The sequence below is a fragment of the Mycolicibacterium rhodesiae genome (genome assembly GCF_002086695.1).
GTDB classification, from domain to species: domain Bacteria; phylum Actinomycetota; class Actinomycetes; order Mycobacteriales; family Mycobacteriaceae; genus Mycobacterium; species Mycobacterium rhodesiae.
Genome location: NZ_MVIH01000005.1, coordinates 338,238 through 430,938, shown reverse-complemented (window position 1 = coordinate 430,938; position 92,701 = coordinate 338,238). Strand labels below are relative to the sequence as shown.

Annotated in this window: 94 protein-coding genes and 1 pseudogene; 46 read left to right on the top strand and 49 right to left on the bottom strand. The window is 64.7% G+C overall.

Translation table 11 applies throughout. The features are described from left to right. The 7 genes from BST42_RS14410 to BST42_RS14380 form a co-directional block, all read left to right on the top strand. Positions 1 to 501, top strand: a 501-nt coding sequence (locus BST42_RS14410) for an ABC transporter permease (protein ID WP_207569498.1), incomplete at its 5' end; no start/stop codon positions are given. Between the two features lie 9 nt (positions 502 to 510). After that, entirely contained in the window at positions 511 to 1,788 is a 1,278-nt protein-coding gene (locus tag BST42_RS14405) for an MCE family protein (RefSeq protein WP_083119607.1), read from the top strand. Further along, positions 1,785 to 2,810: an MCE family protein gene (locus BST42_RS14400; protein WP_083119604.1), complete on the top strand. Its 1,026-nt coding sequence runs from the start codon at positions 1,785 to 1,787 to the stop codon at positions 2,808 to 2,810. Before BST42_RS14405 ends, BST42_RS14400 begins: the two co-directional genes overlap by 4 nt. Beyond that, a complete protein-coding gene (locus tag BST42_RS14395) occupies positions 2,810 to 3,907 on the top strand; it encodes an MCE family protein (protein ID WP_083119601.1) in 1,098 nt (365 codons plus the stop codon). The genes BST42_RS14400 and BST42_RS14395 overlap by 1 nt, the downstream gene beginning before the upstream one ends. Continuing rightward, positions 3,904 to 5,379 carry an MCE family protein gene (locus tag BST42_RS14390; protein WP_083119598.1) on the top strand — a complete coding sequence of 492 codons (1,476 nt, stop codon included), beginning with the start codon at positions 3,904 to 3,906 and terminating at the stop codon, positions 5,377 to 5,379. Before BST42_RS14395 ends, BST42_RS14390 begins: the two co-directional genes overlap by 4 nt. Beyond that, positions 5,376 to 6,602: an MCE family protein gene (locus tag BST42_RS14385; protein ID WP_083119596.1), complete on the top strand. Its 1,227-nt coding sequence runs from the start codon at positions 5,376 to 5,378 to the stop codon at positions 6,600 to 6,602. Before BST42_RS14390 ends, BST42_RS14385 begins: the two co-directional genes overlap by 4 nt. After that, positions 6,602 to 8,143: an MCE family protein gene (locus BST42_RS14380; RefSeq protein ID WP_083119593.1), complete on the top strand. Its 1,542-nt coding sequence runs from the start codon at positions 6,602 to 6,604 to the stop codon at positions 8,141 to 8,143. Before BST42_RS14385 ends, BST42_RS14380 begins: the two co-directional genes overlap by 1 nt. Before the next feature lie 22 nt (positions 8,144 to 8,165). Here BST42_RS14380 and BST42_RS14375 read toward each other — a convergent pair whose 3' ends face one another. Continuing rightward, positions 8,166 to 8,678: an Rv2253/PknI dimerization domain-containing protein gene (locus BST42_RS14375; RefSeq protein ID WP_237159423.1), complete on the bottom strand. Its 513-nt coding sequence runs from the start codon at positions 8,676 to 8,678 to the stop codon at positions 8,166 to 8,168. A 101-nt stretch (positions 8,679 to 8,779) separates the two neighbouring features. Then, positions 8,780 to 9,418 (bottom strand): PaaI family thioesterase, encoded by a 639-nt coding sequence (locus BST42_RS14370; protein ID WP_237159421.1) that lies wholly within the window; start codon positions 9,416 to 9,418, stop codon positions 8,780 to 8,782. 149 nt (positions 9,419 to 9,567) lie between these two features. On the opposite strand from BST42_RS14370, the gene BST42_RS14365 reads away from it, so the two are divergent. After that, entirely contained in the window at positions 9,568 to 10,206 is a 639-nt protein-coding gene (locus BST42_RS14365) for a PadR family transcriptional regulator (protein WP_083119748.1), read from the top strand. Here BST42_RS14365 and BST42_RS14360 read toward each other — a convergent pair. Then, a complete protein-coding gene (locus tag BST42_RS14360; RefSeq protein ID WP_083119591.1) occupies positions 10,203 to 11,909 on the bottom strand; it encodes a 3-ketosteroid-delta-1-dehydrogenase in 1,707 nt (568 codons plus the stop codon). The two genes, BST42_RS14365 and BST42_RS14360, sit on opposite strands and share 4 nt — an antisense overlap. Before the next feature lie 139 nt (positions 11,910 to 12,048). Between BST42_RS14360 and BST42_RS14355 the strand changes: the two genes are divergently transcribed. Together BST42_RS14355 and BST42_RS14350 are read left to right on the top strand one after the other, a co-directional pair. Further along, on the top strand, positions 12,049 to 13,197 hold the full coding sequence (locus BST42_RS14355) for a 3-ketosteroid-9-alpha-monooxygenase, oxygenase component (RefSeq protein WP_083119746.1): 1,149 nt from the start codon (positions 12,049 to 12,051) through the stop codon (positions 13,195 to 13,197). Beyond that, positions 13,197 to 13,475, top strand: coding sequence for a ferredoxin (locus BST42_RS14350; RefSeq protein WP_083119588.1), 279 nt, complete (start codon positions 13,197 to 13,199; stop codon positions 13,473 to 13,475). The genes BST42_RS14355 and BST42_RS14350 overlap by 1 nt, the downstream gene beginning before the upstream one ends. A 32-nt stretch (positions 13,476 to 13,507) precedes the next feature. Here BST42_RS14350 and BST42_RS14345 read toward each other — a convergent pair whose 3' ends face one another. Further along, a complete protein-coding gene (locus tag BST42_RS14345) occupies positions 13,508 to 14,110 on the bottom strand; it encodes a TetR/AcrR family transcriptional regulator (protein WP_237159418.1) in 603 nt (200 codons plus the stop codon). Between the two features lie 199 nt (positions 14,111 to 14,309). On the opposite strand from BST42_RS14345, the gene BST42_RS14340 reads away from it, so the two are divergent. Further along, positions 14,310 to 15,242, top strand: a complete 933-nt coding sequence (locus BST42_RS14340) for a hypothetical protein (RefSeq protein WP_083119582.1) — start codon at positions 14,310 to 14,312, stop codon at positions 15,240 to 15,242. 18 nt (positions 15,243 to 15,260) lie between these two features. Here the strand turns inward: BST42_RS14340 and BST42_RS14335 are convergent, their stop codons facing one another. From BST42_RS14335 to BST42_RS14285, 12 genes are all read right to left on the bottom strand, one after another. Then, entirely contained in the window at positions 15,261 to 15,713 is a 453-nt protein-coding gene (locus tag BST42_RS14335) for a nuclear transport factor 2 family protein (RefSeq protein WP_083119580.1), read from the bottom strand. A 19-nt stretch (positions 15,714 to 15,732) separates the two neighbouring features. Then, positions 15,733 to 16,515 (bottom strand): SDR family NAD(P)-dependent oxidoreductase, encoded by a 783-nt coding sequence (locus BST42_RS14330; protein ID WP_083119578.1) that lies wholly within the window; start codon positions 16,513 to 16,515, stop codon positions 15,733 to 15,735. 35 nt (positions 16,516 to 16,550) lie between these two features. After that, positions 16,551 to 17,627: a hypothetical protein gene (locus tag BST42_RS29045; RefSeq protein WP_110918599.1), complete on the bottom strand. Its 1,077-nt coding sequence runs from the start codon at positions 17,625 to 17,627 to the stop codon at positions 16,551 to 16,553. Further along, on the bottom strand, positions 17,614 to 18,651 hold the full coding sequence (locus tag BST42_RS29040) for an alpha/beta hydrolase (protein ID WP_110918598.1): 1,038 nt from the start codon (positions 18,649 to 18,651) through the stop codon (positions 17,614 to 17,616). The genes BST42_RS29045 and BST42_RS29040 overlap by 14 nt, the downstream gene beginning before the upstream one ends. Position 18,652: 1 nt before the next feature. Continuing rightward, complete coding sequence (locus tag BST42_RS14320; protein ID WP_083119575.1) at positions 18,653 to 19,516, bottom strand: SDR family NAD(P)-dependent oxidoreductase; 864 nt, start codon at positions 19,514 to 19,516, stop codon at positions 18,653 to 18,655. Then, the gene (locus BST42_RS14315) at positions 19,513 to 19,998 is read right to left on the bottom strand and encodes a nuclear transport factor 2 family protein (RefSeq protein WP_083119573.1); all 486 of its coding nucleotides are present in this window, start codon (positions 19,996 to 19,998) and stop codon (positions 19,513 to 19,515) included. The genes BST42_RS14320 and BST42_RS14315 overlap by 4 nt, the downstream gene beginning before the upstream one ends. A gap of 72 nt (positions 19,999 to 20,070) precedes the next feature. Continuing rightward, complete coding sequence (locus BST42_RS14310) at positions 20,071 to 21,135, bottom strand: acyl-CoA dehydrogenase family protein (protein ID WP_083119570.1); 1,065 nt, start codon at positions 21,133 to 21,135, stop codon at positions 20,071 to 20,073. Further along, positions 21,132 to 22,274, bottom strand: a complete 1,143-nt coding sequence (locus BST42_RS14305) for an acyl-CoA dehydrogenase family protein (RefSeq protein ID WP_083119743.1) — start codon at positions 22,272 to 22,274, stop codon at positions 21,132 to 21,134. The genes BST42_RS14310 and BST42_RS14305 overlap by 4 nt, the downstream gene beginning before the upstream one ends. A gap of 8 nt (positions 22,275 to 22,282) precedes the next feature. Continuing rightward, positions 22,283 to 23,059 (bottom strand): crotonase/enoyl-CoA hydratase family protein, encoded by a 777-nt coding sequence (locus tag BST42_RS14300; RefSeq protein WP_083119568.1) that lies wholly within the window; start codon positions 23,057 to 23,059, stop codon positions 22,283 to 22,285. Further along, positions 23,056 to 24,480 (bottom strand): aldehyde dehydrogenase family protein, encoded by a 1,425-nt coding sequence (locus tag BST42_RS14295; RefSeq protein WP_083119565.1) that lies wholly within the window; start codon positions 24,478 to 24,480, stop codon positions 23,056 to 23,058. The genes BST42_RS14300 and BST42_RS14295 overlap by 4 nt, the downstream gene beginning before the upstream one ends. A gap of 26 nt (positions 24,481 to 24,506) precedes the next feature. Further along, a complete protein-coding gene (locus tag BST42_RS14290) occupies positions 24,507 to 25,613 on the bottom strand; it encodes a zinc-binding dehydrogenase (protein ID WP_083119562.1) in 1,107 nt (368 codons plus the stop codon). Further along, complete coding sequence (locus BST42_RS14285) at positions 25,606 to 27,213, bottom strand: acyl-CoA synthetase (RefSeq protein WP_083119559.1); 1,608 nt, start codon at positions 27,211 to 27,213, stop codon at positions 25,606 to 25,608. Before BST42_RS14285 ends, BST42_RS14290 begins: the two co-directional genes overlap by 8 nt. Before the next feature lie 101 nt (positions 27,214 to 27,314). Between BST42_RS14285 and BST42_RS14280 the strand changes: the two genes are divergently transcribed. Next, entirely contained in the window at positions 27,315 to 29,240 is a 1,926-nt protein-coding gene (locus tag BST42_RS14280) for a flavin-containing monooxygenase (RefSeq protein ID WP_083119556.1), read from the top strand. Further along, positions 29,237 to 30,124, top strand: a complete 888-nt coding sequence (locus BST42_RS14275) for an SDR family NAD(P)-dependent oxidoreductase (protein ID WP_083119553.1) — start codon at positions 29,237 to 29,239, stop codon at positions 30,122 to 30,124. The genes BST42_RS14280 and BST42_RS14275 overlap by 4 nt, the downstream gene beginning before the upstream one ends. 15 nt (positions 30,125 to 30,139) lie before the next feature. Here BST42_RS14275 and BST42_RS14270 read toward each other — a convergent pair whose 3' ends face one another. Continuing rightward, positions 30,140 to 30,781, bottom strand: a complete 642-nt coding sequence (locus BST42_RS14270; RefSeq protein WP_308207471.1) for a Dabb family protein — start codon at positions 30,779 to 30,781, stop codon at positions 30,140 to 30,142. A 446-nt stretch (positions 30,782 to 31,227) separates the two neighbouring features. Here BST42_RS14270 and BST42_RS14265 point away from each other — a divergent pair, with 446 nt between their 5' ends. After that, positions 31,228 to 32,439 carry an NADH:flavin oxidoreductase gene (locus tag BST42_RS14265; RefSeq protein ID WP_083119548.1) on the top strand — a complete coding sequence of 404 codons (1,212 nt, stop codon included), beginning with the start codon at positions 31,228 to 31,230 and terminating at the stop codon, positions 32,437 to 32,439. Here BST42_RS14265 and lipP1 read toward each other — a convergent pair. From lipP1 to BST42_RS14235, 6 genes are all read right to left on the bottom strand, one after another. Next, a complete protein-coding gene (lipP1, locus tag BST42_RS14260) occupies positions 32,416 to 33,339 on the bottom strand; it encodes a LipP1 family hormone-sensitive lipase (RefSeq protein ID WP_083119545.1) in 924 nt (307 codons plus the stop codon). The two genes, BST42_RS14265 and lipP1, sit on opposite strands and share 24 nt — an antisense overlap. Next, positions 33,336 to 34,181, bottom strand: coding sequence for an IclR family transcriptional regulator (locus tag BST42_RS14255; RefSeq protein WP_083119542.1), 846 nt, complete (start codon positions 34,179 to 34,181; stop codon positions 33,336 to 33,338). The genes lipP1 and BST42_RS14255 overlap by 4 nt, the downstream gene beginning before the upstream one ends. Positions 34,182 to 34,371: 190 nt before the next feature. Then, complete coding sequence (locus BST42_RS14250; RefSeq protein ID WP_083119540.1) at positions 34,372 to 35,841, bottom strand: FAD-dependent oxidoreductase; 1,470 nt, start codon at positions 35,839 to 35,841, stop codon at positions 34,372 to 34,374. Then, positions 35,838 to 36,746 carry a biphenyl-2,3-diol 1,2-dioxygenase gene (bphC, locus tag BST42_RS14245; RefSeq protein WP_083119538.1) on the bottom strand — a complete coding sequence of 303 codons (909 nt, stop codon included), beginning with the start codon at positions 36,744 to 36,746 and terminating at the stop codon, positions 35,838 to 35,840. Before bphC (BST42_RS14245) ends, BST42_RS14250 begins: the two co-directional genes overlap by 4 nt. 11 nt (positions 36,747 to 36,757) lie before the next feature. Beyond that, on the bottom strand, positions 36,758 to 37,939 hold the full coding sequence (locus BST42_RS14240) for an acyl-CoA dehydrogenase family protein (protein WP_083119741.1): 1,182 nt from the start codon (positions 37,937 to 37,939) through the stop codon (positions 36,758 to 36,760). Positions 37,940 to 38,038: 99 nt separating this feature from the next. Continuing rightward, on the bottom strand, positions 38,039 to 39,118 hold the full coding sequence (locus BST42_RS14235) for a ferredoxin--NADP reductase (RefSeq protein ID WP_083119535.1): 1,080 nt from the start codon (positions 39,116 to 39,118) through the stop codon (positions 38,039 to 38,041). Positions 39,119 to 39,220: 102 nt separating this feature from the next. Between BST42_RS14235 and BST42_RS14230 the strand changes: the two genes are divergently transcribed. The 6 genes from BST42_RS14230 (at position 39,221) to BST42_RS14205 (ending at position 45,653) form a co-directional block, all read left to right on the top strand. After that, positions 39,221 to 40,834, top strand: a complete 1,614-nt coding sequence (locus BST42_RS14230; RefSeq protein WP_083119533.1) for a flavin-containing monooxygenase — start codon at positions 39,221 to 39,223, stop codon at positions 40,832 to 40,834. Continuing rightward, positions 40,835 to 41,638 carry a mycofactocin-coupled SDR family oxidoreductase gene (locus tag BST42_RS14225; RefSeq protein WP_083119531.1) on the top strand — a complete coding sequence of 268 codons (804 nt, stop codon included), beginning with the start codon at positions 40,835 to 40,837 and terminating at the stop codon, positions 41,636 to 41,638. Then, positions 41,635 to 42,468 carry a mycofactocin-coupled SDR family oxidoreductase gene (locus BST42_RS14220; RefSeq protein WP_083119529.1) on the top strand — a complete coding sequence of 278 codons (834 nt, stop codon included), beginning with the start codon at positions 41,635 to 41,637 and terminating at the stop codon, positions 42,466 to 42,468. The genes BST42_RS14225 and BST42_RS14220 overlap by 4 nt, the downstream gene beginning before the upstream one ends. A gap of 14 nt (positions 42,469 to 42,482) precedes the next feature. Further along, positions 42,483 to 43,358, top strand: a complete 876-nt coding sequence (locus tag BST42_RS14215) for an SDR family oxidoreductase (protein ID WP_083119738.1) — start codon at positions 42,483 to 42,485, stop codon at positions 43,356 to 43,358. A gap of 68 nt (positions 43,359 to 43,426) precedes the next feature. Then, positions 43,427 to 44,281 carry an enoyl-CoA hydratase gene (locus BST42_RS14210; protein WP_083119526.1) on the top strand — a complete coding sequence of 285 codons (855 nt, stop codon included), beginning with the start codon at positions 43,427 to 43,429 and terminating at the stop codon, positions 44,279 to 44,281. Positions 44,282 to 44,369: 88 nt separating this feature from the next. Further along, positions 44,370 to 45,653 carry an HNH endonuclease signature motif containing protein gene (locus tag BST42_RS14205; protein ID WP_083119523.1) on the top strand — a complete coding sequence of 428 codons (1,284 nt, stop codon included), beginning with the start codon at positions 44,370 to 44,372 and terminating at the stop codon, positions 45,651 to 45,653. Here the strand turns inward: BST42_RS14205 and BST42_RS14200 are convergent. From BST42_RS14200 to BST42_RS14190, 3 genes are read right to left on the bottom strand one after another with little or no spacing between them, the layout of a single operon-like run. After that, entirely contained in the window at positions 45,650 to 47,107 is a 1,458-nt protein-coding gene (locus tag BST42_RS14200) for an FAD-dependent oxidoreductase (RefSeq protein ID WP_083119520.1), read from the bottom strand. The two genes, BST42_RS14205 and BST42_RS14200, sit on opposite strands and share 4 nt — an antisense overlap. 1 nt (position 47,108) lies before the next feature. Then, entirely contained in the window at positions 47,109 to 48,017 is a 909-nt protein-coding gene (gene bphC / locus BST42_RS14195) for a biphenyl-2,3-diol 1,2-dioxygenase (protein ID WP_083119518.1), read from the bottom strand. 14 nt (positions 48,018 to 48,031) lie between these two features. Further along, positions 48,032 to 49,213 (bottom strand): acyl-CoA dehydrogenase family protein, encoded by a 1,182-nt coding sequence (locus tag BST42_RS14190; protein ID WP_083119736.1) that lies wholly within the window; start codon positions 49,211 to 49,213, stop codon positions 48,032 to 48,034. Between the two features lie 119 nt (positions 49,214 to 49,332). Between BST42_RS14190 and BST42_RS14185 the strand changes: the two genes are divergently transcribed. After that, positions 49,333 to 50,940, top strand: coding sequence for a flavin-containing monooxygenase (locus BST42_RS14185; protein ID WP_083119515.1), 1,608 nt, complete (start codon positions 49,333 to 49,335; stop codon positions 50,938 to 50,940). Here the strand turns inward: BST42_RS14185 and BST42_RS14180 are convergent. Further along, positions 50,937 to 51,791, bottom strand: a complete 855-nt coding sequence (locus tag BST42_RS14180) for an alpha/beta fold hydrolase (protein ID WP_083119512.1) — start codon at positions 51,789 to 51,791, stop codon at positions 50,937 to 50,939. The two genes, BST42_RS14185 and BST42_RS14180, sit on opposite strands and share 4 nt — an antisense overlap. Positions 51,792 to 51,961: 170 nt before the next feature. Between BST42_RS14180 and BST42_RS14175 the strand changes: the two genes are divergently transcribed. The 3 genes from BST42_RS14175 to lhgO are packed head-to-tail and all read left to right on the top strand — an operon-like array spanning position 51,962 to position 56,792. Beyond that, complete coding sequence (locus BST42_RS14175; RefSeq protein ID WP_083119509.1) at positions 51,962 to 54,169, top strand: adenylate/guanylate cyclase domain-containing protein; 2,208 nt, start codon at positions 51,962 to 51,964, stop codon at positions 54,167 to 54,169. Beyond that, on the top strand, positions 54,169 to 55,584 hold the full coding sequence (locus BST42_RS14170; RefSeq protein WP_083119506.1) for a mechanosensitive ion channel domain-containing protein: 1,416 nt from the start codon (positions 54,169 to 54,171) through the stop codon (positions 55,582 to 55,584). The genes BST42_RS14175 and BST42_RS14170 overlap by 1 nt, the downstream gene beginning before the upstream one ends. Before the next feature lie 32 nt (positions 55,585 to 55,616). Next, positions 55,617 to 56,792, top strand: coding sequence for an L-2-hydroxyglutarate dehydrogenase (gene lhgO / locus BST42_RS14165; RefSeq protein ID WP_308207468.1), 1,176 nt, complete (start codon positions 55,617 to 55,619; stop codon positions 56,790 to 56,792). 6 nt (positions 56,793 to 56,798) lie between these two features. Here the strand turns inward: lhgO and BST42_RS14160 are convergent, their stop codons facing one another. Genes BST42_RS14160 through BST42_RS14150 form a run of 3 tightly spaced genes read right to left on the bottom strand, consistent with a single transcriptional unit; the run spans position 56,799 to position 59,786 of the window. Then, positions 56,799 to 58,109, bottom strand: coding sequence for a DUF1214 domain-containing protein (locus BST42_RS14160; RefSeq protein WP_083119501.1), 1,311 nt, complete (start codon positions 58,107 to 58,109; stop codon positions 56,799 to 56,801). Beyond that, positions 58,099 to 59,262: a sulfotransferase family protein gene (locus BST42_RS14155; RefSeq protein ID WP_083119499.1), complete on the bottom strand. Its 1,164-nt coding sequence runs from the start codon at positions 59,260 to 59,262 to the stop codon at positions 58,099 to 58,101. Before BST42_RS14155 ends, BST42_RS14160 begins: the two co-directional genes overlap by 11 nt. Before the next feature lie 56 nt (positions 59,263 to 59,318). After that, positions 59,319 to 59,786: a MarR family winged helix-turn-helix transcriptional regulator gene (locus tag BST42_RS14150; RefSeq protein ID WP_237159417.1), complete on the bottom strand. Its 468-nt coding sequence runs from the start codon at positions 59,784 to 59,786 to the stop codon at positions 59,319 to 59,321. A 100-nt stretch (positions 59,787 to 59,886) separates the two neighbouring features. On the opposite strand from BST42_RS14150, the gene BST42_RS14145 reads away from it, so the two are divergent. Then, entirely contained in the window at positions 59,887 to 60,753 is an 867-nt protein-coding gene (locus BST42_RS14145) for an EamA family transporter (protein ID WP_083119494.1), read from the top strand. 1 nt (position 60,754) lies between these two features. Here the strand turns inward: BST42_RS14145 and BST42_RS14140 are convergent, their stop codons facing one another. Further along, positions 60,755 to 62,209, bottom strand: a complete 1,455-nt coding sequence (locus tag BST42_RS14140) for an MFS transporter (protein WP_083119491.1) — start codon at positions 62,207 to 62,209, stop codon at positions 60,755 to 60,757. 65 nt (positions 62,210 to 62,274) lie between these two features. On the opposite strand from BST42_RS14140, the gene BST42_RS14135 reads away from it, so the two are divergent. Continuing rightward, a complete protein-coding gene (locus BST42_RS14135) occupies positions 62,275 to 63,087 on the top strand; it encodes an acyl-CoA thioesterase domain-containing protein (RefSeq protein WP_083119488.1) in 813 nt (270 codons plus the stop codon). Between the two features lies 1 nt (position 63,088). Here the strand turns inward: BST42_RS14135 and BST42_RS14130 are convergent, their stop codons facing one another. Beyond that, on the bottom strand, positions 63,089 to 64,240 hold the full coding sequence (locus BST42_RS14130) for a DmpA family aminopeptidase (protein WP_083119485.1): 1,152 nt from the start codon (positions 64,238 to 64,240) through the stop codon (positions 63,089 to 63,091). A gap of 332 nt (positions 64,241 to 64,572) precedes the next feature. Here BST42_RS14130 and BST42_RS14125 point away from each other — a divergent pair, with 332 nt between their 5' ends. From BST42_RS14125 to BST42_RS14110, 4 genes are read left to right on the top strand one after another with little or no spacing between them, the layout of a single operon-like run. Then, on the top strand, positions 64,573 to 65,421 hold the full coding sequence (locus BST42_RS14125) for a sulfurtransferase (protein ID WP_083119733.1): 849 nt from the start codon (positions 64,573 to 64,575) through the stop codon (positions 65,419 to 65,421). Positions 65,422 to 65,423: 2 nt separating this feature from the next. Beyond that, positions 65,424 to 65,660: a hypothetical protein gene (locus BST42_RS14120; protein ID WP_083119483.1), complete on the top strand. Its 237-nt coding sequence runs from the start codon at positions 65,424 to 65,426 to the stop codon at positions 65,658 to 65,660. Further along, positions 65,657 to 66,856, top strand: a complete 1,200-nt coding sequence (locus BST42_RS14115; protein WP_083119480.1) for a thiolase family protein — start codon at positions 65,657 to 65,659, stop codon at positions 66,854 to 66,856. Before BST42_RS14120 ends, BST42_RS14115 begins: the two co-directional genes overlap by 4 nt. Continuing rightward, positions 66,853 to 67,296, top strand: coding sequence for a Zn-ribbon domain-containing OB-fold protein (locus tag BST42_RS14110; RefSeq protein WP_083119477.1), 444 nt, complete (start codon positions 66,853 to 66,855; stop codon positions 67,294 to 67,296). Before BST42_RS14115 ends, BST42_RS14110 begins: the two co-directional genes overlap by 4 nt. Positions 67,297 to 67,335: 39 nt before the next feature. On the opposite strand, the gene BST42_RS14105 is transcribed toward BST42_RS14110, so the two are convergent. Beyond that, positions 67,336 to 67,521: a long chain fatty acid-CoA synthetase Faa4p gene (locus BST42_RS14105; RefSeq protein ID WP_083119475.1), complete on the bottom strand. Its 186-nt coding sequence runs from the start codon at positions 67,519 to 67,521 to the stop codon at positions 67,336 to 67,338. A gap of 173 nt (positions 67,522 to 67,694) precedes the next feature. On the opposite strand from BST42_RS14105, the gene BST42_RS14100 reads away from it, so the two are divergent. Next, positions 67,695 to 68,096: a DUF1801 domain-containing protein gene (locus tag BST42_RS14100; protein WP_083119472.1), complete on the top strand. Its 402-nt coding sequence runs from the start codon at positions 67,695 to 67,697 to the stop codon at positions 68,094 to 68,096. An 80-nt stretch (positions 68,097 to 68,176) separates the two neighbouring features. Beyond that, the gene (locus BST42_RS14095) at positions 68,177 to 68,962 is read left to right on the top strand and encodes a hypothetical protein (protein ID WP_083119470.1); all 786 of its coding nucleotides are present in this window, start codon (positions 68,177 to 68,179) and stop codon (positions 68,960 to 68,962) included. A 13-nt stretch (positions 68,963 to 68,975) separates the two neighbouring features. Here BST42_RS14095 and BST42_RS14090 read toward each other — a convergent pair whose 3' ends face one another. Genes BST42_RS14090 through BST42_RS14075 form a run of 4 tightly spaced genes read right to left on the bottom strand, consistent with a single transcriptional unit; the run spans position 68,976 to position 71,321 of the window. Then, on the bottom strand, positions 68,976 to 69,254 hold the full coding sequence (locus BST42_RS14090) for a cytochrome C oxidase subunit IV family protein (protein WP_083119467.1): 279 nt from the start codon (positions 69,252 to 69,254) through the stop codon (positions 68,976 to 68,978). Positions 69,255 to 69,256: 2 nt separating this feature from the next. Further along, positions 69,257 to 69,868 (bottom strand): cytochrome c oxidase subunit 3 family protein, encoded by a 612-nt coding sequence (locus tag BST42_RS14085; protein ID WP_083119464.1) that lies wholly within the window; start codon positions 69,866 to 69,868, stop codon positions 69,257 to 69,259. Continuing rightward, a complete protein-coding gene (locus BST42_RS14080) occupies positions 69,865 to 70,620 on the bottom strand; it encodes a hypothetical protein (RefSeq protein ID WP_083119462.1) in 756 nt (251 codons plus the stop codon). The genes BST42_RS14085 and BST42_RS14080 overlap by 4 nt, the downstream gene beginning before the upstream one ends. Further along, entirely contained in the window at positions 70,617 to 71,321 is a 705-nt protein-coding gene (locus BST42_RS14075; protein ID WP_083119459.1) for a hypothetical protein, read from the bottom strand. Before BST42_RS14075 ends, BST42_RS14080 begins: the two co-directional genes overlap by 4 nt. A gap of 111 nt (positions 71,322 to 71,432) precedes the next feature. On the opposite strand from BST42_RS14075, the gene BST42_RS14070 reads away from it, so the two are divergent. Both BST42_RS14070 and BST42_RS14065 read left to right on the top strand, forming a co-directional pair. Then, positions 71,433 to 72,047, top strand: a complete 615-nt coding sequence (locus BST42_RS14070; protein ID WP_083119456.1) for a TetR/AcrR family transcriptional regulator — start codon at positions 71,433 to 71,435, stop codon at positions 72,045 to 72,047. Positions 72,048 to 72,212: 165 nt separating this feature from the next. Next, entirely contained in the window at positions 72,213 to 72,428 is a 216-nt protein-coding gene (locus BST42_RS14065; protein ID WP_083119730.1) for a hypothetical protein, read from the top strand. 636 nt (positions 72,429 to 73,064) lie between these two features. Here BST42_RS14065 and BST42_RS14060 read toward each other — a convergent pair. Continuing rightward, positions 73,065 to 73,799, bottom strand: a complete 735-nt coding sequence (locus tag BST42_RS14060) for an MBL fold metallo-hydrolase (RefSeq protein WP_110918612.1) — start codon at positions 73,797 to 73,799, stop codon at positions 73,065 to 73,067. Positions 73,800 to 73,895: 96 nt separating this feature from the next. On the opposite strand from BST42_RS14060, the gene BST42_RS14055 reads away from it, so the two are divergent. Then, positions 73,896 to 74,291, top strand: coding sequence for a winged helix-turn-helix transcriptional regulator (locus BST42_RS14055; RefSeq protein WP_083119450.1), 396 nt, complete (start codon positions 73,896 to 73,898; stop codon positions 74,289 to 74,291). Here BST42_RS14055 and BST42_RS14050 read toward each other — a convergent pair. After that, the gene (locus BST42_RS14050; RefSeq protein ID WP_237159416.1) at positions 74,288 to 75,004 is read right to left on the bottom strand and encodes an alpha/beta fold hydrolase; all 717 of its coding nucleotides are present in this window, start codon (positions 75,002 to 75,004) and stop codon (positions 74,288 to 74,290) included. The genes BST42_RS14055 and BST42_RS14050 overlap by 4 nt on opposite strands. Before the next feature lie 80 nt (positions 75,005 to 75,084). Continuing rightward, positions 75,085 to 75,771, bottom strand: coding sequence for an HD domain-containing protein (locus tag BST42_RS14045; protein ID WP_083119447.1), 687 nt, complete (start codon positions 75,769 to 75,771; stop codon positions 75,085 to 75,087). Between the two features lie 95 nt (positions 75,772 to 75,866). Between BST42_RS14045 and BST42_RS14040 the strand changes: the two genes are divergently transcribed. The 5 genes from BST42_RS14040 to BST42_RS30445 all read left to right on the top strand — a co-directional run bounded on the left by BST42_RS14040 (position 75,867) and on the right by BST42_RS30445 (position 80,762). Continuing rightward, complete coding sequence (locus BST42_RS14040; RefSeq protein WP_083119444.1) at positions 75,867 to 76,820, top strand: GlxA family transcriptional regulator; 954 nt, start codon at positions 75,867 to 75,869, stop codon at positions 76,818 to 76,820. 622 nt (positions 76,821 to 77,442) lie between these two features. Continuing rightward, on the top strand, positions 77,443 to 78,564 hold the full coding sequence (locus BST42_RS14035) for a tyrosine-type recombinase/integrase (protein ID WP_005144203.1): 1,122 nt from the start codon (positions 77,443 to 77,445) through the stop codon (positions 78,562 to 78,564). Then, positions 78,561 to 78,896 (top strand): helix-turn-helix domain-containing protein, encoded by a 336-nt coding sequence (locus BST42_RS14030; RefSeq protein ID WP_005144202.1) that lies wholly within the window; start codon positions 78,561 to 78,563, stop codon positions 78,894 to 78,896. The genes BST42_RS14035 and BST42_RS14030 overlap by 4 nt, the downstream gene beginning before the upstream one ends. Beyond that, positions 78,889 to 80,388, top strand: a complete 1,500-nt coding sequence (locus tag BST42_RS14025) for a site-specific integrase (protein ID WP_005144200.1) — start codon at positions 78,889 to 78,891, stop codon at positions 80,386 to 80,388. Before BST42_RS14030 ends, BST42_RS14025 begins: the two co-directional genes overlap by 8 nt. Positions 80,389 to 80,444: 56 nt before the next feature. Continuing rightward, positions 80,445 to 80,762 carry a PASTA domain-containing protein gene (locus BST42_RS30445; RefSeq protein WP_081479066.1) on the top strand — a complete coding sequence of 106 codons (318 nt, stop codon included), beginning with the start codon at positions 80,445 to 80,447 and terminating at the stop codon, positions 80,760 to 80,762. Positions 80,763 to 80,820: 58 nt separating this feature from the next. Here the strand turns inward: BST42_RS30445 and BST42_RS14015 are convergent, their stop codons facing one another. The 3 genes from BST42_RS14015 to BST42_RS29900 form a co-directional block, all read right to left on the bottom strand. Beyond that, positions 80,821 to 81,327 carry a type II toxin-antitoxin system VapC family toxin gene (locus tag BST42_RS14015; protein ID WP_237159415.1) on the bottom strand — a complete coding sequence of 169 codons (507 nt, stop codon included), beginning with the start codon at positions 81,325 to 81,327 and terminating at the stop codon, positions 80,821 to 80,823. After that, entirely contained in the window at positions 81,324 to 81,560 is a 237-nt protein-coding gene (locus BST42_RS14010; RefSeq protein WP_173839648.1) for a type II toxin-antitoxin system Phd/YefM family antitoxin, read from the bottom strand. Before BST42_RS14010 ends, BST42_RS14015 begins: the two co-directional genes overlap by 4 nt. A gap of 165 nt (positions 81,561 to 81,725) precedes the next feature. After that, a complete protein-coding gene (locus tag BST42_RS29900; protein ID WP_110918593.1) occupies positions 81,726 to 81,968 on the bottom strand; it encodes a PIN domain-containing protein in 243 nt (80 codons plus the stop codon). On the opposite strand from BST42_RS29900, the gene istA reads away from it, so the two are divergent. Together istA and istB are read left to right on the top strand one after the other, a co-directional pair. Next, positions 81,927 to 83,168: an IS21 family transposase gene (istA, locus tag BST42_RS14000; protein ID WP_083119439.1), complete on the top strand. Its 1,242-nt coding sequence runs from the start codon at positions 81,927 to 81,929 to the stop codon at positions 83,166 to 83,168. The genes BST42_RS29900 and istA overlap by 42 nt on opposite strands. A 2-nt stretch (positions 83,169 to 83,170) precedes the next feature. Further along, on the top strand, positions 83,171 to 83,953 hold the full coding sequence (gene istB, locus BST42_RS13995) for an IS21-like element helper ATPase IstB (RefSeq protein WP_083119436.1): 783 nt from the start codon (positions 83,171 to 83,173) through the stop codon (positions 83,951 to 83,953). Positions 83,954 to 84,539: 586 nt separating this feature from the next. Here istB and BST42_RS13980 read toward each other — a convergent pair. Continuing rightward, the gene (locus BST42_RS13980; protein WP_083119724.1) at positions 84,540 to 84,932 is read right to left on the bottom strand and encodes a nitroreductase family deazaflavin-dependent oxidoreductase; all 393 of its coding nucleotides are present in this window, start codon (positions 84,930 to 84,932) and stop codon (positions 84,540 to 84,542) included. A gap of 194 nt (positions 84,933 to 85,126) precedes the next feature. Next, positions 85,127 to 85,714: a TetR/AcrR family transcriptional regulator gene (locus tag BST42_RS13975; RefSeq protein ID WP_083119431.1), complete on the bottom strand. Its 588-nt coding sequence runs from the start codon at positions 85,712 to 85,714 to the stop codon at positions 85,127 to 85,129. A 135-nt stretch (positions 85,715 to 85,849) separates the two neighbouring features. Between BST42_RS13975 and BST42_RS13970 the strand changes: the two genes are divergently transcribed. After that, complete coding sequence (locus tag BST42_RS13970) at positions 85,850 to 86,338, top strand: nuclear transport factor 2 family protein (protein WP_083119429.1); 489 nt, start codon at positions 85,850 to 85,852, stop codon at positions 86,336 to 86,338. Between the two features lie 4 nt (positions 86,339 to 86,342). On the opposite strand, the gene BST42_RS13965 is transcribed toward BST42_RS13970, so the two are convergent. Next, positions 86,343 to 87,041 (bottom strand): GAP family protein, encoded by a 699-nt coding sequence (locus BST42_RS13965; protein WP_083119426.1) that lies wholly within the window; start codon positions 87,039 to 87,041, stop codon positions 86,343 to 86,345. Positions 87,042 to 87,232: 191 nt separating this feature from the next. Between BST42_RS13965 and BST42_RS13960 the strand changes: the two genes are divergently transcribed. Then, positions 87,233 to 88,486: an Rv1490 family membrane protein gene (locus tag BST42_RS13960; RefSeq protein ID WP_083119423.1), complete on the top strand. Its 1,254-nt coding sequence runs from the start codon at positions 87,233 to 87,235 to the stop codon at positions 88,484 to 88,486. A gap of 349 nt (positions 88,487 to 88,835) precedes the next feature. Next, a pseudogene (locus BST42_RS13955) lies at positions 88,836 to 89,681 on the top strand (dienelactone hydrolase family protein). On the opposite strand, the gene BST42_RS13950 reads toward BST42_RS13955, so the two are convergent. Further along, a complete protein-coding gene (locus BST42_RS13950; protein WP_083119421.1) occupies positions 89,583 to 90,209 on the bottom strand; it encodes a hypothetical protein in 627 nt (208 codons plus the stop codon). The pseudogene BST42_RS13955 and the gene BST42_RS13950 sit on opposite strands and share 99 nt — an antisense overlap. A gap of 103 nt (positions 90,210 to 90,312) precedes the next feature. Between BST42_RS13950 and BST42_RS13945 the strand changes: the two genes are divergently transcribed. After that, on the top strand, positions 90,313 to 90,900 hold the full coding sequence (locus BST42_RS13945; protein WP_083119419.1) for a TetR/AcrR family transcriptional regulator: 588 nt from the start codon (positions 90,313 to 90,315) through the stop codon (positions 90,898 to 90,900). On the opposite strand, the gene BST42_RS13940 is transcribed toward BST42_RS13945, so the two are convergent. Next, on the bottom strand, positions 90,858 to 91,754 hold the full coding sequence (locus tag BST42_RS13940; protein WP_083119417.1) for a helix-turn-helix transcriptional regulator: 897 nt from the start codon (positions 91,752 to 91,754) through the stop codon (positions 90,858 to 90,860). The genes BST42_RS13945 and BST42_RS13940 overlap by 43 nt on opposite strands. 38 nt (positions 91,755 to 91,792) lie before the next feature. Continuing rightward, complete coding sequence (locus BST42_RS13935) at positions 91,793 to 92,587, bottom strand: SDR family oxidoreductase (protein WP_083119414.1); 795 nt, start codon at positions 92,585 to 92,587, stop codon at positions 91,793 to 91,795. Positions 92,588 to 92,701 lie beyond the last annotated feature (114 nt).

Genomic DNA, 92,701 nt, shown 5'->3' with positions numbered 1-92,701 from the left:
GTGGTGGCCGGGATCGGGTTGGCCGCCACCTTCGGGGCCGGGGTGACCGCCCAGTTGGGGGCGATGCGGATCAATGAAGAGATCGACGCCCTGGAATCGATGGGCATCCCCCCGGTCGAATACCTGGTGAGCACCCGGATCGTGGCCGGCATGGTCGCGATCACCCCGCTGTACTCGATCGCGGTCATCCTGTCGTTCGTCGCCAGCCAGTTCACCACCGTGGTGCTCTTCGGCCAATCCGGGGGCTTGTATGACCACTACTTCAACACCTTCTTGAATCCCATCGACTTGTTGTGGAGTTTCCTGCAAGCAATCCTGATGGCCATCACGATCCTGTTGATCCACACCTACTTCGGCTACTTCGCCACCGGCGGACCCTCCGGAGTCGGAGTCGCGGTCGGCAACGCCGTGCGCACCTCCCTGATCGTCGTCGTCTCGGTCACCCTGCTCATATCCCTGGCCATCTACGGCTCCAACGGCAACTTCAACCTGTCCGGATAGGGAGATGACGTGACACGCAATCTCGGTCCGGGTCCGGCCGACCGCTCCGAAACCGAAACCGCCGCCGTCCCGGTGGCAGCCCGAACCGGCGCCAGCTTCGGCGTACGCAACTACGCTCGCCCGGTAGCCGGCAGTCTGACGGTTCTCACCATCGTCGTCATCGTCGCGGTCGCCGCCGGATTGTTCCGCGGCGACTTCACCAAAACCGTTCCGGTGACCGTGATCTCGGATCGCGCCGGCCTGGTGATGAACCCCGATGCAAGAGTCAAACTTCACGGCGCCCAAGTGGGCACCGTGGCCTCCATCGACTCGTTGCCCGACGGCAAGGCCGCCCTGCATCTGGCGATCGACCCCGCCAAAGTGCGCATCATCCCCGCGAATGTCAACGCCGACATCACCTCGTCGACCGTGTTCGGCTCGAAGTTCGTCGAATTGCGCACGCCCGCAAACCCGTCCGCGCAACGAGTGCAATCGGGGCAGGTGATCGACGGGAAACACGTCACCGTCGAGATCAACACCGTCTTCCAGCAGCTGGTCTCGGTGCTCTCCGAGATCGATCCCGTCAAGATCAATCAGACTCTCGGCGCGATCGCGAAATCACTGAGCGGGCGCGGCGACAGATTCGGCCAAACGCTGGCCGACCTGGACACCGCGCTGGCCAAGATCAACCCGAGCCTGGACACGATCAACCACGAGATCGCCATCGCTCCAGAAGTATTCGATGCCTACGCAGACGCCTCGCCGGACCTCCTGAAGACCGTCAGCAGCGCGACGAGAATCAGTGACACCATCGTCGACCAGGAACAGAACCTCGACACCCTGCTCATCAGCGCCATCGGCCTCGCCGACATCGGTACCGAGGTTCTGACGGAGAACCGGCAACCGTTGACCGACCTTGTCCATCTGCTGGTCCCCACTCTCGACCTGACCAACAACTACAACGCGGCAGTGACCTGTGGACTTCAAGGCATGATCCCGTTGGCCACCGGCCCAGGTACCGCCCAACCGGGCGTCATGCTGCTCGACTCGTTCTTCCTCGGTCGCGAGCGCTACCGGTATCCGGCGAACCTGCCCAAGGTGGCCGCCAAGGGGGGCCCTCAGTGCGCGGACCTGCCGTCAGTGGGCTTTGAACAACGGCCCCCGTACGTGGTGACCGATATCGGCGCCAACCAGGCCCAATACGGAAACCAAGGGATCCTGCTCAACTCCGACGGTCTCAAGCAGGCTCTGTTCGGGCCGCTCGACGGGCCACCACGTAACTCCACACAGATTGGCATGCCGGGATGACGGGCCTGTCGAAGACAATCGTCAAGATCAGCATCTTCGGTGTCGTCATGATCTTGTTGACCGGGGCGTTGTTCGCCATCTTCGGACAGTTCCGCAGCGGGATGACGAACACCTACTCAGCTTTGTTCGCCGACGCGTCGCGCCTGAAATCAGGGGATTCGGTTCGGGTGGCCGGAGTCCGGGTCGGCACTGTCAGTGATGTCGCGCTGCAGGTCGACAACAAGGTGGTCGTCAAATTCGATGCCGACCGCGACGTCGTGCTGACGTCGGGGACCAAAGCGGTCGTCCGGTATCTCAACCTGGTCGGCGACCGCTACCTGGAACTGCTGATCAGTCCGGGGTCGGGGAAGGTCCAGCCCCCGGGCAGCCGGATACCGCTCGACCGCACCGAGCCGGCACTGGATCTCGACCTCCTGCTCAGTGGACTGAAACCCGTTGTCCAGGGGCTGAACCCGCAGGACGTCAATGCGCTGACCAACTCGTTGATCCAGATCCTCCAAGGTCAGGACGGCAACGTGGAGTCGCTGTTCGCTCGAACGTCATCGTTCACGACCGCGCTGGCCGACAACGGCAAGACCGTGCAGCAGCTGATCGACAACCTCAACACTGTGGTTGCCACGATCAGTAAAGACGGCGAGAAGTTCTCGGGAACCATCGACAAGCTGGAGAAGCTGATCAGCAGTCTGACTGCCGACAAAGACCCGATCGGAGCGGCCATCTCCGCCCTGGACAACGGCACGGCCTCGCTCGCGGACCTGCTGACCCAGGCGCGACCACCGTTGAGCGGCAGCATCAACCAGCTGGGCCGCCTGGCACCACTGCTCGACGAGGACAAAGCCCGCGTGGACCTCGCGTTGCAGAAGGCACCCGCCAACTATCGAAAGCTGGTGCGACTGGGCGCATACGGGAGCTGGCTCAACCAGTATCTGTGTGGCTTGTCCGTGCGGGTCACTGACCTGCAGGGCCAGACTGCCTACTTCCCCTGGATCATCCAACACACTGGAAGGTGCGCCGAGCCGTAATGCTCAAATACCGTGGATCCTCGCTGATACGGGCGGGCTTCATCGGCCTCGTCCTGATCATTCTCGTCATCGTCGTGGGGTTGCAACCCGAGCGAATGATGACCTGGGCCAGCGCAATTCGGCATCAGGCGGTGTTCGCTGAAGCAGGCGGTCTGGCAGCGGGCAACGATGTCGTTGTCGCAGGCATCAAGGTCGGCACTGTCTCGGAGGTGTCGTTGATGCGTGGCGACGCCCTGGTGACCTTCATGGTCAACGGCACGGTGCGGTTGGGTGCGGAGACCACCGCGCACATCCGCACCGGAACGCTGCTGGGCCAGCGGGTGTTGACCCTCGAGCCCAGTGGAACCGGGAAGTTACGCTCGTCTGACGTCATTCCGCTGTCACGCACCGGATCTCCCTATTCGCTCACCGATTCGGTGAACGATTTCACGGCCAATACCGCCGACACGAACACCGCGACGCTGAACCAAGCCTTGGATACGTTGTCGGACACTCTGGATCGCGTCACCCCGCAGCTGGGTCCGACGTTTGACGGTGTGAGTGCACTGTCGCGGATGCTGAACGAACGTAACGACTCGCTGGCGGGACTGCTCGACAGCGCCTCGAAGGTCACCGGCGTTCTCTCGCAGCGCAGCGAGCAGGTCAACACCCTACTTCTCAATGCCAACGACCTGTTCGGGGTGTTGGATCAGCGGCGTTACGCCTTGGTGAATCTGCTGACCAACACCTCCGCGTTGTCCAAACAGATCAGCGGAATGGTGCACGACAACGAGAAGACACTCGCGCCGGCACTGGAGAAGATCAACTCAGTGACCGCCATGTTGCAGAAGAACAACGACAATATTGTCAAGGCGCTCAACGGATTGGCGAAGTATCAGTTGACCCAGGCGGAGGCTGTCAACAACGGCTTTTACTACAACGCCTTTGTCGGCAACCTGCTGCCGGCCCAAACCCTGCAGCCTTTCCTGGACTACGCGCTGGGCTTCCGCCGCGGCACCGATGCGGGGCAGCCGTCGGACAATGCGGGCCCCAGGGCGGAATTCCCCTTCCCCCGCAACGGAATACCTCAGCCCGCTCAGCGATGGGGACAGCCATGACATCTCGCAAGCGAGTTACCGTCGGCGCCGCTGCGGTGCTGGCGGTGCTGCTGGTCGCCGGCGTCGCCGTGCTGATTCGCCAGTCGGTGGTGAAACCAACCACGATCACCGCGTATTTCACCAGCGCCACCGCGATCTACCCCGGCGATGACGTCCGTGTCTCGGGTGTCAAAGTCGGCACCATCAAGTCCATCGAGGCCGAACCAACTCAGGCCAAAGTGATACTCGACATCGACCATGGGGTGTCGATCCCAGCTGATGGCAAGGCGCTCATCGTCGCCCAGAACCTCGTTGGTGCCCGCTTCGTCCAACTTGCGCCGTCATACCGGGGCAGTGGTCCCACCATGGCAAACGGCGCGGTGATCGGCTTGGACCGCACGGCGATCCCGGTGGAATGGGACGAGGTCAAGACCCAGCTGATGCGACTGGCCACCGACCTCGGGCCGGCCAACGACGCGTCGAGCACGTCGGTTGCGCGCTTCATCGACACCGCCGCCACGGCGCTCGACGGCAATGGCGACAAGCTGCGCCAAACCATCGCCCAGCTGGCCGGCGTCAGCCGTATCCTGGCCAACCACAGCGGCAACATCGCCGACATCATCAAGAATCTGCAGACGTTCGTCACCGCGCTGCGCGACAGCAACACCCAGATCGTCCAATTTCAGAATCGGCTGGCCAGTGTGAGCAGCGTCGTGGACGGCAGCCGTTCGGATCTGGATGCCGCCCTGACCGATCTGTCCGGCGCGGTGGTCGACGTCCAACGTTTCATTGCAGGCAGCCGGGACCAAACTGCCGAGCAGATTCAGCGACTGGGCGATGTGACCCGCAAGGTAGCCGACAACAAGACAGCGTTGGAGAACGTGCTTCACGTGGCGCCCAACGCGATCGGGAACAGCTACAACATCTACAACCCCGACACCGGCAGCGGTATCGGCGCGTTCGCGCTGGCCAACTTCTCCAACCCGGTGCAGGTGATCTGTTCGGCCATCGGTGCGGTCAGCAACGCGACCGCGTCGGAGACCGGCAAATTGTGCGCGCAGTATCTCGGGCCGGCACTGCGCCTGCTGAACTTCAACTACCTGCCGTTCCCGTTCAATGCCTACCTTGGCAAGTCGCCGAGCCCGGAGAACTTGGTGTACTCGGAACCGCAACTGGCGCCGGGGGGTTCGGGTGCGTCTGCGTCGCCTGCCGAGATTCCGCCGAGTGTGTCGGCCTACACCGGATACCACGGTGATGTTCCTGCGCCTCCTGGATGGGGGACCCCACCGGGTCCGGCGGGATCGTATGCACCCAACGGTCTTCCGGCCGATCCGCAGCCGGCTCTGTACCCGGGCGCGCCGGTCCCACCGGGTGTCGTGTCCTCGCCTGCCGCGCCGCCGCCGTCGAACCTGCAGGGCATGTTGCTCCCGGCCGAGGCACTTCCGGCGCCGCCGCAACCCAATGAAGCCGTTGAAGGAACGCCACCATCATGATTCGAGATCATTCGCTACGCCACCTCGCGGTGGTGGCATCGTGTGTGGCGGTGAGCGTGAGCGGGTGCGCCTTCGGCGGACTCAATTCGCAGCCTCTGCCGGGCACAGCAGGCCGCGGGTCGGGTGCGACCACGTATCACGTCGAGCTGGCCAACGTGGGCACGCTGGAATCGAATTCACCGGTGCTCATCGGCGATGTCGTGGTCGGGAGCGTCGGCAAGATGCGGGCCCGCGACGGCCATGCCGACGTCGAGGTGTCGGTCAATCCCGGTGTGGTCGTGCCGGCCAACGCGGTGGCCGTGGTCGGGCAGACCAGCCTGCTGGGATCGATGCATCTGGCTCTGAATCCGCCGCTCGGCCAGCCGCCGGCCGGCAGCCTGCAGCCGGGTGCCACCCTCGGCCTCAACCGCTCCTCGACGTATCCCTCGACCGAGCAGACGTTGTCGGCGCTGTCGGTGGTTGTCAACGGGGGTGGCCTGGGCCAGATCGGCGACATCGTCCACGAATTCAACAGCGCCCTCAACGGTCGCCAAGACCAGATCCGCGACTTGCTGGGGCGACTCAACGATTTCGTCGGGATGCTCGCCGACCAACGCGACAGCATCAACGCCTCCATCGCTTCACTGAATCGGCTGGCAGATGTGTTCGCCGGCCAGCGTGATGTGCTGACCGAGGCGCTCAAGCGCATCCCGCCGGCACTGGAGATCCTGATCAAGGAGCAACCGAAGATCACGACCGCGCTGGATAAGTTCCGCACCTTCAGCGATCTGGCCACCGGCCTGATCTCCGATACCCAGGCAGACCTGGTGCGCGACTTGAAAAATCTCGAACCCACCTTGCGGTCCCTGGCCGATGTGGGTCCCAAGCTCGACACCGTGCTGGCCTACGCGACGACATTCCCGTATACGCAGAACTTCATCGACCGGGCCATCCGGGGTGACTACATGAACCAGTTCATCGTGTTCGACTTCACCATCCCGCGGCTCAAGCGCACTTTGTTCCTGGGCACCCGGTGGGGCCAAGAAGGCGCCAAACTGGTTCCCGCGCCCGGTGATCCGTGGTATGCGACCTATACCTACGATCCGCTCAACGCGCCGCTGACGCCCAAACCGTCTGAGATCGCGGCGATTCCGCCATTGGTCGACCCCGGGCCTCCGGAACCGACGGGACCGCAACCGGGTCCTGATCCGAGCACGGCACCGCACAACGAGGGTGGTCAGTGATGTTGACGCGATTCATCCGCAATCAGCTGATCATCTTCACCGTCGCCTCGATCGTCTCGGTCGCGGTCATGGTCTTGGTGTATCTGCAGGTTCCCACTCTGCTGGGTATCGGCAAGATGACGGTGAAGCTGGAGATGCCCGAAACCGGTGGCCTGTACCGGTTTTCGAACGTCACCTACCGTGGCGTGCAGCTTGGCAAAGTCACCGACGTACAAGCCACTGAACAAGGGGCCGAAGCGACCTTGATGCTCGACACTTCACCGCAGGTGCCCGCCGACGTCCAGGCACGAGTTCTCAGCGTCTCGGCAGTCGGAGAGCAGTACGTGGATCTGGTGCCGCGCAGCGCATCAGGCCCCTATCTGCGGGACGGGTCGGTGATTGCGGCCAAGAATGTGACTGTTCCGCAGGCGGTCGGCCCGATGCTCGATCAGGCGAGTGCACTTTTGAAGAGCATTCCCAAACAGCGGCTCGGGGATCTGCTGGACCACTCGTTCGAGGGACTGAAGGGGTCGGCCGACGATCTGAGCACGCTGATGGATTCGTCCTCGCGGCTGGCCGCCGACTTCAACGGCTCCGCCGACCGGCTCCGCACCTTGGTCGACGACGGCCGCCCGCTGCTGGACGGCCAACTGGCATCTACCGATGCCATCCGGACATGGGCGCACAGCGTCGCGGGCGTCACCGGGCAACTGGCGGACAACGACCCGCAGGTGCGGGGTCTGCTGGCGAATGGTCCGGGTGCTGCTGATGAGGCCTCCCGATTGCTCAACCAGATAAAGCCGACTCTGCCGGTACTGTTGGCCAACCTCACCACCATCAGCCAGGTAGCCGTGACTTATCACGCTTCTCTGGAACAGTTGCTGGTGTTGCTGCCGCCCGATATCGCCGCCACCCAATCGATGGGCGGGGGGCCGCGTAATCCCACCGGCATGTCACTTGGCGACTTCACTGTGGTGATGAATGATCCGCCCGCCTGCAGCGTGGGATTCTTACCGCCGAGCTCGTGGCGGTCGCCGGAGGATCTGTCCGATGTGGACACGCCGGATGGGCTCTACTGCAAGCTACCGCAGGATTCACCCATCGGTGTTCGCGGCGCCCGTAACTACCCATGCATGGGCAAGCCGGGAAAGCGCGCTCCGACGGTGGAGATCTGCAACAGCGACCAGCCTTACGAGCCGCTGGCGATGCGCCAGCATGCGACCGGTGCTTACCCGATCGATCCGAACCTCCTCGCGCAGGGGATCCCGCCCGATGACCGGACCACGTACTCGGACAACATCTTCGGCCCATTACAGGGCACGCCGGCACCACCGGCGGCTCCGCCCGCAGCTCCGCAGGCACCGATGCCTCCCGACGACGCATCGTCGGTCGCACCGAGCGCATTGCGCCCCGGCCCAGGACCCGGACCATCGGTTGCCGTCACTCGGTACAACCCGAAGACCGGGCAGTACGTCACGCCGGTGGGGGCGGTGTTCCAGCAATCAGATCTGGTCGCGCCTGGGGGCGCCCGTTCGTGGAAGGATCTGCTGCCGACCACGTGAGGCTCCGGCCCGCGGGCGCGCGTCAGTGCTGTTTGACGAGTTTGAACGGCATGTTGACGAACAGCGCCAGGCTGCGCCCACAGGCCCCGCTGGGCCCGGTCGTCTGGTCTTCGCCGAGCAGCGTGGTGGAGTCGGGGTCGCCGGCCTCACCGCCGGGTGTCATGGGTTGAAACCAGAAGACCTGGAGGCCGTCGGCTGCCGTTCCATCGGGGCACGGCTCCCAATTGGCCACGGTCCGTTTGACATACCACATCCCGCCGGTTTGATAGATCGGCGCGGACCAGCCCGCATCGCTGGTAACGGTGCCGGTGCACTCGGTGGGGTAGCTGCACCGGGTGGCGATGACCCAGCTGGATCGCACCGATTTCTCGTCGTGGAAGACATCGTTGGTCCTCGCCCATTCGCCATTCGACGTGGCCGTGAACGTGCCGTTGAGACCCCAGTCATCAGCCGCGCGGGCAGGAGCTGGGACACCAACGCACTGCAGTGCACCAGCGGCTACCAACCATCCTGTGACAGTGCGCAATCCACGCATGATTCTCCTCAACGCCGGTCAGGTGCTGTGCCAGGGGCATTGTGCGCGAAGCTAACACCGGCGAGGGGCGGAGTTCTCGCTATCGTCCACTCAACGGACGGTCACCCTCCGCCCGCAGAGGTCTTCTTCGGGCGGATGAACACGCCATGCGCCTCCACGGTGATCGTGCCGTCGGCGTCGGCAATATGGCCCACAGCGAATGTCTTGATGCCCTCGTGACGGTCTACCCGAGCCTCGGCGTGGACGCGGCCGAGGCGTGTTGGTTGCACATAACGAACAGTGAGCGTGCCGGTGAAGGCGGGGTTCCCGGGTTGATGTGCGGTGGCACCGAGCATGTGGTCGAGGATCAGAGCGCATAACCCACCGTGGACGTGTCCTGGAGGGCCTTCACAAGCAGCACCGAGGTCTACGTCGGTGTGGACCGAGCCGTCCGCATCCTGGTGTATGACCAGCGGGGGAGCGACCGGATTGCGAATGCCGATGGCGACGTTGCCCCACGCAACCGTGCCGCCCTCAGTTGTCGGGTGCACACCGAAGGAGCCAGGGATCATCTGGGCGGCAAGAAGTTCGGTGGCCCTCTCGATCAGAGCGCGGGCCGCAAAGACCGTTTCGTCATCGACTTCGGTGCGGATCGTGGCATCGATGAGGTGCCGGACTGACCGGGTCAGGGGTACGAAAACGGCTTCGCCCCGTTCAACGTCGACGGCTCGCATCTTGTTGTCCGGCTCACCGTGACTCATTGCACTTCACTCCCTCGTGGTACTGCACCTCTACGTTGCTGGCTGAAATGCTCGCTGTGCAATGCGGTATCCCGACCAGCGGTAGGAAAGCGCACTTCGATGACCTGGGTTGATACCCTGAGCGGGTGACCGAACCCGAAACTGGCGCCATGCCGTCGCTCTCCGCGACCGCCTGGGCGTTGCTCGGGATGCTCTCATACGAAACGGAGCTGTCGGGTTACGACATCCGGAAGTGGATCGACTGGAGCATGCGCTACTACTACGGCAGCCCAGCCTTCAGTCAAATCTATTCAGAACTCAAGAAGCTCGAGAAGGTGGGTCTGCTCACGTCCCGGGTGGACGGCGCAGGCACCCGGAATCGCCGTCTGTACAAGATCACCGATGCGGGCATGGAAGCGGTCACTCGGTGGGCGCGGGAAGCCCCGGTCGAGCCGCCGTCCCTGAAGCACCCCGCGATTCTGCGGGTGACGCTGGGGCACCTGTCTGATCCGGCGTCGCTCAAACACATGCTCCAGGAACACATCGCCTACATCGACAGGATGCAGCGCGACGCCGCCAAGGAAGCTCGATGGGCCGCCGCCGACCCCTCGTGGGCGTACGCCAAGATCGCGCTGGACTGGGCCGACCGATACTACGAGTCGGAGCGCGAATTGACCTTGCGACTGATCAAAGATCTCGATGAAGCCGAGGCCAATTTCCCGAAAGTCGGCGAGGGCGGCAAGATTCCGTGGCCCGATCCGGCCTACTGGTACGAGATCGAACGCAAAGCCGACGCCGAAGAGTCTTAGGACCGCGCCGCGGCATCCTGGGCGGCGATGTAGCCGTAGACCAGGCCTTGCGCGATCGTCGCACCCGCGCCGGGATAGGTGTTTCCGAATGCGTTGGCTGCCGTGTTGCCGATCGCGTACAGGCCATCGATGGCGGTGCCGTCCTCACGTAGCACGCGAGCGCGGTCGTCGGCGCGTAAACCGCCGCAGGTTCCGAGATCACTGAGCACCATTTTCACCGCGTAGAACGGTCCCTTGACCAGCGGCCGCAGATTCGGGTTCGGGGTGATCGTGGGGTCGCCGTAGTAGCGGTCGTATGCGCTGCGGCCGCGCTCGAAGTCGGGATCCTCGCCGGCGAACGCATTCTCGTTGAAACGGGTCACCGTCGCGGAGAAGTCATCGACGGGCACCCCCATCTTCGTGGCGAGATCTTTGAAATCATCTGCGCGAACGGCGATTCCAGCGTCATACCAGGACTGGGGGATCGGCATCCGGGGGAACAGCTCGGCAGCGAAGACGTAACTGTTGCGGTATTGCTGATCGAAGACGATCCACATACTTTCTACCGGGGTTCCCGCGGCTTCCAGCTGCAGGACACGTTGACCGAAGCTCATGTAGTCGGCGGACTCGTTTGCGAACCGGCGGCCATTCTGGTCGACGATGAACGACCCGGGCAGCGACCGCTCAGCCAACATGACCGCGGGCGCCGCGTCCGGCAGGGGGGCGACCGCAGGGAACCACCATGATTGATCCATCAGCGCGATGTCCGCGCCCACGTCCTGGCCGATGCGGATCGCGTCGCCGGTATTGGATTCCGCACCCAGACTGAGGTTTCGGCCGAGGGATTCGGATTGGAACTTCCACCGCATGTCCATGCTGTGGTCGAATCCCCCAGCGGCGAGTACGACGCCGCGTCGGGCGGCGACGGTAACGCTTTTTCCGGAGTGTTCGAGGACGGCGCCGGTGACCCGGCCGCCATCGGTCGTCAGCTCTTTCAGCGCGGTGCCGAGCCAGATCGGAACGCCGGCACGGATGGCACCGGCGAACAGGCCGGCCGCCAAGGCCTGACCCCCGGCGGCGTAGCGCCGCCCGAGCGCAAGCCCGCCGACTCCCTGCGCGAGCCGCTTGACAATGGTGGGCAACCCCTTGCGGGGTACCCGGCTCATGAGGTTCATCCAGCGGTAGTCCGCGCCGGTGGTCGGCATCGGAATGCTGACCTCCATGATGCCCGGACGAAGGTCGGGCAGATATTCGCCGAGAATCGTGGTGTCGAGCGGACGGCACTCGCACGTTCGTCCGGCAGCTGAGCCGCCCGGCGCTTCGGGGTGATAGTCGGAGTATTCCTTGGCCCAGAACAGCTTCATCGGAGTTGTGCGGCGAAGCATCTCGACCGTTGCCGGCAGATTCTTCACATACGCTGCCGAGCGCTCCTGGGGTGCGGAGTCCGCCACCACCGAGTCGAGGTACGTCTGGGCCCGAGTCGCGGTGTCGACACCCCCGCATTCCGTGATCACCGGGCTGGCGGGCAGCCAGAGCGCCCCACCCGATCGTGCAGTTGACCCACCGACGCGCGAAGACTTCTCCACGACGAGAACCGACAACCCCCGCTCGTGGGCGGCCAGGGCGGCGGCGAGCCCGGTGCCCGACCCCACGACCAGGAGGTCTACCTCGGTGTCGGCGATAGTCAACCCGGTGGGGACGGTGTTGTGGCTGGTGGGGATCACAATTGTCGACGATAGGTCGGCAACCGGAAAATCTGAATCACGCCTCCCTTTGAGCGGAACGCAGACCTTCGCACCGCGTTTCTGCCAAGTTGAATGGGGACATCAGCCCGCGGATCCATCGATGAAGGACGGACGCAAGATGACGACGCATGCCGAGGCCGACGACGTTCGCGTGATCGAGGCTGGATCGGTACCCACCCGGTTTGCCCGCGGATGGCACTGTCTGGGGCTGATCCGCGACTTCGTCGACGGCAAGCCGCACCAGATCAACGCCTTCGGCCAGAAGCTCGTGGTGTTCCGAAGCCAGGACGGCGCCATCAACGTGCTCGACGGTTACTGCCGGCACATGGGTGGTGACTTGTCGCAGGGAACAGTCAAGGGCAACGAGATCGCCTGCCCCTTCCATGACTGGCGGTGGGGAGGAGACGGCCGGTGTAAGTCGGTGCCCTACAGCAAGCGCACCCCGCGATTGGCGCGCACCGCTTCCTGGCCGACGCTGCAGCAGGACGGCATGCTGTTCGTCTGGAATGACCCGGAACGCAAAGCGCCGCCGGCCGATGTGACGATCCCTCGCATCGAAGGTGCCGGCAGCGACGACTGGACCGACTGGCATTGGTACACCACCGTGGTGAACACGAACTGCCGGGAGATCATCGACAACGTCGTCGACATGGCGCACTTCTTCTACATTCACGGATCGTTGCCCACGCACTTCAAGAACATCTTCGAAGGCCACGTCGCGACGCAGTACATGAACAGCGCGGGCCGTCCGGATATCGGCGAGCCCGGTGAGACTCAGATGTTGGGGACGACATCGGTCGCGTCCTACCACGGGCCGGCGTTCATGATCGACGATCTGACCTACCACTACACAAATGTCGACCACCATACGGTTCTGATCAACTGCCACTATCCGATCGACGCGAATTCCTTTGTCCTGCAGTACGGAATCATCGTCAAGAAGTCGCCCGAGCTTCCCGACGACCTTGCCATGCAGACGGCGATCGGTCTCGGGGATTTCGTGAAGATGGGCTTCGAGCAGGATGTCGAGATCTGGCGCAACAAGACCCGGATCGACAATCCGTTGCTGGTGGAAGAGGACGGGCCGGTATACCAGCTGCGGCGGTGGTACGAGCAATTCTATGTCGACGTCGCCGACGTCACGCCGGACATGGTGGACCGCTTCGAGTTCGAGCTCGACACCACGCAACCCACCGCGGCATGGATGAAGGAAGTGGAGGCCAACCTGGCCACCCACAAGGCGGCATCCGGGTCAGTGGGGGGATGATGACGGTCCGCCCAGACATTCGGCTCGATGACGCGCCGATGGTTCCGGTGACGTGTGGGCGTTGTGGCGCCGGCGTCGAGGTCCGAAAGAGCAGTTGGAATCAGACCAGTGTGCAGTGGACCGCGTCGGCCTTGAGTCGATGTGAAGAGCGCTGCAGTGCATCGCAATTGGCGGCGAACGGAAGGGGTGGTCTCTTCCTGGCGTGCTCGGCGCTGAACGGTTCGATCGTCGATGCCGTCAAGGCGGGGACGGTTCCCGTTCTCGACACCGCCCTCTGAGCCCTCTGATCTGAGCCTGGCACGTTCTCGCGCTATTTTGCGTCAAGCGATCCGACGATCATCTCCATCGCGACACGTAACGCGGATTGCAGGCTGGCGAAATCGCCGTGTTCGACCCAGTGCACATAAGCGTGCCTGCATGCCTGAATTATCAACTGAGCGGGTAGCTCTCGTGCAAAGGAGTCGGTTCCGAGGTCGAACCGAGCCTCGAGAAAATTGGTGATCGGCGTGGCGAGGTCTTGACCCCAATCCAGCCACCGCAGCCGGTACTGGGGGTCGCCGAGCACCAGCGCCATGAACGCCCGGTCGACTTCGAATTGACCGCGTTTGGGGACTTCGCTGCCGAAGGCGCGAACCAATACGTCGACGGGGTCACCGTCTGGTTCTGCGTCGGCCAGCACGTGGATGCTCAGGCTGCCGAACTTGCCGAACAGCGGCAGGACGACGTCTTCCTTGACGGGGAAGTGACGGTGGAACGTCCGAGGCGCGATGCCCACGGCTTCGCAGATTCGCTCGACAGTGGCGGAAAAGGACCCGTCGGCAAGGAAGATCTCCCGTGCCGCCATGGCGACTTCGAGCCGCAATTCCTCCGCGCGCCGCTCCGTCAGTGTGGCCGGCTTAGCTGTCACCGCCATGCTGTCACCCCCTTGTCTGACCAGCTGATTCATCGTAATGGCGGTGAACTCGGTGCTTGGCCGCTCCTCGCCGCGGGTCTCCCGCTGACCGGGAATCGCGCGGTGACGCGCGTTACACCGCCGATAGCGTACCTGTCAGATTCTGCCACACAGGCTGAATCTGACTATGCCTTGAGTCGACTGCTCTTAGGAGGATCCAGTGTCAACCGCTGCCGCAGAACCCGACACCACCGCCGATGATCTGAACTACGACGACTACACCCATGACTTCATGGGCAAAGTCGGCAACATCGGCGACTTCTCTCGCGACTTCCTCGTCGGATTGGCCCGCGTGTTCGAAGACGTCTTGAACTTCATGCCCTACGCGCACGTGAAGATCTACTCGGAGAAGGTGGGTATCAACGCGGCCATGGATGTCGCGGCCGAGGTCTCCAGAGCGGGGATGCGACAGGTCATGCCGATGGGCCGGTTCATCGCCCCTCCGGGTTGGGATTGGAAAGACGCTCAGTACCAGGCTATTCCGTTCGACGTGCAGACCGAGGACCTGACCAAGCCGGCCTTGATTCGGCTGATCAAGACGTATTGGGACCAATACCTCAAGGGACACAACTACTTCATCGACCAGTGGACCAAGATCATCCCCGAAGAAGAAGTCTGGTTGGGTCTGCCGGACATGTACCAGCTGATCATCGACTACCAGTACCCGAAGCTGGCGAAGGTCTTCAAGATCGAGCCCGTCCACGTCGTGGACTTCCTCAAGCTGGCGGTCTTGAGTATCGACGGCACCCTCGGATACGGCGGCGAGTACATCGTCTACAACCCGGACCACGTGGTGCTGAACATGCGCCGCTGTGAGGTGCTGCAGAAGTACACCGACGAGGGCCTCTATCCGCCGGCGCGGGCATGGATGAACTGCACCTTCGAGCAGCGCATCTCCGCACCGTTCTTCCCGGGCTGCAAACTGGCGATCAACCTGCCGCCCAAGGATTTCACGTTCGCACAGGGCGAACCCTTCTGTGTGTGGACCTACACCCGCGGGGAAGAAAACCACGCCGCAGCGGCGGCCGCACCGGATCCGCGCGCGACTGCCATGCAGCGCATTCCGCTCATGGATGTGACGGTGTCGAAATGAGTTGACCGAGGCGCGAGTTCAACGCGGTCTCTCGTCGAACACCTCAAGAGTGCCGACGAAACCGCGATTGATCTTCACCCGCTCGATCAGCTGCCATGATCCATCGGCGGTCCGCCGCCAGGCGTCGCGGTAGTCGCCGAGGGTGTACATCCGCGTCGCTGGATCGTTGGTCGAGTCCAGGTGAACGTCGCGGATGTAGGCCCGGCTGGTGGCCCGGTCACCCGAGACATCGATCACGACATTGCCGAGCAGGTGCTGGGTGACTCCGCAGTGGTCCAAGTAACCGCGGACGAGGCCGATGACAGCGGAGCGCCCAGTCACCCGCCCCGTGCCGAAATCGCCCTCGGCATCCTCGGAAAGGATGCGCTCCATCGCAGCCCAGTCCCGTTCGTCCATTGCTCGTGCGAAGAGGATCAGCGCGCGTTCGATGGCGCGTTCGTCGAGCAGGAGCGTCAGAGCATCTGAATCCATGCCGACGGTCCTCTCTCAGCTAGGCGTGCGCGCCGCCGTCCAGGCGGATCTCGGTGCCGGTGATGAAGGCACCGTCATCAGAGGCAACCATAGCGACCACCGACGCGACAGCGCTGGGATCACCAAGGATCTCGCTATCGTTGCCGTGAAGCAGTGGAGTCTGTTTGGCCCATAGGCCGAGGTCGTATCCTTCGGGCATTTTGTCCAAGGTGCTGTTGGCCAACGTCGTGGACACACCGCCCGGTTGGATGTTGACCGCGCGCAAACCCTGTTTCGCGTATTCCAACGCCAGCGAGTGCGTGAAACTGAGTATCCCGCCCTTGCTCGCCGCGTATGCCGCCATGTACGGGTGAGCGAAGGTCGCGGCGGTGGAGGTGAAGTTCACGACGACACCACGGCCCGACTTCAGCAGGGCGGGCAGTGCCTGCCGGGTCATGAGGAACGTTCCGGTGAGGTTGACCGCCAGTGTGCGGTTCCACTCGTCCAAACTGGTTTCGTGGGTATGTGAACAGGACTGAATGGCAGCGACGTTGATCAACGCCTCCAGACCGCCCATCTCCGTCACCGCCGCATCCACCGCGGCGACGACGTCGTCTTCGACCGAGATGTCGACGACGGCAGTGGTGAGGCGCTTGGCCGTGCCTGCATCCTCGGCGGCGGCGGTAGTCGCCGCGAGGCCGGCCGCGGAGATGTCGAACGCCGCGACCGCGGCACCCTCGTCGAGCAAGCGGGCTACGGTGGCGGCGCCGATACCCGATCCGGCGCCGGTGACAATCGCGCGCCGCTCTGAGAACCGATCCATCTCACTGTCCTTTTGCTGCTTAGGCCCTTTACTGCTCAGGCGAATTGGAATGCGCTGATGGGTGCCTCGTCCGGGTAGCTCGTCGGTCCGCCGAGATCGTATGCGGAGTTGAGGGCCGCAATGAACTGCGGATCGTGCAACGGCTCGCTCGGCACATCGAGTGTGATGCCCTTGCCTTTGAGGTCATCGACCATCATGCCGATCGCGCGTTCGATCGTGATGTCGTCGGTGCCGTCCATGTTCTTCTTCAGTTCGTCGAAGTCGGAGAACACTTCGGCCGACCAGTGCACCAGGAACCTCAGGTCGTCGGTGTGGTGCCGGGCGATGACATCCTCGCCGTTCTTCAGCAGCCATTGATCGCGGTCGGTGGGGTCCCCGGCGAAGACAGTGTCGAATGCCAATCCGGCCGGAACCTGTTGATCCAGTGGGCCATTGGCCTCACCGCGGTGCACCATCATCTCGTTCTGCACAACCACTCCGCGGTTGTTGATCGGGGGCAGGACGCGGGCGGGAGCCTTGAGCGGGCCGTCGGGCCAGTAGGTGAACCCGGATCCTTCGTCGAGGGAGAACCAGGTGATGACCTGGGCCATCTTGATCAGGTAGTCGGTGAACAGCCCGGACTTTCCCATCACGCTGCACAGCCAGGTCGGGGCGTTCTCGTGACGCACGCCGCGGAAGCTCGGCGAATCCAGGTGGCCGGGGTCGCGGTTGGCGCACGGCCCGTTGATGTTGAACAGCATCATTTCTGGCTTCGCGTACTGCGCGTTCCAGTAGCTCTTGGCGTGCCCGATGAAGTCGGCGTTGTAGAAGCAGTCGTGCAGCTCGGGGTAGAGGACGGTCCCGTAATTGGCCAGGTATCCGCGGAAGGTCGGAGTCAGGAACAGGTCCAACGAGGGCGTGAAACCCTCAGGGAACGCGCCGCTCATGGTCGCCATCAGTTCGTCGGCGGAAGCGAAGTGCTGGGCGATGATGAGCTTCCACGGCCCCTCGTCATGGACGACATCGAGTAGCCGCCGTCGTTGATCGGCGGTGTAGATGTCGGTGAGCTCACGGGGCGGTGCCACCGGACGCAGGATGTCGGACAGTTCCTGACGCTGCTCATCCGTCAGCATGATGATCTCCTTCGGTGGTGAGGCATTCGATTGTGGTGGTTGTCGAGTTGGACGATCTGACGAACGTCCGGTGATCGGGAGATCCGCTTTCGGTGCCGAGATGGCGGAATTTCGCGCGCAGCAGGGCACCGATCTCCGCGATCGCCAGACGGCCCCGCGCGGTGGCATCAGACCGCATCAGGAAGCCGTGGTACACGCCCGGGTAACGAGTGAGTGTCGTCTGCACGCCGGCGTCACGCAGCCGGCACGCGTAGCGTTCGCCCCAATCCCGGATCGGGTCGCACTCCCCGGTAACCACGATGGCTGCCGGCAAGTCGCGCAGATCGCGTGCATAGGCCGGGATTTGGTAAGGCTCCCGCGGCACCCCGGTTCCCTGGTCGACCAACTCGTGCATGTACAGGATGTCGTCGTGGCGCAGCATCGGCGCATCCGGCATCGAGGTGATCGACGTCGTGCCCATGTCCCTGTCCAGGCCCGGATAGAGCAACACCTGCACGGCAATCCTGGGGCCGCCGTGATCCCGCGCCGCCAGTGCGACGGCGGCGGCCAGCGATCCGCCCGCACTGTCGCCGACCACCGCGAGCCGGCCCGCGTCCAGGCCTAGGGTATCGGCTTGCGCCGCAACCCATTCGGTGGCGGCGTAGGCGTCGTCGAATTGTGCCGGTGGCGGAGACTCGGGTGCCAATCGGTAGTCGACCGATACCACGGCTGCGCCGCTGGCATGGGCCAGCTCGCGTGCCAGCGGTTCGAACGAGTGGTTGCTTCCCATCACCAAGCCGCCGCCGTGCAGGTAGACGAGCACGGGTGGGAAGGGCTCGGTGGTGGGCCGGTAGAGCCGAAGCGGGATCGGTCCTGCCGGACCCGAAGCCGTCAGATCGTCGATGCCCGCCATTGGCGGCATATCGGGCAGCGGCGCGGATTCGAGGCCGGACCGCACTGCGGTCAGTCCCCGGATGCGCATCGGGGGCAGCTCACCGAGAGAGGCGACGCGGTCGGCGGCGTCTGGATCGAGTTGGGGGAGCATGTCAGTTCTGGGCGGGGTCGAATCGGCGTTGGGTACGCAACCGAGGCGTCTCCTGGTTGGTCAGGACGCGGGCCCGCTCCGCCATCGCAGACCCGACGTAATCAGGCTGGGTGAGCAGATAGAACCGGCCTTCGACGGCCTGATCGAACACCACTTCGGCGGCCGCGATCGGATCCATGGCTTCGGCTTTGATGTCCAGCATGGCGGTTCGCTGGGCCTCGGCGGCACCGGCGTCACCGGAGTTCACGCCGCCTGCCGACTCAAAGATGTTGGATACCACCGCACCTGGCAGGACTGCCTGCACGTGCACATGGTGATCGTGCCCAGCGGACTGGACCTCGAGGTGCAGGCACTCGGTCAGCGCCAGCACGGCATGCTTACTCATGATGTACGGCGCCTGCAACGGAACCACGGCGACGCCGCCGATCGAGGACAGATTCCACACCCACGCGGGCGCGTCGGTGGCCATCATCCTGGGTAGAAACGCCCGAATCCCGTGGAAGACGCCACTGATGTTGATGTCGACGACGCGCTGCCAGTTGGCGACGGGGGTATCCCACAAATAGCCGAACTGTTCGACACCGGCGTTGTTCACCAGCAGACGCACATCCCCGACGTCGCGGTAGACAGCCTCGGCCAACTCTTCGACCGCGTCGGCGTCGCGCACGTCGCAGACCATGTCGACTGCCGATCCACCTGCCGCGGTGAGTTCTTCGCGCAGCGCCGCCACTGCTGCGGCGTCGACGTCGGCCAGGACCACAGTCATGCCCAGCCGGCTGGCCTGACGAGCCAGGCCCGCACCGATTCCCGCGCCGGCACCGGTGATGACGGCGACCCCGCCGCCGAAGGTCTCGCGTGCGCTCACGCGGGGGTGCTGGCGGAGGTGTTGGCGGTGTGCTGCGCCAGCGGCACGGAATCCTCGGCGTCGAGGATCACCGTCATCGAGGTGAACACCAGACCGTCGCTCGACCGGCGGATGCCTGCGTCGACGACGCCGCTGGATACGGCGAACGGAACGTTGTTGGTGATCTGGTTGACGAACAGATAGAACCGGACCGACGTCACGTCACCGTCGACACCGGTGCGGAAGATGTTGGTCGCGTGGTGGCGGCACGGGTACGGGTTCTCGTTGCGGTGCTCCATGAGCCACGCGCGGGTTTGCTCGCCGCCGTGAAGTTCGGCCGCGAGGAGATGCTCGAATGGGCAGTTCCCGGAATCCGAGCGGCTCAGGTAGTGCATGTCGTCGCCGATACGGGCGTCCACCTCGTTGAAGTGGCCCTGGTCGTAGTGATACCAGAACCCCGCGATGAACTCCTGGACCTCGGACAAGGCGATCTCGTTGCTCATGACGAGAAGTCAACCCCGGATGTGGCGCCGGTTACACCGCTGATGACCGTTGAGTGGAACACCGGGACCAGGTCAGCGACTATCGGCGATCAGGGCCCACAATCCCTCGGGTCCCGCAGCGGTTGCGGCGGCGGCGACCTGCTCGTCCCAGTGGCGCACCGACCCGTATTCGGACCGCCACGCCAGCGCTGCACGGGTGAATTCGTGCAATCGATGTTCCCGGGTCGTGCCGATCGCCCCGTGCACCTGGTGGGCGTTGCGGGTGACCACCGACGCCGCATGACCGGCGCAGGAACGCGCGGTGGCGATGAGGAAGTCGAGGTTCACCGAGTCCCATTCTGTTGCGACGGCGACGTCGAGTGCGGCCTCGGTGGCGGCCCGGGCGAGCGCGGCCTCGGCAGCGGCATCCGAGATGAGATTCTGGATCGCCTGGAACTTGGCCAGCGGGCGGCCGAATTGCACCCTGGCGGTCACGTGCTCGATGGACAGCTCCACGGCGCGTTCGAGTGCCGCGCACACCTGGATCGACCTGATCAGCGCCGCCCTGCGCATCAACCGTCCCACCAGCGCTTCGCTGACAGGTACTCCGGCGGTCGCCGCCAGCTCGGCGCGGACCGTGTCACGGGGCTCACCGATCAGATTGGCGCCCTCGGTCACGGACATCGTGGCGCGCTCGACGTCGGCCAGGCGGTACTCGTCGCCGGTCCACCACACCACCACGATCCGATCGACCTCGGCCGCCCACGCAACCGGTGCATCATGCTCGGCGTCGCGTCCCCGTAGGTGCACGGTGCGGACGGCATCGTCAAGCGGCTGGCCGGCGGCCTCCAGCAGCCAGCATGCCAACAAGTCGTGTTCGCCGACCGGAGTGCGAATCCCATGGCGTGCAGCGGCAGTCAGCAACACGGCGGCCTCATGCCAACCCGCACCGCTGCCACCCGACTGCTCCGATCCGGTCAGCCGCGCCAACCCGAGGGATTCGAGTCGGTGCCACAGAGCCCGGTCAAGGCAAGCGCGTCCGCCCGTGCCGTGCGAGGGTCCGCTCCGCTGGTGGTCGGCGAAGACGGCGTCCATCATGGCGACGAGGTCGGGGTCGACCGCCGGGACGGCGTTCGTCGCGAGGGGGGTCGTGGTCATCGAATGCCCAATCCGCGTGCTATCACGCCACGTAACACTTCGTTGGTTCCGCCGCGCAATGTGAAGCCGGGACGCTGGTCGACCGCATCCGCGACCAGTTCCACCCATTCGGCGGATTGCGTTGTACCGGAATCGGTTTCAAGGTCGGCGAAGTCGGCGACGTCACCTTCGACGGTCGTGCCCAACACCTTGACGACGGAAGCGGCCACATCGCAGCTCTCCCCACGTTGCAACGCGCCTGCCACTGCCGTCGACATATGGTGAAGCCCGGCGATGCGAGCCACCAGGCGGCCGAGTTCGCGATGACCCGATCTTCGCGGGTTGCCCGTGGTATCCACCGCGTGCGCGAGGAGCGGGAAGGTCGACAGGAAGCGTTCGGGGCCACTGCGTTCGAAACTCAGCTCCGAGGTGACCTGAGTCCAACCCTGTCCGATCTCACCGAAGACCATCGCGTCGGGGACGAAGACGTCGGAGAGGATGACCTCGTTGAAGTGATGGCCGCCGTTCATCGAGACGATGGGACGGACATCCACCCCAGGACCGTGCAAGTCGACGATGAACTGGCTCAGTCCGGCGTGGCGATGCGCGGGATCCGCGGCGGCGGTGCGGGCCAGCACGATGAAGGCGTGCGCACGGTGCGCTCCGGAAGTCCAGACCTTCGTGCCGGTCAGCGACCAGCCGCCGTCAACCCGGGTTGCCCGGGTGCGCACGCTGGCGAGGTCGGATCCAGAATCCGGTTCGCTCATCCCGATCGCGAAGAAGCACTCGCCGGCGACGATGCGCGGCAGGAAGTGCGACTTCTGTTGCTCCGTACCGTATTTGAGCAGCGACGGCACAATCTGCCGATCGGCGATCCAATGTGCCGCGACGGGAGCGCCCGCGGCCAGCAATTCCTCGGTGACGACGAATCGCTCGTGGAAAGAACGCCCGTGACCGCCGTATCGCTGGGGAACGGTCATGCCCAGCCAGCCGCGCGTGGCCAACGCCAACGTGAAGCCTTCATCCCATCCGCACAACCACGAGTCGATCGACGGGCGGAACGCGCCGGCGGCCAGCTGATCAGTCAGGAAAGCCCGTACTTCCGCCCGTAGTGCGCCCGAGGTGGCGTCGCTACTGACCGGTGGTACCAACCGGGGCATCGCGGTGGTCACGTCGTCCTCCACTTCGCGATCCGGCGCTGGTGCTCGGAGTCGTGGTGAGCCAGCGGCTGCATTGCGGCGGCCATTGCCAGAGTGGATTCCAGCGTTCCGGAGATGGATTCCTGCAGAAGCCGTTTGGCCATCCGCAGGGCGTGCGGCGGGTTGACCGCGATGCGTTCGGCCAAGGTCCGTGCTTCGGTGAGCAGGTCATCGTGGGGCACGACACGGCTGACCAAACCCCATTCGAGTGCCGTGCCGGCATCGATCCGGTCGCCGGTGAAGGTCAACTCCGCGGCCCGCGCGTACCCGACGGCACGCGGCAAGAACCAGGTGCCGCCGTCGCCGGGGATCAGGCCCAGCTGGACGAAGCTTTCGGCGAACGAGGCGCGCTCAGAGGCGATGCGAATGTCGCACATCATCGCCAGGTCGCACCCGGCACCGATGGCCGCACCGTTGACCGCCGCGATCAGAGGAACTTCGAGACGGCCAAGCGCTCGCGGTATCCGTTGGATTCCGTCGATATAAGCGCGGCGCTGGTCGATGGCATCCAACCCGAACATGCCGCGGCCGTCCGCCATGTCCTTGACGTTGCCGCCGGCGGAGAAGATCTTCCCGGCGCCGGTCAGCACGATCGCACACACGGCAGTATCGCGGTTCGCCGCATCCACAGCCTGCTCGAACGCGGCGATGACAGCCGGATCGGTGATGGCGTTGCCGACCTCAGGCAAGGTGATGGTCCAGACCTGAACTGCGCCTTGCGTATTGACGTCCAGCGGTGAAGTCATGCGTCCGCCCTGAGTTGCAGGGACTTGGTCTGCAGGAATTCCTCGAGCCCGAAGCGTCCCAGTTCACGCCCGATGCCGGATTTCTTGTATCCGCCGAACGGTGCGGCCGGGTTGTAGGGTCCGCCATTGATATCGAGTTGGCCGGTCTGTACCTGGCGGGCGAACGCGATCGCGGTCTCGTCGTCGGCGGCCCACACCGCGCCAGACAGTCCGTAGGGAGTTCCGTTGGCTATGCGCAGCGCATCCTCGGTGTCGGTGTAGGGGATGACTGCCAGTACGGGGCCGAACACCTCTTCCTGGCCGAGCTCGGATTCCGGATCGACATCGGCGAAAACTGTTGGAGCGAGGAAGAATCCCTCGTCTCGAACAGGTTCGGCGCCGCCGGTCAGCAGCCGGGCGCCCTCGTGGGCGGCCCGCTCGATGAAGCCGCGGACGGTGTTGAACTGCGACCGCGAGGCCGACGGGCCGATGCGGGTGGCGGGATCCCAGGGGTCGCCCACGGTGTAACGGGCGACGGCAGTCTCGATCTGGTCCAGTGCCTCGCCATAGTGCTTCTGTGGCACCAGCATCCGGGTCCAGGCCATGCAGGTCTGGCCTCCGTTGAGGAACGCATTGCCGACCCCGACCTTCACGGCGGTGCTAACGTCCGCCCCGTCGATGATCACATTGGCCGATTTGCCACCCAGCTCGAGGGCGACCTTCTTGATCGACTGCCCGGCCAATTCTCCGACGCGCGACCCGACACCGGTGGACCCGGTGAAGGACACGAAGTCGACGTCGGGGTGAGAGGCCAAGCGCTCACCGATGACCTGGCCCGGGCCCGACACGATGTTGATGACGCCGGGGGGCAGCCCGGCCTCTTCGCACGCCTCGACAAAGGCGAACACCGACAGGGGCGCGTCGTTGCTGGGCTTGAGCACGACGGTGCAACCCGCGGCGATTGCGGGCAGCACCTTCGCGACCACCTGGTACAGCGGGTAGTTCCACGGTGTGATGGCACCGACCACCCCGTATGGTTCCCGCAGCACCAGGGAGTTGCCGATGCGCTCCTCGAAGGCGAAACCATCCAGTGCGTCGGCGAACCCCTTGGCCACCGCCAACGGAACCTGCGTTTGAACCGTGGCAGCGATGCGCACCGGGGCGCCCATCTCCGCGGTGATGAGATGGGCGATGTCGGGCAGACGCTTCTCCATCGCATCGATCACGCGGTGGAGTCGATCGCGGCGTTCGTCCACGCTGATCAGCGGGTCGAATGCGCGTCGCGCCGCGTCAACCGCAGCGTCGACGTCCGCGGCGGAACCGTTGGGCACGTGACCGATCACCTTCTCGGTTGCGGGATCGATGACATCGATCACGCCGCTGCCGCCCGGTTTCACCCAGCCGCCGTCGATGAACAGCGTGGGGTGCTCGTAGGTGGGCAAAACGAATTCTCCTCCGGTCGTGATGGTCAGGGGATCAAGCTGGCCCGGATGTCCCGCTTACCGTCGGCAGCGGCGAACGCGTCGTTGATGTCGTCGAGCGCGTAGGACGCTGCGGCGAGCCGCTCGAATGGCAGCGAGTGCTGATGGCGGTCGAGGAATGTCAAGGCGCGAGACAGCACTGCCGGGTCATACAGCGACACCCCGACCATGGTCTTGTTAGAGAACACGAAGCGCGACGGATCAAAGGCGAAGGTCTGGCCGACGTTGATATTGCCGATCTCGACATAACGGCCGAACTGTCCCAGCATCTGCAGACCCTCCTCGATGGCCGACGGGTGTCCCACGACCTCGACCACCACGTCGGCGCCATGGCCGCCGGTCAACCCCCGAACCGCTTTCGCGCGATCTTTCGGCGTACTGATCTCGTTGAGGTCGAGCACGGTGTCGGCGCCGAACGCTGTTGCGAGTTCGAGTCGCTCGGACACCCCGTCGATGGCGATGACGTTCGCGGCGCCGCGCGCCTTGGCCACGGCGATCGCGTACAGCCCCAAGGCGCCTGCGCCTTGGACCACAACATGTTCGCCGAGCTGCATGTCGACGCGTTCCAGTCCGTACATCACCTGCGACAGAGCGCAATTGGCGCCAGCGGCGATATCGTCACCCACGCTGTCGGGCACAGAGTAGACAACCGCGCCGGCAGGCAGCAGGTAGTAGTCACCGTAGCCGCCGACGAAATAGGGCGGCTCGTCAGCGCGGCCCAGCATCGCCATCTTCAAGTTCAGGCACGCGTTGCGGCGGCCGGCCAGGCAATTCCTACAGGTGTGACAGCAGAAGAAGTAGGGAAACACCACGCGGGCGCCCTCGCCCAGTGGCTTGCCGTTGGAATCGGTCGATACGCCCGAGCCCAGTGCGGCGACAGCGCCGACCATTTCATGACCGAGAACCGTCGGCAGCTGGCCGCCGAGACCCCGCGTCGCGAACGTTCCGTGCCAGGCATGCACGTCGGACCCACAGATATTCGCGCGCAGAACCCGGACCAGGATTTCTCCCGGGCCTACCTCTGGAAGGCTGACGGTCTGGATTTCGAACGGCTTACCGGGTTCGTCAAAGCGCGCGATGCGGCCCTCATACACGTGGGGAATCCCTTTCGATATCGGTGATGTCGACGCTGAACCGCTGGCGCAGATCGCGTTTGAGTAGTTTGCCGCTCGGGTTCTTCGGCAGAGAGTCGACGAAGAACACCTGCTTGGGAGTCTTGAACCCGGCGAGGTGGTCGCGACAATGACTCAGGATCTCGGCTTCCGACGGAGCGGCTCCGGCTCGAGCGACCACCGCGGCGACCACAGCCTCCACCCAGACCGGGTGCGGAACGCCGAACACCGCCGCTTCTTCGATGCCGCTGTGCCGGTAGAGAACTTCCTCGACCTCACGGCTGGCGACGTTTTCCCCACCGGTCTTGATCATGTCTTTCTTGCGGTCCACGACATGCAGCAGACCGTGCTCGTCGTAGAAACCCAGATCCCCCGAGTGGAACCAGCCGCCGGAGAAGGCTTGGGCTGTGGTTTCCTCGGCATCGAGGTAGCCGAGCATCAAATGTGGGCTGCGGTGGGCGATTTCGCCCACAGTTCCGGCCGCGACGGGGTTATCCGACTCGTCGAGGATGGCGGTCTCGACATTGACGACCGGCCGTCCCGCTGCCCCGGCATGGGCATCCTGCTCGTCTGGTCCCAGCGCGGAGGCCAGGGGAGCCATCTCGGTCTGCCCGTAGAAGTTCCACAATCGGAGGTTGGGCAGCCGCTGTCTCATCTCGTACAGGATCTCGGTGGGCATCGGTGACGCTCCGTAATAGCCTTTGCGTAGACTCGACAGGTCCACCTCGTCGAACACCGGGCTGCGCAGCAGACTGATCCAGACAGTGGGCGGCGCAAAGTAATTGGTGACACCATGGCGCTCGATGGTGCGTAAGACCAGTTCGGGATCCGGTCGAGGCACGATGATGCTGGTGGCGCCGAGATAGATGTCGGTGGCCAGGAAATTGTCCAACTGGGCACAGTGATACAGCGGCAGGGAGTGGACTTCGATGTCATCGCCGGACATGGAGCCGGCCACGATAGTGCTGATGTACTGCCACATCAAGCTGCGGCTGCTGTGCATGACCCCTTTGGGCCGTGACTCGGTGCCGCTGGTGTACATGACCCGCAGAAGTTGATCGTCGTCGATGCGGACATCGGGGGCGGGGCTGGTCGTGGTCAGCCAGTCGGCGAAGTCCGACCAACCGGCAGGCGGGGACTGTCTGTCGGGTGTCAGCACAACCTTTGTGGTCACCGTCGGGCTGATCGCCATCGCCTGCTCGGCGACGGGCACCAGGTCGGTCTCGACGATGAAGGCGGAGGCCTTGCTGTGCCCGAGGATGTATGCGATCTCTTCGGCGGTCAGCATGAAATTGATCGGTACGAGCACAACGCCGGCGCGGGCAGTGGCGAACGCCAGCACTGCGTACTGCCAGCAATTGCGTGCCAACAGCGCAACCCGATCGCCCGGGCGCACGCCGTTGTCGTGGAACGCTCCGGCGGCTCGGTCCACCAGGTGATCGAACTCGGCGAAGCTCAGCACCACGTCACCATCGATGATGGCGGTCTTGTCCGGCTGCTTGCGTGCCGACCGGCGCGGGATGTCGGCCAGGCTGTGGCTGCGGGCACGGGCGATGACCGCGGCGAGGTCCTCAGAGTGCATGAGCGCCACGGTAGGCAGGTCGACCGCGGAAGTGGTGGTTCGTCTCCCGCTCAGTAGACACGCGGGCATGGAGGGTGGCGACTCCGTCCGATACTCGACGCATGACCGTTACCACTGAATCGTCGTCATCGGCAGACAGCGCACCGGATCCGGCTGTCCTGCGCGCGCATCTGCGTCAGGCAGACCCCGGCGTTCTGGTTGCGGTGCTCGCCCAGATGACCGGTGACGCATCGGTCGTGGACCGGTACGCCGGCAAGATCGACCACGTCCCGGACCCGCCGGAGCGGGCAGGCACCACCGATCCCGCCACCGCCGATGCGCTGGCTGACGAGATCATCGCCGCGCTCGGTCGACCCCGGCCGGCAGGCGCGATCGCCGCGGACGACCGTGAGCTGTTCGCCGCCCTGTTGCCGATCGCGCTGGGCACCGACGTCGACGACGAACAGGTGGATCTGCTTCTCGAGCAAGGCGGTTTCCGACCCTCGCAACCCACACTGCCCAGGACCACGCCGATCCCCTCGACGATGACGATGGCGATCATCGGGGCCGGCATCGCCGGCATCGCGGTCGCGCTGGCCGCGGCGGAGGAGGGCGTGCACTTCCAGATCTACGACCGCAACAATGAGGTCGGTGGCACGTGGCTGACCACGACGTACCCGGGCATCGGCGTGGACACGCCGTCGGCGTACTACTCGCTGTCTCGGGAGGTGAACCCGGACTGGTCCAACTACTACCCGGAAGGTGCCGAATACCAGGATTATCTGGTGGCCCTGGCCGACAAGCACCAGTTGCGCCGCCACATCCGGTTCGGTACCGAAGTCGAAGCGCTGTGGTGGGACGAGCAACGCCAGCAGTGGCAGATCCACTCACGCGCCGCCGACGGCGTCCGAAGCGTCGACTACGCCAGCGTCGTCGTCACGGCGGCCGGGTACCTCAACCGGCCCCGCTTCCCGGACATCAAGGGGCGAGACACCTTCTCCGGAACCAGCATTCACTCAGCACTGTGGGACCCCACCCTCGACCTCACCGGGAAGAAGGTGGCCGTCATCGGAGCCGGGTGCACCGCCGTGCAGATCGTCGACGCCTGTGTCGACGAAGTCGATCACCTCACCGTTTTTCAACGGCAGCCGCACTGGGTGGCACCCCGCAAGCGCCTCTCCGATGAGGTGCCCGAGCACCGGCGCTATCTGGGCCGGGTGCTGCCGTTCTACGCCATGTGGCACCGGCTCAAGTCGTACTGGGGCACAGCAGACAACAACTATCCGATCATCCTGCAGGATCCCGAGTGGTCGCAGACGCACTTGTCGATCTCCCCGGCCAACGACGTCTTGCTGCAGATGTGTCTGGACTATATCGACCGCATGTTCGGGGCTGGAACGGAATTGGCGCGCAAGGTCACACCCGACTTCGCTCCCTATGGCAAACGCATCATTCGCGACCCTGGTGGCTACTACGCCGCGCTGACCCGCGAGCATGTCGATGTCGAGGCGAGTGAACCCGCCGAGGTGAACTCTGACGGAATCGTGACTGCCGACGGCCGCCAGATCGACCTCGACGTCATCATCTATGCCACCGGCTACCATCTCGACTTCTTGTCCACCGTCGACATCCGTGGCCGTGGCGGCAAGACGTTGGCGGGGGAGTGGGGGGACAGTCCCCGTGCTTACCGAGGCGGAACCGTTCCGGGATTTCCGAATCTGTTCATCACCTCGGCCCCCAACTACAGCCCAGGGCACGGAGCGGGGGCCAACTTCTCCATGGAGGTTCTCGCCCACTTCATCGTGGAGTGCCTGCAGCTCATGGCCTTACGCGGCGCATCGACGATCGAAGTGACCGAGAAAGCGTTCGAGGAGTACGTCGCCGGTATCGACCAGGCGATGCAACGCACCGTCTGGTGCCACACCCCGAACGCCCACACGTACTACCGGTCGGAATCGGGTCGCGTCGTCGTCGCCACCCCGTATCGACTGGTCGACTTGTGGCAGCAGCACCGGGCTCCCGTCGAAGAGGACTTCGTCCTGCAATGAGTCAGATCCTTGCCGGCAAGACGGCGTTGGTGACCGGAAGCAGTCGTGGGATCGGGCGGGCGATCGCCCAGCGGCTTGCCGCCGAAGGCGCGACCGTCGCGGTCACCGCCCGGGCCTACACGCCCTCGCCCTCGCTTCGGTCCGGGAACACCGAGGCTTTACCCGGCACCATCGAGGAGACACTCGCACTCATCGACGACGCGGGCGGGCAGGCTTTCGGTCTCGCCGCCGACCTGGAGGATTCCGCAGCGCGTGACGGGCTGGTGGATGCGGTGGTGGAGCGCACCGGCCGTATCGACATCGTGGTCAACAATGCGGGATTCGCCGACTATTCAGTGGTCGAAAACATGTCCCTGGAGACGTTCGACCGGACCGTCGAGCACTATCTGAGAACACCGTTCGTGTTGACGAAAGCCGCAGTGCCCCATATGCGTCGACAGGGGGCGGGCTGGATCGTGAACATCGGCTCGGTCACCGGGGTGTCACCGGTTCGGCCGTACCGCGACTACAACAAGACCGCGGGCGACGTGATCTACGCGTCGTGCAAGGCCGCGTTGCACCGGTTCACCCAAGGCGTCGCGGCCGAGTTGCTCGACGCCAATATCGCGGTGAACTGTGTCGGCCCGTCCACGGCGGTGCGCACTCCCGGTGCGGCGTCGCTGATTCCGGACAGTTTCCCCACCGAGCCGGTCGAATACCTGGCCGAGACCGTCTTGGCGATGTGCCACCTGCCTGCCGAGCAGCGCACGGGCCTGGTGGCCTTCAGCTTGCATTACCCGTGGTCGCAACATCTTCCGGTGCATTCGCTGGACGGGCTCACCGCGTTGCCGCCGCTGGAGCCACCGGCGACGGCGAACCCGAATATCGCGCCCGCCGGGATCTGAGGAGCCGGCTGGGCTTCAGCTCAGGACGGGTTGGTCGGTTCGGCAGAAGCTGTGGCACACGCGGTCCCGGACGATCATGTCTGTCGTCTCCGGATCGAACCAGCGATCCACCACGGCCCAGTGGATGGGGTGCATCAGGTAGGGCCCCATCAATCCGTCGACGTCGGTGAACTCCTGCTCGAAGACATGAGTCCAGCCTGTGGTCCCGACCGCCTCATCGACGGGGCTCAATTGCCATGCCCGGATGGTGGACACATATCTGGGCATCATCGCGAGTTCGTGTTCGAATGCGCTGACCCGGTCCGCGGGGACCTCCGGCGGTACCCGCAGTAGCAACGCTCGGTACACCGTGCCGGTACCCCGACGCAGCGGAGTTCCCCGGTACGTCACGCCGTTGACGTTGGTGATCGCCGGATCGCGAAGCGCATCATCGAAATCGCTTCGGGCCCAGGCATTGAGGTCCGGAAACCGAAGATGCACGAGGATGTCGCCGCCGTTGCGTGATCCCGCATCCGTCGGTTCGACCAGTGCCCGCAGCGGGTCGCCGGCCTCGGCTGCCGTCCGTAATGCGTTCAGTACCCGAGGGCGCTCCGACTCGACAACGTCCAGTAACCGAGTGACAGCCACCGTCGGGCTTCCATTGCGTGCAGCGGGCATCGGTTCCAGGGTCTCGGTGTGATCGATATCGTGGCTGCGCGTCGCGACGCTGCGGCTGCGCTCGACCACCAGCTCTGAAACGCCCTCCCACCAGCGAGCGACCGTAGGATCGGGCCGAGCTCGCCAGGTCATCTGCCACCACGCCTGCGGGCTGGGCAACGACCAGGTGATCGTGACGACGTTGGGGCGGTCGTCGAACAGTATCGCCGGGCTCACCAATACATCGCGCAACTCCATGCCTCGATCCCGTGCGCCGGGGGCGTACCCGGACAGGTAGGAGTCGACGAAACTCTGTGCGCAACCCGGGGCGGTGACCACGCGGTCGACGATGAACACCTCGGCCATGATCGCGACGCTACGGTCCGTGGCCGCGGTGTTCCGCAGCAGCTCCCGGCCAACGGGAAACCACCGTTGACCGCACGTGGTGACGGCGCGATCGTGATCCGATGAGCGATGTGTTCAGCCCGGCGCGGCTTGGACCGGTGACCCTGCGTAACCGAGTGATCAAGGCCGCGACCTCCGAGGGACGCTCGCCATCCGGTGAGGTCACCGATGACTTGATCGCGTTCCACCTGGCCTTCGCAGAAGGCGGGGTCGGCATGACGACAGTCGCCTACTGTTGCGTGTCACCCCAGGGCGCCAGCGCGCCGGGTCAGATCGTGATGAGCAACGCGGCGGTTGGCGGTCTGCGCAAACTCACCGACGCCGTACACGGGGCCGGAGCAGCGATATCGGCGCAACTCGGGCATGCCGGAGTGGTGGCGCCGCGAAAGCTCACCGGCGTCACGGCGGTGGCCCCCAGCCGATTCGTCAATCCGACGTCCATGGCGTATTGCCGCGCCATCACGATCGAGGAAATCCACACCGTCATCATGCAATTCGGTCACGCCGCGCAGGTCGCAATCGACGCCGGATTCGACGCGGTCGAGCTGCATTTCGGCCATCTCTATCTGCCGAGTTCCTTTCTCAGCCCGCTCATCAATCGGCGCAAGGACTCCTACGGCGGCGACATCGACAACCGTTCGCGGCTGGTCCGCGAAATCGCCCAGCACGTCCGTGAGGTGACGGGCGATCAGATCGCAGTGATCGCCAAACTGGACATGGATGACGGCCTGCCCGGCAGCATTTGGATCGACGAGGCACTACGGACCGCACAGCTTCTCGATTCGGATGCCACCCTGGATGCGCTGGAACTGACCCAGGGTTCGTCGGTGTACAAGCCGATGTACCTGTTCCGGGGGGATGTGCCGGTCAAGGAGTTCGCCGGGGTCATGCCGCCTGCGCTGCGTCCGGCCGTTCGGCTGTTCGGCAAGCGGACGATGGGTGTGTATCCATACCAGGACCTGTACATGCTGGATGCCGCGCGCCAGTTCGTGCCGCTGATGCGCAATACCAAGCTCATCCTGCTTGGCGGTATCACCGAGCTCGAGCACTTGCAGACCGGGCTGGCCGAAGGTTTTGACTTCTTCGCGATGGGCCGGGCGCTGTTGCGTGAACCTGACCGCGTCAATTCAATGATGGCCCAACCTGATTCGCATAGCCGGTGCAACCACAACAACAAGTGCATGGTGACGGTTTTCGGCCGGACGCACTGCGTGCTCGACCCGGTGCAACGATACGGTTCGGCGGTGCCGTCAGCGTCCGAGCAGCTCACCTAACGAACGGGCCGCATCGCGGCGAGCCTGGTGGGCCAGGTCCAGCATCGGCATCGTCATGAAACCGTGGATGCCGCCCTCGAATGAGCACCGCGTGGTCGGCGTCCCCGCAGCCGCCAGTGCATCCGTATAGGCGACCCCTTCATCGCGCAGTGGATCGTGGCCGGCCAGCACGACGACGGCCGCCGGCAGACCGGTCAGATCCGCCTGCAGCGGCGAGGCGTACGGATGCTGACGGTCTTCGACCGCCGGCACGTACTGATCCCAATACCACTGGAGCGCCGGGCGCGGGTTGTAGTAGCCGCGGCCGTAACGCCGGTAGGACTCGGTGTCAAAGTCGGCGGCGATCACGGGATACAGCAGCAACTGCGCGGCGATCGACACGGAGTCACGATCTCGCGCCATCAACGTGGTGACGGCAGCAAGGTTGCCGCCTGCGCTGTCCCCGCCCACCGCGATTCGGCCGGGATCGCCGCCCAGTTCCGCGGCATGCGCCGCTGCCCACCGGGTGGCGGCAAAGACGTCTTCGGCAGCGGTGGGCCATCGGTGTTCGGGGGCCAATCGATAGTCGACCGAAACCACCACGGCAGGAATCGAATTGGCGAGGTTACGACACAATCCGTCGTGACTGTCGAGGTCGCAGAACACAAATCCGCCACCGTGGGCATATACGAGTATCGGCAGTGGCTCGCCGGACTCGGGCCGGTAGATCCGCACAGCCACGCTGCCACCCGCGACATCGATCTGGCGATCCATGACGTGGGACACCGGTTCGGGGTTCGGGTTCGGCACAAAACGGGCGCGGATCGCGGCGCGCGCCTCGGCGCCCGTCATCGTATGCACGGGCGGAAACCCCGAGTCCAGGGTTTCGATCAGGCCTGCGATCTGAGGATCGAGAGTCACGCCGGCTGCAACGAAGCCGAATCCCGTCCCATGGGTCGGGGAGCGGGGCCGACCCGTAGCGGGCGCAGGGACTGCAGGGTGGGCGCAACACGGTCGGCGCCGTCCTCAGCACTGCGCCAGATACCCATTGCCGTCATTCTCACCGGCGCGACCAGTCGGTTGTCGAAGGCCATCCGGTTCATCGGCCCGCAGACCGAGACCGCGGCCACCGCGTGACCGGCCGGGCCGATGGGCGCGGCCACACAGCCGAAGCCGGGCAGCGATTCCTCGCGTTCGAACGCCACGCCGTGCGCGCGGATCTTGGCCAACTCGGCGACCAGTTGAGGAGTCGTTGCGATCGAGAACCGGGTCTTGCGGTCGGTCAGATCGACCTCCGTGATGTGGTTGTCGGCGAGGATCGCCTTTCCCACCGCCGTACAGTGTGCCGGCTGACGACCGCCGACCCGGGTGGGAATCGCCCCGCCCATGTGATCACCGATCTTCTCCAGGTAGACCACATCGGACCCGTCGAGGACCGCAAGGTGCACAACCAATCCCGTCGCTCGGTGCAGGTCACGCAACAACGGGATGGCGGCCCGGTGAATGCGGTCCTGGTGCAGAGCCAGTGATCCGAGCTCGACCAGCCGCATTCCGAGTTCGTAGTCGCGGCCCTCGCGGCGCAGCCAGCGCAAGGCGACGAGGCGCTCGAGCATGCGATGCGCGGACGACCGCGGCAGGCCCGTTCGGCGAACGATCTGTGCGAGTGTCAAGCGGCCCGGGCCGTCGAAAGAATCAAGCACCAGCGAAATCCGGTCAATGACGGCGCTGGGCGTCTCGCCCGCCTTCTCGACAGCCATTGTCATGAGGGCCTCCTAGTTTTCAGCGGCATGCCAACCAGGCATATGACTATTAGTAATATACTTTTAGCACAGTGATGTGCTCGCTGTCACATGAAACGCCGAGGAAAGTTGAGGGTCACCACAAGAGCTCACGGCGGGGCGTGGCACGCACCCACCACTGCGAGGCGGGAGAAAAGAGATCAGCCTGATGGAGCTACGCGCTCGAGGCCGCACGACCGGCGCGACGGCCGTAGAAGCTGCCGTCACCGAGTGAGATACCGCTGGCATAACCCCACGCCGCAAGCCCCGCGGTACAGCGCCCCGCCGCGAACAGTCCGGGGATGGGGTTCCCGCTGACATGCAGTACTTCGCCGTCCAACGAGGTCATCAGTCCGCCGAGCGTGAAACCACCGCAGCTCGCCCGCAGGTCGATCGCGCCGACCGGGTTACCGACGGGCTTGATCCACTCCGGCTTCTTGTGCAGCAACGGATCCTCGCCGCGCGCGGCCGCCTCGTTATAGGCGCCGATCGTCGCTTGCAGGGAGCCGACCGGGAGACCGATCTCGGCCTCCAGCTCGGCGACCGTGTCGCACACCCACGTCGCGGGCCGCTTGAGGAACGGGGTGGCCGATGTCGCCGCCATGGCTTCCTCTTGTGCGTCACCGTCGATGATCAGGTAGGCGGTGTCCTCCTGCCGGTACAGCGTCAGCTGCCCGATGCGCCCGGAGTACATGTCCTCGGGGACATACCGCTGGCCGAGGCCGTTGACGAGAACACCGCGCACGGTCTGCTGCGGATCGATGAGGAACGCCACCTCGGTGGCGTCCATGTGTGCGAGGTCAGCGCCGAGTGCCTGCGCCATCCGGATCGCGCGGCCGTCGTGCTGTTCGATGGAGGCGGCGGGACGTCCCGCGATGGCCGGTGCGAACTGTTTGACCATCGACTCGCTGTAGGCGAAGCTGCCTGCGGCCAGCATGACCCCGCGCCGGGCGCGCACCCGCACCGTCTCGCCGTATTGTCGCGCCACCACTCCGGCCACCCGGCCATCGGATTCGACGACCAGCGTCTGCACCCGCACGTCGTAGACGGCTCGCACGCCGAGCGACGTCGCGGTCTCGACCAATGGCTTCATCAACATGAAGCCGCCGCTCTTCTCGCCGGCGACTTTTCCCGTCATCTGCGGGATGTGCCCGCGCGGAGCGGGTTCGGCGATCGTGTTGAACGGGTAGGCGTTCTCGCCGCCGGTGAACATCAGCCCCTGGTCGCCGGGCGGCTCCCAGCCGGGCTCTCCCCAGAACTCCGGCTTGAACGGCACACCGCACTCGGTCAGCCACTCGAAGTGCTCCAGGCTGCCGTCGCAGTAGTCCGCGATGCGGGCCTCGTCAGCGCCCGGCCCCATCGCGACGTTGAGGAATGCCGCCATGTTCGACGGCGAATCCTCGAAACCACAGGCCTTCTGGATCGGTGTGCCGCCGCCCAGGTAGATGAACCCGCCGGCCATTGCCGCGGCGCCACCCCAGGATCCGGTGCGCTCCAGCACCAGCACGTCGGCACCTGCACGCGCCGATTCCACCGCTGCCGCCGCACCGGCGATGCCGTAGCCGACGATAACCACGTCGGCCTCGTGATCCCAATGGTCGATCGACGATGCGGGGACCGGGCTGACGTCATCTTCGACTGTCATGGACGCATGGCCGCCGGAAGGTCGGACACCCACTGATGTCCCCAGTAGCTGTCGGCGGTGATTTCCTCTGCGGTGTAGTACATTTCGTCGACGCGCATCCCTTCGGTGCCGAATTCGATGTCCCAATCGCCGGGCGCGCGCACGTAGAACGACACCATCTTGTCGTTGGTGTGCCGACCCAGGGTCGACGATAGTGCAAAGCCCTCCGCGTTGACCCGATCTAGCGCCTGACCCACTGCGTCGAGCGAGTCGACTTCGACCATCAGGTGGATCAGTCCGGGATCGCGAACTGTTTGCGCGGGGCAGATCGCCAAACTGTGGTGACGTTGGTTGACACCCATGAACCGCACCCGGATCGGTCCGAATTCGGGCGGCGCGGGGACCCGGAATGCGCCGCGGGACTTGAACCCCAGGACGTCGGTGTAGAAGGCGAACGCGCCGTCGACGTCGAGGGCGGGCAGCACGACGTGGCCCAGTCCCTGATTGCCGGTGACGAAACGCGCGCCGAACGGGGTCACGACAGGGGAGTGGTCGAGGACCGCGCCGTGGAAGACCTCCAGCGAGGTTCCGGCGGGATCGTCGAAGGCGATCGCTTCCTCGACACGCCTGCTGTCTGCTTCATCCAGCGACAGTTGCTTGAATGCAACCCCGGCGGAATCGAGGGAAGTTTTGACCCGCTCCAGGTCGGCGTGGTCGCGCACCTCCCAGCCGACCGTGACGATCTTGTCCACATCACCGGGCACGACGATGATGCGCGCGGCTCGTTCGTCCATCCGCAGGTACAGCGCTGACGCATCGGAACCCTGGCCCTGGGCAAAACCGAGGACGCCGAATGCGAAATGTCGCCAGCGTTCGATATCGGAGGCGGCAACGGTGACGTAGCCCAGGCCTTTGATCAGACTCATGCTTCTCCGCCTCAGATCATCGCCCGGAGCGGGCCCTGCGGGTCCACGCCCAGCGAGCTCAGGGCGGACGCGTGGTAGACCGTTCCGGGAACGTGGATCGCGTGCGCCTGCCCGACGTGCACATCACGCCAATACCGTTGCAGCGGTTTGTCCATGCGTGCAGCATTGCCGCCGCACCGCGCGAAGATCTCGTCGACCGCGGATACCGCGCGCCACACCGCGCGGACCTGGGTACGGCGGCCCGCCGCCCGGTCCTCGAAAGACACCTCCTTGCCTGCGTCGACCAAGTCGTAAATGCGGTCGGCGTTGGCGAGCAATTCCTGACGGGCGGCGTTGATGTCGGCGGCGGCCTCACCGATGGCATACATGACGTAGGGGTCGTCCTTGATCGCTACTCCGCTGGCGCTCACGCGCTCCCGCTGATAGTCCAGTGCGGCGGCGAGTGCACCTTCGGCGATGCCGATGGTGGCCGAGGAGATACCCAGCGGGAACATCGTCGACCACGGCATCAGGTACAGCGTCTCGGTCATGCCGGCTTCGCGCTGAGCGGTGCCATCCATCACTTTCATCGCGTCCATCGTGCGGTAGGACGGCACGAAGGCGTCCTTGACGATGACGTCCTTGGACCCGGTGCCACGTAGTCCCACCACATTCCAGGAGTCCTCGACGATCTCGTAGTCCTTGCGCGGCAGGACCATGTGCAGCATCTGTGGCGGCATCAGGGGGTTGCCGTCGGTATCGCCGAGCATCGCACCCAGGAAGATCCAGTCGCAGTGGTCGGTTCCGGAGCTGAACTGCCAGCGGCCGTTGAAGATGTAGCCGCCGTCGACCGGCCGGGCGATGCCCTGCGGGGCGTAGGGCGAGGCCACCCAGGTGTCGACGTCGTCGGCCCAGATCTCCTCGGCGACCCGCGGGTCGGCATAAGCCAGCTGATAGGGATGCACGCCGACGACGCCGTTGATCCAACCCGCGGACGGGTCGAGCGCGGCAGTGGCCATGACCGTCTCAGCGAATTCGCGAGGATGAACTTCCAGCCCGCCGTGGATCTTCGGTTGAAGCAGGCGGATGTTGCCCGCCGACTTCATCAGCTTCACGGTCTCGTCGGTCAGCTTGCCGGCCTTCTCGCCCTCAGTTCCCTGGCCGCGCAGTTCCTCGGCGACCTGGCGCACCCGGTCGATTACCCGCTCAGTCATCATCTGGTCCTATCGTCGCTGGGTGCCGTCGATGGTGTACCGGTGGGGCGGGGATTGCGGCAATGGTTCCCGGTCAGCGGAAAGCTGCTGTCGGCAGGCTCAGAACTCAATGTGCAGATCGTCGGAGACCGGCCGCGCCTGGCAGGCCAGGATCAGACCGTCGGCAAGATCCTCGGGCTCGAGAATGTCGCAGGTGGCCATGTCCACCTCGCCGCGCACCACGGTCGCAGCGCACGACCCGCAGCGGCCCTCCTTGCATGAGTAGGGCACGTCGACGCCTGCGGCGATCATGGTGTCCACCAAGGTCGCTCGTCGCGGCCACCGCAATCGGTGGCTCTCGCCGTTCAGGTCGAGGAGCACGCTGGCGACGTCAGCATCGTCGGGACCGACGTGCGACGCAGCGACATCGTCGGTGAATGGGTCACCCGACAGTGACTGGAAGATTTCGAGGTGGACCCGTTCGCGTGCCATGCCCGCCTCGGCGAGTGTGTCTTTGACCATCGCCATGAATGGCGCAGGCCCACAGATGAACGACTGCAACGTCGCAGAACCTGTCAGAACCGTTTGGGTGAACCCACTCATCTGGGCGCGAGTGGGAAGACCTTGGACGGATTCCAGCCAGTGCAGCACCGTCAATCTCCCGGCGTACCGCGCGGCCAGTTCGCGCAACTCGTCGGCGAAGATCACCGAGCGTTCATCGCGGTTGGCATAGCACAGCACCACTCTGCCCGTACCCGCTGCCAGCACGGATTTCAGAATCGACATGACAGGCGTGATACCGCTGCCTGCCGCCCACAGCAGGAAGTCCTCATCGAGGTCGGCCGGAGTGAACACCCCCGCAGGCGGTAACACTTCGATGGAGTCGCCGGCAGATACGTTGTCGCACAGCCAGTTCGATGCGTACCCGTCGGCCGTCCGTTTCACCGTGACCTTGGGTGCGGAATCGGTGTGCGGCGAGCTCGCCAGCGAATAGCACCGTGCCACCGACCCGGTCTGCCTGCTGGGTACTCGAAGCGTCAGGAACTGTCCGGGCCGATAGCGAAACCGTTCACGGTGGTCGTCGGGGATCTCGAACACCAGCGACATCGCGTCGGTGCCCTCCGGTATGACATCGGCTACCGTCACCATCACACCCCGTCCCGGGATGACCACTTCACTGCCGTTGTCGACGTTGGACATGGGATCGATTCTCCGGCGCGATGGCCGGTAGTCGCCGTCTTGGCGTCCGGTGACCGGGAGGGACCTCGTACGGAAGTCTCAGGACCGCTTACCGTTCGGCCCGTGAGCAGTGAATCGAAGACCTCTGTGGATGTCGTTGTGGTCGGGGCCGGGTTCGCCGGCCTGTACGCCTTGCACAAGTTCCGCTCGCAGGGACTGTCCGTCCGGGTGTTCGAGGGGGCACCTGACGTGGGCGGCACCTGGTACTACAACCGTTACCCGGGCGCCCGGTGTGACGTCGAGAGTGTGGACTACTGCTACTCGTTTTCCGATGAGCTGCAGCAGGAATGGACGTGGACCGAGAAATACGCCACCCAGTCCGAGATCCTGGCCTACATCAATTGGGTTGCCGACAAGCTCGATCTGCGTCGCGATATCACCTTCAACACCCGTGTGACGGGTGCCGTGCTCGATGAGCAGAGGTTGCGGTGGACCGTGAGTACCGACACCGACGAGACTGTCGAGGCCCGATTCGTCGTGATGGCAACCGGCCCGCTGTCTGCGGCCATGACCCCTGACTTCAAAGGTTTGGACACGTTCGGCGGCGAGGTCTACCACACGGCGCACTGGCCGCACGAAGGCGTCGACTTCACCGGTAAACGAGTTGCTGTCATCGGCACCGGATCCTCAGGCGTCCAATCCATACCGATCATCGCCGAACAGGCTGAGCACCTGTATGTCTTCCAGCGCACGCCGAACTACAGCGTCCCAGCGGGCAACCGGCCGTTGACCGCCGAAGAAATCGCCGACACCAAGGCCAACTATGCCGAACGACGGCGGATGTCCTGGCGCAGCGGCGGTGGCTCACCGCACGTCGCGCATCCCAAGCTGACGATGGAGGCGACGCCCGAGGAACGGCGGGCGGCGTTCGAAAAGCGCTGGGAGCTTGGCGGTGTGCTGTTCTCGAAGACCTTCACCGACCAGATGGTGTCCTTGGAGGCCAACGAGGAAGCGCGAAAGTTCTATGAGGAGAAGATCCGATCGGTGATCGACGATCCCGAGCTCGCCGAGCTTCTGATTCCGAATGACCATCCGATCGGTACCAAACGAATCTGCACCGACTCCAACTACTTCCAGACGTTCAACCGGCCCAACGTGACGTTGATCAGCGTGAAGAAGACTCCTATCGAGTCGATCGACGCGACGGGCATCGCCACCTCTGAGGCGCACTTCGAGATCGACGCGTTGGTCTTGGCCACCGGATTCGACGCGATGACCGGCACGCTCGCGAAGATCGACATTGTCGGCCGTGGTGGCCGGCGATTGGTCGACGATTGGGTCGACGGACCGCGCACGTACCTCGGATTGGGCACCGACGGGTTCCCCAATTTGTTCCTGGTGTCCGGTCCGGGAGCTCCGGCGGTCCTGGCGAACATGGTGCTCCATGCCGAGGCCCACGTGAATTGGATCGCCGACGCCATCGAGTACCTCGATGATGGCGGCTACGACGCCATCGAGCCGACCACCGAGGCGGTCGACAACTGGATTGCCGAATGCGCCCAGCGTGCCGAGGCGACACTGTTCACAAGAGCCAACTCCTGGTACATGGGTGCGAATGTGCCGGGTAAGCCGCGCCAATTCATGCTGTTCATCGGTGGATTCGGGACCTACCTGGACATCTGCAGCGAGGTGGCCGCCGCCGGATACAAGGGGTTCGATCTGCTCAAGGTGCCGTGAGTGTCTGGTCTGGCAGGCAAGGTCGTGCTCGTCACGGGGGCGGGTCGCGGCACCGGTCGGGTGCACTGTGAGCGGTTCGCCGACGAGGGTGCTGACATCATCATGGTCGACCACATCGGTGCCGCGGACGTCCTCCGCGAAACCGCGCACCTGGTCGAACACCGGGGTCGGCGTGCCGTCGCCGGAGCGGCCGACGTCTGCGACCTCGCCGCAGTCACCGCCGCGGTCGACGACGGTGTTGGGAAACTCGGTCGTCTGGACGTCGTCGTCGCCAACGCCGGCATCCATTCTCCCGGCGGACCCGCGTGGCAGATCACTCCGCAAGACTGGCAGCGCACGCTGGACGTCAATCTGACCGGCGTATGGCACACGGTCCGCGCCGGGGTTCCGCACATCGGTCCCGACGGTGGCTCGGTCGTGATCATCAGCTCCACCAACGGCTTACGAGGCACCGCCGGCACCGCGCACTACACCGCCAGTAAACATGCCGTTGTCGGGCTGGCCCGCACGCTCGCCAACGAGCTGGGCCCGCGCAGTATTCGGGTCAATACCGTGCACCCCGGCGCGGTCGCCACGCCCATGGTGCGCAACGCGGCAACCTACAAGCGGCTGCGGCCCGATCTGGACAACCCCACCGAAGCCGATGCCGCCGAGGTTCTCACCGCGCGCAACCTGCTTCCGGTGCCGTGGGTTGAGCCCGTCGATGTGGCCAATGCCGTCGTCTTCCTCGCGTCCGACCATGCCCGCTACATCACCGGAGCTCAACTGGTCGTTGACGCCGGCTTGACCCAGAAGACGACATGACCGGGCGCCTGGCGGGAAAGACCGCATTCATCACCGGTGCGGCACGCGGCATCGGCCGTGCCCAGGCAGTCCGGTTCGCCGAGGAGGGCGCGGCGATCGTCGGCATCGACATCTGTGCACCCGTCGACTCGGTGCAGGTGCCGGCGAGCACGCCGGACGACCTCGACGAGACGGCGCGGCTGGTCGAGGCTCGTGGTGGTCGCATAGTGACCGACATCGTCGATGTGCGTGATCTGGACGCGTTGCGGGCGGCAGCAGATCGAGGTGCCGGCCATTTCGGCGGGCTCGATATCGTCTGTGCGACAGCGGGAATCACCTCCCGCGAATATGCCGTCGACATGACCGAATCGATGTGGCGGACCATGCTGGACGTCAACCTCACCGGGGTGTGGAACACCTGTGCTGCTGCGATTCCACATCTGATCCGTGGTGGCGGTGGCTCGGTGGTCCTGGTCAGCTCGATCGCCGGGCTACGCGGCTTGGTCGGCGTCGCTCACTACACCGCTGCCAAGCATGGCGTGGTCGGGTTGATGCGAAGCCTCGCAATCGATGTCGCGCCACACGGGATCCGGGTCAATTGTGTACATCCGACCAACGTCGATACACCGCTGATTCAGAACGACGCCGTACGACGTGCGTTTCGACCCGACTTGAGCCGGCCGCCGACCAGGGACGAGTTCGCCGAGTCCGCCACCCGGATGAACCTGCTTCCGGTGCCGTGGGTCGACCCGGTGGACGTCGCGAACGCCAGTCTTTTTCTGGCGTCCGACGAGGCGCGTTACATCACCTCGGCCAGCTTGCCGGTCGACGCGGGCGCGACTCAACGATGAATGTGGTGGTACCGATGCTTGATCAGCGGGTGTATGTCGTGACCGGGGCGGCCTCCGGGATGGGACGAGCCGCCGCCGACTGCTTGAGAGCCGATGGCCACCGGGTGATCGGCGTCGATCTTCGCGACACCGAGGTGATCGCCGATCTCTCGACCGCCGAGGGACGCTCGACTGCCGCAGGCGCGGTGCTCGCATTGGCGGACGGGCGGCTCGACGGTGCCGTCTTGGCCGCAGGGGTCGGTCCTCGGCCCGGAGCGCTGAACGTGCCGACCATCTTGTCGGTCAACTATCTGGGTGTCGTCGAACTGGTCGAGGCGTGGCGGCCCGCACTCGCCGCCTCCGGCTCCGCGAAGGTCGTTGTCGTGGGGAGCAATTCGGCGACCACCATGCCGATGGTGCCCGGACGCGCGGTGCGCGCGTTGTTACGCGGCGACCTCGATGCCGCGGTGCGTGCGGTGCGGATGTTTCGATCGGCGGCGCCGGCGATGGCCTACGGCGCCTCGAAGATAGCGCTGATGCGCTGGGTCCGCCTGACAGCGGTGCGGCCGGACTGGTCCGGCGCCGGGATCCGGCTCAACGCAATCGCGCCGGGTGCTGTGGACACGCCGTTGCTCGGTGAACAGCTCGCGACGCAACGCGAGGCCAAGGCCGTCACATCGTTCCCGGTGCCCATCGGGGGTTTCGGCAACGCGCGCCATCTCGGCGAGTGGATGCGATTCATGGTTTCCGACGCCGCTGACTTCCTCTGCGGCAGCGTGATCTTCGTCGACGGGGGATCGGACGCGTACTTCCGCGCCACCCACTGGCCGCGGCGGGTTCCGACCGCCGGGATACCTCGGTACCTGTACCGGATGGTTGCGTTCAGGCATGTGCGATCGCCACGGTCGTAAGGTCGAACCGCGGAGATAGTGTTGGGCCGGAGATTGGAGGCACACATGGAACGGGTGGAGGATCTGAGATGACTGCAGTCGACAACGATGTGGTGACCTACGAAGTCGTCGGCGGAACGGCGGTGGTCACGATGAATCGACCGCGGTACCGCAACGCGCAGAACTCCGTCATGACCTACGCACTCGACGCGGCGTTTCAGCGGGCCGTTGAGGACGACGATGTGCGCGTGATCGTCTTGGCCGGCAACGGAGAGCATTTCAGCGCAGGCCACGACATTGGTACGCCGGACCGCGACCACCACGTGTCCTACGAGAACAAGGCCGCGCTCTGGTGGGATCACGTCGACAAAGAGGGCGGCGACATGCGCTACGCCCGTGAGGTCGAGGTCTATCTGGGCATGTGCCGGCGGTGGCGCGAGATCCCGAAACCCACGATCGCGATGGTGCACGGTGCTTGCATTGCCGGCGGCCTCATGTTGGCCTGGGTCTGCGACCTGATCGTCGCCTCCGAGGACGCCTTCTTCTGCGATCCTGTGGTGCGAATGGGAATTCCGGGGGTCGAATACTTCGCGCACCCATGGATTCTGGGGTCCCGATTCGCCAAGGAGATCCTGTTCACCGGGGACAAGTTCGGTGCGCAACGCGCCTACGAGATCGGGATGGTCAGTCGAGTCGTGCCGAAGGCCGAACTCCGCGACGCGACACTTGCGCTCGCCGAGCGCATCGCGGCAATGCCGAGATTTGGTCTCGCGCTGACCAAGCGGGCGGTCAACCAGTGCGAAGACCAGATGGGACTGCGTAATGGTATGGATGCCGTGTTCGGGCTGCATCACTTCGCGCATGCGCACAACGTGGAGGTGGGTCAGGATTCGCTCGGTGGACTCGATGCCAAGACTATGGCTGCGCCTCGTAATCAGGCCTAGCGCAGGGTTTTCCACAGATCGGCGTTAGTCCACAGCTGTGGCCGGAAGCCTCTCGAGAATGTCGGTGGCTCGACATAGAATTTCGAACATGCTTTCGGTCACGGCAGCGCTGGATGCCATCGACGCCGCGGTCGAACTTCTGGGTGCCGCTGATATCGAGGAGTTGCCTGTGGCGCAGCGGTTCGCCGCGATCGAACGACTTGAGACCGCGGTGCGTCGCCAGGTCGCGGTATCCCATGAGCAGATCACCCATCTGGAGCGCTACGAGGGCTGTCCGCCGATCCCGATCGTGTTGGCCGACGTGCTGCGGATCAGCCGGGCGGCGGCCAAGCGTCGACTCCGCGACGCCGAGCAGCTGACTCCGCGAACCACGCTGACCGGTGAGCCGTTGGCGGCGCTGCTGCCGGAAACCGGCAAGGGTTGGGCGGCCGGCGAATTGGACTGCGAGCATGTGCGGGTGATCCAGAAGTTCTTCCGCGATCTGCCCGATCATGTCGGGCCTGCCGAGGTGGACAACGCCGAACGCACCTTGGCACAACACGCCCGGACGATGCGGCCCGATCAGTTGGAGAAGGTGGCCGATCGGTTGGCCGTACACCTCAATCCCGACGGCAAGTACTCCGAGGAAGACCGGGCTCGCAAGCGTGGCTTCCAGTGGTGCGGGGGCCAGCGCCCGGACGGGATGAGCGTCGGGAAGCTGATCGCCGATCCAATGCTGCGGGCACAACTGGATGCGTTGTTCGCCAAGGTGGCGGCGCCGGAACCCGACGATGTGCGCAGTCATGCCCAGCGCCAACACGACGCGTTGGGTGACATGGTCCGCAGTCGTCTCGGCGATCCGAAACTGGGCCAACACAACGGACTTCCGGTCACCATGATCGTGACGACCACCCTGCAAGAGCTACAAGCGGGCGCGGGGCACGCCGTCACCGCCGGCGGGACGCTTACACCGATCACGGACCTCATCAGAGCGGCCACGCCGTCGTACAACTACCTGGCAGTGTTCGACGGAGTCACCGGCAAGTCGCTCTGGTTGGGGCGCAGCAAGAGGCTGGCGTCGGTCGATCAGCGAATCATGTTGTTGGCCAAGTACCGTGGCTGTACTGCGCCCGGCTGTACCGTCAACGGTTACAACAGCCAGGTCCACCATGCCGCCAAGGACTGGAAGCACGGCGGCAACACCGACGTCGACGACATGACCCTGGCGTGCAAATGCGACAACCTTCTGGTCGAGAACGAGGGCTGGAGCACTCACCAACGTCCCGACGGCCGGACGGAGTGGCGCCCACCGCCCGGCGTCCCACTACGCGGCGGCACCAACGACTATCACCACCCGGAACGGTTTCTGCCGGGAGATGACGAGAAAGATTAAGCCCGGGCAGCGGAACGCCCCGCACGGCGACCGTAGAAACTGCCGTCTCCCAACGAGATGCCGCTGGCGTAACCCCATGCCGCGAGACCGGCGGTGCAGCGTCCCGCCGCGTACAGGCCGGGGATCGGCTCGCCACTGACGTGCAGTACCTGTGCATGGAGGGTGGTGCGCAGCCCGCCCAGCGGGAATCCGCCGGTGGCGTGCCGCAGGTCGAGTGCGCCGACCGGGCTGCCGATCGGCCGCAGCCACCGAGCCTTCTTGTGCAGCACCGGATCCTCGCCGCGGGCGGCGCCTTCGTTATAGCGCGCCACCGTGTCCTGCAGGCTTCCGGTTGGAAGGCCCATCTCTGCCTCGAGTTCGGCGACCGTCTCACACACCCATTTCGGCTTGCGCAGAATCAGTTTGGGGGTCTGTGATGCCAAGGCCTCTTCCTGGGCTTGCTCGTCGAGGATCAGGAAGGCCGTGTCGTCCTGGTAGTACAGCGTGTGCTGGCCGGCCCGGCCCGGGTAGGTGTCTTCGGCGACGTAGCGCTGCCCGCGCGCATTGACCAGAATGCCGCGCACCAACTGTTGCGGATCGACCACGAACGCGACCTCGGTGGCATCGGTATGCGCCAGATCGGCGCCGAGCGCCTGTGCCATCCGAATGCCGTGTCCGTCATGCTGTTCCACGGCAGAGATCGGTCTGCCGGCGATCCGGGGCGTGAATCGGGCCATCATCGATTCGTTGAACGCGAAGCTTCCGGTGCCCAGTACCACGCCCCGGCGCGCCCGCACAGTGATATCGGTGCCGTACTGGCGTGCGGTGATCCCGACGACCCGCCCATCGGATTCGACGACGAGGGACTGCACGCGGACGTCGTAGAGGGCCCGGACACCCAAGTCCGTCGCTCTCTGCACCAAGGGTTTCATCAACATGAAGCCGGCACTGGCCTGACCTTGCTTCTTGTTCTGCATCTGGGGCACATGCCCGCGCGGTGCAGGCTTGGCGACGGTGTTGAACGGATAGGCGTCCTCGCCACCGCTGTACATCAGCCCCTGGTCTCCCAGCGGCTCCCAGCCGGGTTCACCGAAGAACTCCGGCTTGAACGGCACACCGCAGGCCACCAGCCACTCGAAGTGGGCGACGCTACCCTCGGCGTAATCAGCGATGCGCTCGCGGTCGGCGCCCGGGCCCATCGCGGCATCCAGGAACGCTGCCATGTTCTCGGCGGAATCATCGAAGCCACAGGCTTTTTGGAGCCCGGTGCCGCCGCCCATATAGATGAACCCGCCGGCCAGCGCCGCCGCGCCACCCCAAGCGCCCGCTCGTTCGAGCACCAGGACATCGGCGCCGGCGCCGGCAGCCTCGACCGCCGCGGCCGCGCCCGCGACACCGTAACCGGCGACAACCACGTCGGCCTCGTGGTCCCAGGTCGCCACCGAGGCGGCCGGAACGGGGCGGACGTCGGTCATGTCAGGGCCGCATAGCGGCGGGCAGGTCGCCGACCCACTTATGGCCCCAGTAGCTGTCTGCTGTGATTTCCTCTGCGGTGTAGTGGGTTTCGTCAATCCGCATGCCGCCGGTGCCGAACTCGATGTCCCAGTCGCCGGGCGCGCGGACGTAGAACGACACCATCTTGTCGTTGGTGTGCCGACCCAGGGTGGACGACAGTTGGAACTCCTGCGCGGCGATGCGGTCCAACGCCTCGCCGACCGTGTCGAGGCTGTCGACCTCCACCATCATGTGGATCAGGCCGGGATCGCGCTGGTGCATCGCCGGGGCGATCGCCAAACTGTGATGGCGTTCGTTGATGCCGAGGAACCGGATCCGGATCGGGCCGAACTCTTTGGGCAGCGGAACCCGGTATGCACCGCGGGATACAAAACCCAGGACCTGGGTGTAGAAGTCGAACAGCCCAGGGGCGTCGAGTGCGGGCAGCACGACGTGACCCAAGCCTTGGTCGCCGGTGACGAATCGAGCGCCGAACGGGGTGACCACTGGGCTGTGATCCAGCACCGCACCGTGGAAGACCTCCAGGTGGGTTCCCGCCGGGTCGTCGAACGCCACGACCTCCTCGACTCGCCGGTCGTCGGCCTCGGACTGCGACAGCTGGGTGTAGGCGACCCCGGCACGGTCGAGGACCTCTTTGATCTGTTCCAGGGCGGCGTGGTCGCGGACCTCCCAGCCGACCGTCGCGATCCGATCACCGTCGCCGGGCACCACGATGATTCGTGCCGCTCGCTCATCCATGCGCAGGTACAGCGCGGACGGGTCGGGACCCTTGCCTTCGGCGAATCCCAATACCCCGAAAGCGAATTGGCGCCATCGATCGATGTCGGCGGTGTTGATCGTGACGTAGCCGAGGCTCTTCAGCAGGCTCACGGGTGCGCTCCGCCTCAGATCATCGCCCGCAGCGGGCCCTGTGGATCGACACCGAAGGAGCTCAGGGCCGACGCGTGATAGACCGTGCCCGGCACGTGGATGGCGTGGGCCATGCCGGTGTGCGCGTCGCGCCAGTAACGCTGCAGCGGCTTGTCCATCCGCATCGCGTTGCCACCGGAGCGGGCGAAGATCTCGTCGACCGCGGATACCGCGCGCCACACCGCGCGCACCTGGGTGCGCCGTCCGGCGGCGCGGTCCTCGAACGAGACCTCCTTACCGGAGTCCACCATGTCGTAGATCCGGTCCACGTTGGCCAGGATCTCCTGGCGTGCGGCGTTGATGTCGGCGGCGGCCTCACCGATCGCGTACATCACGTAGGGGTCGTCCTTGATGGCCGTTCCTGCGGCACTGACCCGCTCACGCTGGTAGTCCAGGTGTGCGGCGAGCGCGCCTTCGCAGATGCCGATGGTGGCCGAGGAGATGCCCAACGGGAACATCGTCGACCACGGCATCAGATACAGGGTGTCGGTCATGCCGGCTTCCCGCTGGGCGGTGCCGTCCATGACCTTGAATGCGTCCATCGTGCGGTACTCGGGAACGAAGGCGTCCTTGACGATGACGTCCTTGGACCCGGTGCCGCGCAGGCCCACCACATCCCAGGAGTCCTCGACGATCTCGTAGTCCTTGCGCGGCAGGATCATATGCAGCATCTGCGGCGGCATCTGCACCTTGCCATCGGCGTCGCTCTTGATGGCGCCCAGGAAAATCCAGTCACAGTGATCGGTTCCGGAGCTGAACTGCCAGCGGCCGTTGAAGATGTAGCCGCCGTCGACCGGCCGGGCGATGCCCTGCGGGGCGTAGGGCGAGGCCACCCAGGTGTCGACGTCGTCGGCCCAGATCTCCTCGGCGACCCGCGGGTCGGCATAGGCCAGCTGATAGGGATGCACGCCGACGACGCCGTTGATCCAACCCGCGGCGGGGTCGAGTGCGGCAATCGCCATCACGGTCTCAGCGAACTCCCGCGGGTGCACTTCCAATCCGCCGTACTTGGCCGGCTGAAGAAGCCGGATATGGCCGGCTTCCTTCATCGCCTTGACGGTCTGATCGGTGAGCTTGCCGATCTTCTCGGCTTCCACGGCCTGCTCGCGAAGCTGGTCAGCGAGCTCCATGGTCTTGTCGAGCACCGAAGCAGTCATCATGAATCCTTAGTCCAGGTCTGGGCTGTTGATCTCATCCTGAACCCGCGAGGCCGTCAGCACCGGGCAATGTCTCGATGAGCGGGGCTACGTCAGAATTTGGACCTACTCTGCTGGACATGACCGCAGCGGAGGAACTCGACGTGGTGGTGGTCGGCGCCGGATTCGCCGGGCTGTACGCGCTGTACAAGTTCCGCGGGCTGGGGCTGTCGGTCCGGGTTTTCGAGGCGGCCCCCGAGGTCGGCGGTACCTGGTATTTCAACCGATACCCGGGAGCCCGATGTGACGTCGAAAGCGTCGACTACAGCTATTCGTTCTCCGACGAGCTGCAGCAGGAATGGACATGGACCGAGAAGTACGCCACCCAAGCGGAGATACTGGCCTACCTGAATTGGGTCGCAGACAAGCTCGACCTGCGCCGTGACATCAGCTTCCAGAGCCGGGTGACCTCAGCGGTACTCGACGAAGACACGCTGCGCTGGTCGGTGGTCACCGAGGACGCCACGGTGACCACCGCCCGGTTCGTGGTGATGGCAACCGGAGCGTTGTCCGCGGCCATCACGCCGGCGTTCGACGGGCTGGACAGTTTCGGCGGGGCGATCTACCACACCGCTCACTGGCCGCACGGGGGCGTGGATTTCACCGGTAAGCGAGTCGCGGTCATCGGCACGGGTTCCTCAGGTATTCAATCGATCCCGATCCTCGCCGAACAGGCCGAGCACCTCTACGTCTTCCAGCGCACCGCCAACTACAGCATCCCGGCCGGCAATACACCCTTGACGGCCGAGCAGGTGGCCGAGGTCAAGGCGACGTACGCCGAGCGCCGCCGAGTGTCTTTCCGTAGCGGTGGCGGGTCGCCGTATCTCGGCACGACCAAGCGGACCATGGAGGTCTCGCCGCAGGAACGGCGTGAAGCCTTCGAGAAGCGTTGGCGCCTCGGCGGTGTGCTGTTCTCCAAGACATTCCCCGATCAGCTCACCGACCAGGCCGCCAACGACGAGGCACGAAAGTTCTGGGAGGAAAAGGTCCGCGCGGTCATCGACGACGCGGGAGTCGCCGAACTGTTGATACCTGACGATCATCCAATCGGGACCAAGCGAATTTGTACCGACTCCAACTACTTTCAGACCTTCAACCGGCCGAACGTCACGTTGATCAGCGTCCGCCGCACCCCAATCGTGTCGGTGGACGTCACCGGCATCAACACCACCGAGACGCACCTCGATCTTGACGCGATCGTGTTCGCCACCGGGTTCGATGCGCTCACCGGTTCCCTCGGCAAAATCGACATCGTCGGACGTGGGGGAGAGCGGCTGAGCGACGACTGGGCGGACGGGCCGCGCAGTTACCTCGGTTTGGGCGACGATGGCTTCCCGAACCTGTTCGTCGTGACCGGCCCGGGGGCTCCCGCCGTGCTGGCCAATATGGTGCTGCACGCCGAGTCGCACGTGGATTGGATCGCCGAGGCCATCGGTTATCTCGACGCGCACGGATACGTCGGCATCGAGGCGACACCGGAGGCAGTGGAGAACTGGCTCGCCGAGCTCAACCAGCGTGCGGCAACCACCCTCTTCCCGAAAGCCAACTCCTGGTATCTGGGCGCCAATGTGCCCGGAAAGCCAAGGGTTTTCCTGCTTTTCATCGGCGGCTTCGGGGCGTACAACGACATCTGTGCCGAGGTCGCCGCCGCCGGGTACAGGGGCTTCGAGCTGATCAAGGCGCGCTAATCGCGCTGCAGGAAGCTCATCACCGTGCTTTCGAACGCCTGCTTGGCCTCGATCATCACCCAGTGCCCGCAGTTGGGGAACACATGCAGCTCGGCGTTGGCGATGGTGCGCATCGGGATCAGCGCCATGTCCAGCGGGCTGACCCGATCATCGCGGCCCCACGTCAGCAGGGTGGGCGCCTTGACCTTGTGCATGATGGCCCACGGCAGCGGGAAATCGGCGTTGCGCATCATCTTCGTCATCGCCGCGAACGCCGCCTTGCCGTACATCCGCCGCGCACTCTCGAGGGTCTCGGGATCGGTGGCCAGCGCGAAGCGCTCCTCGATGAGTTCTTCGGTGACCAGTGCCGGGTCGTAGACCATGGAGTTGAGCCAGTCGATGAGCCGCTGACGGGTGGGGTCTTCGGTGAACTCCTGGAGCAGGCGAATGCCCTCGCTGGGGCCCGAGCTGAAGATGTTGGTGCCGATACCGCCGATGGTCACCAGCTTGCCGACCCGGTCGCGATGATTGATCGCGAAGTTGATGCCGACGCCGCCGCCCATCGAGTTCCCGATGACGTCGACCTTGTCCAGGCCGAGCGCGTCGACGAAAGCGGGCACCGCCGCCTGTGCGTCCAGCATGGGATGGCCGCCGAAGTCGTCGCTCACCCCGAATCCGGGGAACTCCAGCACCAGGCACCGGTAGTGCTCCGCGAAGAAGGCCAGGTTGCCGCGGAAGTTGCGCCAGCCGGTGACTCCCGGCCCGGATCCGTGCAACAGCAGCAGGGTGGGGCCTTCGCCGGCCTCGTGGTAGCGCAGAACGCCCTTCTCGGTGGCGATCTCGCGCTTGGTGCCTTCGTACGTCGTGTCCACGGGTGCTATCCGACCATCGGGGCCGGGGGCGTGGCAACCGGGTGTACCGCTGGCCGGACCGCAATCTAGGTAGATTCACCATGGCCACATCAGCCTCATAGGTCACAATGTGCGGTAATCTGCTCTCCTGACGCGTGTCTTTCGGGACACGGCGGGGCGAAGGGATGCCTATGACCGAAGTGTCTGCGCACGAGGCTGCCCAGACGGTCACCGAGCACGACCCGACCGCGCAAGCCCCGCGCACCCGCCTCGATCGATTCCGCCGCCGACGTCTTCTGGCGCACATCAGTATCCTCTCCAAACTGATTCTCATGATGGTGATGTGCACCGTGCTCGCCTCAGCTGTCATCGGTGGGATCGCATTCAAGGCCGGACGCAGCGAGATGCGCGACGCGGTATTCACCCGCCTGACCGAGGTACGGCAATCCCAGACGCGTGCGCTGACCTCCCAGATCCAGGATCTGAAGAATTCGCTGATCATCTACACAAAAAACACAGTCACCCAGAGTGCCCTCGAGGCATTCACGGCCGGGTTCGACCAGCTGGCCAATGCGCAGATCACTCCGGCGCAGTCGCAGACGATCACCGACTACTACAAGAACACCTTCATCAAGCAGGTTGAGCAGTACAGCGGCACCAAGCTGGACGCAGGCGCGTTGCTGCCGCAGTCGAATGCACAACGCTATCTGCAAGCCAACTACACCGCGTTGCGGCGTGACGACGACTACGCGGTCGAGATCACCGATGCACACGACGGAAGCCAATGGTCGGCCGCAAACGCCATCTACCAAAAGCTGTTCCGCGAAATCGTGACCCGATTCGAGTTCGAAGATGCGTTGCTGATCGATGACCGCGGCAATGTCGTCTACAGCGCCTACAAGGATGTCGACCTCGGGACAAACATCATCAACGGTCCCTATGCCGGCTCCAAATTGCATGAGGCGTATCTGAAGGCGATGTCGTCCAACACCGTCGACTATGTCGGGTTCACCGATTTCGAGTTCTACCAGCCGGCGGAAATGCAGCCGACCGCATGGATGGTGGCGCCCGTGCTCAGGGATGGGCGAGCCGCCGGCGTGCTGGCGCTGCAGTTCCCGATCACCAAGATCAACCGATTGATGACGTTCGACAAGCAGTGGCAGCAGGCGGGCCTCGGCGACACGGGTGAGACGGTTCTTGGCGGTCCCGACGAACTCATGCGCTCGGACTCACGGGTATTCCTGGAAGACCCGCAGCGATACAAGAGGGAGGTCGTCCAAGCCGGCACCCCACCGGATGTTGCCGACATGGCGATTCGGCAGGGCGGCACCACGCTGGTCCAGCCGATGACCTCGGCGGCGACCCTTAACGCCCAGCGGGGTGAGACCGGAACCATCATCACCCAGGATTACCTCGGGCAGAACACGCTGCAGGCCTACGCGCCGCTGGTGATCAAGGACTCCGATCTGCACTGGTCCATCGTCGCGAAGGTGACCACGGAAGAAGCGTTCGCCAAGGAGACGTCGTTCACCAAAACCATGGTTCTGATCACCACCGGCATCATCTTCGTGGTGTGCCTCCTGGCGATTTATCTCGCGCAAATCTTCGTGCGCCCGATCAGGCGACTCGAGTCCGGCGCTCAGCGGATCAGCGCAGGTGACTACAACGTCGCCATACCGGTCGACACCCGGGACGAAATCGGTGATCTGACAGAGGCTTTCAACGAGATGGGTCGCAGCCTGACCGTCAAGGAGGATCTGCTCATCCAGCAGCGCAAGGAGAACGATGAACTGCTGCGCTCGCTGATGCCGGAATCGCTGGCCGAGCGATTCAAGCAGGGTGAGGAGATCATTGCCGTCGAACACCAGAACGTGACGGTCATCTTCGCCGATATCATCGGTCTCGACCGGCTGCAGGCGGAGTTGCCCCCGGACGCCTCGTTGACCTTGATCAACGAGCTGATCCGCCAGATCGATGCTGCCGCAGACAATCTCGGTATGGAGACAGTCCGCACGGTACGCAACGGGTATCTGGCCAGCTGCGGTCTCACCGTTCCGAGGTTGGACAATGTTCGCAGGACAGTGGATTTCGCACTGGAGTGTCAACAGATCGTGAGCCGGTTCAACAACGACACCGGAAACGATCTGAGCGTGCGGGCGGGCATCGACACCGGCACCGTCAGCAGTGGCTTACTCGGCAGACCGTCGGTGGTCTACGACATGTGGGGTTCAGTGGTGAACCTCGCTCACCAGATCAAGGACGGCTCACCGCAACCCGGGATCTATGTCACGTCCAGCGTTCATGAGGTGCTACAGGAGGTCATGCGCTTCGAGTCGGCGGGAACCACGGTGGTCGACGGTGAGGCGCAGCCGATCTGGCGGCTTTCGGAGCGGCGCTGATGGCTGACATCTTCGCCTCAGCGTGGTTCTACTGGGCGGTGGGAATCGCGGTTGGGTTGCCGCTGGGGCTGGTCGCGCTCACCGAGTGGCAACATGCGCTGCAGCGCAGACAGAGCGCGCTCCTGCGACCCGTTACGATTCTTCGCAATTACCTGCTACCGCTGGGCGCGCTGCTGCTGCTGATGCTGGAGGCCAACCGGATTCCGGCGCACGCCACATCGGTGCGGGTGGTCGCAACACTGGCCGCTTTCGTCGTCCTGGTGCTGATGCTCTCGGGAATCAACGCGGCTCTGTTCCAGAGCGCGCCGGACGGATCGTGGCGCAAGCGGATGCCGTCGATCTTCCTCGATGTGCTGCGGTTCGTGCTGATCGCGGTGGGCCTGGCGATGATCTTCGCCTATATCTGGGGCGCGAACGTCAAAGGATTGTTCACCGCTCTGGGTATCACCTCGATTGTGGTCGGCCTGACGCTGCAGAACTCGGTCGGCCAGATCATCTCGGGACTGCTGATGCTCTTCGAGCAGCCGTTCCGCCTCGGCGACTGGATCCAGACGCCTCAGGCCAAAGGACGTGTGGTGGAGGTAAACTGGCGCGCTATCCACCTCGAAACCGGGACAGGCCTGCAGATCACCCCTAACTCGGTGTTGGCTGCCGCGTCATTCACCAACCTCAGCCGCCCCGAGGGTAAGCATGTCTGCGAAGTGGACACTGTCTTCGCTCACGACGACCCGCCCGATCGCGTGTGCGCGTTGCTCACTCGGGCGGCATCCGAGCTTCCGCAGTGCGACCCGAGCCGCAATCCCAACACGGTCCCGATCGGTGGAATGGAATACCGGACGAAGATCCCGCTCGTCTCACCGGCCGAGGATGGCAAGGCCAAGGCCAAGTTTCGGAGGTGGATCTGGTACGCCTCCCGGCGTGAGGGGCTGCACCTCGACGAGGCCGACGATTCGTTCACCAGCTCGGAGCGCGTCGAAGAGGGCATCCTCAAAGTGGTCGGCCCGACCCTCCGGCTGAGTCGCGACGAGCATGAGAGCCTCGTCGAACATGCCAGGATCGAGTGTTACGGCGACGGTGAGCGGATGCAGCGGGTCGGCGAGATACCAACAGGAATGTGGTTCATCCTCGCGGGAACCGTTCAGATGAACGCGATCACGGGAGACGGGTCCGAAGTGGTCGCCTGGACCCAGGACGAAGGTTCCTTCCTCGGGCAGTCCACGTTGACGCGTCAGCCGGTGCTCGGGTCTGCTTACGCCGTCGGGGAAGTTACCGCGGTGTACGTCGGACGGGACAAGATCGCCGAGCTTGTCCAACACAATCCGCGGCTGCTGCAGGAACTGGGCCGGACGATCGAGGAGCGTCGTGCACATGTGCTGCGGGCGCTGGACCCCAATGTCGAAGTGGATATCGATTGAGTGAGACGGGTTCTCCTGGTCGGTTTGACCTCGTGGTGGTCGGCGCCGGCATCGTCGGCCTGGCCGTGGCCAGGGAGTGGATGTCGCGGCGTCCCCAGGACTCGGTGGCCGTCGTCGAGCGCGAGGACGCGCCTGCCCGCCACCAGACCGGCCACAACTCCGGTGTGGTCCACGGCGGGATCTACTACCAGCCGGGATCACTGAAAGCTCGGCTCTGCGTCGACGGCGCCCGGATGATGTACGAGTACTGCGAGCACAACGCGATCAGCCACGAGCGGTGCGGCAAGCTGATTGTCGCGGTATCAGCCGACGAGCTCGGCCGCCTCGATGACTTGCAGGAGCGGGGCATCGCCAATGCCGTGCCGGGGTTGCGTCGCATCGGTGCCCAGGAGATAGCCGAGATCGAACCCAATGCTGTTGGCCTGCAGGCACTTCATGCGCCAAACACCGGGATCGTCGACTATCCCGCGGTGGCGCGTACTCTCGTCGCCGAGCTGACGGCAGCGGGCGTGTCGATCCGGTTCGGCACCGAGGTCACTGCGATCGAGGGGGCGGACAACCCGATCGTCCACACCACCGGCGAGCCGTTGCGGGCGCAGACGGTCATCGCCTGCGCCGGACTGTGGGCGGACCGCCTCGCCCGTCGGGCCGGGGCCCCGCGTGACCCCCAGATCGTGCCGTTCCGCGGCGCCTACCTCGGACTCACACCGACGGATTCGCCGCGACTGAACGGCATGATCTATCCGGTGCCCAATCCCGAATTGCCATTCCTCGGGGTGCACATCACCAAGCACATCACCGGTGCCGTGACGCTGGGCCCGACCGCCATGATGGTCGGTGCCCGTGATGCGTACTCGCTGCGCCGGTTGAGTATTCGTGACTCCTGGGAGACGCTGGCGTGGCCCGGCACCTGGCGGGTGGCGCGCCGGTACTGGCGCGTCGGGCTCGACGAGATCCGGATGGCGGCCAGCCGGCGGGCCTTCGTCACTGCCGCGGCCCGATACATGCCCGGCCTGACCCTGGCCGACCTGGACGGCAGCTCGCACGCCGGTGTCCGGGCCCAGGCGGTCAGCCGGGACGGCTCTCTCGTCGACGATTTCGTGATCTCCCGCGACGGGCACATCTCTCATGTCCGCAACGCGCCGTCGCCGGCCGCGACATCGGCGTTCGCACTGGCCGGCGAACTGGTGGACCGCGTCACCGGCTGAGCCGGATCAGTACTGGCGGTACCGACGCTGGACGTGTGCCTGGCGGATGGCGATCTGGTCGGCGCGTTCGGCAGCCGAGACCGTTCGTGAGGTGGCCGGCAGGTGGTCGCGCAGTTGAGCCAAAGGCACAGTGCTTACCGAGATTTCGGGCAGTCGCTCGGGGTCCTGGGCGTACGTCCACCGGAAGCTGAGGAAGCCCTTCTGCAAGCCGGTCGTGTCCAGCCAGTTCGGCACGCCGGGATCGCGGGCGGCCACAACGTAGCGGACGACACCGTCGTCGTCCGGTTCGGCCTGAAACCCGTTCAGGCTGGATTGGTGATTGGCGTAGTCCAGCGACTCACCCCACAGGTTGCTGAGGTGAAATCCGCTGTAGGCGGGCTCGACCGGCACTCTGGTCTCGATCAGCAGACTCTGGTCCGGGTCCAGATCGAAGACCCCGCCGGCGTAGACATTCGTGTTCTGGCCGCCGCCGGTGGCCAGGTTGGCACGGGCCGGCGCGTTCAATCCGTTGCGCGGCATGAACGTTGCGCCGTCACCGTTGCGGTCGCCATGGGCCTCGAGGATGATGTCGTAGAACTCGTTCCAGAACTTCATCTGGTTCTCCACGATCGCACCCGCCCTGCGCATCCGGCTCGCGGCAGCCTGCGCGTCGAGCGGCGCCGGATGCCGGCCCTCCTGACCGATCTGTTCGATGTGCAGATCCGGGCAGACCTCGTTGGCCCAGTCATGGAAGAGCAGCCGCACGATGAGGTATTGCGCTGTCCCAGAACCGTTGTCGGTAACCCGGCGGCTGGACAGGAAGTTGCCGTCAGAGTCGGGGAGCGGTTCTGGACCGACCACGATCTCGAACCGGCCGTCGTCGTCGACGCGCAGTTCACTACTGTCCAGCGACCCGGTGATCATCCGATGGGCTGGGCTCAGTTCCATCAGACTGCCCGAGTCGCCGGCGTAGGCGGTGTGGGTCTCGAAGATGATGTACTGGGGCCGTTTGGCCAGTACCCGGCCCCGAATGCGATAGGTGTGGTCGCCGTCGATGGCCGCGGACAGGTAGAGCGCGTCGGCATTGTCGATGGTGGCCTTGTCGGCGGGCTGGATGGCCCGGCGAAAGTACGGAAAGTTCGGGTCTTCGAAGAAAGCACGTTCGATGGCGGCGAACGTGAACCCGAGCAGGTAGCGGTAGCCCTCGGCCAGTCCGCGTTCGGTCGGCGGGGGAGCGTGCAGCGCTTCGGAGTCGACGGCGTCGCGGGCCCGGTTCAGGGCGGAGGTCAGGTCGTCCCAGGCGGCGCGCAGCTCGGCTGCACCGTGATCAGTTGGCACCGGCGTGTTCTCCTTCGTGTCCGTCGGTCGGCCAGCCGAACTGGTCGAAGAGGGGGGCGAGCCGGACGTGGATCGCTTCGGGGTCCAGACCGAACTCGTCGAGGCTGTACCGGTGGGTGGTTTCATGGCCCTGGCCGCGGGACGCGCCAATGGCCGCGGCCACGTCCGCAGGCAGATCGAGCTCGAGCTCGTCGTAGACGCGCCGCATGGTTGTTGTCGGATCGCCGACCAGGTCGCGGTAATCGACGACGCACGACCGTATTTCGGGATGGCGGGCCAGCACGTCGAGCGGATGACAGTACGCGTCGAAGGACTGATCGGCCAGAATCCGGATCGATTCCAGGATCAGGCGCTCGTCACGACCCTGCAACTCCCACGTGGTCTGCAGCATCTTCAGCAGACTCGGAATGGTCTCGTAGGGATTGCGCATCGGCACAATGAATTTCGCGTCGGGGAAGGTCTCGATGAGCGCTTCCACGCGCCCACAGAAGGTCGGGTTCTTGCTCAGATGTGTCCGGCCGCCGTTGAGGGCCAGTTGGCGTCGCACGCACTCTTTGTAGAACAGCATGAGGCGCCGGCGCTTGCGTTCGCTCCACCGGTCGACGTGGTAGAAGTCGAGTTGACCCAGATACGGGAAGAGGACGATCCAGAATCCCGACGCGAGTGACCACGTGAGCAGGAAGTCATCTTCCTCTGCGGCGAAGAACCCGGTGCGGTGCATGTCGTTGGTCTCGGCGAAGGCACGCTCTTCGATCGCCTCGATTCGGTGTCGCAGCCGCTTCCCCCACAGCACTTCGTCGGCACGGAACAACAGCCGGAGCAGCCGCTTCTCCAACAGCGACGGGAAGAACATCTCGTACATCATGACCACGCTGAACTGGCCGTCGCGGGCCATCAGTCGGTGCAGGTAGGTCGTTCCGCTGCGGGCGTGGCCGACGCAGAAGACCGGCTCGCGGACCTGGGTGCGGCGCAATGACGGGAACAACACCGGGTCAAGTGCAAAGCAGACGGCATGGACGGCGGCCATCGCCGGAACGCCGATCAAGAACGCGGCGAGCAGCTTTCGACGGCGGGATCTGTCGGTCTCGGCGCGCACGAGCCGCAGCATCGTGACGTAGTTGCCCACGTCGAAATGGAACCGCGCCCCGGCCATGGTCGAAGGCTAGAAGTGAAAGATTGACAAAGTCAAGCAAATCGCCGAATGGCGAGTCAGTCGTCGATCGGGGTGGCGAGGGAGTCGGCGACAAAGCGGATCAGGAAGCGGTCGAACTGGTCGAGTTCGGTTGCCGTCCACCCCGACAGTGCCCGCTGCAGATGACCGATTCGGACGCCGAGCAGCTTCCCGGCTTCGCGCCGGCCCTGCGCGGTGACCGCCACCAGGGCGATCCGCAGGTCGGTCGGATCCGGGTTGCGGGTCACGAGTCCCGCGTCGACCAGGGAGGTGACCTGACGCGTCGCCATCCCCAGGTCCATGTGGGCGCCCCGCGCCAGGGCCCCCATGGGCAGCGGGCCGTTGTCGATCAGAATCCGCAGCAGCGCATACGACGGTTGGGTCAGGCCCACGCCCGCTGCGCCGGCCTGCCGGGCGAACAGGGATCGGCTGCTGGTCAGGCGCACGACCTGGGCCAGGCTTCGGCTGATCGAGTCGAGAGACTCGTCCTTCGGTGAAGAAGTCACAGCACGTCCGTTCCGCAGCGTCCGTTCCTTATGGGATGTCAGAGACGTTGATACCAGCCCGGCGCCGTCATGGTGCGCCGGGTGTCGTTGAATGCGAACCATGACCGCACATCCGGCCCGCGTGGGTGCTGCCCTGGCAGTGGCCGCGATGGTGTGCGTCCAACTCGGGCTTGCGGTGGCGATCGGACTGATCGGCCAGATCGGGGCCGAAGGCGCCGCGTGGCTGAGGGTGGCCTGGGCCGGGGTGCTGCTGCTGGCGCTCGTGCGCCCACGGCCCTCGGCGTTCAGTCGGGCTACGTTGGGGATCTGCGTGCTGCTCGGACTGGTGACCGCGCTGACCACCATGTTGTTCATGGCCGCGTTGGCGCGCATCCCGATGGGGACGGCCAGCGCGCTGGAGTTTCTCGGACCACTGGCCGTGGCGGTCATCAGCGGCCACGGGCGAGGCCGCTGGGTGTGGCCGGCGCTGGCCGCGGTCGGCGTCGCGGCACTGACGCAGCCGGCACAAGGTGCAATCGACCTGGTCGGGGTGGGGTTCGCGCTGGGTGCCGCGGGCTGCTGGGCGGCTTACATCCTGCTGACCCAGCGCGTCGGCGACCGGGTGAGCGGGCTGCAGAGTCTCGGGGTGTCGATGCCGGTCGCCGCGGTCACCATCACCGCGGCGGTCGGCTGGGCGGTGCTGCCCCGGATGACGCCGCACATGATCCTCATCGGCCTCGGTTTGGCCCTGTTGCTGCCGATCGCGCCGTTCGTTCTCGAGCTGCTGGCATTGCGCCGTCTGAACACCGCGGCATTCGGGACGCTGATGAGCCTGGAGCCGGCGCTCGCACTGGTGATCGGGTTCCTCGTCGTGCATCAGGTGCCCAACTCGTGGGCGATCCTGGGCGTCGGATTCGTCGTCGCCGCAGGCATCGGGGCGGCCCGCGCCGGCACGCGCGACACACCGACACCCGTTCAGCCCGGGTAGCTCAGCCCCACTCGTGGTTCATCGCGCGCGACTCGGTGACGTCCTCGGTCGAGGCGACCCGCAACTTCGGCCGGGTGATCGAGATCAGCAGCATCGCGGCGGCAGCAGTGATCGCGCCGAGCGCGAAGATGGCGGTGAAGCTGCTCTCCGGGGTGTGGCCGTGGTCCGAGCGGCCCAGCAAGACCGCGACGATCGCGGCGGCGATCGAACTGCCGACGGTGCGCGCGATGGCGTTCATGCTTGTCGCAACCCCGGTTTCGCCTGCGTCGACCTCGCGAACGACCAGGGCAGGCAAGGCCCCGTAGGCCAGGCTGATGTAGGCGTTGGCCAGCACGCCGGCCATGATCACCTGCCACGGCTGGTTGTGCAGGACGGCCAGCAGCACGAATCCGAGGACGCCTGCCGCGGCGCCGACCATCAACACCGCCCGGGCGCCGAAGCGGTCGATATAGCGACCGCTGGCCACCGCGGTCAGGAACCCGGCCAGAGCGCCGGGCAGCAAGAACATCACGCTGGCGCCGAGCACCGTTGCACCGAAGCCATAGCCGCTACCGGTTGGCGCCTGGACGAAGTCGGTGAGCCCGAGGAACGCGAAGTACAGGCCCATTCCGACCAGGATCGTGGCGAGATTGGTCAACAGGATCGGCCGGCGCGACAGCATCGCCGTCGACACCAGCGGGTGGGGGCCGCGGCGTTCCCACCACCACCAGGCGCTCAGCACCGCCAGCCCGGCGGCCAGGCAGCCGACCGTGCGTGCCGATACCCAGCCCCAGCCGTGCCCCTGGGTGATCGCCAGCAGCACCGCGGACAGGCCCAACGCCAGCCCGGCCGCGCCGCCCCAATCGACGGTCCCCGCCGAACTTCGCGGGCGGGTCGGCAGCACCGCAAGGACCGCGATGATCACCAGCACCGTGAACACCGTGGTCAACCAGAACACCCGGTGATAGCCGGCGTCACCACGCATCAACAGCCCGGTGACGACCAGGCCCATGCCGCCGCCGAATCCGAGCGAGCCGGACAGCACGGCCATCGCCCGCATGAGACGGTCGGTGGACAGCTCCTCGCGCAGGATGGACACCCCGATCGGGTACAGCGAGTACGAGGCACCCTGCAGCACCCGCGCGGTGATCAGCAGCGGAAGCGAGGACGTCAGGGCGGCCAGCAGCGAGCCGGCGAGCACGATCCCCAGCACCGCCAGCAGCACCCCTTTCTTGCTGTACAGATCGGCCAACCGTCCGATGAGGGGAGTGGTCGCCGCCGCCGCGAGAAGGTTGGCCGTGACAGCCCAGCTGACATCGACCGGGGACGCATGCAGCTGTCGGGCCATCACGCCGAGCACCGGCACGACGCCGGTCTGCAGCACCGCCACGGTCAGGGCCACGACGCTCAGCGTGGCCACGAGCAGCCCAGGCCGGTGATATCCGGCGCCGGCATAAGTGGCTTCGAGGTCCGGCACGTGTTGATTATGTCGTCTAAGCACCGAGTGCCAGACGCCGGAGGGGGCTGTGCGAGGATGCCCGGATGGCCACCCGACCGGCGCATTTCATTTCCGATCCCGACGGCAACTTCCATCCGACGGAGAATGCGCGAAGCCGGTGGGGTGACGACATGCTCAACGGGCCCGCCGTGGTGAGCCTGGCCGCGTTCAACCTCGAGCAGCGGTTCGGCCTGCCCGAGTTCCTGCCGGCCCGACTCACGGTCGACCTGTTCAAGGCGGCGCGTCGGGTGCCGACGATGGTCCGCGTCCGGCTGATTCGTGACGGCAGGCGGATTCGAAACTCGGAATGCGACGTCCTCCAGGGCGATGCGATCGTCGCACGGGCGACGATGGTGCAATACCGGCTGTCCGAACCGCCACCCGGCGAAGAGTGGACGGCCGACGCCGAGTTCACCCCGCCGGCCGGTGGCGAGCGGCACGGCTATTTCATCGGCAGCGACGATGTCGGCTGGCTCGCCGACGGGGGCGCGCATCAGAACACCTCACGCAAACGCGTCTACCACTGCCCGATCGACGTGGTCGCCGGCCACGACATCACGCCGTTCGTCCGCACCGTCGTCGTCGCCGAGGCCACCAGCCTGGTCAGCAACCTCGGAACCAAGGGGATCGGCTACATCAACGGTGATCTCACGGTCGCACTGTCCCGGTTGCCGCAATCGGAACACATTGGAGTGCAAGGCGATTCGCACTGGACATCGGAGGGCATCTCGGTCGGGGCCGGGACGCTGTTCGACGACGCGGGTCCGTTCGCGACCGGTCTGGTCACCGCCATCGCGAACCCGGCGGCTCAGATCGACTTCAGCAAGCCCGATACGATTCCGACGCTGAACGTCTGAGTCACAGCAGCGCGCGCAGCAGGTCGTGCGGTAACGCGGGGGAGCGGTGCCCGTCGCGGCCCACCATGTCGGCGTTGACCACCAATGAGTTGAGGACAGCCTCCTCCACGCTGTGCACGACGGCGGCGTAGAAGTCGTCCATCCGGCCCCACGGCAGGAATCGCAAAAGGCCGAATTCGTCGTCGCCGACCGGACCCACGGGGAATCGGCTGGCCAGATCCGGTGCGTCGGCTGTCGAGAAGGCCAAGAAGATGTCTCCGGAGAAGTGGCTTCCGGTGGTCCCCGTGCGGGCCAGCCCGAGCGGCACCCGTCGGGCCAGGGCCTTGCACTGGCCCGGCAGCAGCGGGGCGTCGGTGGCGATCACGACGATCACCGAACCCGCTCCGGGCGGCGGCCGGTTGAGGTCGCGCTCGAACCAGTCGCCGTCGAGCGGATTGTCGACGTCCAGGTGCGGGCCGATGAGTCGCCCGGCAACCGTGAGTTCATGGCGCGCGCCGAAATTCGCTTGGACGAAGGCGCCCACCGTGAAGGTGCGGCTTCCGTATCGCACCAGCCGGGACGCAGTTCCGTTGCCGCCCTTGAATTCATAGCAATTCATCCCGGTGCCGCCACCGACCGATCCTTCCGGCACCGGACCTCCGGTGGCCTGGTCGAGTGCTGCTTCGGCGTGCTCGGGGCGCACGTGCCCGCCGTTGATGTCGTTGAGGTAGCCGTCCCACGTCTCGGCGCACACCGGCAGCAGCCACTGACGGGCCAGTACCGGATCGACCCGGTTCACCCAGGAGATCACTCCCGCGTGGCACGCGCCTACGGCATGCGTATTCGACAGCAGCACAGGAAGAGTGAAGGCACCGGATTCCTCGATCCAGGTGGTGCCGGTCATCTCGCCGTTGCCGTTGAGGGAGAACCAGCCTGCGGCGCACGGCCGTCCGAGTCCGCCCCGGCCGCGGGGCAGGATCGCGGTGACGCCGGTGCGTACCGGTCCGCTGCCCACGATCAGTTTCCCGTCGCCGGCCATCAGGGTGATCACGCCGACCTCGACACCGACCACATCGGTGATGGCGTTGAGTGGGCCTGGCTCGCCGGCAAGCGGGATGTCTAGTCCACGGGCGCGAGGCCGGCCGTCGGCGGTGAATGCCGCTGCAGACGTCATCCGGCGGACCCTACCGTCGGCTGCCGGACGAGGATGTCCGAGAGAACCACGGACGCCGGGGAAGGCTCGATGACCTTCCCCAGCGCCGCCCGGCGTTCGCACCACACCCCCCATAGTCGGCGGTGCGAACCATCAGGCGATCCCGGCGCCCCCCGGCGGAATCCGTGTCTCGTCTGATGCTGTAGCAAAGTTATCGGGCCGATATCGACGTGCGCACGCGTAGTGCACTACTCGATTTCAGCTTCTTCTCAGGTTGACCACCTGATGCCTGCGTCCACGCGTGCGCGAGGGCATGATCATCGGTGCCGACCGACGACGAACGGGGAGATGCGATGACTGGGCGCGCTGACGTGCTGATCACCGCTGAAGCGCTGGTCAATCGACTGGCGGCCGGTGAACCGGTGACCGTGCTCGACGTCCGCTGGACCTTGAGCGAGCCGGACGGGCGAGAGCAGTACCTGCAGGGGCATGTTCCCGGTGCGGTCTACGTGTCGCTGGACGACGACCTGAGCGACCACACGGTGTCCGGCCGCGGTAGGCATCCGCTGCCGACCGGCACTGCTGTGCAGGCTGCCGCCCGGCGTTGGGGGATCCGCTCGGGGCAGACCGTGGTGGTCTACGACGACTGGAACAGAGCCGGCTCGGCACGGGCCTGGTGGGTGCTGACGGCGGCGGGCATCCCAGGCGTCCGCATTCTCGACGGCGGCTGGGCGGCGTGGAAAGCTGCAGGTGGGCGTGTCGACACCGGTTCAGTCGACCCATCCCCCGGCGACGTCACGGTGACCCACGACGACCTCTACGACGGTGCGTTGCCCACCCTGACCGCCGACGAGGTCGGCAGCCGGCCGCTGCTGGATGCTCGCGCGCCGGAACGTTTCCGCGGTGACGTGGAACCGGTCGACGCGGTAGCCGGGCACATCCCCGGGGCACGCAACCTGCCGAGCACCGGACTGCTCACTGGGGATGAGAGCTTCATCAGTGGCACCGCCGTTGACGCTCTGCTGGCCGCCTGCGGCATCGACCCGTCCGCACCGATCGGTGTGTACTGCGGATCGGGCATCACCGCGGCGGTCGCCGTTGCCGCGTTGACCGCCGCGGGCCGTGACGCGGCACTGTTCCCGGGATCGTGGTCGCAATGGAGCTCGGATCCGGACCGGCCCGTCGCCCGCGGTGAGCAGTGACGATGGAGACCTTCCTGGTGTATCTGAAAGTTCAGGCGATGTGCCTGGTGTTCGGCATCGTCGGCCCGATATTCCTGGTGGTGTACTTCGCCGTGCAACCCGACCCGACCATCCGGTGGATGTACTACTGGGGGTTGGTGATCACCGCGATCGACGTGCTGATCGCGCTCGGCCTGACCGACCAGACCATGCGGGCAAAGCAGGTCGCTCGCGCGCAGGACGAGGCCCGCACGTCGTGACGAGCCGCGGGCCGTTCGACGGTAAGGCCGTGATCACCGGCGCAGGCAAGTCACAGGTCGGGCGCCGATTGGGCCGCACCGGATTGGAGCTGACGATCGAAGCGGTGCTGCGCGCGATCACCGATGCCGGGCTCGACGTCGACGACGTCGACGGCATCGCCAGCTACCCGGGTGCGGTCGCTGCCAACCCGGGTTTCTCCGGTGCCAACATCACCGAGGTGCGGACCGCTCTGGGCCTGCGCAGCAGGTGGTACATGTCCGGGTTGGAGACCGCGGGCCAGATCGGCCCGGTGATCGAAGCCTGTATGGCCGTCACCCTGGGCCTGGCCAACCACGTAGTGGTGTTCCGGTCGGTGTGGGAATCCACCGCCGCCCAGCAGGCCGGCGGAGGTCACGCGTCGGTCTTGCTCGGCGGAGGTGGCAAGCTGCCCCCGCAGATGGAGTGGACCGCGCCGTTCGGGGCGTTGTCGGCGGCCAACTGGCTGGCGATGCCGGCGCAGCGCTACATGCACGATTTCGGCCTGACCCGTGAACAGCTCGGTGCAATCGCGCTCAACGCCCGGCGCAACGCCGGTCGCAACCCCGACGCCGTCTACCGCGAACCGCTGACGATGGAGGACTATCTGTCGGCGCGGATGATCTCGGAACCCTTGTGCCTCTACGACTGTGATGTGCCCTGCGACGGGGCCACCGCCGTCATCGTCTCCCGCCGCGATGCCTGCGGCGGCTTGCCTCGCCACCCACTGACCGTCGAGTCCGTCGGGCCGGGCATGTTCGAAAGACCAACGTGGGAACAGCGTTTCGACCTCACCACAATGGCGGCCCACGATTCGGCCGCCACGTTATGGGAGCACACCGAACTGCGGCCGAGCGACGTCGACATGGCGCAGTTGTACGACGGCTTCAGCTTCCTGACAGTGATGTGGTTGGAGGCGTTGGGGTTCTGCGAGCACGGCCGGGTCGGTGAGTTCATCGAGAGCGGTGACCGAATCGCCCTCGACGGGCAGCTGCCGCTGAACACCAGTGGCGGCCAGCTGTCGGGCGGCCGGCTGCACGGTATGGGCTTCCTGCACGAGGCCTGTGTGCAGCTGTGGGGCGAGGGCGGCGAACGTCAGGCTCCACGCACGCCGGAAGTCGTTGCGGTCGGCGTCGGCGGAGGTCCGGTAGCGGGTTCGATGTTGGTGAGCAGCCGATGAGCTATCAGCGACCGGGTTTACGGCTCGCGCCCAGCCCAACACCCGAATCAGAAGCATTCTGGACCGGCGGCCGCGACGGCAATCTACTCATCAGCCGGTGCCACGCATGTGGCCATTTTTTTCACCCGCCGGGGCCCGCCTGCTGGCGTTGCCGCAGCACCGATGTCGCGCCGGAGAAGGTATCCGGGCGAGCCACCGTCGCGGCGTTCAGCGTGGACCGGCAGCCCTGGATTCCAGGTTTTGAGCCGCCCTACATCGTGGCGATCGTCGAAATCGCTGAGGACTCCGGGGTTCGGCTGATCACCAACGTCGTCGATGTCGAGCCGGCCGACATGAGCATCGGGCTCGAGGTGGAGGTGTTTTTCGAAGAGTGGACCGCGTTGTCCGGCGGCGACGACACCCGGGTGTGGATCCCGTTGTTCAGACCCGTCGCTCCTTGACAGAGTGCACTCAACCGTTGCGCCGCAACGGGATTGCGATCAGTCGCGAACCCAGACCGAGATATATCCGATGGGGATGCCAGTGCGGGCGGCGATGCATTCACGGGCCGCCAGTTCGACCTTGTCCCGTGTCGTCGCCTCGGTGGCATCGTTGATTTCGGGAATCCGGACAAGCCACCGGTTGCTCTCGAACCGAATATCGATTTCGAAGCACTGACCGGCCATCGGCCGAAGCACCTGATGGGTACGAAGACCCCGTTGCGGACGAGTGGAGAAGCCGCGAGTTCTGTAATGAGTACGCATCTTCAAGCTTTCCGAAACAATTCTGGGCCGCGGGAAAAGATACTCCCTGTGACCGGCGAATACAAAATCGCAGTCGGTGTGGCCATGATGGGCATATGGCTGACGACGACCTGACCGCTTCACAGCGAATCGACGCGCGAATTGCCGAATTCGACGATTGGCGAGGCGCGACACTCGCCCAGATCCGCGACGTGATCAAGCGGGCCGATCCCGAGGTGGTCGAGGAGTGGAAATGGCGGGGCGTCCCGGTCTGGTCACACGCCGGAATGATCTGCACGGGAGAGGCCTACAAGGCCGCGGTCAAGATGACATTCGCCAAAGGCGCGGCACTGCCGGACCCCTCGGGTCTGTTCAATGCGAGCCTTGACGGCAACACCCGGCGGGCCATCGATTTCCACGAAGGCGATGTCATCGACGAAGCTGCGTTGGCGGCCCTCATCCGGTCGGCTGTTGAACTGAACATGTCCCCGAAGCCGCGGTCGGGTAAACGCGGGTAACGATTTCCGGACCGAATTGCCGGGCGGCCGATCTCAGCAAACAGAGCCCGCTGCCCATCACACGTCGATAGGCTCTGCCGATGCCGGGGGTGCGGTTGACGGGATTTTTGGGCGGTGTGGCGGTCGGATTCGGGATCTGGCTGGCCATGGGTATCGCGGGTGCGCAGCCGGCGTCGGCCGCGCCGGCGGGTTCTTCCGACAACACGAGCGCACACAGTGCGACGAGCGCACGCAATCACAAGACCGCCGCTGCTCGCCGGCCGGCGGCTGCCCGGGTAGCCCCCAACACCACGAAACGTCCTGTCGCAACGACGCGTCAACCGACGGCCGCGACGTCGGCCCGAAACCCGTTGCGGCACCGGATCGTCATCTTCAAGAACACCCACTTGGCGTTGCCGCCGCAGATGGTGTTCTTCGCCAAACGCGTGGCCGGGAATGCCACTTTCACCGACAGCTCGGTCTACGACCTGCAGACCGCCGACCAGTACGACTGGAACAAGCTGACCGGTATATCGTTCACGCTCCTGCGGCCGGACACCGACGCGATCATGGTGGCCTGGCGGTACAACGTGACCACCCAGATGTTCGAAGTCGGGCCGTACTACAACGTCGACACCGCCAGGATCATGCCGACCGCCTCCGAGATCGTCTCGGTACCCGTCGGTCAGACGTTCACCTTCACTGCCGACTACCAGGGCATCACCGTGCAATACGGAGACACGCTGGTGTACAAGCCGATTCCCGAGGGGCTGCACCCGAATCAGCTGTCCGCATTCCGGATCAACAGCTGGTTCGGCGGCACCAGCCGGGCGCCGAAGACGATCTCCTTCAATCTTGATCTCAAGCCGTGGTGGACCGAGTTCTGACCGTGCGTCGCCGTCATCCGCCGGCGAAGTAGACGCCGAGCATTGCCGCGACAACCACGATCACCCAGCCGCTGGTAACGGCCATGAGCCACAGCGGCGCCCGGCGGACCTCCATGAAATGCCAGATCACCAGCTGGGCCTTCACCGCCGCGATCAGGAGCACGACGGTGGTGACCGTCGCATTGAGCTGATGAGCGGCCCCACCGTCGCGGGAGACCAGCCACGACACGACGGTGACACCCGTCAGCAGCGCCCACACGATGGTCAGCGGGTTGCGGATCAACGACGTCATCGTCACCTCATCAGGTAGAACGCGGCGAACAGGACTAGCCACAGCACGTCGACCATGTGCCAGTAGGTGGCACCGGTCTCGACGAACGAGATCTTCGGCGGCGTAGACAGCTTCAGATTCCGGATCACGAAGCACATGATGACCAGACCGAGCAGGACGTGACACAGATGCAGACCGGTCATCACGAAGTAGAACATGAAGAACAGGTTGGTCCCTGGCGTGATGCCGGCGGTGATCTCCGGAATCCACTCGAACATCTTCAGGATCGGGAACACGGCACCCAACACCAGCGCGACGACGAACCGGCGCAGCGCATCCGTGGCATTGCCAGCTCGTGCCGCGGTGGTCCCGAAAACCACGAACAACGAACTGGTCAGCAGCACAACGGTGTTGATCGCGCCGATGTCCATGTTGAGCCGAGCCTGGCTCTGCAGAAAGAGTCCTGGGTTCTGGCCGCGGTAATACACGTAGCCGACGAAGTAGACGCCGAAGATGAGCAGATCGCCGATGACGAAGAACCACATGCTCGGATCGCCGGGTATGTGTCCCCGCCCGTGGTGGTCCGGGCGGGAGTCGCCGAGGTTGCCGGATCGCCCCTCCGCGACCTCGATCATGCGGTCACGCCGATGCTGGAATCGCCTGTGGCGGTGTACAGGTCGGCGTTGTCGAGTTCGGTCGCGGGCTGCCTCTTGATCGACCGGTAGATGCAGGTGTAGACGACCAGCTGCCACGAGACGTAGAGAACCACGGTGAACCAGAACGTCATCAGCCCGTTCCACGCGAAGGGTCCCGACTTGTTGATCCACACCGGCGCGGCCATCAACTCGGTCATGTACTGCCACACGGTGTAGTAGCCCAACCACTTCGGCAGGACATTGTTCTTGTCGAGAAGGATGGCCAGCCCGAACGCCATCCACATGACACAGAAGCAGCCGAGGGATCCGATGAACGCCAGATAGCCGAAGTCGTAGAGCATCGCGAGCACGGCCGGGCTGTAGCCGGGGCGAAACGCGCCGAGGCCGAAGCAGAACATCGGGAACAGCATGCCGACGACGGCACCGGAGATGGCCCCCATCATCAGCGTGTACCGGAACGCCGGGCTCACCGACATCCGCTTGATCTGCATGAGATACACCGCGTTCGACACCGGTGCGAGTCCGAACGTGAGCGTCAGCAGCACGCACGCGACGAGCAGATTGTGGGACTGCATGAATGCGACGATCTGTGCTGTCGAGGCGCTCGGCGATCTCGGCGGCATCATCCAACTCAATGGCACGAACACCAGACCGAACACGTTGAAGAAGAACGGCACACTCCAGAAGGTGATCCATTGGTCGAGCTTGCGGTTCTTCCGTCGCGGTGTCACGCGAGGACTTCCCGCTCGCTGCCCTGGCGGTTCACCGCACGCAGAAGGACGACGAACATCACCACGATGTAGGCCGCAAAAGTCAACAGTCGCAGCGTGAATGACAGCGTGCCGTTCCAGGCCAGGGGACCGGTTTTGACCAGAATCGAGAACGCGCTCGGGGCCAGCAGTGCGACGGTAGCGACGTTGAAGTGCGCCGCCCAGCGCGGGAAGATCGGATCGGGCCGCTCGTCGAGGTACACGCTCAGCGCGAAGCACAGATTCTGCACGATGATGGTGCCGACCGGCGCGATGAAGAAGAACCAGGCCATGTCATTGAGCAGACTGATGAGCTCGGGATCGCGGGCGGGCCGGAAAGCCGCCATGCCCCAGCAATAGTCGGCCAGGATGAACGCCGTTGTCCCGACACCGACGCAGATGATGTAGGCGTAGGTGAGGACCACGCTGGAGGTCGCGACCCGCGATATCTGGACAGCCGTCACCGCGAAGAGCGGGATCAGGGAACCGGCGATCAGATTGCACAGAATCGCAACGCCGAGCACGCCGGTGGCGTTCTCGCGGAAGAACGCCGCGACTTCGTAGGGGGACATTGTCGGGGACAGCGGCGGGGAGAAGACCGGAAACAGTACGTAAGCCAGGGCGAGCAGTGCCGCCGCGGGCGGCGCGGTCCACAGCAGAATGCGTTGACCTCGTGTGTTCATCGGACTTTTTGTAGCACGTTCACTGACAGATAACAACGAAATGGATCGCCCGCTCCGTGTCTATCTCGATGTTTATCGGTTTTGAGTGACAAGTGTCGGCGAATGACGGGTATGCGGCACAATGGACGCGTGCGAGAGACAGCGACGAATCGCGAAGCCCAGCGTCGTCGGACGCGTGCACGTGTGCTCGACGCTGCGATCGTCGAGTTTCAGCGGGCTGGCTCGAACTCGGCGGACATCAACGCCATCGTCGAGGCTGCGGGAGTTGCCCGGAGTACCTTCTACTTTCACTTCCCGACCAAGGAGCATGTCCTGCTCGAGTTGATCCGGCGCGACGAGGACTACCTCGGCGAGGAACTCAGTCGGTTCCTGGAGACCCGGCACGATCTGGAAGCCGTCCTCACCGAGATCATCAGGCTGGTCGTTGAACTCGAGAATCGTTGGGGCGCGGCGCTTTTCCGTGATGTCATCAGCCTTTATTTCTCGCCGTCCCTGGTTCAGGACGAGCAATGGAGCAGACACCCGACTTTCGTACTGCTTGCCGCGGAGGTCGAGCGTGCCCGTATCCGCGGCGAACTCTACGACGATGTCGAAGCCTATGACGCCGCGGCGTTCTTCCTGATCGGGCTCCATGCCGTTCTGATCAGCGCCCGCGACACCGGGACTGCCCGCGATGTGGTCCTCGAGAAGTTCGTGAAGAGCACCCTGCGCAGTCTTCGGCCGTAAACGGCGCGTCAACCACGCGCGCTGGGCGGACAGACCGCGGGCTGAAGACCGAGCGAGTTCGCCATCGCGTTTTGGTTTTGACACGCGTTGACGCCGGAGTCGGGTGGGGTGTTGGGGCCTTGGCTGGCCCGGCAGGTGGTGGGTTGTAGGCCGATGGCGATGGGCATGGCGCTTTGGTTTTGGCAGGCGGTCACGCCGGAGTCGGGTGGGGTGTTGGGGCCTTGGCTGGCCCGGCAGGTGGTGGGTTGCAGGCCGATGGCGATGGGCATGGCGCCTTGGTTCTGGCAGGCCGTCATACCGGAGTCGGGCGGGGTGTTCGGGCCCTGGCTCGCGCGACAGGTGGCGGTTGGCAGTCCGAGAGAGGTCGTCATCGCGCTTTGATTCTGGCAGGCGGTCAGTCCGGAATCTGCGGGCGTTGACCCGGTCGGGCTGCTCTCCGACTGGTCCTTGTCCGGCGATCCGGACCCGCCCTGATCGGCATCCTGATCGTCCGGGGTAGGTGCGGTGCTCGTTGACGATGCCTTCGACGCACCGCCGCTTTTCGGAGCTGGGGTTGAGCAGGGGGCGGGGTTATAACCACCGCGTTGGAAGCAATCGGCGGCTGCGGTGCCGGTCACGCCGAGGGCTCCGAGACCGGCCGCCGAGGCGGTGAGAACGACTGCAGCCAGGCACCGGCCCCACACGTCCCGCGTCATCAGCGCTCGCCCCGAGGCGCAGATCTCACAGTGACGAATTCTAGCTCCCGCCAGGGATAAACGTCGCGGTTACGAATTGTGTTGGGGGCGTGGTTCTTTCGCGACGGGAGTGTACGGTCAAGTTCGCGGATGCCCGAGCCGGGCCGGCCTCCGAACCCAGACGTACGGCAACCCATCGGTCGAAGATAGTGCCGGGCAATATGATTCGTGAAGTACGGGCCGGCCGTCGGGCGGAGATGTTTCGTCACCGTGACGTAACGACAGCCGCCGGGGGGCCGCGGACACCGTTGTCACCTCGCCGGGTGGCCCTACCCGAAAGCGGTCAATGCGCTGCCGGATGCTGGCGGCGTGAAACTTTCTGAGCCAGTTGACGGTCCAGCCAACGCTGGACGCTGGTCGCGGGCATCGGGCCGCCGTGTCCGATGTGCAACGTATGCGGGCCCATCCTCAACGCAGCCTGCAAGCTGTCCAAGGCCTGGTCGGGGTCGTCGTGAAACGGAGGGTTGGAGGGGCTGTACTGCAGCAGGCCCAGGAAGCCGCCGGTGAGCATGTCACCGGCGATCAGATCGCCCTGATCGAGTAGAACCGACACCGATCCCGGGGTGTGTCCGGGGGTATGGATTATGCGACCGTCGATGCCGTGCTCCTGCAGCCCATACTCACCTGTCAGCAGCAGGTCTGGCTGCAGAGGTCGGGTGACTTCGTTCGGTGGGGGAGTACGGGTGAAGAGGTGTCCGAAGACGCCGATTGGCTGGCGTTTGGTGCGGTCGGAGTGTCCGGCCTGGTAGGTGGCCAGGTCAGCTTCGTGCGCCGCAACCGGAACACCGGTGCGGGTCTGGAGTTCCGCAGCAGCGCCGAAGTGGTCGACGTGACCGTGGGTGACGATGATCATTTCCAGATCGGTGGGATCGACGCCAGCGGCGACGATGCCGTTCCAGATGCGATCACCGCTGCTGGGCATACCGCAGTCGATGAGGACAGGGCGTCGCCCGATCAAGAGAAAGGTGTTGACGAGGTGGTCGCCGAGGACCGGGATCTTGACGATCTTGGTGTTCATGGTGGCTTCCTTCATTCGGGCGGTAACTTCCAAAACGGAAGCGACTTCTTGAAACTACCACATGACTTCCAGTTTGGAAGTAGATAGGCTGGGCGCATGCGTAATTCACTCGGGACAGACAACTGCCCTGCTGGCCGTGCGCTGGACGTGATTGGCGAACGGTGGTCGCTGCTCATCGTGCGCGAAGCACTGGGCGGCGCCGCCCGGTTCGACGACTTCCGTAACCGGCTGCCGATCAGCGACAACACGTTGACCCGACGCTTGGCCGAACTCGTCGAACGACAGATTCTGGAACGTCGGCCTTATCAATCTGAACCGACCCGATACGAGTACCGTCTCACCGACCGCGGGAAATCGCTGGTAACAGTACTTGCGAGCCTCGCCGAGTGGGGTGATCGGTGGACTGCGCCGAATCCGGCGGGCCCGACGCCACCGCCGGTCCCGTCGTGGCTTACTGCCGCCGATGAGGAGTGCGACGCGACACACGCCTAGCCGGAATTGAGTCGGTAGCGCGTCAATTCGCCGGCAAGGGCCTCGGGTGCCTCGAGTGGGATGAGATGGCCAGGCCCGTCGAGGACGCGGATGGATGCTTTCGAGATGAAGGGCTCCAAGTGCTGACGCAGTACATCGACGGGTTCGACGAGGTCGCGGCTTCCCGCGATGACGGTCGTGTCGATCAGGATGCGCTGTGCGGCCGTCGTGATGTTCTCGGCTATGCCGTGCAGCGGCCACTCCGTACGGGCCGCCGCCGCGCCGGCGAGGCTGTCCTCGACGATCCTCGCGCGCACCGACACCGCAAGTGGGATCGCTGTCAACACGTGATCGACCGCGCTGGACACCGTGTCAGGGTTGTCGTAGGCGTGCGCGAGTTGCTGTTGGAACTGCGCGGTGATCGCGGCCGGCGGCTCCGGAGGTGCGGGTGCGACCAGAATCAAACCCTTGAGCGCAGTGGGGTGTTCGGCCGCGACGAGTTGGGCGACCTTGCCGCCCATCGAGTGCCCGACGAGGATGACGTCGGTACCGAGCGCCTCGATGACGGTGGCCGCGTCCGTGGCCAGCTGTCCCAAGTCGAAGGGACCAGGCAGCGTGTTGGAGCGGCTCCAGCCGCGGTGGTCGTAGAACGCTACCGGCACCTGCGGGTCGAGATGGGCGAGCATCGGGTTCCAGGTGCGAGAGCTGCCACCCCAGTAGTGCAGGAGCAACAATGTCGGTCCTCGACCGGACCGGTGGCCCACGGTCAACGAACCGCCGCTCACTGGCACCTGTAATTCCGTGAACGGGCTCGTCATGAGTTGCTTTCGTGCATTGCACGGGGGCGGTCGTTCCAGCCGGCGGCGTCGACGGCGTCGAACCACGTTCCCGCGGACTGCTCGGGATACATCAGTTGGTGGAAGTGAGCCGGAAAGCTCATCGGTGGTGCCTTGACGGGGTTTCGCTGCGCCTGCTCGGCCACGACTGCAGCGAGTGCGTAGCCCAAGTCGTGGCGTGGCCACGCGGCGTGTACGCGATCGGCAAAACCGTCGGGCAGCTGTTGCCGGTGAGTGCCGATGATGTCGGTGCCGATGCCCATTTGCGCCACTGCGGCAATGGATCCGAACCGGTGGGCCAGGCCGACACTGGTGTGCAGCGCAATGGCCGTCCATGCGGTGTCGATGCGCGCGGTGTCGAGGCCATGCTCGGCGAGAAAGCGGGCAGCGGCATCCGCGCCGTCCACCTCGAACCGTTGGTCGGTATTCGCGTACTCCGTCGCGCCGAGATCGTGCAGGATGCACACGAGGTAGAGAAGTTCGCCGTCGCCGTGATCCGGGGCTCCGGCAGTCGCTGACAGTTCCCGCGCGAACAGGTAGCTGCGGACGACGTGGTTGTAGACGAACTCGGGGGAGACGTCACGGGCGAGTCGACGTGCTGCAGTTGCGACAGGCGAATCGGGTAGTCCGAACTGCGCAGCGAAGGCGTCATCGGAGAGTGTCATGCGGAGCCCTTCGTCATCAGGTGATCTCACAACCCTGCGGTAGGACAGCCAGCTGCACTAGTGGCTAGATAGACATATGTCGCTAAGATCTGGCCATGATCGTCGGCGTGTTCGGGTGCGAGCAAGTATTGGGCTTCGAGCTGATGATTCCCGGGCAAGTCTTCGGCATGGCCAATCTGGCGCTGACGGAGATCGCCGAACCGGGACGTTACGACGTACGATGTTGCGCCGCCGGCACGATTACCACCACACAGGAGTGGGGCCCCATCGAGATCCGCGCACCGTTCGGCCTCGACGAGTTGGCGGCCGCCGACGTCGTGATCGTCCCGGGCAAGCAAGACTTCCTGAGCCCACCAGACCAGTACGTGATCGACATTCTGCGTGCGGCGTACGACGGTGGTGCGCGCATCGGGTCCATCTGCGTCGGAGCGTTCACCCTGGCGGCGGCCGGGTTGCTGGATGGGCGAACAGTGACCACGCACTGGCAGTGGGCCGACGCTCTGGCACGCCGATACCCCGAAGTGGAGGTTGACGCCGGTGCGATGTTCATCGACGACGGTCAGATCCTGACCTCGGCCGGCGTCGCTGCAGGCCTGGACCTGTGCCTGCATCTCATCCGGCAGGACGCTGGAGCAGAACTCGCGGACCGGACTGCGCGGCGGCTCGTCCTGTCCAGCTGGCGCGACGGCGGTCAGGCGCCGTACATCGAAACGTCACGGCCCGAGGACGATTCACTTCAGGCGATCGTCACGTGGATGGAGGAGAACGCCCTCGAGCCGTTGGACCTCGACACAATTGCCCGACACGCGTCGATGAGCGTACGCAGCCTCAATCGCCATTTCCGGGCGCGCCTCGGCACGACACCGCTACAACTGCTTCTGCAAACTCGCATCAACCTGGCGCGCCGACTACTCGAGTCCACCGACCTGCCGATGAACCGGATTGCCGAGCAATCCGGATTCGCCTCGCACACCTCGCTCCGTTATCACTTCGTCCGCAGCGTGGGCGTAGCTCCACATAAGTACCGGACTAGTTACGCGCGCACATGAGACAGAACACGTGGCAGCGGCCCGCGCCGGTCACGGTTCCGCTCCGTCGGAGTCGACGATGCGGCGATACACGGCGCGCTTCGATCAGGTAGCCAGCGCAGCCCAATTCGTCACAGTGACGAATTGAATGGCGGTGAGCCTGACGGGGGGCGGCACACCCAGCCGAGTTGCATCGCCGAACGATTGGGCTATTGATTGATCGCGAACCTGACGTTGCGGCGTGCGCGCAAACGGATGCGGAACCATGGCATACATAAACAGCGGGCCGGGCGCTGATCGAGCAATCATCAAGTAGGGCACGGACTTTCAGCAGAACCAACGCGCAGTGCCGATATTGTGGTCGCCACGTTTTGCCGATAAGCCACATTATGTCAAGTGGTAAGTTGGTTATTCGCGTGGCATGCGAATAGATCAGTTTCTGATAACACCCCCACCGGCGGTCGGCGATATTGCGGCAGAGCATGTTTCGTCTCGTTCGGGCACACCGCCGGTAGGCAGGCTTGGACGCGCCCCGGCTGGTGGTCAGGGCGACGATCCGCTGGCGTGAGCTGGGTTTCTGCATCGTTTCTCTGCATGATCTGCATCCTGAGTGCAGAATATGCATTCAATTGGGAGGTCCAGGATGGACGATGCGATGGGTCGGCTGGTGTACTTGCCGGCGGGTGCGTCGGGTCCGGATCCTGAGGCGTTCCTGGAGGATGTGCTGACCGGTTGGCGGCGTGCGCAGCTGGCTCAGGGCACCTCCACCGAGACGATCCGTCGACGCAATGCTCAGGTGCTGCGGATGGCCGACTTCGTGGGCGCATTCCCCTGGCAGTGGACTCCCGCCGATGCTGATGACTTCTTCGGTCATCTGCGCGGTGTGCTCAACCGAGCCCATAGCACGGTGCGGGCCTATCAGACCGACGTGAAACTGTTCCTGGATTACGCCACCAATCCTGCCTACGACTGGAATGAGCACTGCGGTCGGCTGTTTGGCACGGTGTTCAGTCAGGTGATCACCGAGTTCAACCGGGCCAAACACGTGCAGGTCGATGACTCGCGGGCGGTGAAGCGGCCCTTCACCCTCGATGAGCTCCAACAGTTCTTCGACCTGGCAGATCTGGAGCCCGAACGGATCCTGCACGCCGGGCGCAAGGGCGCGTTGGCGGCGTGGCGGGATGCGGTGGCGTTCAAGACCCTCTACGGCTGGGGCCTTCGCCGCAACGAGGTCCGGCACCTGCAGCTCGTCGACTTCTCCCGTAACGCCCGAGCGCCGTTCTTCGGCGACTGGGGTCTGGTGCGGATACGGCACGGCAAGGCGATGCGCAACTCGCCGCCCAAGCAGCGCACCGTGTTGACCGTCTTCGACTGGGCTGCAGAGGCGGTCGCGGATTGGGTCGAGCGTGGACTTCCCCGCTATGGCCAGCCAGTCACCGACCTGTTCCCCACCGAGAAGGGTGGGCTGGTGCCCGAACGCAACCTCTGGCAGCGGATGCGGGACCTTATCGACGAGCTTGGGTTTCCCGCAGGTCTGGACCTGCATTCGTTTCGCCGCTCGTATGCGACCAATCTGCAGACCGCGTACGGCTACGACGTGAGTTTCGTGCAGCTGCAGCTGGGCCACGAGCACGCCGCCACGACCTCCATTTACACCCTGGCCGCCCCCGATTACCGGGCCCGCGAGTTGGAGCGGGTCCTCAGCGCAACGCTGACCCGCAGCAAGGCCGACCTGAGTGAGAGCAGACGACGGGAGTCCCGATGAGGCGAGAGATTCAATACCACTGGCGGGTCAGGGAATTCATGGCCCGCGCCGGGATGAAGAACAGCCGCGACCTCGTCGCGCCGCTACGCGAACGCGGCATCACGCTCTCCGAATCGCAGATCTACCGCATCGTCGGCCAAGAACCCGACCGGATCTCGTTCAAGGTCCTCGTCGCCCTCTGTGACATCTTCGGCATCGAGGCCGGCGACCTGATCACCTACACCGCCACCGACACCCGCCAATCCCGCACCAAGGCCGTCAACGCCCCCAGCGACGTTCCCCTGCTCAACGCCTACCGGCCGGTGAAGGCCCGCATCATCACCGATGACTGAACCCCGCCGCCGCGGACGCCCCCGCACCATCGGCGACATCGAATGCAGTCGATGCCACCACCTCGTACCCAAGATCCGGGTGCACTGGCCAGAGGGCGCCATCTGCGGACCGTGCTTCACCACCGCCGCCCGCACCTACGGCCTGTGCTCATTCTGCGGCACCGAGCGACTCGTGCCCGGCCAAACAGCCACCGGCGCAGCACTATGCCGCAACTGCGCCGGCATCACCACCAACCTCGACTGCGACAACTGCGGCCGCGAAGCCGAGCGGCTGCGCGGCGGACACTGCGCCCGCTGCATCGTCACCACCGACCTCGAACAGATCCTCGCCCCGCACCAGCCACCCGACATGCGCCTCAAACGACTCATCGTCGAACTCGCCGCAGTCCCCCGCCCAGAAAGCATCATCACCTGGATGCGCCAACCGGCCACCGCCGAACTGCTCAACCTGATCGGCACCCGCCAACTGCCATTGAGTCACGACGCCTTCGACGCGATGCCCCCATCGAAGGCACTCGAGCACCTACGCGAAATGCTGATCGCGCACCGCATGATGCCCGACCGCGGCGACCGATACCTCGCCCGGTTCGAACGGTGGCTCGACCAACGGCTACAGACGCTGCGCGACACCCCCACGATCGCGACCCCCATCGAACAATTCGCCCGATGGCATCATCTGCGGCGCCTGCGCGACAACAACGACCCGACACGCAACATGGACAACGCCACCCGTTGCGCCAAACAAGAAATCACCGAAGCCGCCAAGTTCCTCACCTGGCTGCTCGCCGAATACGACACCACCATCGATGACCTCACCCAAGGCCAGCTCGACACCTACCTCAGCGACGGCACGACGACCCGCACCGCCATCCGCAACTTCATCCAGTGGCGCGCCCGCGCCGGCATCGCACCACCGTTCAAAACCCGCTACCGCGTGGCCCGCACCGCCCCACTAGCCTCCACACGACAGCACCTCGACCTCATCAAACACGTCATCGAAGCTGACCACGTCCTCCTCTCCACCCGAATCGCCGCGCTCCTGCTGATGCTCTTCGGCACGCCCCTCGACCACATCTGCCGCCTCACCATCGACGACGTGGTCACAACTCCCACACGGACCACCATCGCCCTCGGCGCAGTGCCCGCCCCCATCCCACCGGCGCTACTCCCCCTATTTCACCAGCACCTCGAACAGCGGGCCAACAGCCGAACGATGAACCACCGCTCCCCTTGGTTGTTTCCGGGATACACTGCAGGACAACATATATCGGAGCAATCACTCATGCACCGATTGCGCAGTCTGGGGATCGACATCACGGCCGCACGCAACGCAGCACTGCATGACCTCGCCAAAGAAATCGACGCAGCCTCACTGGCTGACCTACTCGGCTACTCCACCCAAGTCATGAACATCCACGCCGCCCGCGCCGCAGTACCCATGGCCACCTACCCCGCCATCAACCGCCCAAGGTCACATCTTCGAACCAACTGAATGTCCGGCGCTCAACGCGTTGACGCGCAACACGCGCACACGAATAAATAGATCGCATGCGCCACAAGAAGCAGCGGAGACATCCGCGGACACGATCGGCCACATTACTGATCTTGGGACTCTTGGTCCTCGCGGGATGCTCGGCACACCCGGTAAGCCACGGCCAGATACCGAACGTGCGAAGGATGCCAAGCGACACAGCCGAACACATCCTTCAGCAGGCAGGATTCACCCACACCAGACGCGCTCACGTCGTTTCAAGCACAGTGCCGCCCGACTGTGTTGTTGCCACGAAACCACCCGAGGGAACAACGGCACCCTTCAGCGATGAAATCATCCTCACGATTAGCACCGGACCAATCCAAACCAACTAGTGACATGGTCGAGCCGGCACGGCAACGCTAGCGACACCTCAACGCAGCCGACGACGCTTCAGTTGCCGACCTCGACTTGAGGCTCACAAGGCACAGGCGCGGGTGAATTCGACACTTCTTGATAACACCGATATCCAGTGAAGTTCATCTTCTTTGGATGAGTAACTGACCGTAGTTCCAGTCGCGGGATCCCCGTGAAGTCGGCGGGGTTGCACGTGTACAGCGGTACCCCATGTGCGATTGCACTGGCCGCAATAAGCGCGTCGTGGGCGCGCGCAGCCGGCTTGCGACCCGCCGCGCGCAGCGCAGCCGCTACGGCTCCAAATGCCCGTGCGCAATCTCCGTCGAACGGCAGGACGTCGAAATCCGCCTCGGCCTGCTGCAGGTGCTGCTGCCGAGCACCGCGCTCAGCATCGTCGTTGGCGACGTGTGGACCTACGGACAGCTCAGCCAGTGTGATCGCGCTGATCACCGATTCATCGGGAAGCTCGGCTGGGTCAGACAGCTGACCCAAAAGGATCACCGTCGAGGTATCCAGCATCCCCCGGCTCTGGGTTTGCGTCACAGCGACGGGTCGATGAGATTGTCGATATCGCGCCGGAGGGCATCCGGGTCCACCGGCGGAAGATTCTTGCGACGACGAATCAGTTCCGCAGGTCCTGCGCTCGAACGAGGCAACGGCCGTAGCTCAGCAACAGGTGTCCCGTCCCGAGTAATGACGATGCGCTCGCCATGCTCGACACGGCGCAGAACGTCTCCTCCACTGTTGCGCAATTCGCGCACCGTGACTGCATCCACGTACGAAGTGTATCACCGGTGAGACGTCAAAGCAGAGTACCAAGAGTTCAACGTTGCGCACGCGAGAACCGGGGGGATCGAATTGCAGGGTTATCAGTAACCCATGGCATATTGCATTGCCGCCCAATGATTTTGACACTTCGAACCGCTAGATGGTCCCCCGTTTCAGAACCCATTGATGCCGGACGGCGGTACCTCTGCGGCGATCTCAAAGTCGGCGTCATAGTGAATCAGCGTCACAACATGGGCCTCTGCGATGGTCGCGATCAGGAGGTCGGCCATGCCGACGGCGCGGTTGTTGACGACGGTTGAAGTTCCGGCCAGTAGCGACGGTTGAAAAGTAGGCCACCCAATCAGATTGGATGGGTGATCTCCTTGGAAGACTGGGCCTTGATCCGGCATCTTCACCGCAGCGAGGGTTTGTCGCAGCGAGCCATCGCACGACAGCTCGGCATCGCGCGAGACACGGTGGCCAGCGCGCTGGCCAGCGACGGGCCGCCGAAGTACGAGCGGGCAGCGGTACCGTCGGCGATCAACGAGGTGGAGCCACGGATTCGGGCCCTGTTGACGGCGTATCCGCAGCTGCCGGCGACGGTGATTGCCGAGCGGGTCGGCTGGACCGGCTCGATCTCCTGGTTCCGGGAGCGGGTCCGGGCGATCCGCCCGGAGTACCTGCCCGCTGATCCGGTCGACCGGCTCGAGCATCCGCCGGGGCGGGTGATCCAGTGCGACCTGTGGTTCCCCGCACCCAAGATTGCGGTCGGGTTCGGCCAGGAGTCGATCCTGCCGGTGTTGGTCATGGTCGCCGCGTTCTCCCGGTTCATCGCCGCGGTGATGCTGCCCTCACGCCAGACCATGGATCTGGTGGCTGGGATGTGGCAGCTGCTCTCGGGCAGCTTCGCCGCGGTTCCGCGTGAGCTGTGGTGGGACAACGAGGCTGGGATCGGACGCCGGGGCCGGTTGACCGATCCGGTCACCGCCCTGGTGGGCACGCTGGGTGCTCGGCTGGTGCAACTCAGACCCTATGACCCCGAATCCAAGGGGATGGTCGAGCGAGCCAACCGGTATCTGGAGACGTCGTTTCTGCCCGGCCGCAGCTTCACCTCACCACAAGACTTCAATGATCAACTACAGCAATGGCTTCCGGTCGCGAACAGTCGCCGGGTGCGAGTCCTCGATGGCCGCCCCATCGACTTCCTCGATGCCGACCGCGCGCAGATGCTGAGGTTGCCACCGGTACCGCCGGTCACCGAAACGGTGGCCTCGGTGCGGCTGGGACGTGACTATTACGTGCGGGTGGCGGGCAACGACTACTCCGTGGATCCGGCTGCGATCGGCCAACTCGTTGACGTGACCACCACCCTGACCCAAGTGACCGTGAGCCGGGCAGGGCGCCTGCTGGCGGCACACGAACGCTGCTGGGCGGCGCGACAGACCCTCACCGACCCGGCCCACGTTCAGGCTGCCGCAACGCTGCGCCAGCAGTTTCATGCCGGGCCGGCGCCGCAGGCGGGTGCTCATCTACTGCGCGATCTGGCCGACTACGACCGCGCATTCGGTGTCGACTTCAGCACGGGCACAGTCACTTCCGATGGTGAGGTGGCCTAATCATGGTCGAGGATCCCCTCAAGGCCGTCCTGCACTACGCCCAAGCCCTCAAAGCGCCACGCATCCGCGACTCCGCCGCCCGACTGGCCGAGCAAGCCCGCGACGCCGGCTGGACGCACGAAGAGTATCTGGCGGCGGTGCTCTCCCGGGAGGTCGCGGCCCGCGAGGCCTCAGGTGCCGCGACCCGAATACGTTCCGCCGGTTTTCCGACCCGCAAGTCGTTGGAGGACTTCAACTTCGATCACCAACCGGCGCTGAACCGGGACATGATCGCCCACCTGGGCACAGGGGCGTTCCTGGCCAAAGCATCCAACGTGGTTCTGCTCGGTCCACCCGGCACAGGCAAAACCCACCTCGCCATCGGATTGGCGGTCAAGGCCGCCCAAGCCGGGCATCGCATCGCGTTCGCCACCGCGGTGGACTGGGTAGCCCGCCTCAAAGCCGCGCACAACGCAGGGCGCCTGCCGGCCGAGCTGGTCAAGCTGCGGCGCATCGGCTTGCTCGTCGTCGACGAGGTCGGATACATCCCCTTCGAGCAGGACGCCGCCAACCTGTTCTTTCAACTGGTCTCCAGCCGCTACGAACACGCCTCGCTGATCCTGACCTCCAACCTGCCCTTCGCCCGCTGGGGCGACGTGTTCGGCGATCAAGTGGTGGCCGCCGCGATGATCGACCGGATCGTGCACCACGCCGACGTCCTGACCCTCAAAGGCTCCAGCTACCGGCTCAAGGACACCGGAATCGACACTCTGCCCTCCGCCAGAGCCGACAACACGGCACAATAACCACGACCACGTGGCCTACTTTTCACCGTCGCATCTGGCCTGGTTTTCGACCGTCGTCAACAGCGGTGGCGACCCGTGCTGGCGAGCTGCCGTTGCGCGCCGAGCGCCGTCTGCCAGTGCTCGTCATCGGTTGGCAGGTACTCATAGGCCAGACGGCGGTCTGACCGGAGTTGTTCGTAGTCTTTAGGGCTGCGAGCGCAATAGAGCGCCTCGGCGTCGAGCTAAGCAGTTCATCCGCGCTGGTATCGATGAGATGCCGAGCGATCAGCGCCACACGTCACCACGTTGATCGGGGTCCGCCATCTCCCCCAGGCCGCCGGCTTGCAGCCAAGCGATCTGGCGTGCACGAGCAGACGAGGCTGCTGCCTGCTGCAACGCGATGCGCACGGTGTCCGATACACCGGACGTCTTGAGCTCCTTCTGCGCGGCGGCCAGCAGGTCATCGTCGAGATCGATCAGTCGCTTGAGGTCGAATATGCAGGAATCGAATATGCAGGGTAACCAGTAAGCAATCCGGGGCCATGCCCTCCTTCACCAGCCAGTCAGCAACCCGACGGACCCCAGGGCGCTTTCAATCAACACGGCGTTATCCGGCTGATTCGTGGTGCTCGGTCAGGTCGAGGAAGTCGTCAACCGCCAACATGCCCAGTACCCGTCGCTCGAGTGGTCTGATGCTCGTGCGCTCTGGGTCGTGGACGATCCTCGGCTCGGACAAGGTCAGCGTGTGGCCCTGGGTTCGCAACGTACAACCCTGTGCCGCGACGACATTCTTCACCCACTGGCTATCGGCGCCGTAGGTGAGGGCGATGCGTACCCCGGTTGGCGTCCGAAAGACATTGACAGGGGTTGTATAGCTTTGCCCAGAGCGGCGCCCCTGGTGAATCACCAGCCCAAACCCAGGTGCCCAGGGCGCAATATGTTGGGTGACCTTATTGAGGCCCACTCGATTCAACCGGGCCACCGTCTTCGGAATCGGCATCGCCACTCCTCTCCAAGTTGGGACACGCGCACCGTGGACTGCCGCACGCCCAAATACTGCCACGGTCCGATGGGGTTCACTCGACATGATCGAACGGCGATGTGGCGAACGTCCGCGATCAGCGCCAAGGACCGCAATGCCCAAGAAGTTCGCCGATGACAACATTATTGAGACCGGACAGACCCGCGTGGTTGTTACGTACTCTGCAGAAGCGCTGTCGCGATCGTCGCCAACGCTTTCACTGCCGACGTCGCGTTGCGCTGATACTGCGCCTGCACGACGGCGCCATCGAGTGCCATTCCGAGCGCCTGCGCCGTCCGGGTTCGGTTCGCACCCGGCGGAAGCGTCTCCTTGATCGCCGCGACCATGTCCGCCTTGTGCCGAGCCGTGATGGCATGAACCTCGGGCAGGTCGTCGCCGATCTCGTTGACGCCATTGATGAAGGCGCACCCACGGAACGAGTCCGCCGTCAGCCACTCCTCGACCGCGGATACCACCGGGGGCCGGCGCCGATTACGGGCGTGGCGATCCAGGGAATCGACAAACCAGTCCATCCAACGCTGATGTCGCAATTCCAGATACGCGAGGATCAGTGCGTCCTTGCTCGGAAAGTGCCGATAAAACGTCACCTTGGTGACGCCCGCCTCGGCTATCACCTTGTCGATACCGGTGGCTCGAATTCCCTCGCGGTAGAAAAGTCGGTACGCGGTAGTCAGTATCCGCTCCCGAGCCGGCAGGGCCCGAACATCCGTCTTCGGATCAAGGGTCTCGGAGATGCTCATCCTCACAGTGTAGACAGATCTGTCCACACAGTCACTCATTCATGTAGACAAGTCTGTCTACATGGGTTACGGTTCTTCGTATGTAGACAGGGCGTTCTACATAGATTGATCAACCCATGAAAGTGAGAGACAACCATGACCACGACCCCCGTAGCCACAGTCAAGCCCCCAGTTCCACCGTTCACTGATGAATCCGCTGCGCTGAAGGCGCGGCTCGCTGAAAACGCTTGGAACACTTGCGATCCACAGGTCGTAGCCCAGGGCTACTCCATCGACAGCGTCTGGCGTAACCGCTCCGTGTTCGTGACAGGCCGTGCCCAGATCGTGGACTTCTTGAGCGGCAAGTGGGACCGCGAACATGAATACCGACTCATCAAAGAGCTGTGGGCGCACAGCGACAACCGCATTGCGGTCCGGTTCGCCTACGAGTACCACGACGATTCGGGGCAATGGTTCCGCGCCTACGGCAACGAGAACTGGCTATACGATGAGTATGGCCTGATGACGCATCGACACGCCAGCATCAACGATCTACAGATCGATGAAAGCGAGCGAAAGTTCTTCTGGGACCGCAACTCGCCACGGCCGGCAGATCACCCGAGCCTGTCCGACCTCGGTCTTTGACCATTCATAGGGAAACAGGCCAGCTGCCGACCACCATGACGATCCCCAGCACCCCTGCGACAACGGTCATGACGTGCTGGCGGTAGCGCTGTAAGCAGCGCCCTACGTCGGCAAGTATCGATCGAGTCTGTGCGGGCTTCACGACAAAGCTGACAAGTAGGACCTCGACTGCTGCCAACATCGCAAGGGTGAAAGCAACGGAAGCTCCCAGCTGTGTTCCGATCGCCGTACCGGACGCATGGATGACGGATATCGCCGCGAGGTACTCGACGGGCGCCGGCCCCTGAGAGAGTCCGGCAGTGAACGAAACCCATGGACGCCCGTTCTGCAACAGCTCTCGAGCACGCGAGGCAATCCCGCTGGATGTCTTGAGGTCTTGGGTCGGCCTCACCACCGGTCGTCGTGCCAAGCGCATCGCGGACGCCGCGGCAACACACAGCACGATGGTTCCGACGATGAGCTTGGCGTGACCGCCGGTGAGGTCGGCGATCCACGCAACCATGATGCGAAGAGCGTCCGACACAAGTTCCGGACACAACACGAACGCGCCGATGGCCAGAGCAATTCCCGCTGCCAGGGATCCGAGCCAGAATGAGACCAGGTTGACCAGGGGCCGTGGTCCCGATGTCAGCAGCATCGCGATCCCGATCCGCAACGGGTCGGCTGCCACGGACAAGCCCAACAGGGACACGATCCCCCACATGACGGCGACGATACGATTCGCGCCGCGACTTGGTCAACGCCCCGGGATTCCTATGCAGGTCCGCTGTGAGTTTCCGCCAGATGCGCTGTGCATCTGTGGTGTTCGTGGTTGTCAGGCGTAGTTCTGACGGACCTTTGAAACCTATCGGCGCGTGTGGAGTGCGGCGAGAGTTTCATTCGGGGAGGGATGTCATGGGCGGCGGGGCGCCTGGTGCGAGCGACACCGCCGTCGTCGACAAGCACCCCAAGGTGTTGGTGTGGGCTGCGGTCGGACTGGTTGTGGTGGCGGCATGCTGCCATTTGTTCGTCAGCCTCGCCGTGTATCCGACGGCGGTTTATTGGATGACCTACTACGTGCCCAACTACGCGTTCGGATTCGTGCGTCGAGGGCTCGGCGGCGAAATCATCCGGATGCTGCCCGATGCCGACTACTTCCCCGCTGCGTACACGATGATGTGGGCACCCGCCGTGGTCTGGTTGGCCGCGCTCGGGGGTTTGGTATGGCTGATCCTGTCCAGCGGTGAGCAGACACCGCGAAGGGTGATGTTGGCCCTCCTGTTGCCCGTTTTGCCGTTCGCACTCTCCTACGCCGTGTACACGCCAAGACCTGAGCTGTACGCGATGTCAGCCTTGGTCGTGCTGGGGATCGCGTTGACCAGGCTCCAGTCGAATCGCTCACTGCTCATAGCCAGCATCGTCTACGGACTGACGATTGCCGTACTCGCGCTCATACACGAAGGAATCCCGCTCGAGGTTGCGCTGGGCGCGGCGCTGGCGATATCGGTGTTGCCCGGACACTTGGAACCCGGGCGGCGGCGACTATGCGCGATCGCGGCGGTGGGGCCTGGGCTCGGCGCAATAGCGGCCATTGCTGCGTTCTCCCGCAACGACGTGGGGACGCGGCTGTGTGAGCAACTCCCCCACAAACAGATCGAGCGGCCATTTCCATCTGACCCCATGGCGTACCTGGTCGGTCGACCGGTGATGAAAACCGACTTCCATTCCTGGGTGTGTAATTTCGAACGCTCCATGGTCGATGCCCGGGTGACTGACGGGCTCCACAAAGTAGGTACCTTCGGCGCCGGGCCGCTTCTCGCCTCGTTCGTTGTCGGGGTGCTGTACTTCGTAGTGAGCCTATGGGCGACGCAGTCCTGTTCAGGGGTTGCCGTCTCGGCGCTTCTCAGTGAAGTCCGTGGCAAGCTGACTGCGCCGATCCTGGGGCTCGCCGCGATGGTGCCGTTGTTCATCACTGCCGTCGACTGGACGCGCTGGTGGGTCCTGATCACTTTCAATGTCGTCCTGATCTGCGTTCTGTACACCACCTCCAGGCCTGAGATAGATCAACCGACAACCCGGCGGCACGTATGGATCTTCCTGTGTGTGATCACCATCTTCGCCGTGATCCCCACAGGCGCCGCACTACACATCGGCGGCCCGAACTTCTGACAGGGCAGAAGGTTTCGCCGATCACGGGCTACCACGTCTGCTCAGCCGAGCGCACCAGGATCTCGTTCACCGCGACGCGGCGGTCGCGAGTGACGCGAGCGCCGTCGCCTCGCCGATGCCGCTGCTGGCCCCGGTAACCAGGGCGACCGTGTTTGCCAATGATGTTTCCACGACTCTCATCGTGCGCGCCGCCGTGATCAGATCGTTCGATGTGGTGCGGCACCGTATCCAAATTCTTTGGATTGCAGAGTGTTTGACTCGATACTCGTCGACCGTGAGCGCACTACGGCCGGTTCGCCGAGTGCGAAACGCGTTACTCACCAAGTGGGGCGTTGCCTAGTGTGATCACATGGTCGTCACGCGCGAAGTCACCTACGACGCCGACGGGTCGACGATGGTCGCCCAGCTGTCGCTGCCCGACGGCGAAGGCCCCTGGCCGGCAGTGCTCATCGGACATGACGGAATCGGTCTCGATGCCTACCAGCGCAGCCGTGCCGATGACCTCGCCAGGCACGGCTTCATAGCTCTTGCGATGGATTATCACGCCGGCCGAACGTATTTCGGTGACCCGGACGCGATGCTGGCTCGGGTCATGCCCTTGATGGCTGATCCCGACCGGATGAATTCCATCTGACGGGCGGCGCTGGACGTTCTGCTCGCGGTGCCCGGTGTTGACACGGATCGGCTGGCAGCGCTGGGCTACGGCGCGGGCGGGCGGATCCTGCTGGAGCTCGCCCGCACTGGTGTGCCGTTCACAGCGCTCGCTGCGATCCATCCAGGCTTGCCTGCTGCCCGCGCCGACGACTGGGTCGGCGTGTGCGGCGCGTTCCTGCTGTGTACCGGCTCCGAAGACCCACTCTGCACCCCCGGCCAGCTGCTCGCGTTCACCAGTGCGCTCCAGACCGCCGGCGTTGACTGGCGGGTGAACGTATACGGCGGCGCCAAGCACGCTTTCTGGGCAGCTCCGAGACAGCCCGACGGCTCGTTGACCGGGGGTACCACCCACACCATGGTCACCGTGCCGGGCGTCGAGTATCACCCTCTGCACGCGGCACGAGCATGGCGTGCGGTGCTGGATCTGTTCGACGAGACCGTGCTACAAGAGCCAATCAGCCAGGGGGTGAACGAAATAACGCAACGAGAAGGCCTCGTACACCGCACCGACGATGAGCAGACCCAGGGCCGGCAAAACTAGCCAGCCGAGGTCCTGCAGTCCGCGAAGGTAACCCCGGCGGCGGTTGTCGGCGCCGACGGTCCGCGGACTGACCCAACCCCTGCCGAGCAGATACACACCCAACAGCAGCAGTAGGTAGGCCTGCAACTCGACGATCACCGTCAGCGTGTGCGGTATCAGAGCCACCCAACCGATCTCGGCCGCCGGGACCAGCGTCATCCCCGTCGTCAACGCCCAGTACCCGAACAATGCGATGCCGGCGAACGGAACGATCATCGACGGCGCAACGATGGTCAGCACTCCCATGCGGACTGTGTTGACCGCGAGAATCGTCAGGGCGAACAGCCAGGGATCGGCGATCAGTGACTGGACGAGATCGGCCGTCCCGTCATCCGCCAACCTCTTGTGCTGCGCCTCGCTGAGTTGCGGGAAGGCCAGCCCGAGCCCGAAACCGACCAACAGCACGCCGTAGACAGCCACGTTCGCCACCCGGTAGACCCCGGCGTTGTCGGCGATGAGGCGCACCGGGCGCCAGTGTCGGATGGTCATACGGTCCTTTCGCTCTGCGCTAGTACACCGTGTTAGTCCAACGCTAACACAGTGTGCTATACAGTGATCCGCACGGGATCTCCGCCGAAGGAAGGCTCCCCCCATGCACACCAGAGAACGCATTCTCCAAGCGGCTGCCGAGATGATCGGCGAGGACGTGACCACCACCCTCAGTGTCCGTGCGGTCGCATCGCGCGCCGGTGTGAGTACAGGGTCGCTGCGATTCCACTTTCCGACCCAGCGCGCCCTCCAGGATGAAGTGCTGACCAGGATCTATCAGCACTTCATCCCCGACGATCCGATCCGCGATTCCGCTCGGCCGGCGCGGGACCGGTTGGTGGACTGCCTGCGCCAGGTCCTGGCAGCGGCCGGGGTTGGTGACGAAGCCCGAAAGGCTTGGGGCGCTGCGTATCAGAGCTTCATCGCACCCGAACCCAACGACAAAATCCGCACGGCGTATCTCGCCCACGAACGTGCGTCCGCAGGTCGTGTCGAGTACTGGCTGGGCGTGCTGGCCGACGAAGGAGCGCTCCCCCGAAAAGATTTCGCGAAGAAGGTGCAGTTCGTGCTCACCGTCCTCAACGGCCTATCGGTGCAACGCGCGTTGCCGTCCGGGGAATCAGTTCTGCAGTCCGAAACCGAGACGCTTTACACGGCCGTCGACGCGGTGCTCGGGTCCGGCTCACCCTGAGCGCTCGCCCACGCCGCCAGATGGGCCAGTTTGCCGGCGGTGGGCCCTCCCGGATTCGGGGTGTAGACATTCAACTGCAGGCCGGGATCGGTCGGAAGATCCATGGACTCGAAGTTGAGGTCGAGCAGGCCGACCACCGGATGTCTTACCTGCTTGGTCCCGTGCCCGTGCAGCCGCACGTCCTGAGATGCCCACTGTTGCCGGAACAGCCCACTGCGCGATGATAATTCGCCTACCAAGGCCATGAGATCCCGGTCGTGGGGATTACGGCCCACTTCCATGCGCAACACCGCTGCCGCATTTCGGGTTGCCTGGTCGTAGTCGACAAAGAACATCTCAGCCTCCGCGGGATGGAGATACACGAACCGGATCGTGTTGGCCGGCCGTCGTGGGTCGGCCAACACCGGTGAATACAGCGCGCGCCCAAGTCGATTGATGGCGAGCACATCGTGTCGGCCATTTCTGATCAAGGCCGGCGCACCGGTCATGGCATCGAGCACCTCCTGCAGTGCCGGCCGCACTGTCACTGGAGGTTCACGGTGCTGTCGGCGGGCGGGCGCCCCGGACTGCCGGGCCAGATGGAACAGGTGATCGCGCTCTGCGGCGTCGAGTTGTAGGGCCGTGGCCAGAGCGTCGAGTACACCGTCTGACGTGCCGGCCAGGCTGCCGCGCTCGATACGCACGTAGTACTCGACCGAGACCCCGGCAAGCAGCGCCACCTCCTCTCGGCGTAACCCCGTGACCCTGCGTCTACCACCGTAGGCGGGTAGGCCGGCCATCTCAGGCGCGATGCGGGCACGACGAGACCGGAGAAACTCTCGAATCTCGGTACGCAGATCTAGCGTGACGTCCATGCATCCACCGTAGGCAGCAACGCAAACGACCGGCGGCCTCAGGCGGTGGTGGCGATCCCCCCGTCGACGGGGACGACAGCACCCGTCAGATAGGCGCCCGCCCGGCTGGCGAGGAACACAGCGACACCTGCCATGTCGTCGTCGCGCCCGATCCGTCCGAGCGGGGCCGACGCCGCGATCGCCTCCCCGAGCTCCTCGAGAGTGTCCGCCATCATCGTCGACGGGAACGGCCCCGGTGCTACAGCGTTCACCGTGATGTGTTGCGGGCCGAGTTCTTTGGCGAGCACCCTGGTGAGTTGATGCAGAGCAGCCTTGCTGCTGGAGTACGAATAGTTGGGCCGTGCTGGGATGTGGATCGCGGCGATGCTGCCGATATTGATGATTCGAGCGGGATCATCGGCGGTCCCAGCGGTGCGAAGTGCCGGCAGCAGCGCCTGCACCAGCCAGAACGGCGATTTGAGATTGAGGTCGATGACTGTATCCCACGCAGCAACCGGGAACGTCTCCAGTGGCTCGTCCCACATAGCGCCCGCATTATTGACCAGGATGTCGAGATTCCCCGAGCCGGCCGTAACGAGCTGAGCCAGGCGCTCGCACTCCTCGTGCCGGGACAGATCAGCAGGAACCGCCACCACGTCACCGAATTCGGACAGCTGGTCCCGGGCTCGAGCGCACCCATCGGGGCTGCGTGAGCTGATCACTACGCTGGCGCCGGCTTGGAGAAGCCCCCGCGCGATCATCATCCCGATGCCCTTGGTGCCCCCGGTGACCAGACCGCGCTTACCGCTCAGGTCGAAAAGTTCTGCATGCGTTGCGTATTGACTGTCTGTCACGTGTCGTGTTTCTCCCCGGCCGCACGGTCTGGCAGATCCTCCGATCGCCAGCTTGCCACGACCAAGCTATTCGGTGTGCTGCACGTCAAGGAGATCCTGGTGATACAGGTACTG

Coding starts and splice junctions, on each gene's coding strand:
- BST42_RS14400 (WP_083119604.1), top strand. CDS start 1,785: ATGACGGGCCTGTCGAAGACAATCGTCAAGATCAGCATCTTCGGTGTC.
- BST42_RS14395 (WP_083119601.1), top strand. CDS start 2,810: ATGCTCAAATACCGTGGATCCTCGCTGATACGGGCGGGCTTCATCGGC.
- BST42_RS14390 (WP_083119598.1), top strand. CDS start 3,904: ATGACATCTCGCAAGCGAGTTACCGTCGGCGCCGCTGCGGTGCTGGCG.
- BST42_RS14385 (WP_083119596.1), top strand. CDS start 5,376: ATGATTCGAGATCATTCGCTACGCCACCTCGCGGTGGTGGCATCGTGT.
- BST42_RS14380 (WP_083119593.1), top strand. CDS start 6,602: ATGTTGACGCGATTCATCCGCAATCAGCTGATCATCTTCACCGTCGCC.
- BST42_RS14375 (WP_237159423.1), bottom strand. CDS start 8,678: ATGCGTGGATTGCGCACTGTCACAGGATGGTTGGTAGCCGCTGGTGCA.
- BST42_RS14370 (WP_237159421.1), bottom strand. CDS start 9,418: ATGAGTCACGGTGAGCCGGACAACAAGATGCGAGCCGTCGACGTTGAA.
- BST42_RS14365 (WP_083119748.1), top strand. CDS start 9,568: ATGCCGTCGCTCTCCGCGACCGCCTGGGCGTTGCTCGGGATGCTCTCA.
- BST42_RS14355 (WP_083119746.1), top strand. CDS start 12,049: ATGACGACGCATGCCGAGGCCGACGACGTTCGCGTGATCGAGGCTGGA.
- BST42_RS14350 (WP_083119588.1), top strand. CDS start 13,197: ATGACGGTCCGCCCAGACATTCGGCTCGATGACGCGCCGATGGTTCCG.
- BST42_RS14345 (WP_237159418.1), bottom strand. CDS start 14,110: ATGGCGGTGACAGCTAAGCCGGCCACACTGACGGAGCGGCGCGCGGAG.
- BST42_RS14335 (WP_083119580.1), bottom strand. CDS start 15,713: ATGGATTCAGATGCTCTGACGCTCCTGCTCGACGAACGCGCCATCGAA.
- BST42_RS14330 (WP_083119578.1), bottom strand. CDS start 16,515: ATGGATCGGTTCTCAGAGCGGCGCGCGATTGTCACCGGCGCCGGATCG.
- BST42_RS29045 (WP_110918599.1), bottom strand. CDS start 17,627: ATGCTGACGGATGAGCAGCGTCAGGAACTGTCCGACATCCTGCGTCCG.
- BST42_RS29040 (WP_110918598.1), bottom strand. CDS start 18,651: ATGCTCCCCCAACTCGATCCAGACGCCGCCGACCGCGTCGCCTCTCTC.
- BST42_RS14315 (WP_083119573.1), bottom strand. CDS start 19,998: ATGAGCAACGAGATCGCCTTGTCCGAGGTCCAGGAGTTCATCGCGGGG.
- BST42_RS14310 (WP_083119570.1), bottom strand. CDS start 21,135: ATGACCACGACCCCCCTCGCGACGAACGCCGTCCCGGCGGTCGACCCC.
- BST42_RS14305 (WP_083119743.1), bottom strand. CDS start 22,274: ATGCCCCGGTTGGTACCACCGGTCAGTAGCGACGCCACCTCGGGCGCA.
- BST42_RS14300 (WP_083119568.1), bottom strand. CDS start 23,059: ATGACTTCACCGCTGGACGTCAATACGCAAGGCGCAGTTCAGGTCTGG.
- BST42_RS14285 (WP_083119559.1), bottom strand. CDS start 27,213: ATGCACTCTGAGGACCTCGCCGCGGTCATCGCCCGTGCCCGCAGCCAC.
- BST42_RS14280 (WP_083119556.1), top strand. CDS start 27,315: ATGACCGTTACCACTGAATCGTCGTCATCGGCAGACAGCGCACCGGAT.
- BST42_RS14275 (WP_083119553.1), top strand. CDS start 29,237: ATGAGTCAGATCCTTGCCGGCAAGACGGCGTTGGTGACCGGAAGCAGT.
- BST42_RS14270 (WP_308207471.1), bottom strand. CDS start 30,781: ATGCCCGCTGCACGCAATGGAAGCCCGACGGTGGCTGTCACTCGGTTA.
- BST42_RS14265 (WP_083119548.1), top strand. CDS start 31,228: ATGAGCGATGTGTTCAGCCCGGCGCGGCTTGGACCGGTGACCCTGCGT.
- BST42_RS14255 (WP_083119542.1), bottom strand. CDS start 34,181: ATGACAATGGCTGTCGAGAAGGCGGGCGAGACGCCCAGCGCCGTCATT.
- BST42_RS14250 (WP_083119540.1), bottom strand. CDS start 35,841: ATGACAGTCGAAGATGACGTCAGCCCGGTCCCCGCATCGTCGATCGAC.
- bphC (WP_083119538.1), bottom strand. CDS start 36,746: ATGAGTCTGATCAAAGGCCTGGGCTACGTCACCGTTGCCGCCTCCGAT.
- BST42_RS14240 (WP_083119741.1), bottom strand. CDS start 37,939: ATGACTGAGCGGGTAATCGACCGGGTGCGCCAGGTCGCCGAGGAACTG.
- BST42_RS14235 (WP_083119535.1), bottom strand. CDS start 39,118: ATGTCCAACGTCGACAACGGCAGTGAAGTGGTCATCCCGGGACGGGGT.
- BST42_RS14220 (WP_083119529.1), top strand. CDS start 41,635: ATGACCGGGCGCCTGGCGGGAAAGACCGCATTCATCACCGGTGCGGCA.
- BST42_RS14215 (WP_083119738.1), top strand. CDS start 42,483: ATGCTTGATCAGCGGGTGTATGTCGTGACCGGGGCGGCCTCCGGGATG.
- BST42_RS14210 (WP_083119526.1), top strand. CDS start 43,427: ATGACTGCAGTCGACAACGATGTGGTGACCTACGAAGTCGTCGGCGGA.
- BST42_RS14205 (WP_083119523.1), top strand. CDS start 44,370: ATGCTTTCGGTCACGGCAGCGCTGGATGCCATCGACGCCGCGGTCGAA.
- BST42_RS14200 (WP_083119520.1), bottom strand. CDS start 47,107: ATGACCGACGTCCGCCCCGTTCCGGCCGCCTCGGTGGCGACCTGGGAC.
- BST42_RS14190 (WP_083119736.1), bottom strand. CDS start 49,213: ATGACTGCTTCGGTGCTCGACAAGACCATGGAGCTCGCTGACCAGCTT.
- BST42_RS14185 (WP_083119515.1), top strand. CDS start 49,333: ATGACCGCAGCGGAGGAACTCGACGTGGTGGTGGTCGGCGCCGGATTC.
- BST42_RS14175 (WP_083119509.1), top strand. CDS start 51,962: ATGACCGAAGTGTCTGCGCACGAGGCTGCCCAGACGGTCACCGAGCAC.
- BST42_RS14170 (WP_083119506.1), top strand. CDS start 54,169: ATGGCTGACATCTTCGCCTCAGCGTGGTTCTACTGGGCGGTGGGAATC.
- BST42_RS14155 (WP_083119499.1), bottom strand. CDS start 59,262: ATGGCCGGGGCGCGGTTCCATTTCGACGTGGGCAACTACGTCACGATG.
- BST42_RS14145 (WP_083119494.1), top strand. CDS start 59,887: ATGACCGCACATCCGGCCCGCGTGGGTGCTGCCCTGGCAGTGGCCGCG.
- BST42_RS14135 (WP_083119488.1), top strand. CDS start 62,275: ATGGCCACCCGACCGGCGCATTTCATTTCCGATCCCGACGGCAACTTC.
- BST42_RS14130 (WP_083119485.1), bottom strand. CDS start 64,240: ATGACGTCTGCAGCGGCATTCACCGCCGACGGCCGGCCTCGCGCCCGT.
- BST42_RS14125 (WP_083119733.1), top strand. CDS start 64,573: ATGACTGGGCGCGCTGACGTGCTGATCACCGCTGAAGCGCTGGTCAAT.
- BST42_RS14120 (WP_083119483.1), top strand. CDS start 65,424: ATGGAGACCTTCCTGGTGTATCTGAAAGTTCAGGCGATGTGCCTGGTG.
- BST42_RS14110 (WP_083119477.1), top strand. CDS start 66,853: ATGAGCTATCAGCGACCGGGTTTACGGCTCGCGCCCAGCCCAACACCC.
- BST42_RS14105 (WP_083119475.1), bottom strand. CDS start 67,521: ATGGCCGGTCAGTGCTTCGAAATCGATATTCGGTTCGAGAGCAACCGG.
- BST42_RS14100 (WP_083119472.1), top strand. CDS start 67,695: ATGGCTGACGACGACCTGACCGCTTCACAGCGAATCGACGCGCGAATT.
- BST42_RS14095 (WP_083119470.1), top strand. CDS start 68,177: ATGCCGGGGGTGCGGTTGACGGGATTTTTGGGCGGTGTGGCGGTCGGA.
- BST42_RS14090 (WP_083119467.1), bottom strand. CDS start 69,254: ATGACGTCGTTGATCCGCAACCCGCTGACCATCGTGTGGGCGCTGCTG.
- BST42_RS14085 (WP_083119464.1), bottom strand. CDS start 69,868: ATGATCGAGGTCGCGGAGGGGCGATCCGGCAACCTCGGCGACTCCCGC.
- BST42_RS14075 (WP_083119459.1), bottom strand. CDS start 71,321: ATGAACACACGAGGTCAACGCATTCTGCTGTGGACCGCGCCGCCCGCG.
- BST42_RS14070 (WP_083119456.1), top strand. CDS start 71,433: ATGCGGCACAATGGACGCGTGCGAGAGACAGCGACGAATCGCGAAGCC.
- BST42_RS14065 (WP_083119730.1), top strand. CDS start 72,213: ATGGCGCTTTGGTTTTGGCAGGCGGTCACGCCGGAGTCGGGTGGGGTG.
- BST42_RS14060 (WP_110918612.1), bottom strand. CDS start 73,799: ATGAACACCAAGATCGTCAAGATCCCGGTCCTCGGCGACCACCTCGTC.
- BST42_RS14055 (WP_083119450.1), top strand. CDS start 73,896: ATGCGTAATTCACTCGGGACAGACAACTGCCCTGCTGGCCGTGCGCTG.
- BST42_RS14045 (WP_083119447.1), bottom strand. CDS start 75,771: ATGACACTCTCCGATGACGCCTTCGCTGCGCAGTTCGGACTACCCGAT.
- BST42_RS14040 (WP_083119444.1), top strand. CDS start 75,867: ATGATCGTCGGCGTGTTCGGGTGCGAGCAAGTATTGGGCTTCGAGCTG.
- BST42_RS14035 (WP_005144203.1), top strand. CDS start 77,443: ATGGACGATGCGATGGGTCGGCTGGTGTACTTGCCGGCGGGTGCGTCG.
- BST42_RS14030 (WP_005144202.1), top strand. CDS start 78,561: ATGAGGCGAGAGATTCAATACCACTGGCGGGTCAGGGAATTCATGGCC.
- BST42_RS14025 (WP_005144200.1), top strand. CDS start 78,889: ATGACTGAACCCCGCCGCCGCGGACGCCCCCGCACCATCGGCGACATC.
- BST42_RS30445 (WP_081479066.1), top strand. CDS start 80,445: ATGCGCCACAAGAAGCAGCGGAGACATCCGCGGACACGATCGGCCACA.
- istB (WP_083119436.1), top strand. CDS start 83,171: ATGGTCGAGGATCCCCTCAAGGCCGTCCTGCACTACGCCCAAGCCCTC.
- BST42_RS13980 (WP_083119724.1), bottom strand. CDS start 84,932: ATGCCGATTCCGAAGACGGTGGCCCGGTTGAATCGAGTGGGCCTCAAT.
- BST42_RS13975 (WP_083119431.1), bottom strand. CDS start 85,714: ATGAGCATCTCCGAGACCCTTGATCCGAAGACGGATGTTCGGGCCCTG.
- BST42_RS13970 (WP_083119429.1), top strand. CDS start 85,850: ATGACCACGACCCCCGTAGCCACAGTCAAGCCCCCAGTTCCACCGTTC.
- BST42_RS13965 (WP_083119426.1), bottom strand. CDS start 87,041: ATGTGGGGGATCGTGTCCCTGTTGGGCTTGTCCGTGGCAGCCGACCCG.
- BST42_RS13960 (WP_083119423.1), top strand. CDS start 87,233: ATGGGCGGCGGGGCGCCTGGTGCGAGCGACACCGCCGTCGTCGACAAG.
- BST42_RS13950 (WP_083119421.1), bottom strand. CDS start 90,209: ATGACCATCCGACACTGGCGCCCGGTGCGCCTCATCGCCGACAACGCC.
- BST42_RS13945 (WP_083119419.1), top strand. CDS start 90,313: ATGCACACCAGAGAACGCATTCTCCAAGCGGCTGCCGAGATGATCGGC.
- BST42_RS13940 (WP_083119417.1), bottom strand. CDS start 91,754: ATGGACGTCACGCTAGATCTGCGTACCGAGATTCGAGAGTTTCTCCGG.